The following is a 115343-nucleotide window of genomic DNA, read 5'->3' as shown; positions in this document are numbered from 1 at the left end:
CGCCGATTAGAAAATCCTGATCCGAAATTGAACGTGCAACCCTTCGGACCGAACGGACACCTGAAGGTCAAGTTGGGGAGGTGGCTTTGAGGATCGTCGTGCAGCTACCCTGCCGCTCCGCCGATTAGAAAATCCTGATGCGACAGTGAAAGAACAGCCCTTCGAACCAAACGGATTCCTGAAGATTTAAGTTGGGGAGGTGGCTTTGAAAAATCGCCGTGCAGCTACCCTGCCGCTCCGCCGATTTACAAACACCGCTCTGAGAGTGAGAGCGATATCCGTGTTGTGAAGAAGCCGAAATACTAGTATCACACCCTCCTGCTGTCAATAAAATATTTGAAGGATTTAGAACATCGATCCCTTCTGAGTGGCGGAACTGAGGGTCTAAGGAACAAGATTGTTCCAAAGATGCTTCTCCCTCTTGGATTTACCCTCGGTTGCAGGGAGGCTCTTGTCCATATCAGCCAACTCTTAGCCGCCTTATTCACATCCAAGTGAAATGACCGTCAAATGTCCACTTTAAGATTCAGGAGGTCACAATGCGACGAATTTCTGCATTATTTTTCGCGATTTTGTTTTGTAGCGCTATGTCCCTCTTTGCTCAAACGCCAAGTGGCCAAAATGACAAACCCGCACCAGCTGTCCCTAAAGAACAAGCCAAGAACTCAACAAAACCGGCTTCTGCGGGAGGGGATTTCCAAGATGCGGGAAAACAGATCACCACGGAGTATGGCCAAGGAGGAAAAGCGGTCGGCCATGGAGGAAAAGAGCTGGGTCAGGACACCGCCCACGGAGAACCGGTGAAGGGGGCTGCCGGCTTTGGCAAGGGAGTGGGATCCTTTGGAAAGCACGTGGGGATCGGAACAGGTAAGGCTGCCAAGGACGTGGCCAAAGGGACGGCGCGAGGAGCTCGCGGTATAGCTGGAGCTATTGGAAAGGTATTCTAAGTTTGAGCTGAAATCATTGCGGAGGGCGGACAGCCAATAGAAAATAGCTGTAACGCCCGACCTCGGAGTCGCGCTCCAACGTCCATCCATGGGATTCCAGAAATCCTTTAACGGTAATAGAAGGGATTCTGTGGTCAAGTGGAGGTCCGGGCGGACGGTCCACATCCGGCCGCCAATCCAGAATGGCCAGGTGGGCTCCGGCGAGGAGGAGGCGATTTGCTTCCCGGAGCGCGCCCTCGGGATCGTCGAGTTCATGCCACAGGTTTGCCATAAACACCAAATCCAACTCCCCCGGAGGGAGGGGCGTATTCGTCGCCTCCCCTTCAAATAATTCGACATTCTGAATCGTGGCCGCCGATTCAATCTTCCGTTTGAGTTTGGCGAGCATTTCGGGCTCGACATCCACGGCCCACACTCTTCCGGATGGACCGATTTCCCGGGCGATAGGAAGGGCGAAGTAACCGGTCCCGGCGCCAATATCGGCCACTTTCATGCCGGGTCGCAGGGGAAGCAACGCGAGGACATCGGAGGGGGGAAGCCAGATGAGCCGTTCCGGATCTTCCAGGCGATGCGCTTCGGTCGGTTTAAATCTACGGCTGCTCATGATCGTCCTCGAGATCCTCCGATGAAAGAACTACACCTTCAACAACTGCAGCAAAGCCACGTGAGGGATGGTCCTTCATTTCCAGTCGACCAGGACGCGCTGGCGGGATCCTCGGGTGTCGATCGAGACGTAACCCCGGGTCGCGCCAAACTGGTAGAGGTCGTAGGTAAGTTTCACATCGTCCCGGCAATAGCGGGTCAGCTTTTCAATTTCGCCCGCGCGAAACCACTCGATGGCCTGCAACCCATGCCCGCTTTTGCGGGCGCCCAGCGTCGCATTGACCACGCTATCGAGTTTCACGCGAAACCCCAGTTTCTTTTCAAGCTCGCGCATCAAATCGAGCGTGGGCAGCTTCCCGAGCTCCCGGTTGGAATACGGCTGAAGAACCGCATAATCAAAACCCAGCAGGTTATAACCTACCACCAGGTCCGCCGTGAAGAGGTGATCGACGAGTTGTGAGGCCTCGGCTTCGTTGTAAACAAAATACTGGTTCAAGGATTCATCGTAGAGGACCGCCACCGAAACACGGAGCTTGTCGAGGTTGGCGCGTCCTCCGACGTCATCAAATGAGTTCTGGGTCTCCACGTCAAAGCAGACCAGGTGTCGCGATGCTTCTTCGGGAGGTGGCTCTGAGGGCCGACCGTTCCGGGCCTTGGAATCGTCGAGATCTCCTGACGGGACGTCTCGAACGCCTTGTTGCATCAAAACCGCCTCGATGTGTTTACAGGTCCCCAGTCCCGCGCTCATAAAATCGTGGCATTCGCACGATTTCAAATTCATGTCGCGATCGATCACGATTTGGTAGGCGCGTCCGCTGGCCCCCTTGACCAGAAACTTCTCGACGACCGCGCTAAGCACCGGGGACACTGAAAATGACTCCTCCCGGGCGCGCTGGCGCCTTTTCTCGATTTCTTCTTCGCGATTCTTCAACTTCTCAGCTCCCTCGCCCTCAGGTGGAAGCAAAGCTTGACGGGCGGTGGGCAGTAGGCTAAAATTAAGAATTTATTATCTCACGTTAGGGGCGACTATAGCACCCAATCCATGTCGATCGAACAGATTACAGTCCATGGCGCAAGGCAGCACAATCTCAAGAACATTGATGTCACGATCCCGCGCCACACCTTTACCGTAATCACGGGCCTCAGCGGTTCCGGCAAATCGTCACTGGCCTTCGACACGATTTATGCGGAGGGGCAGCGGCGTTACGTGGAATCGCTGTCGACCTATGCGCGGCAGTTCCTGGACCAGATGGAGCGGCCCGACGTCGACTCGATCGAAGGGCTCTCGCCTTCCATCTCGATCGAACAAAAGACCTCTTCCCGATCCCCCCGTTCGACGGTGGGCACGATTACGGAAATCTACGACTATCTTCGCGTCCTTTATGCGACGGTTGGCGTGCCTCACTGTCCCCAGTGCGGCCGGAAGATCTCGCGCCAATCCAGCGACCAGATCGTCAACACCATTCTGTCACACCCGCCCGACGAACGCGTCATGATTCTTGCCCCCATTGTGCGGGGACGCAAAGGGGAATTCAAGAAACAACTCGAATCCCTCAACAAGAGCGGGTTTGTGAGGGCCCGCATCGATGGCGTCCTCCGGAATCTGGATGAACCGATCCATCTGGACAAGAAGAAGAATCACACGGTCGAGATCGTCGTGGATCGGCTGCTCATCAAGCCGGAAATCAAACAGCGATTAAGGGCGTCCATTGAAACGGCCATGCGAATGACGTCAGGAATCACCCAGGTAGCGATTGTCAATGGCGAGGAGCACCTGTATTCCGAGAAGCTCGCGTGTGTCGAGTGCAGTTTGAACCTGCCTCAGCTCGAACCCCGCTCCTTCTCTTTCAACAGCATCTACGGAGCGTGTGAAACCTGCAACGGGCTGGGTTCCATATTCGACTTTGACCCATCCAAGGTCATTGGCGATTGGTCCAAACCTTTGTTTGGCGGGGGACTGTCCTCCTGGGCCGAAAACCGCGCCCTTGAAGAGGGCTACCATGAGATCCTCAAGGAAAGAGAACTCCCCCTGGAGGTCCCCTTTGGAGAATTGCCTGAAAAGATCCAATCCGTCGTACTTTATGGAGAGAGCAAGAGCAACGGAGGGCATGGGGCGAATGGAAGCAAATCCGCGGGCCGCCGCAAGGCAAACGCCCGGAAGCTGTTCCCGGGGCTTATTCCCCAACTGCGGGAATCGCTCGGCAATGGCGCCTCCGAATGGCTGATGCCATACATGTCTTCGATCCCCTGCAGCGACTGCAAGGGACAGCGGCTGAAACGGGAGAGTCTCGCTGTCAAAGTCGGGGGATATTCCATCGCCGAATTCACCTCGCTCCCCACGGGCCGGGCGCGCGACGTGATCGGCAGTCTGGAACTGACGGAGCGCGAAGAAAAGATCGCCTCCGGGCTGTTGAAGGAAGTCCGTGACCGTCTCGAATTTCTCTCGGCGGTCGGTCTGGATTATCTGAGCCTCGATCGCAGCGCAGCGACTCTTTCGGGGGGCGAAGGCCAGCGGATTCGCCTGGCGTCCCAGATCGGCTCGAAGCTCCGCGGGGTCCTCTACGTGCTCGATGAGCCCTCCATCGGGCTTCATCCGCGCGATAACCTCCGGCTCATCTCAACGCTCAAGCAACTCCGCGACCTGGGCAATACCGTGCTGGTCGTCGAGCACGATGAAGAAACCATCCGTCATGCCGACCATGTCATCGATCTCGGCCCCGGGGCGGGCACGCACGGGGGTTACCTGGTTGCTGCCGGGGGCCCCGAGGATATTGCAAGAAATGACCGCTCCCTCACCGGTCAATACCTCGCCGGTAAACAGCAGATCCCTTTGCCGGACAGCCACCGAAGACCCAACGGCAAGGCGATCAAGATCTTCGGGGCTCGTCACCACAACCTGAAGAATATCGACGTCGAGTTCCCACTGGGATTAATGATTGTGGTGACGGGAGTTTCGGGCGCCGGCAAATCGACCCTTGTGAACGATATCCTCTACAAGACCCTCGCAAAGATGTTGTATCGATCGATCGAAGAACCGGGTGCGAGCCGGATGATCCAAGGGCTGGAACATATCGATAAGGTGATCCGAATCGATGCTTCTCCTATCGGACGGACCCCGCGCTCCAACCCGGCCACATATACCGGACTGTTTGCTCCCATCCGCCAGTTGTATGCGATGTTGCCGGAGTCCCGCGAGCGGGGTTACAAGGCCGGCCGGTTCAGCTTCAACGTGAAGGGCGGCCGCTGCGAGGCGTGCCAGGGAGATGGGTTGCGGCGGATCGAAATGAACTTTCTGCCGGACGTTTTTGTCACCTGCGATGTCTGCCGCGGCCAGCGCTATAACAGCGAAACCCTCGCTGTAAAATTCAAGGGACTTTCCATTTCCAAGTTGCTGAGCACCACGGTGGCCGATGCCCTGCCCCAGCTCGAGAACATTCCGCAGGTCGCCCAGAAACTGCAAACGCTGAACGACGTGGGTCTCGGTTATCTGGAACTCGGACAGTCGGCGACCACGCTTTCGGGTGGAGAGGCCCAGCGCATCAAGCTCGCAAAAGAGCTTTCACGCCGACAGACTGGCCGGACTCTATACCTTCTGGATGAGCCGACGACAGGCCTCCATTTCGACGATGTCAGGAAGCTCCTGGCCGTCCTCAACCGCTTGACAGACCTGGGAAACACCGTCATCATCGTCGAGCATCATCTGGACGTCATTAAAACTGCCGATTGGGTCATTGACCTGGGGCCGGAGGGAGGCGAGGCAGGAGGGCGCGTGGTGGCCGCGGGAACTCCGGAACATATTGGCCGTATTCAAAAGTCGTATACCGGTCGAGCGCTGGCAGCATTTTTCTCCAACGGCTCCATGAGGAAGGCGGCGGAGACACCCCCCGATTTCAACTCCGACGCCTGCGGACAAAAGACTCCCGCTTAATCCCAGAGCGGTCTGAAGGCGGATGGAATGCCGCGAGGATTCCACCTCCCCGGATAGTTTTTTTCCTATGAGTTATCAGCAATTCATTCAACAGTCGGTGGCTGAAGGCCTCTCGCTCCAACAGGAATTCTTCCTTGCGCACGCTCACCGGATCGAGGAAGTGGCGCTCGAAATGGCGGAACGGTTGCGACGGGGGAAGAAGCTTCTTGTATTCGGGAATGGAGGGAGCGCCGCCGATGCCCAGCACATGGCTTCCGAGCTGGTCGGCCGATTCTCCAACGACTCCCGCCGACAGACCGCCCTCTCCGCGTTTGCCCTCTCCACAGACACTTCCATCCTGACGTCGGTCAGCAACGATTTTGGCTTTGAATGGGCGTTTGCGCGCCAAATTGCTGCCCATGGCCAGGAGGGCGATGTGGCCGTTGCGATTTCAACCAGCGGCAATTCCCCCAACGTGCTCAAGGCGGTTGAAGAGGCCAAGGCGCGCCGCCTCCTGACGATCGCGCTTTCCGGGAGGGACGGGGGCAAGCTGGCGGGACGGGTGGACGCGTGTTTTACAGTGCAATCGAACTGCACAGCGCGCATTCAGGAAGTTCATGGGCTGCTCATTCATCTGCTGTGTGAGATTGTAGATCAAGAAATGATCCGAACGGAGCGCGAGGCCATCCAACCCTCTGGAACGATCTCCTCATGAACATAACCGAAACAGGGTTTGCCGTGGAGTTCATTGCGATGCAGCCCGGGAAACCCGATTGAGTCTTTAGACGCCATGCCTATTGATTTTTCCAAGGTTCGCACTTATCCGCTGGCTCGCCGTAAGAGCAAGGTCACGGTCCGTGACTTTGCTCGAGTGGCCGCCCGGCCAAACGGCATCCCCCAATTCCTGGATTCTCTGCCCAACATCCTCGCCGCAAAGGAATTCCGGGAGGTGGTTGATGCGTGCCACCGCGCCCGAAAACAGGCCAGACCCATCATCTGGGCGATGGGAGGACATGTCATCAAGTGCGGACTGTCGCCGCTGATGATCGATTTGATGAATCGGGGATACGTTCAACACCTGGCACTGAATGGGGCCGGCCTGATCCATGACTTCGAAATCGCCCTGGTCGGATCCACCAGTGAGGATGTCGAGGCGTCGATCGGCAGTGGCGCGTTTGGCATGGCGCGTGAAACGGGCGAGTGGATTAACGCGGCCATCAATCGCTATGTTTTGACCGGCAGCGGGCTCGCGGCCGCCGTTGGCAGAGGCCTGGCCGAAGGGTTCGGGATGGGGGGGAGCTCAAAGTCGATTCCGGCTGCCCGTTCGAATCCGAAATCCGCAATCCGAAATCCAAAATATCTCAAGCACTCTCTCCTGGCGGCGGCTTTCCGTTTGGGAATCCCGGCGACCATCCATCTCGCCGTCGGGACTGACATCATCCACAACCATCCTTCAACCAACGGTCGCATGCTGGGAGAGGGGGCGATGCGTGATTACCGGACCTTCGTGTCGAGCGTGGCTTCACTGAATAAGGGGGGGGTTTTTTTGAACTTTGGCTCTGCCGTCCTGATGCCGGAAGTGTTCCTTAAAGCGGTGAGCCTGATCCGGAACCTGGGGCTCCCTCTCCGGGGATTCACGACGGCCAACTTTGACTTCATCCAACACTATCGCGGGGTCCAGAACATCGTCCGACGACCGACCCAGAATGGGGCAGGCCGCGGCTATTCCATTACAGGGCATCACGAGTTGATGCTTCCACTCCTGGTGGCCGCCCTCGTTGCTTGAGCCCTGAAGAGCGATTCTGCAGGCGACGGAAGCCGGGCGAGAGACCCGGGCCCGTGGCTCCTTTGAATTGAACTGATAGAATAAAGATATCCATTTTCATGTCCGAAGAACCGTTTTCCTCAAACCCCGCTTCCCCTCCGTCTCGTGAAACGCCCCCCGAGCCTGGAGACCCGCTGCATATTCCGGAGGAACCGGCGGCCAAACCCGCATTCTGGACGGGTTGGGACGCCTTGGTCCTGCTGGCACTTTTTATTGCCGGGACATTGTTTGCGACGCTGCTTTGCCAGATGGGTTACCTCGCCTTAGAGGGGCTGTACCACTGGCCGCCCTTGAAGCCCCGGGAGCTAGGGACCAACCCTTACATCGCTCTGATCGCCCAGCTCCTGGTCTACATCCTGCTCCTCACCTTCCTGTATTTCCTGATCACGCGAAAATACGAGCTGGATTTCCTTCATTCTCTGAGGCTCTTGAAACTTCCTTCGGGCGTGATGCGGAGTTTTGGGCTGCTCGGCCTCCTGCTCGCCGTGATGGTCATGATCCTCTCTTCACTTTTCCCCTCAACGAAAGAAACACCGCTCGAAAAAATCCTCAGCCAGGGTCATGCCATTTATTATTTTGCAGCCTTCGCAATCCTCATTGCGCCGTTCACTGAAGAGTTGATCTTTCGCGGATTTTTGTATCCGATCTTCGAAAATCGCGGGGGCCCGTCAGTCGCCGTGGTTGTGACCGCGCTGATCTTCTCAGGCCTTCACGTCTTTCAACTCTGGGGGAGCTGGCCCGCCATCGGGCTTATTGTGCTTGTCGGTTTTGTGCTCTCCCTGACCCGTGCCGTGACCGGATTGCTGACTCCATGCTGGATCATCCACTTTGTTTACAACACCACGCTGGTGATGGCGGTCGTGGTCGCCAAGGCGATGGCGCACAGTCCCCAGGCACTCCGATGAAAGTTCAAACCCAAGCCCCGCACGCCAAGATATACACGCTGGAGCAGTTCCTTCCTCTGCGGAAGCAACTTTCGGAATCCGGATTGAGCCTGGTTTTTACGAACGGCTGCTTTGACCTTCTGCATCCCGGCCATGCGGACTATCTCGAGAAGGCACGCGCTCTGGGCGACCGGCTGCTGGTGGCCATCAACAGCGACGAGAGCGTGAGCGCGCTGAAGGGGGATGCGCGGCCGATCATCCCGCAAGAAGAGCGGGCTGAGATACTGGGGGCCCTGGAATGCGTGGATTTCGTCATAATCTTTCCGGAGCCGACGCCCCGCGAAATCATTCAGGCCCTTCTCCCGGACGTCTTGGTGAAGGGGAGCGATTGGGCGCCCGATGAGATCGTGGGCCGGTCCGAAGTGGAAGCGGCCGGTGGCCATGTGGTCTCTATCGAATTTCTTCCGGGGTTCTCGACCACGGCAATCCTGGAAACAATCTCCCGGAATTATGGCAAAAAGTAAACTCGAGGGCGTCCGATCTGGTCGCTCTTCCCGAAAACGCCCACGGGCATTAAACGGGTGTACGACTGAGATTCAATGACTCGTTTTGAGGATTTGTTCGGCGCAATCGAAGCCGATTCGGGTTTCGACTCGCTGCTGGCGCGTTTCCGGGCAGCCGAGGTGTGCACGTGTGTGCTCGAGGGCCTTACCGACGGCCTCAAGGCGCCCGTTCTGGCGGCCATGGCGGCCCGGTTGAAACGGCCCATCGTGATCGTCAGCGCCCAGGAAAAAGCTCTCGAAGATTTCGCGGCCTCCATTGATTTTTACTTCAGGCAACGCACCGAGCGGAAGGCGACTCACGCCGTGGCTTTGCCGGCTTATGATTGCGGGCCTTACGACCATCTCTCCCCCCATTCGGAAATTGCTGAACAGCGTGCCCTGGCATTGGCGAAGATCCAAACCGGCACAGCACACTTCACGGTAACCTCTCCAGCCGTATTGCTGTCACGATGGCCAACCCCCGATTTTTTCAGCGGGCTTTCAAGAAACCTATACAAGGACCAAGCCCTTGAAATCGAGGAGCTTCGCACCTGGCTCGTTTCAAGCGGTTATTATGCCGTCGAGCCGGTGAGCGGAGTGGGGGAGTTTTCGATCCGCGGCGGTATCCTTGATGTCTTTTCGCCTTCAGAACCCCAGCCGCTGCGCCTTGAATTTTGTGGTGATAACATCGAATCGATCCGCCAGTTCAGTGTGGAGACGCAGCGCTCCCTGCGGACGCTGGATTCTCTCAACCTGATGGCCGTCCGTGATGTCCCCGTGACGTCGGACCTGCTCAAACGCTGGGCCGATGCCGCAGAAGAAAGGATTTCCCCGGAGGGTCGCGGGATCTGGGAGGATAAGATCCAGGCGGCCCAACTGGGCGAACCGTTCGCGGGCATTGAATTTCAACTCCCGATTCTTCTGCCCTATCAGCACACCCTGCTCTCTTATTTCCAGAATCCCATCCTTGTTCTCGACGAGCCAGGGGAGATCGAAGATCAATGGAATGCGCTGTGGCGAAAGACGGAGAGCGAGTTTAATGAGAAGAGCCCGACATTTGACGCGCTGGTCCGGCCCGAAGAGCTTCTCATCCCGGCGGCTGACGCAGGATCGGTATTTGCCTCGACGGCGCAACTGCGCCTGAGCACGCTCGCACTGTCGGACGCGACCGCAGCGGAGCCGCCTTTTTTCATGGGCTCCCAGCCCGTTCGAAAGTTCCACAGCCGCTTCAGCCAGTTCATTGCCGAGGCTGCCAGCTTGGAGTCACGCCACTTTCAAATGGCGGCCATCGTCCGCACCCGCGCCAAGGCCGAAATCCTTAAAGATGTTTTTCGAGAATACCTGCATCACCCCCCCTCCTCTCGTGACCACGGTTCCGTCGAGGGGCGGGCGGCGGACCTCTCGACGGCCCCCCCTCTCGCATTGACCACCCCGATTCCCGTCTTCATCGGAGAAGTGAACACGGGATTTCTATTGCCGGAGCAGCGTCTGGCTTTGTTTGGCGATTTGGACATCTTCGAAGCGGTGGAGTATCGCGCCGCACCTCGCCCCTCCCGCCCCCGGCGAACGGCATTCATTTCCGATTTCAGCGACTTGAAAATCGGGGACCTGATGGTCCACGTGGATCATGGCATCGGGAAATTCATGGGGATCAAATCTCTGGAACTCCGGGAAGCCACCGAAGAATTCATGGTGTTGCAGTATCAGGACGATGCCAAGCTTTATCTTCCCCTGGAGCGGTTGGACCTGGTTCAAAAGTATTCAGGAGCAGGTGGAGCCTTGCCGCCTCTGGATAAGTTGGGCGGGGCCACGTGGCAACGCACCAAGTCCAAGGCCAAGCGGCGCATTCGAGACCTCGCCGAGGATCTCCTCAAGCTTTATGCGGAACGGAAGATCCAGCCCGGGATAGCTTACTCGGCCGACTCCGAATGGATGCGAGAATTTGAAGCCGCCTTTGAATTTACGGAAACGCCGGACCAGGCGCAAACGATTGAGGAGGTCAAACGGGACATGGAGCGGCCCTCGCCGATGGATCGCCTGGTGTGCGGGGATGTCGGGTACGGTAAAACCGAGGTCGCCATGCGGGCCGCCTTGAAAGCCGTGGTGGACCACAAGCAGGTGGCAGTCCTGACCCCCACCACAGTTCTCGCCTATCAGCACTTTGTCACCTTTCGGAACCGCTTCGAACCCTTCCCGGTCTCCATCGAAATGCTCAGCCGCTTCCGCGACCGGAAAGAGCAGAAGAAGATTCTGGAGCAAGTGGCCGCGGGAAAGATTGACATCGTGATTGGCACCCACCGCCTGCTTTCCAAAGATGTCGAATTCCTGGACCTCGGATTGGTCATCGTGGACGAAGAGCAACGCTTTGGCGTCGCACACAAGGAAAGACTCAAGCAAATCACAAAGTCCATCGATTGTCTCACTCTGACCGCAACGCCGATCCCCCGGACCCTGCAAATGTCGCTGATGGGGGTTCGCGATATGAGCGTCATCGAAACCCCTCCCAAGGATCGATTGACCATTAATACGGTAGTGACCAAATTCGATCCCAAGCTGATCCAGACCGCGCTGGAGCACGAGTTGGACCGCGGCGGCCAAGCCTATTTCGTCCACAATCGGGTCGAGTCCATATACTCCGTGGCTGCCCTGGTGAAACGCCATATCCCCCGCGCCCGGGTGGCGGTGGCCCATGGACAAATGAGCGAGCATGACCTGGAACAAGTGATGCTGAAATTCATGGGTCACGAGTACGACGTTCTGGTGGCCACTACCCTCATCGAAAACGGGCTCGATATCCCGCTGGTGAACACGCTCATTGTCAATCGGGCCGACCGGTTTGGACTCGCCCAAATGTACCAATTACGCGGGCGAGTCGGTCGCTCCAACCGGCGGGCGTATGCCTACCTGCTGGTCCCCCCTGACCAGGGGCTGTCGCCCATCGCCCGGCGTCGGCTCAATGCGCTTAAGGAATTCAGTGATCTGGGTTCGGGTTTCCGGATCGCCGCTCTGGATCTGGAACTTCGAGGCGCCGGCACACTGCTGGGGCATCGACAGCACGGGTACATCAACTCCATCGGATTCGAAACCTATTGCCAGCTCCTCGAAAGGACCGTTCAGGAGCTGAAAGGCGAAGAGGTGCCTCCGGAAATCCGTACCACAATCAATCTCCTCGTGGACATCAAGATTCCCCCCACCTATATCACCGACGAAAACCTGCGCCTGGTGACTTACAAGCGCGTGTCCAACATCCGTTCGGATGCGGAGGCGGTGCGCATCCGCGAGGAGTTAATTGACCGATTCGGGGCGCTGCCGGAGTCCGTTCGGAATTTGCTCACTTATGCGCAACTGAAGTCGCTGGCAGAATCAATGCAGGTCAAGTCCATCGATCGGGACCGGGCTACTGTGTATATGCAGTTTCACGATCATCCGCCGAGCTCCCCGGAGGCGCTGGTCGCTCTCGTGGAGCGGGACCCGCGGGTTCAGATCTCTCCCAACGGCCGGATTAAAATCCAAATGGAAAAAACAATGCCGTCCTACATTTTGGGGCGCACGCGTGAAGTCCTGCACGAACTCATGAGTCCCGTTGGAGTTCACTGAATGGCTCCTCACCTCCGCATCCGTCCTCTCGAAATTATGGTGCTTGCCCTGGGAATGGCAATTGCCGGGGGTTGCCGAGCGCCCTCAGCCGGGCCTTCGGGGGGCGATAATCGAGACCCCAATCGAACCCTCGCCCGGATTGGAAATGAAGACTTCAGCGCCGCCCAATTCGAGGTCTACCTCCAGGAGAGGTTTCCCGAATCCACGAGTCCCCTTCCCCGGAATGACGGGGTGCTGAGTGGGCTTCTTGACCGTGCCATTGACGAACGGCTGCTGCTTCAAGCCGCCCGGCACCGTCAGGTGACGGCATCAGACCAGGATGTTCAGGAGTTCCTCGCCAACAGCGCCCTCGTGCCCGGCTCAAATCAGGACAAGACCCTGCACACCGGGAATGAACGACGATTCGAGCAGGCCCGGGATAACCTGATCATTAATCGTTATCTTCAGTCGATGGGTCCCCTCCGCTCCAATCCCTCCCTCAGCGAAGAAAAGAAATATTATGAGTCTCATCTGGGATTCTTCCAGGAACCCGAGCGTTACCACGTCGCTGAAATCCTTGTAAAAGACGAACCCTTGGCCCGCGCCATCGAGGGAATGTTGGCCAAGAAGAAGTCATTCGAATCGCTCGCCCGCAAATACTCCAGGAATGAACTCGCTTCCAAGGGGGGTGATCTGGGTTGGTTCGGTCGGGGCGAACTGCCCGAACAACTGGAAAAAGTGGTGATGGGCTTGAAGCCGGAGCAGCACTCGGGAGTGGTCCAAACCGACTTCGGCTTCCACATCTTCAAATTGAAGGCGATCCGGCCGGGACGTGTCGTCCCCTTTGGAGAATCTCGACAGAGAATTCAAACCCTGCTCGCCAGCGAGCGCCGAAAAGAAGCATTGGCCCAGGAGATTGCCCGCCTGCGAACAGCCACGGCCATCGTGATTCAGTTTCAGAATCTCGGCTTCAAATACAGCCCCGAAAGGGGAGGGGGATAAGAAGGCAAATTCCAAAATCCAAATTCCAAACAAAACCCAAAATCCAAACGCCTCCATATCGAATTTAGTAAGGGAAAACCAGCCTCTTTGCACCCGGCCGCTTGATCTGCTGAGGAGGAACAACCAGTGTTCGTGGCATGAAGATTGTTTTGGAATTGATTTTCGGAATTTGTTTGGACTTTGGATTTTGGAATTTAGGTCTTCAGCGTTTCGGTCCAACCACCACGACGGTCGCAGCCTCCGGGTGAAGATAGGTGGTCGCCACCCGGGAAAGGTCGTCGATCGTCACGGCGTTGATCAACTCGGGATATTTCTCCACATAGTCAAAGCCCAGCCCGTAGCGTTCCGCGAGAATCATGAAGTGTGCGATTTGAGAATTAGTCTGAAACTGGAACACGAAACTTCCGGTCAGATACTGCTTGGCGTCGCGGAGTTCATCCGGCGCCACGGGCTGTTCTACAACCTTCCGGATCTCCCCGAAAATTCCCTCGATCGCCCGTTGCCGGTTTTCGGGGGAGGTCCCGATGTAGGCCACGAAGCGCCCGGGGTCAAGTCCGGAGGATTGAGTGATATTGGCAAAGGTGGAGTAGGCCAGTCCTTGCTCATCCCGCAGCCGCTTCGGAATGCGCGACGTGAACCCCGGGGCACTCCCCAGAATCACATCCAGGACATTCAATGGATAATAATCCGGATTGGAGCGTCGAATCCCTAGATGACCGATATAGATATTGACTTGCTCTTTATCCATCGGGACAAATTCTTCAATCGACGTTGCCTGCCGCTCAACCCCGGGGATCTCGGGGACGGGGGATGCGATTGCTGTCCAGGATCCAAAGATTTTCTCTAATTTGGGCATGATGACTTCGCTTTCAAAGTCACCCACGACGGAAACCGAGCAATGGCCCGGGACAAAAAATCTCCGGTGGAAGTCCACGATCTGGTCCCGATCAATTCTTGCTACAGAGGCCTCGTAACCCACGGAGGGTCGATGCAGGGGGTGGGTCCCGTATATCAATTCATTAAATTTCCAGTCGAGCACGGTCCGGGGCCGATCCTGTGCGCTTCGGATTTCCGAGATGGTTTTTTCTCTTTCGTGGGTCACGCGATCGACTTCAAAGGCAGGTTGCAGGAGCACGTCGGCACAGAGCTCCATGCCCAGGTCAAAATCCCGGGAAAGCGTCGAAGCGGAAACCACGGCGCCTTCCGTCCCCGTGCCCGAGTCCATCGAGCCCCCGACCGACTCGATGGTGAGCGCAATCTCCTCCGCGCTCCGGGAGGTGGTACCCTCGGTCAACAACCGCCCCGTCAAGGACGCGAGCCCGGCGACTTCGTCGGTTTCGAGGCGGGACCCTGCCAGCAGCGACACCTCGATCGATATGGTTGAGGTGTTGTGCCGCTCGCAAACAAGCAGGGTCAACCCGTTCGGAAGAATCTTCTTGATGATGTCTGAGGTGTTAAAGGCCAAAGGTCTTTTGTCAACTGAGGATGGGGTCATGGGCCGTAATCCGAGCTCTCCTCGCACCGTGTCTCATCCCTCTCACAAGCATGGACACAGGGCCTCTTCCAAAATGTTGATCCGGGAAGTCGCGCCCAACACAAGTTCGACCCCTCAGGCGCCCGTCGTCTTCTGTTTTATTTTTTGAATCGCAGCCAGCCGACCGTGCGATTATCCATTCCCAGATATTTCTGTGCCGCACCCCGCACCTCTTCAGCGGTCACGGCGCGAATCCGGTCCACATACGTATCCAAATGTTCGTAGCCGATGATCGCTTCGGCATAGCCCATTTGAATGGCTTCATTCAGGGTCCTCTCCCGGCCGAACTCAAAGTGGGCTTCAATCATGTTCTTCGTCTTCTCCAACTCATTTTGCGTCAGGAGTTCCTCCTGCAACCGGGAGGCCTCTTCGCTGATCGCGGCCTCCACCCCGTCGAGGGTCTTCTCGGGAACCACCTCAGCCCGAACCTCAAGAAGGGTCGGATCGACCGACTCGGAGAATTCCACGGAGACACTTACGGCCGACCGTTCGCGTTCGATCATTCTCTGATAAAGACGGGAGGACCTGCCTCCTGAGAGGGTGAGCGCGGCCAGTCGCAGCGCATACCCCTCGGCCTCGGACACGCTCGGCGCATGATAGGCCATATGAATTCGTTCGATCTGTGACGGACGCTTCAGGGTGACCCGTTTCTCACCTTGCTGCGGCGGCTCGGTGATCTTCACCGGCGGAATATCGGCCCCCCGGGGGATCACACCAAAGGTGGATTCGACCGTTCTCAGAACGCGGTCCGTCGCAAACCCTCCCACCAGGACCAGGATGGCATTGTTGGGATGATAGAACCGACGGTAGTAGGCCTCCATTTCCTGGCGTGATGACTTGGCCAGATCTTCGATCCATCCCACCACGGGATGCCGATAGGGATGGACCTTGAACGCGGTCGCCCGAACCTCCTGGCCCAACGCGCCCCAGGGCGAATCCAGATTGATTTTCAATTCCTCGATGACCACTTGCTTCTCATGCTCAAATTCTTCCGGAAAGAACTGAGTGTCGACCATCCGCTGGGCCTCGATGTCGAGCGCCACATCAAACCGGTCTGCGGAAAAGTCAAAGTAATAAGCGGTGCAATCTTCGCTGGTGAAGGCATTGTTGGCGCCGCCGTTCACGAGCGTGGTGTGATCGATCGATCCCTTGGGGTACTTGGTGGTCCCCTTGAACAGCATGTGCTCGAGGAAATGCGACTTGCCCGTTTGTCCTGCCTCTTCGTTGCGCGAACCGACGCGATAAAAAACGATTGTCGAGACGACGGGGGATTGTGGAACTTCCTTGGTCAACACCGTCAGTCCGTTGGGCAGAACGGTTCTGACGATGGGCCGGCGCTGCAACGAGGCGGCGGACGAACTGGTGTCTGTCGTTCGCTCAGTCATGACAGGTCTCATAGGGGTCGGAAAAATCCGATTGAAATCGAAAACCGGGAATTTGTCAAACTGAATTCCGATCCCGGCGATAAGATTTGTAGAGGCGACAGGCCGAATCAGCCTTAGAGGAGGGTTTCGTCGATTATCCCGGTGTCCGGAGTCGATGGCGCAGAAGGGGAGGAGACGGCAGGGCCCTGGCGGCAGAATTCAGCAACTGAATCTCGTGAACCATTGAAAAAAATACGGGCCAGATTATCGATGGCCGCCTCCGCCACCGACTCCCGCGAATGAACGGCCGAATAAAAAAAGGCTTTCCCGGACTTGCGCTGTTTGAGCATTCCTTTCTTCTCCAGGCGGGAAAGAACCGTCATGATGGTGGTGTAGGCTCGGTTGTGCTCAGGTTGATAGCGCTGCCGCACCTGGGCCACGCTGGCTTCCCCCAAGTCCCAAACGATCTTCATTAATTCCAATTCTTGAACCGTAAGGAACATCGCGTGCTCGCGGTGGCGTCGGTCCTTGGTCGGCCTAGGAGTCAGTTTCTGGTGGATCGGGGCGGGTTCAGCCACGGTGTTGGGTATTGTCCAGACCGGCCCACGCAGGAACAACGTTCATGGGGCTTAAGGTTTGTTTTTGACGCTCTCGGGCCCGACGGCCGGTGCCACCGTTTCGGTGAGCTTCGGGCTCCGATTGGGAGACGTCTCGGAAGCCGGCGGCCTCCGGGGACCTCGAAAGATCGGCCGTTGAAGAATCTGGCTGTAACTCGTCCACTCCCCTTCGAGACTGCTGTCGCGCTCGATCATCCACTGCATCGCCTGAATCTTGGAGTCCAGATCGTCCAGTTTGTGAAGAATCAGTGCCTCCACCGTCATGGGGAGCTTGGGAGAACCGAATTCATATTCGCCGTGGTGACTGATAATGAGATGGGCGAGCATGGTCTTGAGTTCCGCCGGAAAATCGGGATGGCGGGCGATGACACCGTTGATCATCTCCAGTTCCAGAACCATGTGTCCCAGCAGTTGCCCCTTGGTCGAATAGCCAAAGCCCCGCTCATAGGACAGTTCGTAGATTTTTCCAATATCGTGAAGGATGGCGCCGGCCAACAGCAGGTCGAGGTTGATGTTCTGATAATTTTGACCCACAAGGCGCGCCAATCGGCAGAGCGAAACGATATGCTCCAACAATCCACCCAGGTAGGCATGGTGCATGCTCTTGGCCGCGGGCGCCCGCTTCAATCGACACATCACATCACTGTCCAGGAGCAACTCCTGCATGACTGCCTGGAGCGGTTGTTGGGTGAAGCCGGCCACCACGTCCAACAGCTCCGCATACATCTGCTCGACGTCCTTCGAGGTCGAGGGAAAGAAATCCATGAAGTCGACTTCATGGTCCTCCACGCGTCGCAGCTTATGCAGCGTCATCTGCGGCTTGTTACGGTAGATCTGGACCAGGCCCTTCGCTTTGATGAAATGATCTTTGTCGAAGAGCGGATCGAATTCCTCCACGTTATCCCACATTTTCGCGTCGAGATCGCCCGTCTTGTCCGAGAGAACAAGAGAGAGGTAGGGCTCACCGGACTTCTTGGAACGCAGCTCTTTGGCGCGGACCAGAAAGGTCTCCGTAATGACAGAATTGGCTTCGAAGTCCCGGATGAATTTTTGTTTCATAGTCTCGCGGCAGAAACTGATCGGCGGTTGTTCCTACTCCGGATTGATGACGCGGTACCATTCGGCGGACCCGTGGGGGTCCGGCGAATTGGAGCGACGGGTCAGCACCTTTACCGGCAGATCAAGCACCTCGACCATCTGCCGCCGGTCTCCACGCAGGATAAGTATGCGATCCCCCACTGTGACGGCCCGTCCCGGCTTGGCCACTTGCTCATTCACCCGGATCGCTCCCCGCTCGCACAACCATTTGGACAAGGTACGACGCCGGATCAAGCCACTCCACTTGAGGAACAAATCCAAACGCAGACGCGGAGGACCGGGGTTCGATGAATCATCTTCTTTCACGCCGCCCCTCTAAGTTCAATCCGAATCGGGGCCACCCGTCGTCCCCAGGTCGAAATGCGTATCGGTGTTAATTCGACTTGGCCTCCGATTTGACTTCGGAAGACACCGCCCCGGTATCCACATAGCCCGATTTGACTTCCAGAAAGGATTCCTGCCGCAGCTGGCCGAGATACTCCCGCAACTCCGGGGCGAGCTGTTGCATGTAGAGGATATTGGTAATCTGGTCATTGACTTTGTCGACCGTCGGGATCCCGGAATCATGCTTGTCTTCCATCTTAATAATCTTATATCCAAATTTTGTGAGGATCGGGTCGCTCACCTGATTTCGCTTCATGGCGAAAACTACGTCGGCGATCTCCTTGAGGAGCAAGTTGCGCTGAATGAAATCCTGCTCACCTCCCTCTTTCGCCGTCGGCCCATCCGAATACTTCTTGGCGAGGTCGGCAAAGTCCTCCCCCTTTTTCGCACGAGCCACAAGATCGGCCGCTTTTTTGGCCGCTTCCTTGACCTGGGCATCCTCTTTGCCCTCAGTGGAAATCAGGATCTCGCGAAACCTCACTTCTTCCGGGCGCTCAAATTCCTTCTTGTGAGCCTCGTAAAACTTGTTAATTTCCTCCTGGGTGATCTGAATCCGCCGTCCGACTTCCTGCCGAATTACGGCCTGAGTGAACAAGCCATTCCGAATGTTGCTCTTGAAATCTTCATAGTTGAGTCCCTGCCGGGTCACTTCACGCTCCAGATCGTCGAGCGTTTTCAGGTGGTTTTCCTCCCGGTACCGGTCGAGCGTCTTGACGAGTTCCGTGTCCACCCCGATCCCCAGTTCCTTGGCCTTCTGGATGAGAAGGAGCTGGTCGATGAGATCGCGCAGCACATTCTTCTCTTTGGCCGCTATCTCGCGCTCCAGGTCCGCGGCAAAAAACTGCTGTCCCAGTTCCTGACGCAGCTGTTGTTTGCTCTTTTCGAAGTCCGACCGGGTGATGATATCGTCATTCACTCGCGCCACGATTTCTTCCAATACCTTCTGGTCAGCCCGGCTCGCGACACCGGCCACAAAGAACAGGCAGATTGCCATGACTACAGACTTTTTCATGCGTTCACTTCCTCACGAGGACTCTTTGGGTTTGATGTCTCAAATCCAGCCAGCATTATACGCACTGGAAAAGGGATGTCAATTCCGTGAGCCCGTGGCGAAAGAGAGGGATCAGTCATGATATCGTTGAATAATGCGGGATATTTCTGTTTTCGCCGGGGTGGGAGATTCGATCCGTTTGAGGCGGGTCCATGTGCGCAGTGGCGCTTCCAAAAGTAATTTCCTTGTCCCCACCGTCGAAAGGGGGCGAGCCGGGCGTTGCGGGCCCGTCTACTCTTCTTTAAGCAATTCAGCCTGCGATCAGCGGTGCCGGGTCACAGAATTTCGATGGAAGGATTTTTCGGCGGTTTCAAGGAAACCCTTGAATTGCGCGTAGAGGGGAAAGTCCTGCAGGTCGGATTGAAACCAGGTGTAGCCCATCATGTTAGCAAAGCAGGCAACCACGCTGGTCAGGAGGTGAGAGGGACCCCACTGAGAGTTCAGGGAATGCATTTCCATGCGCCTCCCCGTCATCCATTCGAGCAGTATCGACATATCGGGCGTCATGGCGGAAGTCGTTTCAGGCCCCAGGGAGAAGACTACGTTTGCTGGAGCGAGCCTAAGTTACACCAGGGAAGGATCCCGGTGTGTGTCGCCGGTCACATTGTCTCCGTCACGACTGCAGCCGGGGAGGAACCCCCCTGCTCTCCATCCGAGGTCCTCTCCACTCCCTTGTGGTACACTAAGCGCTCCCGACCAAGGAGAACCTGTGGAATACGAACCCGTCATCGGATTGGAAGTCCATGCGCAATTGCTGACCCGGACGAAGTGCTTTTGCGCCTGTTCGACGGAGTTTGGGGCTCCCCCGAACTCAAACACCTGCCCCGTCTGCCTGGGGTTGCCCGGGGCCTTGCCCGTGCTGAACCGCGAGGTCGTGCGACTGGCAGTTCGCGCTGCCCTCGCACTCGGCTGTCACATCAATCGAATCTCGCAATTTGCGCGGAAGAACTATTTTTATCCCGACCTCCCCAAGGGGTACCAAATCTCCCAATACGACAGGCCCATTTCAGAACACGGGGCGATTACCATCCAGCTGAACGGCACAGCCAAGCGGGTCGGAATCACCCGTTTGCACATTGAGGAGGATGCGGGCAAATCCCTCCATGACGGATTCCCGGACAGCGCCGAGAAAAGTTACATCGACCTCAACCGCAGCGGGGTCCCCCTGGTGGAAATCGTCTCGGAACCGGATCTCCGTTCGACCGCCGAAGCTTATGCCTATCTCTCCAAATTGAAGGCCATCCTCGAGACGACCGAAGTGTGCAACTGCGACATGGAAAAAGGGAACCTGCGTTGTGATGCCAATGTTTCGGTGAGACCCGTGGGCGCCTCTCAATTCGGAACGCGCACCGAACTCAAGAACCTGAATTCCTTTCGTTTCCTGCAAAAGGCGATGGAATATGAGATACGCCGTCAGGTGGAAATCCTGGAATCGGGCGGCCAGATCGTGCAGGAGACGCGACTGTGGAACGCAGACGAAGGAAAGAGTTATTCGATGCGCAGCAAGGAAGAGGCTCACGACTACCGGTACTTTCCAGAACCTGATCTTTTGCCCCTGGTGGTTGAAGAGTCCTTTGTCGAAGACACCCGGAAGACGATGCCGGAACTTCCGGATGCCAAAAGAGGCCGTTTGATTGAACAGTATGGCCTCCCCGAGGTCGACGCGGACTGGCTGGCGTCTTCAAGAGCTTTTGCTGAATTCTTTGAGGAGACCGTCCGGCTTTGCAGAAAGCCAAAGCCGGTGCTCAACTGGTTGAAGGGGGATTTGACGGCAGCTCTCAACAACTCCAGCCTCGACCTTCACGACAGCAGGATCTCTCCCGCTCACATCGCCGAGTTGGTCGATTTGATTGAGGGGGGAACCATCTCCGGAAAAATTGGAAAGATCGTCTTTGAGGAAATGTTCGCGACGGGGAAGTGGCCCCGCATGATCGTCGATGAGAAGAATCTCATTCAGATCAGCGACGTGATCGCCCTGGAGAAGATCGCGCGGGATGTGGCTGCTTCGTCCCCGGAAAATGTCGCCAAATACCGGAGCGGCAAGACGGGGAACCTGGCGTGGTTCGTCGGCCAAGTCATGAAGGCGACCCAGGGTCAAGCAAACCCACAGATGGTGAACGAGGTCGTGAAAAAGGTTCTGGAGGAACCCTAAGCGACCGCGCAGAGAGTCCCACACTTAGGGCGGTCCCCCGCGGCGGATCGCCCTACCGGTCCATCAAGGGACGATCTGGAAAACCCGCAGTAACCCAAAGCCCAAAAACAAGACGAGACACCCCGGCCAAAAGTTCTTGCGCACCGACGCCGGAAACACCCGGCCCCCGAAATCCCAACCTCCGAGTTGCAGGATCCCGCCCACCAAAGCCCCGGACAGAACGAGAAACACGAGTGGACTGAGGGCGTTGAAATGAAACGCCTCCCTCCAGCAGCCCTTTGCCAATTGGGACAGAGCACGGGTCATGCCACAGAACGGGCAGGGTCTGCCCGTGAGCCAGTGAAAACCGCACATCGTGAACTTCGGCTGCAGTGGCACGTCGTAAAATCGGAGGGACAGGAGTGCCAGACCAGCGACAACAACCTGCCATACCGCTCCTGCCCGATCTCCGCCAGCCCTGCGCAAAGTCATTTTGGCATAAGTAAGCATGGTCTCCACGAGCCCAAGCCTCCAGCAGAAGGCCCCCTTTCAAGGGGTCCGATTCATCCACTCAAAAATTCGTGGTGGGTTCAAAACCGACCATTTCTTTGTATGCCACCGTCACTGCGGCATAAAGGATTGGGAGCGTCGCCAGAACCCCGACCACACAACAGATCAGACCAATGATATTCAACAAGATGGCCGCAATGAAGAAGAGGGTGAATCCAAAATAGTCGTTCTTCACCAGCGCGTGGCTGGCCTGCATGGCAGGCCAGAAATCCATCTTCTTGTCGATTATGAACAAGTAGGTAAACTGATACATCGCGGCAATCACGAGACCGGGGATGATGCAAAAGATCGTCCCAATAGCCGTGAACACTGTAATAATCAGGCTCGCAACCAGTGCCGCCACAAAGAAATTGAATCCCTTGAAGAAATCGCCGAGCTCAAAGCGGCCGTACAGCAACTTCTTCGTACAGACAATGTAGAATCCGGCGATGAGCGGTCCCTGCAGGAGGATTGGGACAAGCCCGTTGAGAAGAACGAAGAGCAGGCTTAACAGCATGAACAAGCCCAGTTCTTCTTTCACCAGATGCCAGCCGGAGCCAATCCAATGTCCGATTTGTGCATGCACCCCCGGCGGTGGAACAAACGGGGGCGGAGGTTGGAGCGGAGGCTGGTAGCCGGGAGGCATCCCCGGAGGGGGCATACCACCCGCTCCTCCCACCGACTGGGCGCGTCCGCACTTTTGACAAAACCGGCTGTTGGGTTCAATCTGAGCCCCACAGAATTGACAGAACATGGCTGCCTCCTTGGATAGGGAAAGGTGTCTGGTGTCAGGTACCAGGTGTCGGGCGGAAAGAGCCAGACCGCAAAGATTTGAAAGAACAATTCGGGCAGGTCATTCTATACACAAGGCCGGTCAGACGTCCATCTTCAGAGGCTGACTCGTTTCCCTCTCGGACTGCTGTTTCCTTACTTTCCGGGTTCAATGATTACTCCCAAGACCGCCTTCTTCTGACACCTGACACCCGACCCCTGGCACCTTCTTCCAGGGTCTCTTGGCCTCCGAAACACATCTCTAAACCTGCCTGTGTCGCTCCTAGAACAACCGTTCCTGGCGTTTCAAGTTTCCGAATGATCCCACATTCAGGAGGGAAAAGGAAAAGCGAAACTGGGTCTCATTCCGAAGGCCGATGTTGAACTCCCTGAACTCCAGTGTGACTCCGCAGCAGTCCCAGTTATAGCCGAGCTGGACGACGCTGTTCTGAATCGTGGACCTTTTCACGTCGTAGCTGATTGAAAAAGCCGAGGAGATCCCGGGTTTGTTGAAATTGCCCACGCCAAACGTGGCCCGCACCTGGTTCGAGGCGATCGTCAAAGGATCATGCTGGCGCGTCATAAAATAGGTGAAGGAGAGAAAGCGCCCGGGATTTGAAACATTCGCAGTCACGCTTGAGCTCCGGATTTGGTGGATTAACGTGTCGTAATCGAACCGGAGGTCTCCGCTCCACCCGTCGCGGGGACTGAAGCGGAGCAGCGAGACGATGGGTGAGAAACGCCGGGGTCCGTCAGAGAAGGCGAAACCTGTTAAATCCTGCAGGGCATCAAATACATTGCGCCGCCCCGGTACGATGGTGCCGCCCAGCGTGGGGTCAAAAAAATATTTTTGCGAGATCTTCCAGCTCAGCAACTCGCGCGTCTGGTCGGACCCGGCCCCTTCGTCGCGCCGCGTAAAGATCCGGTTCGTAATCCCATATTCGAACTCATTGGTGTTGACCAGCACATCGCGTTCATCAAACCGGATAATCTGGTCGATGTCGCTGACCCCGCGCACCAGACGGTAAGTCACTTCGGGTTCGATGACATGTTTGAAGCGATCCCCCCACCATCCCCCCTTGTGTTCGTAGATGCGCTCCAGTCCGAGTCCCCTGAAATCCAGGCGGAATTCTCCCGAGGTCCGGTTGAGCGCTTCAGGCGCGGCATTGGAGGATTGGAGGCGGTTGCGGTAGCCCGTTTCGCGAAATTCAAGGGACGGGGTGAAGTACGCTCCCAGAATCGCGGGGAGGCGGAAGGTGATGCGTGGGGCAAAATCGATCCGCTGGGTGATATTGGGAGTCGAGACCCCCGGATCAAGCCGATGGATCCCGTCCACCGCGGAATCGAAAGAGAAATAGATCGGGAGGTCTTTGATCTCCCGGGGCATGACCGAGAACTCGGCCGCGGGAAACCGCCGAAGAATGACCGCCCCCTGATCAAAAAAAGTCTCGTTCCGGTAGAGGTCAAAGTTCAGGCTATAGGAATCGTAGTTGCGCCCCACGAAGGCCTGCGAAGTCTGGTCAGGCAGCACAATGGCATTGAAGGAATCTCCGAACACCTGGCGAAAGGTAATGGAGCTGACGTAATTGACGTCAGCGACGGCGCGAAAACCATTCGCGAAAACATAGCTGGCCCCGACCTTGGCGCTCTGCCCGCCCTGGCCCTTCCGGTCGTTGACGTGAAAACCAAACACATTAATGTAGTTCGTTTCGCTGGGGCGGGCGCGAAATTGCAATTCTTCGGCCCACCCCCGGGCTGAAAAGTATTCCCCGGTAAAGAGCAGGTCAGCGGAACGATCCATGGCCCAATAGAAGGCGTCACCCACGGTCCGGCCTTTTTGCGAGGACGATCCAGTGGTCGGAATCAAGAAACCTGTTTGCCGCTCGCGTTTGGTCACGGGCGCGGCGGCATATGGAAAATAGAAGAGCGGGATGCGCTTGATTTTGAAAGTGGCATGCTGCAGAAAAACCGACTTTTCGACGCTGACCACGGCACTCTGAGCGTGGAACGACCACTTGGGGACTTCCCCCTTGCACGCCGTCACGGTCCCGTCTATGACCTTGTATTTGTCTTCCCCGATTTTGTGGATCTCGGCGCCTTCAAAAAAGAAATTGGGAGTCGCCTTTCCCTTGGCCTCATAGATCACGCCGGTCTTCGAAATGACATTCATCTTCAGACGGGAGCCCGATATGGTTTCCACCTCCCGTTCAAAGTGGACGTGCCCCGTGGCCTCCACGTCGCCTGTTTCATCATCATAGGTCATCTCGTCCGCATAGAACTTCATGTCGCGGTAATCGATCTCTGCCTTCCCGCGCAACAGATATTTATGCTTCTCCGTTTGTTCCTGGTGAACCGCCTTGATGGTGAGGAGATCTTCTCCTACTAAGAGCTGGACAGGGGGAGCCGAGGTCTCCGCCTTGGCAGCAGAAGCTGGCTGGGCCAGGAGCAGTTCACCCCTCTGGCCACAAAGGCATGACAGGGCGAAGAATATAAAGGATGGAACCAGGAGTAGGGAGGATCGCCTCTTCAAATGCACCTGCGCAAGACCCGGAGTTTTTGTGAATGAAGCAAGTCTGATGCACACGCGGAAAGGCCCGGTTAAAATCTAAAGCGGGATGAACTCAATCGACGGCTCGACGGTCTGAGGTCGCCAGTCCCTCCCCTTTTTGAAGGCCCGGGGAAATGACAGGGACAATCGTATCGACGGTTCTTTCGTTAATCTCTCACCTGTTTCCAGATCGTCGTTAAGTTACCATGACTGAATAGGCTTTTCAACGGCATTCCGGCAGAACCAACCGTCGTATCCATCCTCCTCATCCGGGGGGATTAAGACATGCGGGATGACTCTGGCGTCAGCTCAATCGTTCGATCGTTCCCGTGCCTCCGGTTCGCCCGACGCATCGTTTGATTCAGTGCGGGATATCCTGTAGAATCGCGTGAGTCGAGCGTCAGGGAACCCTGCCTCGCTTTGAGACCCGGTTTCCAGGATTTCCGGGAAGCACCTTCGGGTCTGAGGTGGTGAGGATCGCGCAAATAAGTGCCCAATATTGTTCAATGTCCCCAATGCGGATTTCTCGAGTTTGATGAACACGCCGGGTGCGCCGTCTGCGGATTTCACTCTCATGCCGCCCTGACAACCGGTCACCCGGCGCTTCAACCGACGGAACGCAAACTCATCGAGTTTCCCCACAGGGGTCGGGAAATTGGAAAATCGCTCTCTCACCATGAGTCAGCGCTTCCCGTAGTCAGCCATCCTCTATTTGAAGAACCGGGGGGATCACGAGAAACCCCGGTGACAACGCCCGAACTCGTTTGGCGCGAGGAACTGCAAGAAAAGCTCCGCCAGTACAGGGCGCGGCGCGAGGGGCCAAAGAAAGAACGTTCGCGCGACGGCGGGGTAGAGGAAGCGGACGGCAGCGTGGGCCCCCCCAGGGAGTCGCCCTCCTCGAACAACGATTTGGCAGCGGCCCTGGATGAAGCTTTCAAGCTTCATCCGGCGGGTGCGGCGGGTGTCAAGAAGGAAGAACTTGAAGCGTTGTTCAACTCGGCGAGGCCGCGGGCAGGCGGCGGGAGGCCGCGCCCCTTCGCAGGTGCCCAGGGGTTTGAACTTCCGGAATCTGTTCAAAGAATCAAGCAGCGTCAGCCCCCGCGGCGGTCTGAACTTTTCCAGCAACCTCTGTTATTCGAAGCCTCAGCGGGTGCACGGGGCGCCTTGACGGGTGCAGATCATGCCGGACTCCCGGTGCCGGTGGCCTCTGTGCGCGAACGGTTTCTGGCCGCGTGCGTCGATCTTCTGGTGATCGCCACTCTGGAAACCATCAGCATCCTTCCGGTCCTGGCCCTCTTGCACTCGAAAGGGTGGCGTTTGAACCTGGCCCCGCGGTCGTTGGCCATCGGTCTGATCACACTCCTGATCTTCGCCCTCGGGTATGTCCTTCTGTTCACTGCTGCGACCGGCAAGACATTGGGAATGCATCTGCGGGGACTGGCACTCGTCAATTTTTCCGGCGAACCACCCTCTCTGGGGGAGATCGCCCTCCGCACGGCAGGATATCTAGTGTCGGCGGGATCGCTCCTGCTCGGATTCGTCTGGGTGTTTTTCGACGTGGACGCCCTGGCGTGGCACGACCGAATTTCCCGCACCTATCCGGCCCACACTCGGGGTTTGACTCCGGATTCCTAGCGGCGTGCCTTATCCTCCTTGGTCTCACCCCAATGCGGTTCAGCGGACCCTTGACCGCAAGCGCCGAAGATCGCTCGTCTGCACCTCCTCTCATGGACAACCTGGCAATCGAAACGCTCGTCAATGAATTGAGGTCAAGCCTCCTCCACCTCTCCTGCGTGCAAGTGGCTCAAGTCAGTCCCGCCGCTGTTTCACTTGAATTCTCCGGCAAACCCTCCGGTCGCCTTCTCTTCGATGTGACGGATCCACCCTTGTTCTTCCTCACACGAAAGACGTGGAGTTCGGATGTCCCATCTTCCTTCGTCGCGGTGTTGAGGAAGTGGTTGATTGGAACAGGACTGGCCGGCATTCGGAAAAAGCTGGACGAGCGCGCGGTCCATTTTGAATTTCTAGGCGCCCGGCCCGAAGCACACTCAGGCGCTCTCGAGCTGGTTGCGGAATTTATGCCCCGCTGGGGGAATCTCTATCTGCTGGACGAGGGGCGAAGGGTTCTGGGGGCCCTCTTGATACCGCGTGCAGAGCGGCGCAAACTAACGGTCGGTGGCCAGTACATCCCACCCAGCCGACATGGAGATTCCTCTCTGGAGAATTTCATCGATTCAGAAGCTCCCCTACCCGCCTTGCCCGCCGATGCGAATGAACTGACGAAGCACGTTCGAGGGCTGGGCCCCGTCTATGCCCGCGAAGTCCTGCTCCGGGCGCACCGTAGGGGGGAGACCTCGCCGCGGGTGCTGTCAGAAATTCTCAGGGCCATCGCCCAGGGAGAACGGCATCCTCGGATCTACGAAATCCCCGGACAAGCGCAAAATTTCTTTGTCTCACCGATCGAACTGGAGTCTTTGAGTCCGTACCCCGCCACCATTTTTGATTCTGTGAACCTGGCCGTCGAATCCCTTTTCGAGCGGCGCATTGAAACTGTTCTCCTCGAGAAAGAGAGGAAGGAGCTTCGAAAGGACGCACGGACCGCCTTGAAAAAATTCAAGCGACTCGAGGAAAAGCTCGAAAGCGAAGCTCAAGGGTTTTTGAAGGAGGCGGAGCTCCAGAGAGTGGCCGATCTGATCCTCGCCCAGCCGGGCGAATTGCATCCCCAGGGCGGACGGCTTGAACTGGTTGATGTCTATGAACCGACACCTCGCAAGTTCACCGTTGCGATCGATGCGCGGCTCAGCCCTGCCGCCAATGCCCAGCGATTCCATGAAAAGGCAAAGCGTGCCCGACGGGGAATTGAGAGAATCAAGGGACGACAGCATTCCATTCACCGACTGGTGAGAGTTCTCGAATCGTCTCTGGTCGAGGTGTCGGAAGCCCAGTCCCTCGCCGAACTCAAGCGGATTTCAACCTCGTGGAGGGAGGAAGCCTCGAACACCGGCGAGACAACGAAAAACACGAATCCCCCCCGCGCGAGAACAAACGTCCCAATGCGCCCTGCGGAGAGGAAACGGAAGAAATGCCGCATCTTCAAGAGCACGAAGGATTATGAAATCCTGGTCGGCCGGAACAGCAAGGAAAACGACCTCGTCACCACCCGATATGCACAGCCGGACGATTATTGGTTTCACGTCGCCGATTACGCCGGCTCGCACGTCGTCCTCCGAAATCCCAACCGCGAGAGGCTGGAAGAGACGCAGGATTTTCTGGAGGCCGCGCAGTTGGCCGCTTACTTCAGCCAGACCCGCAATGCCCAGAAGGCCCTTGTCCATTGGACCCAGAGAAAATTTGTCAAGAAACCGAAGCGCGCCAAACCGGGGCTGGTGACTCTCTCCAGATTTCAATCCCTCCTGGTGGAGCCCAAGCTCCCCGGATCAGGTGAGTCACACGGGTGAGGGGATAGAGGATAAGTCGGAGAGAAATTCCAAATTCCAAATAAATCTCAAATTCCAAATCTCAAAACCCAAACAGCCTTCAGCCCTGGTCCCGCCCTCAATCCATTGTTTTGTTTTCGGTCGCGATTCGGCCCTTAAGATTTGTCAGGTGATTGGATTCTGGGTTTTGGATTCTATTTGGATTTTGGAATTTGGAATTTGGAATTTTCCCCCGCGATAAAGAATCTACGACCCCGCTGCCCTTATATCCGTTCCTGCAATCCTCGCCTTCACGAATTCCACGACGGCTGCACTCAAGAACCTCTCCTCGGCGGTCACGGTAAAACAGGGGGTGTGTTTTCGGAGCTGCCGCGCCAGCGAGACATTTTGCCAGGGCGCCTGGCCCTTGGCGAAATCCACCGGGAGAGAAGGATCAGTGACGAGGAGGTACGCATCCGCAAGATCGAAGAATTTTTGTGCCGAAAGCTTGAAGTCCTCCTGATTGGGGTCGAGGACCTGCAGATAAATGTCCGGCTTCAGGAACTGGCGCAAGCTGTTACTTTCGACGATTACAAAATCCTCATCCTCGATCTCCTTCTGGAACGCGGGAAGCGCCGTAAACAATTCACCTTGCTTGGTGCGCACCCAAAGGGAGCGCCGCGCCCCGGCGGCGAGAAATCGGGAGGTGTCGGTACCCGTGGTTACTTCCTTCTCTTCCACGACTGCAAACTGATGTTCGCTGACCGCGCATCCGCAGGACTCGCCGTTGACGGCGCAGACCCCGTGCCCATACTGGGTAATTTTGACGGCTGTCCAGGGAAACTCTCGCAGGGATCGAATCAGCCCTTCGACCACCGACGTCTTTCCAATGTTTCGCGAGTGCCCCCCCACCAGAACAAGTTTCATGCGCTGTTCCCGGCTCTCAGGCCAAACCCCTTTTTAAAGTGAAAAGGTCCTGTAGACAACGCGGGCGATCCGCCACGGCGGATCGCCCCTGTGCCGCATCTTTGATATCGATCTCTTAGTCGCCACGTTCCAGCCTGAAAGTGGCCTGAGTCACCCCGTCTGTGCCTTTCAAATTCTTCATGACCACATGCAAGATATCCGCCACCACATTCTTGATGAAGGCATTCATCAAGGGGACCTCTTTTTGCGACACAACGATCCGGGCGCCGCCGCCGTTCACCACGAACTCCGCCACAGAGGCATCCTCCGGAACGTGGAGCGATTCCAGAACCCCCGACAATAAATTGCCGGTCAAGCGTTCTACAAACGGATTCATCGAAATTTGCCCGCGGTCGGTATTCAAAGTGATTTTCATCCCAGGACTCCAATATCGTTGAGTGATCGCTCGCATCAAAATCTGGACTCGATTCTCCCCCCTGTCAACAGAAAACACCGTTTCTCACCCCAAAAGCAGGGGTCATTGTGAATTAGCATACAATTAATTGTGACGAAAATAACTATTCCGTGGGGCGAAAATTTTCCAATTGACAGGGGACAGCGGATGGTCTAATTATTGAGTGTTTCAAAATCATACACTCAGTTCATCCAATCTGTTGTCAAGAGCTTCAGACAAGAAATAGCTCCCAAGTTCGTCCTTGATCCTGCAAGTTTGAATCCTTAGATTGAAAGTGCTTTGCCGGGTTTTCATGAAGACCTCGCTGCACAAACCACTCAAGGAAAGGTCAGGCCACGATCTGCTCGGGGGGTGGTGTCTGTCTGGGGACACCCGGGTGCGGCGCTGGAGCCGCCCTTCCTGTTCGCTTGCTGTTCACCCCATCAATCTGCTTTTGGCTCTTCAAGGAGGAGAGAGCTTATGGCTGTCTCACGGAGGGAATTTCTAAAAATCTCAACGGCCGGCGGCGTGGGGATTGTTGCCTTTGGCTTCGATCTCGCCCCCGCTTATGCTGTCGTGCGCGAATTGAAGATTGAGCGCACCACTGAAACCCGCTCGATCTGTCCGTACTGTGCGGTGAGTTGTGGCGTGATCATTCACACCCTGGGCGACAAATCCAAAAACGTGACCGGCACGACCGTCGTTCACGTCGAAGGCGACCCGGATCATCCCGTCAACCGCGGCACGCTTTGTCCCAAAGGGATCACCCTCAAGCACGACATCGTCAACAATACCCGCCTGACGAAGCCGATGTACCGGGCTCCCGGTTCCGACCATTGGGAGGAAAAGAGCTGGGACTGGATGATCGACACCATCGCGCAGCGCATGAAGAAGACGCGGGATGACACCTTCATCGAAAAGAACGCGGCGGGACAGACGGTGAACCAGTGTCCCGGCATGGCCATCGTCGGTGGCTGTACCGACAATAATGAAGTCAATTATTTGTTGGTGAAGTGGCTGCGTTCCCTCGGCGTCTTGTATACCGACAATCAGGCGCGACTTTGACACGGCCCCACGGTGTCCAGTTTGGGCGCCACCTTCGGTCGCGGGGCCATGACCAACAATTGGGTCGATATCAAGAATGCCGATGTGATCCTGGTGATGGGCGGGAATCCGGCAGAAAACCATCCGTGCGGGTTCAAGTGGGCCATCGAAGCCAAGAAGACGCGGAACGCCAAGCTGGTGTGCGTCGATCCCCGATTCAATCGCACGGCGGCGGTGAGCGATCATTTCGTCCAGATCCGGTCGGGCACGGATATCGCTTTCCTGGCGGGCGTGATGAACTTCATGCTTGCCAACAACCGCATCCACAAAGAATATGTTGCTAACTACACCAATGCTTCTTACCTCATCAAGGAAGGCTTCCAGCTTCCCGGTGACAACGAGGGTCTGTTCTCCGGCTTTGATCCACAGAAGCGCGCCTATGATAAGTCCACGTGGGCGTACGAAATGGGCCCGGATAATTTCGTCAAGATTGACATGACGCTGGAGGACCCGCGGTGTGTATTTCAATTGATGAAGAAGCATTACTCGCGGTACACGCCGGAGATGGTTGCGAGTATCTGCGGCTGTTCCAAGGAAGATTTCCAAAAGGCCGCGGAGATGATCAGTTCCACGTACCCTGCCGACAAAGCAGGAACGATCATGTACGCCCTCGGATGGACGCACCATTCTTCCGCGGTCCAGAACATACGCGCCGCGGCGTCCATGCAATTGCTGCTGGGTAACGTCGGCCGCCCGGGGGGAGGAGTGAACGCGCTGCGCGGGCATTCCAACATCCAGGGCGCAACCGATATGAACCAGACTCACACGTTGCCCGGCTATCTGAAGATGCCGAAGCCGGAATGGCAGTCGCTCAAGGAATTCATTGACGCCACCACCCCCAAGAAGCTCCGCCCGAACTCCATGAACTACTGGGAAAACACCGACAAGTTCATGGTATCGATGTTGAAGGCCTTCTGGGGCAGTGCCGCCACCCCGGAAAACGACTTTGCGTATTCCTGGTTGCCGAAGATGGACCGCGATTATTCGTGGGTCTACATTTACGACGGGGCTTACAACGGGATCGTCAAAGGCCTCGTTTCGTTTGGGATGAACCCGGTCGCCAATGGCCCGCATTCCAAGAAGATGGTGCAGGCCCTTTCGCGGCTCGACTGGCTTGTGGTCGCGGAGAACTTTGAAACCGAGACCGCCTCGTTCTGGAAGGCGCCCAAGGAATATGATCCTCCGGCCGCCGCTCAGATCAAAACCGAGGTGTTCATGCTGCCCGCGGCCAACTTTGCGGAGAAGGACGGTGTCTTCACCAATTCTTCACGTTGGCTTCAATGGAAGTGGAAGGCTATCGACCCTCCCGGTGACGCGAAGGCCGATCAGGAGATCATCGGCCGCCTCGTCCTCAAGCTGAGAGAGCTTTACGCCAAGGAAGGCGGCAAGCTCCCGGATCCCGTCATCCACATGGCCTGGGGCTACTCCAATCCGCAGAACCCCAATCTCGAGGAGGTTGCCAAAGAGGTCAACGGGAAAGTCCTCGAGGATTTCACTGACGAGAAAACGAAGGTGGATTACAAGAAGGGTCAACAGGTACCCGGTTACGCGGTGCTGCGGGCCGACGGGAAAACGCTCAGCGGAAACTGGCTGCACTCGGGCTACTACACGGAGGCGGGCAATCTGGCCATGCGGCGTAATCCGGTCGATGACTCCGGCGGACTGGGGGCCTACCACAACTGGGCGTTTAACTGGCCTGCCAACCGTCGCATTATGTACAACCGGGCATCGGCGGACCTGAACGGGAAGCCCTGGGATCCGAAGCGCCCCGGCATCTGGTGGAATGGGGAAAAGTGGGTCGGCGACGTCCCCGACTACAAGCCGGATTATAAGCCCGAGGAAATGATCGGGCCCTTCATCATGAATCCCGAAGGCGTGGGCAAACTCTACGCCGTCGACATGAATGAGGGCCCGTTCCCCGAGCATTATGAGCCCTACGAGACACCCGTCGACAATCCGCTGCACCCGAAGGTCAGTTCCAACCCGGTAACGAAACTCTTCAAAACCAACCTGGATGTTTACGGCAAGCGGGATAAGTACCCGATCGTGTGCACCACCTATCGCCTGACCGAACACTTCCATTACTGGACCAAGCACGAAGCCATCCTCAACCAGCTGCAACCGGAATTCTTCGTGGAGATTCCCGAGGAGCTGGCCAAGGAAAAAGGGATTAAACACGGCGATCGCGTGAAGGTCTCTTCGGCCCGCGGATCGGTGGAAGGCAGGGCGATGGTGACCAAGCGGATTCGTCCACTCAAGGTCGCCGGGCAAACCGTGTGGCAGATCGGCTTCCCGATTCACTGGGGCTACGCCGGCAAATCGGTCGGACCCCTGGCAAATACTTTGACACCCACAGCGCTCGACCCTAACTCCTCAACTCCAGAGTACAAGGCCTTCCTGGTCTCTCTGGAGAAGGCATAGGAAAGGAGGAAATTAAAAATGCCCAGCAACATGGAACTCAGAAGAATTTCGGCAACTCCTTCCCCCGCCACGGGCGTGCGCACCGCACCCACGGTCGCGAAGATGATTGATACGACGACTTGTATCGGGTGCAAGGCCTGCGAGGTGGCGTGCCAGGAGTGGAACGATCTGTTTAATGCGGACGCGGTAATGGAGGCGCCCAGCGAGTTCGGCTCGTACCAGACGATGCCCGATCTCACCGCCAACTTCTGGAACCTGATCCGGTTCAACGAGCATGTCGAAAAAAGGCCGGACGGGTCAGAGAAGTTTCACTGGTTGATGGCGAAGGACCAGTGCATGCATTGCGATGACCCTGGCTGCCTGAAGGCGTGCCCCGCCCCGGGCGCGATCGTGCAGTATACCAATGGGGTCGTGGACTTCCAGCAGGAACATTGTATCGGCTGCGAATACTGCGTGACGGGCTGCCCCTTCGACATCCCGCGCCTCAGCAAGAAGACCAAGAAGGTGTATAAGTGCACGCTGTGCACCGACCGCCTGGCTTACGGCCTGGAGCCTGCCTGCATCAAGGCTTGTCCCACAGGCTGCCTCCAGTTCGGGACCAAGGAACATCTGGTGCAAATCGCCAATACCCGGGTCGAGCAGTTGAAGCATAACGGTTACGAGAAGGCGGCTGTTTACGACCCACCGGGCGTCGGGGGAACCGGGGTTATTTATGTCCTTGGACTCGGAGATCAACCCGAGCTTTACGGCCTGCCTAAGGATCCACACGTCCCCTGGACCGTCAATGTGTGGAAATACGCCCTCAAGCCGGTCGGTTCCCTGTTGATGATCGGGGCCTTGCTGGGGACGATCATTCACTATGTCCGGTATGGGCGAAATGAGGCCCCGGGCATGCGTAAAGTTGACAGAGAGGAGGTGTAGCCATGAGCCAGGAAGTGATGACTCAATCCCAACTCGCTACCTTGGCACGGAATAAAGAAGATCTTGCGGTGGATGGTCTGATCGTCCGTCACACCGCCGCGGTGCGCCTGACTCACTGGCTCGTCGCGATTTTCTTCTTCCTTTCGCTGTTTACCGGTTTTGTGATCTTTACTCCCTTCTTCGCTGGGTGGGCGGGAGTCTTCGGGGGAGGGGCGATGGTGCGGACGCTGCACCCGTGGTTTGCCCTGGGCTTTACCATCGCCATCCTTTTTCTCTACCGCTACTGGAAGACGAAGATGAAGAAGGAACACGGCGATGAAGAATGGAAGGATAACTTCGGGCCCTACATCCGCTACGAGAGCGAACTGCAGAATGTGGGCAAATACAACGCCGGCCAAAAGATCTATTTCTGGGCGGTCTTCTGGGGCGCCATTGCCTTCCTGGCCTCCGGCATTGTGATGTGGTTTCCCACCGCGTTCCCTTATTTTTTGCGGACGATTTCGTACTGGCTGCATGAAATCACGTTTGTCGCTTTCGTGATCGGGATCATTTACCACATTTACATGTCCACCACCGCCATGCCTGGCACGTTCCGGGCCATGACGCGTGGCACGGTCACCAAGGATTGGGCCAAGTGGCACCATCCCCGCTGGTTTCGCGAGGTCACCGGAGGGAAGAAATAGTTTCCCTCCGGGACAGGTCTTCAATGGCGGGACGGTCTGTTCCGCCATTTTTTGTGTCTTTCGGGGGCCGCTTCCCCGGTCTGATTTGATGAATACAGAAAGCACCCTTTTGAGCGCCTGCCTTATGCCGACCAAATACACCTGGGCCTGCCGCATTGAACGTGCAGAGAATCTGGCTGAAACGGGAATGCCTTCGCGCTCGATCCTGGTGTTTTACGCGGAGGTTCTGAAGTGGCAGCATGACCTCTTCAAGCAGATCGGTGCGGCCTCAAGGAATCGACCCCTCACGGGATCCTTCGAAGTCGATCACCCGCTCTTCCTGCCTCAATTCGGCTCCTTGTTAGACCTTGCGCGCCAGAAGGGCTCCGAGCTCCTCGCCGCTCAAGCGGAGGAACTTGCCGATGACAGGGGGTGTTGGAAAGAAGTGTTGAGCGGTTACTGGAATGGGGAGGCTGCTTCGGAACAGGTTTTTTTTGGACGCGCCTGCCTGCAACCTTATCTGGAGCTCCTTGCCACCACTCAGACTCTGCCGTTCGACTCACAGCTGGCCATCGTGAACGCCACTGCTCATGCCGCCCTGACCGAGGAGCCGCAGCCCCATCGCGTCTGCCCTTTTTGCGGGCGGAAACCCCAGGTCGCATTCCTTTCCAGTGACACCTCGATGCCCGGCATTTTAGAGGGAAGCGCGGAGGGCGGACACCGTTTTCTGATGTGCGGAGATTGCCTTACCGTTTGGCCCTTCCTTCGCATCGCGTGCGTGTCCTGCTCGGAAATGGATCCTCGTAAGCTTCCTTATTACTCGGCGAAGGATTTTCCAAACGTTCGCGTGGATTGCTGCGATGCGTGCAAACTTTACATCAAGTCGATCGATCTGACGAAAGACAACCGCCTGGTCCCACCTGTGGACGAACTGGCCGCGATTCCTCTTGACCTCTGGGCCCGGGATCAAGGGTACGGGAAGGTTCATCCGAATCTTGCGGGGATGTAGTCGGGATTCGCGGGCAACTCAGCGGGTGTTGCCGATTCCACCCACGCCACACGGATAGACCAAGTTTCCTGCGGAGGAAGCGAGTAAGAAGGCTAATCAACACGGCTCCCTATTTCACGTTTAGGGAAGATTTGCGGGGATTTTTTGAAGTGCTGCCTGTGTTCGAGGAGTTGTAATCTCCATTCAATAAATAAGGCGAGAATTTCAATTTTGTGCCGATGATTTCACTTGACAGGGTAAGAGTCTCTAAGTAGAGTCATCGAATCTTATTGGGGTAGCAGAATCAATTTTCCTGCGAAAGGGTCACGCCCGATGAAGAGAGCGAGGTCTTCTGCCGGTGCTCAACCGCACAGGAGAGGACTGTGTTCTCCCGGCCATTCCCAGCCTGATTCTTCCGGGGATGTCATCCTTGCTGTCGCATCCCGACAGACCCAGTTCGAATCCCTTTCATTCCTAATTCATATCGACTTCAACAAAACTATTCGACCCATGCCTCACCGGCCCGTCCCGTTGGGTTCTTTCACTTCCTCCAAATCCTTTTTCCCATTCCCCAAGTCATCTCATACCGGCTTCATCCTCAGAAATAACACATTTTCACTGGGAGTTGTTGCTGCGGGTTGACGCACATCGCCCTCAGCGCGTCAGAATCAAATCTTGAGGGAGTCATTTATCCTGGCATGAATTTCAAGTGACTCGATTGATCTCAAGATTTCACGCCCGCTGCCATATTCGAATTTGATTTCGCAAAAGGTTTTCCAGACCCAATAGACCACACCATCAGCGCGGACCATTCTTCGCGGCTGTGGCATGCACCATTTTCGATTTAATGAGACTTCACATTAAAATCAACCTGTCCAACCGATCCGCGCATTCCGGCCACGACAACCCATTGAGGAGGAGTATGCAGATGAAAAAGTCAGCGCAATTGATTCTTCTAGTGTTCGTGTTTTTTGTCATGGCAAGTCTGAGCATGGCACAGCAGAAGGACGGCTCTCCCCCGGCATCCAACCCGCTGGTCCGCCTGCTCCAGTCAAAAGGGATCATCACACCCGAGGAGGCGACATCGCTCAATCAGTCCGCTTCTTCCGCCGAGAGCCAGCTGCAGTTGGCCAAGCTTCTGGTGTCGAAGGGGCTCATCAGTCAGAAAGAATACGATGAGATGGCGGCTTCCTTCGCTCTCGCTGCCGCCGCCGCACCTCGCTCGATGGTGGCCTCGCTGAATTATGCCGGGATGGCCGTTCCGAGAGATGCCGGGAGCAGTCTTGATCCCGGGACGATGTCCGCGCGAGCGACTGCTCCTGCCGACCCCTGGACCAGTGCCGCGCCGAGCGCCTCCCCGGCTCCCCCTGAGACCGCTCCCCCGGTGATTCCCGCAGTTGCTCCCATTCGCGCGTTGGGCCTGGCGGGCGACGCGGCCTACAAACGGGATGGTCTGCTGCCGGTCATACGGATTGGAAATGATGTCAAGATTAAGCCCTATGGCTTGTTTAAAGCGAGTCTCATCCACGACACTTCATCCCCCCAGGGCAATGATTTTCCACTCCCCGGATTTGCGATCGGGGACACGGGTCCCTTCGGCTCGCCGGAATTCCATCTGAATGCCCGTGCGCTCCGCATTGGAGCTGACTTTGAATGGCTGGACCCTTCCAAGACCATCACCATCACGGGAAAGATCGAGACGGATTTTGAAGGAAATTTCTCCCGCGCGAACAATCGAAACATTTCTTCGATCCGTTCCAATGCGCTTCAGATACGACTGGGGTGGTTGCGGGTTGACAAGAAGTTTTCTGACAAGACGAGCGCCTTCGCCCTCTTTGGCCAGGACTGGACTCCCTTCGCCTCTTCGACCTTGCCTTATTTCGTTGAGACGACGGGTTTGGGCATCGGGTTCGGTTCTCTGTACGAACGCGCGCCTCAGTTCCGGTTTGGCGTTGGTTACACGGTCGGCGGCTCTCGAAATCTGAAATTCGAGCCCGAGTTTGCCCTCGTCCTTCCAGGTTTCGGAAATCTGCCCACTGATCTGGGAACGAATGCCCTGGGGATTGCAAACCAGCTTGGGTTCGGCGAGCGGCAGGGCGCCGACTCCAGCATGCCCGAGCTTGAAGGGCGGTTTGTGACTCAGTTCCAATTAGACAGAGCGCCGGGTGTGGCGCCCGCGCAACTCATTGCGAGCTGGATGTACGGCCAGCGGGCCGCAGTTATCACGGCCGCCAATGTGCCGGCGGCGTTTAAAGCGGCGTTTCCAACCGGGGCCCAGGTGGACAGTTCCCGCTATGGCGGAACCCTGGAGGCCCAACTTCCCACCCGTTGGTTCACGCTGCTCATGAAGGCTTATAACGGCGAAGATCTGCGGTTCTTTTTTGAAGGCCAGATCTTCTCCGAATTCAACGACCCCGCGGGACTGACCGGACAAACGTCGGCGTTATCCATTGATGGGGCCTCCACCGTCATTTTTGGTCTCCAGAATGGCGTTCCCACCATCGCCCCGCAACGTCCCGTCAGGGCCAAAGGCGGATTCGTTGAGCTCGGCTTGCCGTTGTCTCGTCTCCTGGGAGCGGATCCTGCGGGACGGGGTGCGGGTTGGTCCATGACTTTTCATTACGGGTTTGACGAAGCCAACCCGCGTGACGTTCGCCATGTGGGAGCAGCGAATCGGGCCATCGGTGATTTGTATCTTTCCAACCTCAACTACAAGTTCAACAAGTACTTGACTTTCGCCTTTGAAGAATCGTACTACCGCACGCGTTCGGCCAACGACGTGGGAGCTCTTCCCATTTTCAGAGGCCTCCCGGCTCACGTCTGGCACGATCGCCGGGAACAGCTTTCTGTCATGACCACATTCTAGTTGTGGCGAATCCGGGAGAAGGGTGAATCACCTTTCTCCCGTCACTCCTCAGTTGGAGGGGAGGTTGACCCCCGGAATTGACCATTCATTTCGGGAGCCAAACTCGCGCACACGAATCGAAGCGGTTCTCTCCTGGTCAGTGTTCAAATTTTTTCTCTGGCGGGAGGGGACATGTTCCTCTGACGGGGACAGGGGATCCCATCATGGGGACAGGCAAACCTGGAGGAGGGTTGGATCAGTGCAATGGGTTGGATTTTTGGAAGTTTCCTTCCCTGAGGCGCCGCACATCGCCTCAGGGAGGGCTGTAGTCCCCCTGGGAATTACAACATCCCAGGGTTTAATGGTTGTCTGAAGATCCGACAACTCTGGAATCAAATAACAAAAAGGAGAAGGAGGCTTCACTATGGCAACAAATCTATCGACCCCCGAAGGCCATCTCAATCGGTGGTGGCACGTCGTCGGGGGAATGTCCATGAACCTGGCGTTGGGCTCCTTGTATGCATGGAGTGTGTTTGTCGCGCCCCTGGAAAAGGAATTTGGTTGGAAGCGTGCGGATACATCTTCTGTCTTCACCTGGGCCGTGGTCGTCTTTGCGCTTACGTTTATCTTGGCCGGACGGCTTCAGGATAAGTTCGGGCCTCTCTGGGTGTCGATCACCGGCGGATTGCTGGTGAGTGTCGGGTTCTTCCTTTCGTCTTACACGAGCAGCCTAACCTACTTGATCATCTGTTTTGGAGTGATTGGCGGTTTGGGCAATGGCTTTGGCTATGCTACCCCCATTCCCGTCATGGCGAAGTGGTTTCCCGATAAGCGCGGCCTCGCGGTGGGATTGGCAGTAGCGGGCTACGGTGGTGGCTCGGCCATTTTCGGTCCGCTCGCCGGCAACTACCTCATCCCCGCGTATGGATGGCGAACGACCTTCGAAATCCTGGGAGGCATCTTTCTCGTCATGACGATGTTTGGAGCATTCCTGTTGAGAAATCCGCCGGTTGGCTACAAGCCACACGGATGGTCCCCGGCTCCGGCTTCTAAATCTGCGGCCACCACCTACGAGTTCACACCCGGCGAAACGGTGCGTACCTCCTCTTTTTACTTCATGTGGATCGCTTATGCGCTGGGAACCTCGGCGGGCCTGATGGTCATCAGCCAGCTTGTCCCCTTTGCTAAGAGTGAGGGCATACCAAGTACGGCATTGGCAACCATGGGGCTTGTCGTTGGAGCCCTCGGAAATGCCTCCGGTCGCATTTTATCGGGCTGGATGTCGGATGCGCTTGGCCGCCTCAACGTCCTGCGCCTGATGATTGGCATCTCCATGATCGCCATGCCCATCCTTTACCTCACCGGGAGCAATGTGGCCGCCCTGTATGTCATGGTGTTCATTGTGTACTGGTGCTATGGGACGCAGCTCTCGGTGAATGGCTCGGCCACGTCCGATTTCTGGGGCACTAAGAACGCAGGCCTCAACTATGGCTTGCTGTTTACGGCTTGGGGGGCAGCTGGGATCATTGGGCCAAGGATCGGAGCCAGGCTGTTTGACAGGTTCAAGAACTACCAGGCTGCCTTCTACACTGCGGCAGCACTGGCCCTTATCGCCCTCATCTGCGAGTTGCTCGCCAAGCGGCCTCATGCTCCGGCGGCAGCCGAAGTGAGGGGGGTCAAGGTACCCGCGTAGCACGGAAACAGGGGGAGGCGCGTCAGCGATCGCGGCCGGGGAAAATCGACCCGCTATTCTCATCCCTGAAACGTTCTATGGGGTGGACGACAATGCTCTTTCGGTGGTGAGTCCATTCGGAACTGTGCTATAGTAACGCATTCACAAATCGCCGATACGAGCCCGAAAGAGTGGGGAGTGCGGAGTTTCTCCGGCTTAAGAAGCGCCTCTCGATTTTGCAGGCAGGGGGGGGTTCCCTTTTAGGACGGGAATTCAAGGATCCGGGTGATGGATGAAATCATCCTTCCCAGGGACTGGGCACGCAGGATTACCCATTGAAGAAAACTCGGCAGTGCTTCGTGACTGCCCCTCGCAACAAACTTCCACAGTTGATGTAGAGGTTTGCCGGAAGTCCGGGCGCTCCGAGCAAAGGCTCGAAAGCCAGGGGATTCACACAGCTTTTCAACTTTTTGCATAACCACAACGGAGGTTAGTACCATGGCTGAAACTCTAAAAGGACAAGTTACAGAAACTACTGAAGCGCAAATTGCGGTGCACTGGAAGGAAGAAGAATACTACCGCCCGCCTCAGAAGTTTATTGCTCAAGCCAACTTGACGGATCCGAGCATCAACGAGCGGTTCAGTGAGAAAAACTTTCCCAAATGCTACGAAGAATATGCCGACATGTTGACCTGGTATGAACGATGGAACACGGTGTTGGATACCAACGATCCGCCCTTCTGGAAATGGTTCGTCGGCGGAAAGATCAACGTTTCCTACAACTGCGTCGACCGGCATTTGGACAAGTATAAGAACAAGGCGGCGCTGATTGCTGTTCCCGAGCCGGAAGAGGAGGCCCCGATTGCAATCACCTACCAGGAGCTCTTTGTGCGGGTCAATGAAATGGCCGCCCTGCTCCGCGAATTCGCGGGAATGAAGAGGGGGGACCGGGTCACCATTCACATGCCCATGGTGGCCGAACTGCCCATCACCATGCTGGCCTGTGCCCGGCTCGGAGTGATCCACTCGGTGGTCTTTGGAGGATTCAGCGGTGAGGCCTGCGGCTTGAGAGCTGCCGACTCGGGCAGCAAGGTTTTGATTTACATGGACGGCTACTACCGCAGCGGGAAACTGATCGACCACAAGGCCGGGGCGGAGATTGCGGTCGCGACCGCAAAGAAGGAGCGCCAAGACATCGAGAAGGTCCTCATCTGGCAGCGCCATCCGGGAAAGTACAGTTCCGCCACTCCCCTGGTGGATGGGCGCGATTTCATTGTGAACGATGTCCTCAAGGGCTTCCGTGGAAAGCGTGTCGAGCCGGAGAAGATGAACGCCGAGGATCCCTTGTTCCTGATGTATACCAGCGGGACGACGGGGAAGCCGAAGGGATGCCAGCATCGCACGGGCGGCTATCTGGCATATGTGACAGGGACGTCCAAGTATATTCAGGACATCCATCCTGAGGATGTGTATTGGTGCATGGCCGACATCGGTTGGATCACGGGTCACTCCTACATTGTGTATGGACCGTTGGCCCTGGCGGCAACCAGCGTCATTTATGAAGGCGTTCCCGTCTATCCGGATGCAGGCCGCGTCTGGAGGATCGCCGAACGGCTCGATGTGAATATCTTCCACACCTCGCCGACCGCCATCCGGATGTTGAGGAAAGCGGGGGGAGATGAGCCGAAGAAATATCACTATCATTTCAAGCACATGACCACGGTGGGAGAACCGATCGAACCTGAAGTGTGGCGGTGGTATTACAACACCGTCGGCAAGGGGGAGGCGGTTATCGTGGATACCTGGTGGCAAACCGAAAACGGCGGGTTCCTATGCAGCACCAAACCCGCGATTGACGCCATGAAGCCCGGGAGTGCCGGTCCTGGTGTTCCCGGAATCTATCCAGTCATTTACGATGAGAAGGGAGAAGAACTCAAGGCGGGGGCGGGGAAGGCGGGAAACATCTGTATCAAGAACCCGTGGCCGGGTATCTTCCAAACCATCTGGGGCGACCGCGAGCGCTTTGTGCGGCAGTACTACAGCAAGTACTGTAGAAATACCCAGAGCAAAGACTGGAGGGATTGGCCCTACTTTGCGGCAGACGGAGCCTTGCTGGCGCCGGATGGTTACTTCCGTATCTTGGGCCGCGTGGACGATGTCATTAATGTGGCCGGCCACCGACTGGGTACAAAGGAACTTGAGTCCGCCTGCCTCACGATTCCCGAGGTGGCCGAAGCGGCGGTGGTTCCGGTGGTGGACGAGATCAAGGGCCGTGTGCCCGAGATCTACATCTCTCTGAGACCGGGCGTCAAGCCCAGCAAGGAGATTACCGATAAGGTTAGCGCCACCATCGAAGCCATGATCGGAAAAATTGCCCGGCCCAAGACGGTGCATATCGTTTCGGATATGCCCAAGACCCGGTCCGGCAAGATCATGCGCCGCGTCCTGGCCGCTATTTCAAACACCATGGATACGGGAGACATCACCACGCTGGCCAATCCCGACGTCGTGGAACAGATCCGGAAGGATGTTCAGGGAACCGGAGCGGTCAAGCTGAAGGAAGGTCCTGAGGATTTGAAACAGTTCGGCGCCCAGGAGTAAGAGTAAAGGGCCGGCTCGAACGGTTCCTGCTGCAAGACGCTGGACCTTCGGTTCATATCGAAACAACCCGAGGGGGATGGTGTGTCCGGGCGCAAGCCTCCACACCTTTCCCTCGGGAGTCCCTTGGTCGAAACTCAACTTCTAAACGGAGGAATCCACCATGGCAAAGAGGAGAGGTCGAGGAATTTCCCGGAGGGAATTCGTTCAACTCACAGCAACGGGAGCGCTCGCGGCGGGACTGGGCCCTGCAATGCACTTTGGACAAGCACCGCAGAAGACCCTGAAGATTCTCCAATGGAGCCATTTTGTGCCCGCTTTTGACACGTGGTTCAACGGGACATTTACCAAGCAATGGGGACAGAAACACAATACCAACGTCGTGGTTGACAATATCAACCTGGTCGACCTTAACACGAGGGCGGCCTCCGAGGTCTCCGCGAAGAAAGGCCACGATCTTTTCATGTTCCTTTCCCCGCCGGCAGCCTATGAGAAGCAGACCGTTGATATGACTCACGTTTACCAGGAGGTCGAAAAGAAACACGGGAAGAAGATTGAACTGGGTCACCGGTCCACGTACAACCCCAAGACCAAGAGGTACTTTGCGTTTTCTGACGCCTACACCCCCGACCCCGGCAACTGGCATAAGGATTGGTGGGCCGAAGCCGGATTCCCCAACGGCCCTGACACTTACGACGATTTGCGGGCCGGCGCGAAGAAGATCAGGGACAAGACCGGTCACCCATGTGGTATTGGGTTGTCGCAGGAACTTGATAGCAGCATGGCCATGCGCGCTCTGCTGTGGTCGTTTGGTGGAGCGGAGCAGGATGAGCAGGGCAATGTGACCATCAACTCCAAGAACACCATTGAAGCCCTGAAGTTCATGAAGGCGCTGTACCAGGAGTCGGAGACCCCCGAGGTATTTACCTGGACTCCACCCTCCAACAACCAGGCCATGCTTGCCGGCCGGGTTTCCTATGTGGCGAATGCTATTTCTGTCACTCGCCAGTCCGAAAGAGAGCACCTGCCGATCGACAGCAAGATCATGATCTCTCCGGCGCTGAAGGGTCCGGTGCGCCGGATTGCCGCCGAGCACGTCATGAACTGTTACGTGATCTGGGAATTCGCGGAGAACAAGGAGGGGGCGCAGCAGTTCCTGATCGACTACATGGATTCTTTCCATGACGGATTTGTTGCCGGGCAGTTCTACAACTTTCCCTGCTTCCCCAGCCTGGTGCCCAACCTGAAACAGGAGATTGCCAACGATCCGCGGGCAACCCCGCCCGACAAGTACAAGGTTCTGGGGAACGTGCTGGAGTGGGCCACCAACGTCGGCTATCCGGGCTATGCATCCGCCGCCATTGATGAGGCCTTCAAGACCTGGGTCATTCCCACCATGTTTGCCAAGGTCGCGCGGGGTGACGAAACCCCGGAGAACGCGGCCAAGGCCGCCGAGGAAGAATACAAGCGTATCTTTGCCAGATGGAAATAACACGGGGGAATGATGGCGGTCGTTGAAACGCGAAACCTGACCAAGGTTTTCAAACAAGGAGAGCTGGGAGCAGTCAACAACGTCAATCTGAAAACCCGCGAGGGCGAGTTCCTGGTTTTCCTGGGACCTTCCGGTTCCGGGAAAACCACTCTCCTGCGGATGATCGCCGGCCTGGAAATGCCCACGTCGGGGGAAATCCTCATCGGCGATCAAATCGTGAACCATCTCGCGCCGCGCGAGCGCCGGATCGCCATGGTGTTCCAGAGTTATGCTCTGTATCCGCATCTCTCCGTTTACAAAAACATTGCATTTCCGCTGAAAGCGCAAAAAGTAAAGAAAGAATCGCACAAGGAAAAGGTGGAGTGGGCCGCTTCCCTGTTGGGCATCAGCACCTTGTTGAACCGCAAGCCCCGGGAACTCTCTGGAGGCGAGCGGCAACGGGTGGCGCTGGCACGCGCCATTGTTCGTGAACCTTCGGTCTTTCTTCTGGACGAACCCCTCTCCAACCTCGACGCCAAACTCCGCCTTTCCGCCCGCGAGGAACTGGAACGATTTCACCGGCGCATCGGGACCACAACCATTTATGTCACTCACGACCAGGTGGAGGCCATGGCCATGGGAGACCGCATCGTGGTTCTCAACAAGGGCGTGGTGCATCACTTCGGGACACCCAAGGAGGTCTATGATGAGCCGGCGGACACGTTTGTCGCCACCTTCTTGGGTTCGCCCCCGATGAATCTGATCGAGAATGGTGATGTGATCGTTGGCTTCCGCCCGGAACATTTCCGCTTGTCGGAGACCCTCGACGAAGCCAAGATCACATTCAAGTTCCACGTGGAAAACGTGGAGTATCTGGGCGCCGAATACATTCTTTCCGGGTCGTTGCTCGGCAGCCGGTTTGAGGGCAAGGAAGTGATTGCCCGTCTCCTGTTGGGACACACCTTCGAAAGCGGGACGACCTATGATTTCGCGGTGCCCGAACGGCACCTGAAATTCTTCGATCGCACAACGGAGAAGCGTGTTGAGGCGAGGACCCTCACGTGGCGATAGGCGGCCCAAAAATCAAATCGATCGGGGCGGCGCAGAGCCCGCTCCTGGGGGCCGCCATGTTCAGCCCGGCGGTTCTCTACCTCGTGCTGGTGATTGCGGCGCCATTCATGCTGGCCGTCTTTTATGCGTTCAGTGATGCGCGCATCGGAAGCACGGGACTTCATTTCGTCGGCTTGGAGAATTTCCGCAGCATCCTTCAAAGCCCCAGTTTTCGCATGGCGCTCAAGAACTCCATCGTCTTCACCGTCTGCGCCCAGGTGATTGTCGTCGTCTGTTCGGGGACGCTCTCCATCGCCTTGGAGAAGCCGTTTCGCGGCCGAGGTCTGGTGCGTTTCCTCATTCTGTTGCCCTGGGTGGCGCCGGTTTCGCTCGGCTCGATTGGGTGGAAGTGGATCCTGGATTCCATTTACAGCGTGATTACGTGGGTGTTGGTGTGGCTTCATTTCTTCAAACCGTATAACACGCCCATGTGGCTGGGCGAGCCGCATCTCGCCATGGCCTCAGTGATCCTTGTCCATTGCTGGCGGTTGATTCCGTTTTCTACCGTCGTCATGTTGGCCGGCCGCACTGCGATTCCCAAGGAGATCCCGGAAGCGGCCGCCATCGATGGCGCCGGCTTCTGGCGGACGTTATTCCAGATCAACCTCCCCATGATGTTGCCCATCATCAATGTCGCGGTGCTGTTCGGGACGATTTTCACTTTTACCGACATGACCGTCGTTTACATCCTGACAGCCGGCGGGCCCTTCGACTCCACACAAACGCTGCCGTCGCTGGCCTTTGCCACCGGGATTCAAGGCAGCGACCTGGCCGCCGGCGCCGCCATTTCCCTGTTCCTGGTGCCCGTGCTGGTGTTGATTGCGTATCTGATGCTTCGCATGGCACATCGCGCGGAGGTGGTCTGATGAGGAGTACCGGCTTGCGCGAGCTTGGTCCCAGGATCGCGAAGGGATTGGTTTTGTTCGTCGCCACCGTCCTGCTGGCTTTCCCGTTTTACTGGATGCTGATCGCCACGTTCAAGCAGAACCTCGATCTGTATACTGTCGAAAACAACCCGTTTATTCTGAACGCCAAACCCACGCTGGATCACCTGCGCCTGCTTTTCAACGAAACCCGGTATGTACGATGGCTGGGTAACACCGCCCTGGTGGGTGTGATCGTGGTGGCCATCACTTTGCTGCTGGCCATTCCGGCCGCCTATGCGCTGACGCGCCTGACTGGCCGCTGGGGTCAGCGGCTGGGGATCGGGATTTTCCTCACTTACCTGGTTCCCCCGACCCTGCTCTTCATCCCGTTGTCGCGCGTCGTGGCCTTGTTGGGGCTGCAGGACACTATTTGGTCTCTGGTGCTGGTGTACCCCAGCTTCACAGTTCCATTTTCCATCTGGCTGCTGATGGCGTTCTTCAAGTCGATCCCCAAAGAGTTGGAAGATGCGGCGATGGTAGACGGGCTCACGCGCTTTGGGGCCTTTGTGAAAATGGTGATTCCCATCTCCACGTCCGGGATCCTGACGGTGGTGATTTTTACCTTCACGCTGGTGACCCAGGAATTCGTTTATGCGCTGACATTCATCTCGCCGGAATCGCAGCAGATGGTCGGAGTGGGAATTCCCATTTTTCTCGTCCGGGGTGACGTTTACTTCTGGGGCTCACTGATGGCAGCCTGCCTCATCGCCAGCCTGCCCATTGCCTTCCTCTACAATTTATTTCTGGACCGGTTTATCGCTGGATTTACGGTCGGCGCGATTAAGTGAGAAAGGATTTCAACAAAGAGGGACAGTCGGATTGTCCCTCTATTTTCAGAAAGCGAGAAAGCCATGGCGGAACCCCTGACGAGTCAGGTCTCGATGCCTTTTGATCCCCGAATGAATTGTGTGCCCCCCGATTTCGATGCGGCCCGGGATCTTCCCCGGGGCTTCCCGGAATTCCTGCTTCCACTGCACCGGGAATTTACACCCCGGCAGCGGCAGCTTGTGGCCAAGCGGGCTGCAGTCCTGTCAGAGGCTCACCGCGGCCGCCCCCCTGCCCACCTCCCGTCTTCGGACGCCACCACCAGTGCCTGGAGGATCACGCTGCCGGACTGGTGTTCGGACCAAAGGAATCAGATGACCGGCCCGGGAGACGACGCCGAACTCGTGGTCAAGATGCTGAACTCCGGCGCCCCCGGCGTCATGCTCGATACCGAGGATTCGACCGCCAATTTCTGGCCGAACACCATGCGGGCGATCGAGAATATCCTTCAAGCCCTCCGGGGGGATTTGACTTACTTCGATCTGAAGCGAAACAAGACGGTCTCCATCAACGAGAGCAAGACCGTGATCTGGATCCGCCCGCGCGGACTGCACCTGAACCAGGCCGGTGTATTCAAGGGGGAGGTGATGTCGGCCTCCCTGTTTGATGTGGCCATGATCTTTTATCAGGTTGATCCTGCCACTTTGAAGCACCCGCTCTCAATCTATATTCCAAAATCAGAATCCGCGGAAGAGGCGTTGTGGTGGCGCGATCTGTTTCAAGCCCTGGCAAAGGCGCGGGGACTCCCCCCGCACTATCTCAAGTGCATGGCGCTTGTCGAGTCTCATCCGGCAGCTTTCCAAATGGAAGAATTTCTGTTCAACCTTCGGGATCACATCCTTGGGTTAAATCTGGGGCGATGGGATTACATGGCCAGCCTGATCCATTTCAACCTCATGGATCCGAAATGGGTGTTCCCCGACCGCAACACGATTCCTTACAACGTCCCATTCTTTCAGAATGTGCGCGAGCTCATGCCGGAGATTTGTCATAAGCGCGGCGCCCTGGCCATCGGGGGGATGACCGCCCTCTATCCCAGTCGTGAAGATCAGGAACTCAATGCGCGCGCTCTGGCGGTCCTCGAAAAGGACAAGAAGAACGAAGCCGACTGTCTCATGGATGGCGCCTGGACCGGACATCCCGACCAAAATGAAATCGCGGTCAATCAGTTCCCTTATCCCAACCAGCTCAGCGCCCGTCCGGTCAATCCCGTGAGATATCCCGATCTCCGCCCTCTCCCCACCGGCGTCGGGAGGATCTCGCTCGCCGGCACACGAGCTGCCGTGCGGACGGTCATCCGTTACCGCAACGGCGTATTGAACGGGAAAGGCGCCAGCCTCCTCGATGGGTACATGGAGGACCTGGCGACGGATCGTATCTATCGCCTGATGATCTCTCAGCGCATGCGCCATTCCTCCGTCGCCCGTATTGTCGATGACCAGGGTGATCCCGTTGACCATTCCCCGGCCTTCATCACCCGCCTCTTTGACGAGGAGCTGGACCGTATCCTCCGCGAATTGCCGGCGGGCGCGGATGCCTCCGTCTCGCAGAAGTATCGCGAGGCCAGGATCCTGAGCGAGGGGATGATCACGCGCGAAGAGTTCAGTCCGGTGTAATACGTTTATTGACCAGCGCTGCATTCCGGGGAATAAGCCCTCATCTATGGCGCACTGGGCGCCTTTCAGCTGGAGATGGAAGGTGAGGGGACGGGATCTTTGCTCAACGGCTCGGCCTGTGCACCGGGGATTGCCCCTGGAAGGAGGTGGACCAAGATGGACCCCCGCATCCTGGAAGAGTTTTTATCCATCGTCGGGAAGGACGGGTTGATCACTGAACCGGAGCAGCTTCACACCTACGAGTGCGACGGTTTGACCAACTATCGGGTCCTTCCGACAGCGGTCCTGCTGCCGGACACCACGGAAGAGGTGCAGGGTGTCGTGCGGATATGCCACCGGGAACGGCTTCCCTTTGTGGCACGCGGCTCGGGAACCGGACTCAGCGGCGGCGCCCTTCCCGTCCAGGGCGGCATCGTGATCTGTCTGTCCCGATTGAACCGGATTCTGAAAGTGGATCTCCCGAACGCACGGGTCGTGGTCGAGCCGGGCGTTTTGAACCTCAGTGTCACCCAGCAGGTGTCTCCCCAAGGCTACTTCTACGCGCCCGACCCCTCTTCGCAACAGGTTTGCAGTATCGGCGGAAATGTCGCTGAAAATTCAGGAGGGGCGCATTGTCTCAAGTACGGTTTTACGACCACGCACGTTCTGGGCCTTGAAGTCGTGCTTCCCGATGGTTCCCTGGTGCATCTCGGCAGCAAGACCCTCGATCGATCCGGCTACGACCTCACCGGCGTTTTTGTGGGATCCGAAGGGACCCTCGGAATTGCCACCAAAGTCATATTGCGCATTGTGAAACGCCCTGAAGTCATCCAAACCCTCCTGGCAGCGTTTAATTCGACCAATGAAGCGGGGGCGGCCGTAAGCGAAATTATCGCCGCGGGCATGCTGCCTGCTGCCATTGAGATGATGGACAACCTTGCCATTCAGGCGGCGGAGGCGTCGGTTCACGCCGGGTATCCCGATTGCGGAGGGTTGTTGCTGGTTGAACTCGATGGCCCCGCCGCCGAAGTAGAACTCCTCATGGAACAGGTGAAATCGATTTGCACTTCCTGCGGCGCATGGGAAATCCGGGTAGCCCAGTCGGAAGCGGAACGCATTGCCATCTGGAAGGGCCGTAAATCCGCGTTCGCTGCCGTGGGCCGTATCTCACCCAATTACATCGTGCAGGATGGCGTTGTTCCGCGCACGGCCTTGCCTCGTGTGCTCAGCGAGATTGAACGGCTCAGCGCGGCGGCCGGGATACGCGTGGCCAATGTTTTCCACGCGGGGGACGGCAATCTGCATCCTCTCGTACTTTACGATCGACGCATCCCCGGCCAGGAACAAAGCGCGACTGAATTGTCTTTCAACATTTTGGAGCTGTGTGTGCAGGCGGGCGGATCCATTACCGGTGAGCACGGCGTCGGGGAAGAAAAGAAGAAATTCCTGTCGGTCATGTTCGCGGAGCCCGATCTCGATACGATGCAGTTGGTCCGATGCGCCTTTGACCCTCATCATCTATCCAATCCGGAAAAAGTGTTTCCACGCCCCCGGCTCTGTGGCGAAAGACAAGGAATTTACGAACCTCATCCACTGGAAATCGCGGGGGTGGCTGAATATTTTTAGGAGGGATTGACCGGACCTCCCGGACGCCGGTTTTTGTGGTGGAAGGACAGGGCCCCATTCTCCCTTCCGGGACTCTGAAAAGGCGTGAATCGTGAGTGACTCTAAAGTGGAAACGGAAGTGCCGGCCTCTGAACTGAGCGCCCTTGTCGGCGCTGATCATTTCTCACCGGCAACGGCGGCCGACGCCGTGGACGGAATCCGACCCCAATGGATCGCGGAGCCGGGCAACGACGACGAACTGGCCCGCGTGCTGCGTTGCGCGAATTCTCTCGGTGTCCACGTGGTTCCACGCGGCCATGGGACAAAGCTCGAATGGGGGAATCTCCCGCGACACGCGGAACTGGTGCTTTCGACGTTGCGCCTGAACCGCGTCGTGGAACATGCCTGGGCCGATATGACGGCCACGGTCGAAGCAGGCTGCACTGTGGAAGAGTTCCAAAAGGTGCTTGGAGAGCACGGCCAGGGCCTGGCCCTGGATGCTTTGTGGCCGGAGCGTGCAACCATTGGCGGCGTTCTCGCCGCCAATGACAGCGGCACCTATCGCGTCCGTTTTGGAGCGCTTCGGGACCTGATCATCGGAATCACTCTGGCGCTGCCCGACGGAACCCTGGCCAAGAGCGGAGGCAAGGTGGTCAAGAATGTGGCCGGGTACGATCTCCCAAAATTGGCCACAGGTTCGCTGGGGACGCTGGGCGTCATCACCCAGGCAATCTTCCGGCTTCATCCCTTGCCGCGGGCGATCCGGAGCTTGAGTTTTTCAACGCCGGACACTGCCTCGATGAACCAGTCCGTCCTGGCCGTCCAGGATTCCAAGCTCGCCTACACCGGCCTGCAGATTCGCGCCGACTCGAACAACCCGCCGCAGATGGACGTCCGCTTCGAAGGGACACCCGAGGGCATCGACGCGCAAGTCCGTCAGTTGTTGTCCCTCATCACAAAAGCGCAACAGGTCGAGACTCCACCGGAGGTCTGGAAAGAACGCCAGGCGCTTTGGGCCGGGAAGGACCCGTCGCTTCTCTGCAAGTTCAGCGTGCTCCCCTCGCAACTGGGCGCCTTGTGTGATGCCGTCATCCGGGCTTCGAAGCAGCTGCGGCTTTCACCCCGGTTGGTCGCTCAAGGGCTTGGTTTGGGGTTCCTGCGCCTTGATGGAGAAAATGATTTGGACTGGTTCAGGGTGATCACCCATCTGCGCACGGAATTGGACTCACTGGAAGGGACGCTCGTGGTTCTGCATTGTCCCCTTGCCGTCAAGTCCCACATTGATGTGTGGGGCCCGGTGGGGGACTCCGAGGGTTTGATGCATCGTGTCAAAGAGCAGTTTGATCCGGCCGCAATTCTCAATCCAGGGCGATTCGTGGGAGGGATCTGATGCCGCCGCCCGTTCTTGAAAATGACGTTCTACCGGTCATCGGCTTCGATGACCACCACCCGCCTTCGACTGACCTGATCGACGACTGCGTCCACTGCGGATTCTGCTTGCCCACCTGCCCCACCTATGCCCTCTGGGGGAAAGAGATGGATTCGCCCCGCGGTCGCATTTATCTCATGAAGATGGCCAGCGAAGGTCAGATCGGCATGACCGACACCTTCGTGACCCACATCGACCGCTGCTTGGGATGCATGGCCTGCGTTCCCGCCTGTCCTTCGGGGGTTCAGTACGACAAGCTGATTGAAGCTACTCGTGCTCAGATTGAGCGCCGCCATCCACGCCCCTTTTTCGAACGCGCCTTCCGCCGGCTGATTTTTGAGATTTTCCCTTATCCCTCGCGGCTGCGGCTGTTATTGATTCCCGCCCTGCTTTACCAGAAATCAGGCCTTCAAAGACTTTCCCGATCCGCGGGTCTGACAAAGCTAATTCCCTCGAGCCTGCGGACCATGGAAGCGCTCCTTCCGGAGCTTTCCTTAAAATCGTTCCGGCAGAACCTCGCCGTTCGTATCCCCGCCCAGGGACCTGTGCGCCGAAAAGTGGGGCTGCTGACCGGCTGCGTGCAGAGCGTTTTCTTTGCCCACGTCAACGCCGCGACAGCGCGCGTTCTGGCCGCCGAAGGGTGCGAGGTGTTTATCCCCCGGGAGCAGGGATGTTGCGGCGCGTTGATGGTTCACGCGGGACAGGAAGAGGATTCACTCCACCTGGCGCGGCGGATGATCGACGTGTTTGAACGCCTGGAGGTCGATGCCATTGTGATCAACGCGGCCGGATGTGGCTCTACCATGAAAGAATATGGGCACCTGTTGCGTGATGATCCTCAGTATGCGGAACGGGCCCGGGTGTTTTCGGCGAAATGCAAGGATATCTCGGAAGTGCTCGCCGAACTCCCGGTACGCGCCCCGCGCCATTCCATCCCGCTTTGCGTGGGCTACCACGATTCCTGCCACCTCCAGCACGCACAGGGCGTCAGAAATCAACCGCGCGCGGTGCTCCGGACCATCCCCGACCTCGAGTTGATCGATCTTCCGGATGCAGCCATTTGTTGCGGCTCCGCCGGCATTTACAATCTGGTGGAGGCGGACACCGCCCGGCAACTCGGTGATCGCAAGGTCCAGAACCTCCTCTCCACGGGCGCCCGGATGGTGGTCTCCGGCAATCCCGGGTGCCTGCTACAATTGCGCGGGGGCCTTCAGCGCGCCGGGCGCGAAATGCCGGTCGTTCACATGATCGAGCTCGTGGACGCGTCAATCCGCGGCGTCTCCCCCTGCAGCGACCCGGATTGATTCGACTTGAGAGAAGGAAGGGATTTGCGATCAGGATTGCGGAAGGCGCTCAGGTGTTGATATGCTTCGTCCGGTCAGGGCAGGTCATCCGTCGGAAGCGCCATCCACTGTCCCCGTGAACCGGGCAGCCATTCCGTCTCTCCTTTCCGTGCGCATCCGTTCTCAAGGCAATTGAGTTTCACGGTGTGTCCTGCATTGAATTTGCAGGAGTTCGCCGCGGAGCTGAAGGCTGCACCTCTCCAAAGAAAAGTGAGGCCATGTCATGTTTGTTCGGGACATTATCAAAGGGCCGGTCATCACCATCGGATCGGAAACCACGCTGGAAGACGCCTACCGGACCATGCAGGAAAGAAGGATCCGTCACCTTCCCATTCTCGAGAGCGGCAGACTCGTCGGTGTCGTTACCGACCGCGACCTCAGACTTGCGACAAGCGCCCTTTCGCACACCCCGTTTCTTCCCGGGGCCAAGGTGGCTGAAGTCATGAGCCGCTCGCCCCGTACTGCGGACCCCTGGGATCCTGTCGAGGAGTCCGCGAAAACCATGCGCGAGCTCAAGATCGGATGCCTGCCCGTGCTGGAAGACGACCGGTTGATCGGCATTATCACCGGCATCGACCTGTTGGACGCCTTGATTCGGATGACCGGAGTCGACAAACCGACGAGCCGCCTGGAGGTCCGCCTTTCTGACCGGCCGGGTGAGTTGGCCCGACTTACGAGTTTCATGAGTCACCGGGATCTGAACATCCATTCGATCCTGACCTATCCGGAAGGACAAAGTGTTGTGAGAGCGGTTTTACGCGTGAACTCCATCGACAATCATTCCCTGGCGCAGGCTCTCCGGCGCGATGAGTTTGAAGTTCTTTGGCCACCCGAGAAACCATGCCTTCGGTGATCTATCATCCAGCCTACCAGACGTACGCGTTTGGGGCGGAGCACCCATTCAGCCCAGTACGCATCGAGATGCTTCTGGAACTCCTCGGTGTCCTGGGCCATCCGGTCGAGACCATCGCTCCCGAACCTGCGGCGCGGGAGGACATTCTCACGGTCCACGACGAGGAATTCGTGCGAAGGGTGGAGGCGTTGAGCGCGGGTGAAGACGTTCCGGATTGTGAGGATTACGGACTGGGCACACCGGACAATCCGGCCTTCCCCGGCATGGACCTGGCAGCCCGGTGGCTTGTGGGAGGAACCCTGCATGCCGCTCGACTCGTGGGCGAGGGTGCCGAGAAGCGCGCCCTTCAACTCGGGGGAGGCCTGCACCACGCCCGGCGGGGAAGCGCCTCCGGGTTTTGTATCTACAACGACCTGGCCGTAGCCATCCGGTACCTCATCCAAAAGGGCCTGTGGGTCGCTTACCTCGATATTGACGTGCACCACGGCGATGGGGTGCAGCAGATCCTCTACAACGACGAGCATGTCCTGACGATCAGCCTGCACGAGTCGGGTCAATTTCTTTTTCCCGGCACGGGAGAAATTCACGAACTGGGCGTGGGCGTGGGCCGTGGACTGAAATTGAACATTCCACTTCAGCCTTACACTGAGGGAGAGAGCTATCTTGAAGTTTTCGAAAAAGTCCTCCCTGTGGCCCTGCAACGCTTTGGGCCGGGAGTCCTTCTTGTCCAGGCGGGGGCGGATGCACACTATTCAGATCCTCTCGCCGACCTGATGTTGACGTCCCGGGATTACGAACAGATCTTTCGCCGCATCCTTGAGTATGCCGATCAGTATGCCAATGGCAAGGTCATCTTCACGCTGGGAGGGGGGTACTCATTGACGGCGGTCCCCCGTGTGTGGGCTATACTTTACTTACTCCTCAACGACCTCCCGATCGACCATGACCTGCCCCCTGAGTGGGTCTCGAAGTGGAGCCAGCGGCTGGGACAAAGCCTCCCCGCTACTCTCCAAGACCCCAATCCGGGATATCCGGAGCCGGCCCAGCGAGCCGAGATCGCCCGTCACAACCGTCAGGTCGCTGACCGACTCCTCGACGCGACCTGCCGTTACTGGTACTGAACATCGGGAACTGAGAGGTGACGGGGACGAAGAGCAGGCACGACAAGAGCGCCGAAAGCAACACTGCGACCTGAAACACGCGCCCCAGGGAATTCCGCCTGAAGAGTCGGGGAGAAATACATCAAGGAACCTGACACGACCGAAGGGAGAAATCGTCATGCAAACCGTCAATCCCGTCGTCGACCGCTGGAGACGAGAAGCGACAGAAGATCCGGATGTCTTCTGGGGCCGCGCCGCTGACCAGCTTCCCTGGTTTCGGAAATGGGATAAAGTCTTTCAGTGGGACTTTCCTACCTTCCGCTGGTTTATCAATGCGCAAACCAATTTGGCCTATAACTGTCTGGATGTCCAGGTGGCGCGAGGGAATGGAGGGAAGGCCGCCATCATCTACACCAATGAACGGGGCGAGCGGAGGGTCTTCACCTATGCCCAGACCCTGTTCGAGGTCAAGCGCATCGCCGCCGCATTGCGAGGTCTCGGCATCAAGCGAGGCGACACATTGACCATTTACATGCCCACCTGTCCCGAGGCGATTTTCACCATGCTTGCCACCGTGCGCATCGGAGCCATCCACTGTGCGGTCTTCGCTGGATTCGCCGCCAGCGCTCTTGCGGACCGCATTGCCGCCAGCCAATCAAAGCTGGTCTTCACGAGCGACATTGCCTATCGTAAAGGTGGAGAGGTTGCTCTCAAAGGCCTTGTGGATGAAGCCGTCTCCAAGGTCGAAAAGGGGGTCGAACATGTCATTGTCTTGCAGCGGAGGAAAGAACCGCCGGCCATGACCCCGGGCCGCGACATTGGATGGGACAAGTTTCTTGAAGGGGGGATCGGGAAAGACAGCCGCCATGAAATTATGGAATCCAACGAGCCCGCTTACATTCTTGCGACCTCGGGAACCTCCGCCAAGCCCAAGATCTGCGTGCACACGCATGGCGACTACGCCGTCGGGATCACCAGTTCCGCCCGCTGGTGTTTTGGATTAAAGGAGACGGATGTCTGGTGGGCAACCTCTGATATTGGATGGGTGGTTGGCCACAGTTACATCGTTTATGCTCCGCTGTTGCTCGGCTGCACTTCGGTGGCTTACGAGGGCGCCTTGGATTATCCCGGGCCGGACACGCTGTGGCGCATTATTGAAGAATTTAAGGTGAACGCCATCTTTACTTCACCCACGGCGGTTCGCCTTCTGATGCGGTACGGCGAGGCGGTTGCCAAACAATATGACTTCTCCTCCCTGGACCGCGTTTTTTGCGCCGGCGAAACGCTCAATCCATCCGCCTGGGAATGGCTCCAAAAAAAGGTCTTCGATAATCGTATTCCGGTGATCGATCATTACTGGCAGACTGAAACCGGCGGCCCGGTCCTTGGAAATCCTTATGGGCTCGGTATGGTCCCCATCAAGCCCGGCTCTGCATCCCTTCCCTTGCCCGGAAAGGAAGTGGCTGTGATGTCGCTGGATGGAAAACCGTGCCCTCCGGGGGAAAAAGGGATCCTTGTCGTCAAACGACCCTTTCCCGGACTGACGGCTCGTTTGTGGGGTGAGCCGGAGCGATATGGCCGGGACTATTGGGAGAGAATCAAGGGAGTCTACTTCACCGGCGATTCAGCACACATTGATGAGGATGGATATGTGTGGGTGGCGGGCCGGGCGGACGAGGTCATGAACATTGCCGGTCACCGCATCGGAACCATCGAAGTGGAGTCCGGGTTCCTCACGCATCCTGCCGTTGCCGAAGCGGGCGTTTGTGGCCGCCAGGATGAACTGCGGGGTGAGGTGATCAGCGCCTTCGTGGTGTTGAAGAAGGGACATGCTGCTTCGGATGAACTGCGCAAAGAACTTTCCCAAACGTTGCGCAAGGAACTGGGAGCCTTTGCCGTCATCGGAGAAATCAACTTTGTCGATGGACTCCCCAAGACGCGAAGCGGCAAGATCATGCGCCGGGTGCTGAAAGCAGTCGTTCTCAATCAGCCTCCCGGCGACATTTCCACGATTGAAGAAGCCGGCTCCGTGGAGGATGCCCGCAACGCCTGGATTCACATGAAGCAGGCCATCTCGGACCAGAAGTGAGACGAGCATCCAGGATTCCTGCGGGTTCAGGGGGGGACCGGATTCGGCATCCCACAGTCACAAATGTTCAGACCATGAACTTCACACTTCAGTATCTCACGGCTTTGTCCAATCGCGCCTGCAATGGGACAGCCGAATAGAAGGCGTCTTTCCCCATGTTCAGAATCATTACTGAGGCAAAGCAATTCAGCGAGTACGTCTTATTACGCGACGGCCAGGGAGTTCTCCTGCGAACGGCCACGGCAGAGGATGTGCCCTTGGTCGAGGACCTTATGAAAAGGACCTCGCGTGAAAGCCTGCAGATGCGCTTCATGGGCGCCGTCGCGCTTGTCCCCCGGACCATCATCGAGATTATGTGCACGGGCGAACCACGCGATCGCCTCTGTCTTCTGGCGATAGTCGGCCACGAGGCCGAAACCCGGGTAGTGGGAGTAGGCAATTACATCAGCCTGGGAGTGCGAGGGAAGGCGGAGGTGGCGTTCCTTATAGAAGACGCCTTCCAGGGGCGGGGAATCAGTACCCTGCTTTTGGAGCGTCTGGCCGGGATTGCGGCCGGGAACGGATTCGTGGGCTTCGAAGCGGAAGTCCTTTATGAGAACCAGGCCATGATCAATGTCTTCCGCGATTCCGGGTTTGAGGTTGTGCAGGCGCTGGATGGCGGCAGTATTCACGTCCAGTTCCCTGTGAGCGGCGCCGGCGCCTTGCGCGAGCGAGTCGAACTCCGCGATCGCATAGCCGCCGCCAACTCCCTGGTTCCTCTCTTACAACCCCGCACCGTCGCGGTCATCGGCGCGTCGAGGGATCCCGGCGCCATTGGAAGCATGATTTTCCGGAACATCCTGAAAAGCAATTTCGGGGGGACGGTGTTCCCCGTCAATAACCAGGCCACCTCCATCCATGGCGTTCGCGCTTATCCGTCGATACAGGATTTGCCGGAACCTGCGGACCTTGTAGTGGTCGCGGTTCCCGCCCCCAAGGTTCTGGAGGTGGCTGAGGAATCCATTCGCGCGGGGGCGAAGGCGCTGCTGGTCATCACCTCCGGTTTCGCCGAGAGCGGGCCTGAAGGCGCTGCCCAGCAACAAAGACTGGTGGACTTGGTCCGGTCCAGCGGAGCCCGTCTGGTGGGACCGAATTGCCTGGGATTGATGAACACTCATCCCGAGGTCAGTCTGAATGCCAGCCTTGCCCCCTCCATGCCACCGCGCGGCAGGATTGGGTTCTATTCGCATTCTGCGGCCATGGGGCTTGTTATTCTGAATTACGCGGCAGAGCGGGGACTTGGTTTCTCGATTTTTGTTTCTGCGGGCAATCGGGCGGATGTGTCCGGAAACGATCTCCTGCAATTCTGGGAAGAGGATTCCTCGACGGATATTGCCCTGCTCTATCTCGAGACCTTCGGAAATCCCCGCCGGTTTGCCCGGGTGGCGCGACGCATCTCCTTTAAAAAGCCGATCCTCTGCGTTAAGGGCGCCCGCAGCCGGGCCGGACGCGATGCTGCACGAGCTCATATCGGAGCGGTCGGTCAGAGTGACGTCGAAGTCGATGTCTTGTTTCGCCAGGCCGGAGTGATCCGCGCCGATACCCTTGAAGAAATGTTCGACGTGGCCGTGCTCCTGGCCCATCAGCCGTTACCCCGGGGAAACCGCGTCGCCATCATCAGCAATTCGGGAGGCGTGCTCACCATCTGTGCGGACGCGTGTGAGACTCATGGCCTCACGATCACGGGACCGGGATTGAAAGACCTGGGGCCCCTGGCCACGGTCGATGCCTACGAGCGTTCGGTGCAGGAGGCACTTGAGCATGACGAGGTCGATGCCTTGATTGCCCTCTTTGCATGCGTCGGGGATTGCGACTCCAAGCCGGTGGGGCGCGCCATCCGTCGCGGAGTCATCCGCGCCGAGCGCAACACCGGGGTCTTGAAGCCGGCGCTGCTGTGTCTGATGGGGGCCGCCGGGGCAGTCCAATTTGCTTTGGAAAGCCCCGCCGGGGAAGTGCCCTCACGCCATATTTTCCCCTCCTATCGATTCCCCGAATCGGCGGCACTCGCGCTGGCCCGCGCCGCCCAGTATTCCGCGTATCGCCGCCAACCCGGCGGACGCCTGCTCTGGTATGAGGACGTCGAGGCCGCATCCGCTCGCCAAGAGGTTCAGACAATGCTCGCTGCCACAGGTGCCGGGGCGGACCTTCTGTGGGTCGAAGGCGAACGGGCCTTCAAAATCCTCGGTTTCTTTGGAATTCGATCACACCCCATGGAGGCCTCCCTGGATGAGAGCACCCATGAGCAACTGGGCCTCGAAGTCCGCTCCGATCCCCACTTTGGCCCGCTGATCAGGCTCTGCCGGGCCGGGAAAAATCCGGTGATCCGAATTACCCCTTTAACGGACCATGATGTCCGGGAACTGGCCGAGAGTGCGGAGGTCCCCATCGAGTGCGGGATCGATGAACTTCTGGGAAGGGTGTCCCAGCTCATCGAAGAGCTTCCCTGGATGTCCGCCATGCAGGCCAGTATCCATCGTGTCGAACATCCGGATGCTCCCTGTACGGTGGCGCTGGGAACCGACGTCAAGCTGGGGTTCAGTCATCACGAACTCATCACCCAATAGACTCGTTTAGGATTTCGGATTTGTCCCGGGTCTTTGCAGGCCGGGAGATCTGAAGAGACCTTCGAGCTGCCCACCTGAACGCCGCGTCATGCTCGTCCCTCACGGTCCTCTTGCCGGGAGTAAGGAGGTCCAAGCTGTGTTAAGATAGTCCAAGGGTCGCAGGCTGAAAGTGGTCCCAGCAGCATTCATTTCATCTCCCCTTGATTTGAAACATGATTTTCTTTCGTCATAAAAGGAGTTCCGATGAGTTCAGCCGGTTCGATGAACGCAGTCATTAAGACAAAACCACAGTATGGCGCGGAATGGGGGGAGGCGCCCATCCCCTCCATTGGCCCGCACGATATCCTGGTCAAAATCATTGCCTGTTCCATTTGTGGGACAGATGTGCACATCTACGAATGGAACGACTGGGCCGCCCACCGGATCAAGACGCCGCAGATCATGGGCCACGAATTGGCGGGCGAAGTGGTCGACGTCGGCAATGAAGTGACCTCCATCAAGGTCGGAGATTATGTTTCAGCCGAGACACACATCCCCTGCGGGCGGTGTTTCCAGTGTAAGACCGGCAAGCCCGAGATCTGTCGAAACTTGAAAATTCTCGGGGTCGATACGAACGGATCGTTTGCCGACTACATGCGTCTTCCCGAAGTCGATGCATGGAAGAATTCCCGGTCCATCCCACCCGAAGTGGCCACCATCCAGGAGCCCTTGGGAAACGCCATCGACACAGTGCTGTCAGAGGATGTGGCCGGAAAGACTTGCGTGGTGATCGGTTGCGGCCCCGTCGGACTTCTTGCGGTGGCGGTCGCGAACGCGTGTGGCGCGACGACTCTGATTGCCACTGACGTCAACGAGTATCGTCTCGGCCTGGCAAGAAAAATGGGCGCCACGCATGCGTTTAATCCAAAGAATACCGACGTGGTCAAAGAGGTTCTGGAACTGACTCACGGTGACGGGGTTGATGTGATGTGCGAGATGAGCGGGAATCCGAAGGCGTTGCACCAGGGGCTGGCCATGGTGACGCCCGGCGGACGGGCCTCTTTACTCGGGTTGTACAGCGAACCGCAGACCTTGGATCTCAACAACGAGGTCATCATGCGCGGGATTCGCGTTCTGGGGATCACCGGAAGAACGATGTTTGGCACATGGTACAAGGCGGCGCGTTTTCTGGAATCCGGAAAGGTCGATCCTACTCCCATCATTACTCATACCTTTCCACTCAAAGATTATGTCCAGGCCATGGATTTGATGATTTCCGGCAACAGTGGCAAGGTGATCCTGGTGCCGGATGGGGCGAAATAGACTTGCACCGCAGTGGCGCCAAGATCGCCGGCCAACCTCTGGTTTCGAATCCCGACAAAAGGCAGGGACAGTCCCGCGATTGGTGACTGTCCCTCCTCTTCGATTCTAAATGCCGACGGCCATCTGACAACGAGGAATCTCGAATATGGAAGAGCACCGGGAACTCTGGTGGGACTCGCCGACGGTCGAACTGGGAAAGGTCGTCCAGTTGGATCTGCCCGACGGTTTGACCTGTGTACACGGAGGACACTTGCCGCAGGTCCAGGTCAGCTACGAATCGTGGGGCGTGCTCGACGAATCGCGGGACAACGCCGTGCTTGTCATCCACCCACTCGCCTTCGACTGTCACGTGACCGGTGATTTTGCCGGCCAACCACATGGCTGGTGGGAGCAACTGGTCGGGCCGGGCCGCGCCATTGATACCCGGCGATATTTCGTGGTCTGCCCCAATCTCCTGGGCGGCTGCTACGGCACAACCGGGCCGCGATTTCCGGCATCGGACGGAGAACCCTATCTCACACGGTTCCCGCTCCTCACCCCGCTGGACATGGTTCGTGTCCAGCGTTTGTTTCTTCGCCAACTGGGGATCGATCGACTCCGGATGGTGATCGGCGCCAGCATGGGCGGCATGCTGGCCTGGGAGTGGGCCATTGAATCGGGCGAGCAAGTGGACCTCGGGGTGGTGGTAGCGGCCCCGCTCCGCACCACGCCCCTCCAGATCGGATGGAACTGGCTCCAGCGGCGGGGCGTCGAGCTGGACATCAACGGAAATGAAGCCAGCTCCGCCTGGGGCCAGATGGTTGCCCGCGGCGTCGGGATGCTGAGCTACCGGTCATCGACCAGTCTTGAGGAGAAGTTCGGCCGCGATTGGTTCAAGCCGCCGGGCGCGACCCTGGGCGAGCGCGGAATGTTCAACGTGGAATCGTGGCTGCGCTACCAGGGCCTGAAAAGCATTAAACGTTTCGATCCTTACACCTACATTCTCTTTACGCGGGCCATGGACCTGTTTGATGTGAGCGTGAACCGCGGGAGCATCGTGGATGCCCTGGAGCAGGTTCGATGTCGCACCCTCGTCATCGGCATCAGCTCCGACCAACTCTACCCGGCCGCAGACGTCCATCTGGGGGCCGACATTCTCAACCATTTGGGCAAGCCGGTGGAGTACGCCGAACTCCGCTCCCCCCACGGCCACGACGCGTTCTTGCTGGAGACTGAGCAGATCTCGGCCATCCTGCGCGACGTGCACGCGCGCAAGTCGCTCCGCCTGATGCGTGACGTCCCCACGGTCGCACAACGCGAAGTCCGGACGGTCCGCCTCGGCATCCTGGGGGCAGGCCGGGTGACGGGGCTGTTCCTGCGACTCCTGGCCGAACGGCATGCCCAGCTCATTGAGGACTACAACCTCCGCCTGGATGTGGCTGCCGTGGCCGATATCGATCCTTCACGTACCCTCGATCCAAGCTTGGGGCCGATCGAGTTGGGTTACGATCCGGAGAAGTTGGTGCGGCGGGACGACATCGACGTCGTCATCGAGGCCACGCGGGGAAGCGATACGCACGGCCTCCTGGAGATCGCACTCCAGCGAAAGCGCCCTGTGGCGACCACTAACAAGCTTCTGATCAAGCAGCACGGACCTCACCTGGAGCAGTTCGCGCTGGCGCACGGAGTTCGGCTTGCCTACCATAATGCTATCGCCGCCGGATGGCCCCTGTTGTACGCAGTCGAGCGGCCGTTAGCACACCTTCAAATCCAAACCATCCATGCCGTGCTCTCATCAACCTGCAACGTAATCCTTGAGCAGATGGAGCAAGGGCTTTCGTTTGAATCCGCACTGAACCACGCCCGCTCCCTCGGCATCACGGAACCGGAGCCGGAACTAGACCTGTCGGGATGGGACACGGCGCAGAAACTGCTAATACTTTGTTCGCGGGCCCAGGGGCTTCGATTCGGGGTGGAGGAACTTAACATCCGGGGACTCTACGATCTCGACCCTGTCCTGGTGCGCGATGCCCCTTCCCTCGGCTTGCGGGTTAAGCTGGTGGGCCTGTTCATGGCCAGTCCGGAATCCCCCACTGCCGGAGTCCTGCCGCTCGCCGTCCCCGCCGAAGGCCACCTGGGAAGCGTTCGAGCCGAGAACAACGTTGTGGTACTCGACGGCGAGGAGACCGGCGAGATGGCCTATCTCGGCAAGGGAACCGGCCGACTGCCGGTCGCCGCCGCGCTGCTCAACGACGTGATCGGCCTGTATCATTCCCGGCACAGCTGGACGGGCCGGTTCCCGCGCGCCGCCTTCGAACTCCAGGCGCCACGCTTCGCCACCTTCCTCGCGCGGAAAGATCGGGCCGCCGGGCTGACTGATATCTATCAGGAGGGAGCCGTCCCCCTGCTCGAATCGCTGATCTGGACACACCAGCAGTAGGAGCGGACAGAGAACCCTTTTAAGACGACCAAGGGGTGAAACTTCAAATTCCAAAAGCCAAAGTCCAAATAAAACTCAAATTCCAACTTCCAAACATGAGCGACCTGCGAAAAAACCACCCCGTTTGGAATTTGGGATTTGGTTTTTGGTTATTACTTGGACTTTGGCTTTTGGAATTTGGAGTTTACTTCCCCCGGAGGTTGTTGCATTGCTTTTCGGCATCGGCATGGATATAATCCGAACTCGCCGCATCGCACAAAACCTCGTGCGCGTCGGAGGCTTGAAGGAAGAGTTATTCACAACCCGGGAGATTGCATACTGTCGATCGAGAGGAAGCAGTTCGCATCATTTAGCCGCAAGGTTTGCCGCAAAAGAAGCCTTCTTCAAAGCCATGGGGACCGGCTATCGCGGCGGCTATCGATTTGACGAGATCGAAATCATCAACGACAAACTTGGAAAACCCCGCGCCATCGTTTATGGGAAAGTAAAAAAATTCTGCCGCAAGAACCGTATTACCCGCATTCATGTATCGCTTTCCCATACCCAAGGTTTAGCCAAAGCCGTCGTCCTCCTCGAAAGACCTAAGCCTGCCTAGGAGGGCTATGTCCAATATAGGTTCATATGACGGAAGACTGGAGAATTTCTCCTGGTCGATGTCCGAAAAAGAACTCGGATACAAGGCCGGTGATGTGATCAACATCGGGTGGTACTGCACCGACCGGGTCTGCCAGATGGGCAAGGCTTCGAAACTCGCCCTCATCCATGAGGGGTTTAGCGGAGTGGAGCGGCGATACACCTACAACGACATTCGCCTGGCCTCAAACACCATCGGCGCCTACCTCCGGGGCCTGGGCATCCGGAACGAGGACCGGGTCTGCCTGTTCATGGACAAAATTCCGGAGCTGTATATTGGCTTTTTGGCCCTCCTGAAAATCGGGGCCATCGCTCAGCCGCTTTTCTCCGCCTTTGGCGACGAATCGCTTTATGTTCGCCTGAGTGACGCGGGGACCAAGGCCATCATCACGCAGAAGAAGCATGCGTCTAAAGTCAAAAAGATCCTGGAGCGATTGCCCCACCTCGAACACGTCATCATCGTCGACCATGACGGGAAGACGCCCCTCCGGGAACGCGAGGTGGCCTTTTCTCTGGGTGAGGCCAAACCGGTCGAGGAGCTGGAAATCTTTCCAACCCGGGCCGAATCCCCTTCCGTGTTCCATTACACCTCCGGCACGACCGGGCAACCGAAGGGGGTCAGGCACGTTCACTATTCATTGATCTCTCAGTACCTCACGGCCAAGTGGGTGCTCGATCTCCAGGAGGACGATATCTACTGGTGCACGGCCGACCCGGGCTGGGTGACCGGGACTTCCTATGGAATCATCGCTCCCTTCTGCCTCGGCATCACTCAATGTGTTTTGGACGCCGGGTTCTCGGCGGAAGCCTGGTACCGTTTCATCGAAAAGTACAAGATCACGATGTGGTATTCGGCCCCGACGGCAATTCGCTCCTTGATGAAAGCAGGCGACGAGATTGTCAAGCGATTCAACCTTTCCACCTTGCGGCATCTGGCCAGCGTTGGCGAGCCGCTCAACTCGGAGGCCGTGGTCTGGTCCCAGAGGGTCTTTGGGATGCCATTCCTGGATACGTACTGGCAGACCGAGACGGGCTGCATTGTGATCAGTAACTATCCCGGCATGGAAGTCAGGCCCGGTTCCATGGGCAAACCCTTCCCCGGCATCACCGCCGCGATTCTGAACCCCTCGACTTATGAGCCCCACTCCTCGTTTGGGAAAATCGGGCTCATCGGCCTCCGGCCCGGCTGGCCTTCGATGATGCGATCCTACTGGAACAACGAAACGGCGTTCCAGGAGAAGCAACGCAACGGTTGGTACTTGACGGGCGATCGGGCCCGGATGGATAAGGACGGCTATTTCTGGTTTGTGGGCCGCGACGATGATGTCATCAACACCGGCGGCCACCTCGTCAGCCCGTTTGAAGTGGAATCCGCCCTCCTGGGACATCCCGCGGTGGCTGAGTCGGCAGTAGTGAGCAAGCCTGATCCCATCAACCTGGAAGTGGTCAAAGCCTTTGTATCGCTGAAGCCGGGGTTTGAGCCGAGCAAGGACCTGGAATTGGAGATCATGAACTTCATCCGGAAAAAGCTCTCTCCTCTCGCCATGCCTCAGGAGATGGCATTCTTCAAGTCCCTGCCCAAGACGCGCAGCGGAAAGCTGGTGCGCCGCATCCTCCATGCCAAGGAGTGGGGCGAGGAGATCGGCGATACGTCGAGCCTGGAAGACGATTGAAGATTGTTTCGCCAGCACAATTGTCCCGGTGGCCGGGATGGACGATCCTTGTCCATCCCGGAGATGTTGGCATCGAGCGGTGTGACAGTCCGGAAATGTCCGGGATGCCATGAAAAACATGGCATCCCGGCTACCAAAACTATTCGAAGCACACGCGAGGAGCAATTGAAATGGACGATATGAAAAGCGTCATTCTTAGTTATGTGAAGAAGGAATACCTGGAAGATGACAGCGAACCCATCACCTTCGACACCCCGCTCATCTCGGGGGGCATTGTGGATTCATTTTCCATGGTTTCCTTGAAGCGTTTTCTGGAGAACAAATATGGCATCCAGATCCCCGATGATCAGGCGACCCCGGAGGCGTTCGATTCGGTGAACAAGATCGCCTTGCTCGTCGAGGGGTTCATTCAGAAGAAGGGGTAAGCGCAGTAACCGGCCCTGCAGATGGGGCGCAGTTCCGATACCTCTCCGGCCGGCATCCAGGCCGGGGAATCCGTGTCATATCGAGGAGGATCGACGATGGCCTATACCGAGAGGATCAGCAATCTTTATAAGGAACAGCTCAAAGCCATTCAGGAGGCAGGAATCTTCAAGCAGGAACGGTTCATCCACTCTCCACAGGCAGCCGACATCGAAGTGGAGTACCCGGTGGGGGCCTCTTTGAAGAAGGTCATCAACATGTGCTCCAATAATTACCTGGGGCTGTCCAGCCACCCCGACGTTTTGAAAGCCGCCCACGAGGGACTGGATGCGCGCGGCTATGGCATGTCCTCGGTCCGATTCATCTGCGGAACCCAGGATATCCACCGCGAACTCGAGAGAAAGGTCACGGCCTTTCTGGGCACGGAGGATACCCTTCTCTTTCCATCCTGCATGGACGCCAATGCCGGCGTCTTTGAGGCCATCCTCACCAAAGAGGATGTCATGATCTCCGACCGGTTGGTGCATGCCTCGCTGATTGACGGCATCCGCCTTTGCAGCGCCATCCATGACACCTACAAGCACTCCGACATGGGTCACCTCGAAGAAAAGCTCCAGCTCCACTCCGACAAGCGGTTGAAGATCGTCATTACCGACGGTGTCTTCTCGATGGATGGGGATACGGCCAAGCTGGATCTCATGGTCGCTCTTTGTGAGAAATATGATGCCATGCTCCTGGTGGATGATTCCCATGCCTCAGGATTTATCGGGAAGACCGGCCGCGGAACGCACGAGAAGTGCGGCGTGGTCGGCAAGATCGACATCATCACCACCACCTTCGGGAAGGCGCTCGGAGGAGCCTCCGGGGGTTGCGTCTCCGGGCGGAAGGAGTTGGTGGAGATGTGCCGGCAAAAAGCCCGCCCCTATCTCTTCTCGAACACCATCGCTCCGGTGGTTGTTGCCGGAGTTCTTAAAGTTCTGGAGATTCTTGTCGCCAGTACGGAGCGGCGGGACAAGCTGGAAAAGAATGCGGCTTATTGGAGAAAGGGTCTCACGGACGCCGGCTTTGTCTTGAAGGAAGGCGACACGCCCATCGTCCCCGTGATGCTGTTCAACGCCAAACTCGCTCAGGATCTTTCCAAAACACTTTATGACGAAGGGATCTACGCCATCGGCTTTTTCTTCCCTGTCGTTCCCCAAGGGCAGGCCCGCATCCGGACTCAGATTTCGGCCGGACATGAAATCCACCACCTCGATAAAGCCCTGAGCGCTTTCATCAAGGTCGGAAAAAAGTTCAACATCCTGGGCAAGACCAAGCAGGAAATCGTGGAGATGTACGGTTTGTAATAAACCGCCTCGACTGAGGAGGAACTTCTATCAACACCACCGAGACGCAAACGCCCGCGGCCGCTGCGCCTTGGTGGTGTTTTCTTGTTTTGACCATCGATGTCCATTCGCAACCTTGACAAGATCTTCAACCCGCAACGCATCGCCCTGATCGGCGTCACGACCAATCCCAACAGCGTCAGTGGCAAGACGCTCAATAACCTCATTGGGGGAGGGTTCAAGGGCGTGGTCTACCCGGTCAACCCGACCCAGGAAGCGGTGCTCGGGGTTCCCTGTTTCCCGGACCTCAAGAGCCTTCCTCGCGTCCCCGAACTGGGCATCATCTGCACCCCGGCGGAACAGGTGCCCCAGGCGGTCAAGGAATGCGGCGAAGCAGGCATCCTGGGCATCATCATCCAATCCGCCGGCTTCCGGGAGATCGGAGAAGAAGGAAGGAAGCTCGAAGAACAAATCCGTCTTGAAAAGCGGAAGTTTGAGGACATGAGGATCATCGGGCCGAACTGTCTCGGCGTCATTGTTCCTTCCCGGAAACTCAACGCCAGTTTTGCCACGGGGATGCCCAAGGCCGGGAGCGTGGCCTTCATTTCCCAGTCAGGCGCCCTCTGCACCTCCGTGCTCGATTGGGCCATGGAAATCAACATAGGCTTCTCCTATTTCGTTTCCATGGGCAATGGGCTGGACGTGGAGTTTGGGGACTTGATCGATTTTCTCGGGGAGGACGAGAACACCCAGTCCATCCTGCTGTACATCGAATCCATCCAGCAGGCCAGGAAATTCATGGCCGCAGCCCGTGCTTTTGCGCGAACGAAACCCATCGTCGTTTACAAGTCCGGGCGTTTTCCCGAATCGGCGGAGGCTGCCGCATCGCATACGGGCGCCCTGGCGTCCGAAGACGCCATCTATGACGCCGCGTTCCAGCGGGTCGGCCTCGCCCGGGTGTACGACATCGGCGATATCTTCGATGTGGCCGAGCTCATTGGGCGGAACCGTTTCCCCCGGGGACCACGCCTCGGGATCATCACCAATGCCGGCGGCCCCGGGGTCATGGCGACCGACACCCTCATCTCCCTCAGCGGGGTTCTGGCGCGATTGTCGGAAAAGACCATGGCCGCATTGAACGAGAATCTTCCGCCCTTCTGGTCCCATGGGAACCCCGTGGACGTGCTGGGGGACGCACGTTCCAAACGGATCGCCAAGGCCACCCAAATTGTGCTTGAAGATCCCGGTGTGGATGCCGTGCTGGTGATCCTCACCCCGCAGGCCATGACCAACACAATCGCGACAGCCAAAGAGATCAGCCTGCTCGTGCCGGAAACTACGAAACCCATCCTGGCCGCGTGGCTCGGCGGAGCCAGTATGCGGGAGGGCATCAAGATGCTCAACGATGCCGGCGTGGCAGCGTACCAGACCCCGGAGCAGGCCATACGGGCCTTCATGACCCTGGTTCATTATTCCCGCAACCTGGAAATTTTGTATGAGACCCCCAAGGACATCCCGGTCGAGTTTTCAGTGGACCGGGAGAAATTGCGGGGAGAATTTGCGGCAAAGTTGCCAACCACTGGAACGATCTTTTCTGAAGAAGCCTCGAAATCCTTGCTGGAATCCTACGGGGTCCCTTCCACCACACCCTATCCGGCCGGGACTGCCGAAGAAGCGGTGACGATTGGGCGGAAGATTGGATTCCCCGTCGTTTTGAAGATATGGTCTCCCGAGATCACCCATAAGACCGATGTGGGCGGCGTGATGCTTGACCTGGGCGACGAGGAAATGGTCAGCACGGCCTTCGATCGCATCATCCGCAATGCCAAAGAGAAAGCGCCTCATGCCAGGATCGATGGCGTCACCGTCCAGCGAATGGCCCGGACCAAGGATGCCCTCGAGATGATCCTGGGAATCAAGCGAGACCCGATCTTCGGCACCGTCATTCTTGCCGGAATGGGCGGAACAGGCGCAGAACTCTTTGCCGACCGGGCCCTGGGTTTTCCACCCCTCAATGAACGCCTCGCCAGGCTCATGCTTGAATCTCTCAAGATCTATCCCCTGCTGACAGGTTACCGCGGGAGCCGGCCCAAAAACGTTGAAAGGCTTATTGCCGTTCTGATCCGCCTGTCCTACCTCGCGGCCGATTATCCGGAGGTCAAAGAGTTGGACATTAATCCGCTGGTCGTCACACCGGAAGATGTCCTGGCGCTGGATGCCCGGGTCGTCATCGACAAGGAAACCACCTTTCATTCCGAAACCCGGTACGCGCATCTGGCGCTTCACCCCTATCCTGAGGAGTACGTAAAACTCGCCCGATTGCCCGACGGATCGAGTGTCACCTTTCGACCTATTAAACCCGAGGACGAACCCCTCTGGTTCGATCTATTGCGCAGCTGTTCGCAGGAATCCCTTTTTCACCGGTTCCGTTATTTCTTTCATTGGGAAACCCACGAGGTCGCAAGCCGTTATTGTTATATCGACTATGACCGGGAGGTGGCCATCGTCGCGGAAGTCCTCGAGGAAGGAAAAAGAAAAATAATTGGCGTCGGTCGACTCATCGCCGATCCGGACCATGAGAGTGTGGAGTATGCCATCCTGATTGCCGATGCCTGGCAGAACAGGGAGCTTGGCACGGCCCTCACCGATTTCTGCCTGGACATTGCCAAGAAATGGAACTTGAAGCGGGTCGTCGCCCAAACCACTACCGACAACCGCCGCATGGTCGCCCTGTTCAAGAAACGTGATTTCGAAATGAAGATTGAAGATACGATGGTGTATGTATCGAAGGATTTGTGATCTTTGGAGCGGCAATCCAGTAGGCGGCCGACATCGCAGGAAGGATTCTGCCGTTCGAAACGGTCACCTGCCCGAATTCCCGGCGCGACAAGGGAGTTCGTCCAGATGGACCGCCAACGCCAAAGCAAGCCGATACCCGAGATACACGCTGATCGGTTTTACTTTCGCCGCCTGGTCCCAGCGGCTATGGAGTATTCTCGACCACTCATTTGTCATTCCATGAAGGGTGACGGCAGGAATATCTCTTGCCAGGAAAGGACTGGAGTCGGCCTCGGCATTTTGGATCCGGGCGTGACCAAAGGGGATCTTCATCTTCCGGGCTTGATCGGCAGCCAGCGCCTCGAGGCTGGCACTGGAGACGCTATCGTCTACCTGCGGGGCCGCTAAACCCAGACTGTCGATATTGATCATTGCACAGTAGAGGGCGACCTGATCCTTTGGGATCGCTTCGGCCATGGCTCTTGATCCGACCAGGCCCTTTTCCTCCTTTCCGAATGCGACAAATAAGAGGGTCTTCTTCAAAGGGACGTTTTTCAAGCTCCTATACAGATGCGCCAAAGTAACAATCCCCGTCCAATTGTCCAGAGCCCCACAACCCTCCGGCACTTTGTCATAGTGGGCTCCAATAATAAGGACCTCCTGGGAAGATCCTTCCTTGCGAACAACCAGATTCTCGACATTCTTGAACTCCCCGGGGGATACCTCCGAGGGATGTGCCCCCATTTTTAAGAACAAAGATCTTACAGCTTCCAAACGCTCTTCGTTCTTGCAGGGAACGGAACTGAACTCAGTTTCGATTTGTTCGGAGGTTGATATTTCGATCCCGGTCAGCTGTGCGGCTGAGGAGGTCGGGACCAGCCAGATAAACGTCTGAATCAGAACCGCCGCAACGCAGACCTTCCAACCGGACCTTATGCTCAATGGTTGCCTCGGTTCAAATGATCGATAAGGATCAAAAATAGTGACGTTCTCAAAACGTCCGGAGAGACTGGGCGGCCCAGCCGCGAATTAGAACATCTCCTATTTCCACAGTTTGAGATCCCGCTAAATTCTCTCATTCTCAATAACCATCTAAGATTTCGCACTGGTCGAGCGTTGGCGAACAGCCAGCTCTTCCGCCAGAGTTTGGAATTCGGTTTGGGCGGCGAGCACTTCCCCTCACAGATAAGTTTGCAGGGCATTCACCGCCAGCAGGGCAAAGGAGGCATTGATCCTCTTATTACAGCTCTCTGCTTCGAATTGGTATCCCTTCATGTCTTTTTCCAAACTCTCCAGGATGGATAGCGCCTCATTTATTGTCACGTCGATCGACCTCGGCATCGCAGAAATTCATTAGGCCAAATAAACTGAAATAATATCGAACTACTTCTTCTCAGGGATGTATCCCGCCTTTCTGAAAATTGCAAATCCCTGCACGGTGATTTTCTCAAGCTCCTTAAAGAGCATTTCATCGGCGACTTTGAAGTTGAAGCAGGACTTGCCTTGCATCCGCGCTTTCAATTTTTTCGACATGCCATCGCGCAACTGGGGACATCCGTAAACCGGCATGAGGTGGTAGCTCACATAATTCTTCCCAATTTCAGTCCAGGCGACAGGAATCGGCCTCTTCATTTTCGGACCTGGGGGGGCTCCGAGACAATACCGACTCGGGCTGTCTTCCGTCACTGAGAGAGCCGTTGAATGCTTTTGCAGGATCGCCCGCAACCTCTTAAAAATCGGTTCAAAATCTGCGGCCATATCACCCCCCCATTCGCTTAAGCGCCGTCGTGCTTCCCATCCCCCGGACCAGGGTCCTCAATTTGCCGCCTCGTGTCGTCACAACTTCGGAGTAATGGCCTCGACTGCTTCAGGAGACGTCACAACGGGCACGACCTCAAACTGCACGAGGTCCTCCCACTGCGCGATCCAGCGCTCGAACAACCGTTGGTCCTCGCACTCCATCAGCTGGTAGCAGCGGGTGAAGTCCGCCGCGACCCAGCTATTGATGTATCGCAGACCGTCGGGCGCAAGGCGGCCACGGTCGCGGAACCGGCGGTATACCGGGAGCGGGTCACCATATCGAAAATTCTCAACCACCATGTAAAGGTTCTTCGCCATTGGATTAAACAGGCCTCCTTGATCGGACCGCGGCGCGGCCCTGTTCATCACGCCTTGCGGGGTCCGTGCGAGTCCGCCCGCCGGCGTCATTCTCGAACAGCCCCGTCAATCCACTTATCGATCTCACTCCACACATCCCCTTGCAAAGACTCGTTGTGGTGAGCCCCGGGGACTACAATCAACTGCTTGGGTCCGCGGAGCGCCGCCAAAATTCTCTGGGAGTGCGCCACTGGCGTGTCGCGATCGAGCGCTCCATGGATCAATAATACCGGCACAGAAATATGCGCTGCGGCTGCAACAGGGCTGACGGCGTCCACCCGAAACCTGCCCCATTCTTCCGCGAGAAGGAATGCCTTTCGAATCGTTGCCCGGGTGAGGAAAAACGGGGCCCTCTCCACAGCGACTGTCCGCAGGTCGGAGAACGATTCAACCGCGATCACCGCGCTGATGCGCTTGTCTTCGGCCGCCTCTTGGAGAGCAACTGCAGCACCCAACGAGGTCCCGAACAAGACGATTCGGTGCGGCTCCAGGGTGTCCAGGACCCGATGCAGATCCTTCTTCTCGAAGTAACCGTACGTGCATGTGTCACCACCCGACTCTCCGTGACCCCGGCTATCGTAGGCCACGACTTCGAACCCCCGCCCACAGTAGCGCTCCGCGATGGCTGAGCCGCTCGTCCGATTGTCAGCAACTCCGTGCAGGTAGACCACCGTGCCGCGAGGCGTCCCCGATGCCCGACAATTCCACCCCCTGAGGGTGACGCCTGCGCCCGTGAAAACACTCTCTTCACAGTGGGCCGGCGGGGGCTGATGAACGCGGTGTCGGATCGGATGTAACAGACCGTTCGCAGCCCACGCGGGTAGCTGACTGGCCACGTATACCGAGACAGCCGTCAGAAGAATGACGCCGCCTCCAAGGATGCCCATCCGCGCCGAGATCTTCATTTCGTTTGTGTGATAGCCCTCAATTGCAGCCGGCATGTCTCCTGCCCCGGCGAGGTCTCCTGTCCCTCCTCTTCTCGAGATGAGGTCCTCGGCGGTCTGCGGTGGCGAAAAAGGCGCGCTAGACAACGATCTCTATCTCAAGTAGCCCTTAATGAGTTCGGTAATTCTGGCACTCTTTTCCAATCGAAGGGTGCCTGCCAAATCACTCGCGCTTCACCTTGATTTCACCAGTGCCGTCGGCCGCCAACGCGCGCCAACGAAAGCAGCGGCCAGCCTGATTCACCGGAACCCAAACAGTGCTCCCTGTGCAATCGGGGTTGAATATGCACTCTGCTCCAGCGTCAGGTAAGTTCCGTCCACCTGCTGCATTTGCTCCCGATAGGCCCTTGCGTGTTCTTCTGACCAGAAGAAAATTGACCGCCTTCAATAGGCATGAACGATGTTCGGCTCCCGGAAGGTGGCCCAATCCACTTGCGGCTCGAAGATCAGCGGCTTGGCGGTCGGCTCCTCGACCGTTGACTGCATCTCGCTATTCACGGTTATCCGCAGGGGTTGGTCACAATGCCCACACGCCGTTTGAATGGTCACTGTCACCGGCTCATTTCTCAATCGCCCTTCGACGAAGGACGCCGCCATCGCGTCCTCCGCTCAAGCGGCAAAGCACTGTTCTCCTGTACTGAACCTCAAAGCGTGCGGGGTGGGAGTTAACGTCACCGGAAAGGCCCAGTTCACCGATCCCTGGGTGTCGCGCACCAGAAAAAACAGGTGCTGCTCCAGATCGTCCAGGAGGTTCGTCACGTGTGCCTCGGATAGGCCCAGCGCTCGCGCAATGGCCGCCACGGTGATCGGCGCATTCTGGCGCGGCAGCTCACGGACGACCCAGGAACGGACCCGATGATGTGCCTCCGTCATAAAGGCCAGCCGCGCTGCCATGTGCTCCGGCACCTTCGCCAGATCTTGTTCCCATGCTTGCCGCGAGAGCTCAATCAACTGCCGGCCACGCCCGACCAGGATCGCATTACTCATGGCTAGCTCCTTTCCTACGGACCACCCCTCAAATCCCCACATTATTGACTGAAGGCCAACCCACCGGGCGAACAACCGTCCACTTCACCAGCGGGCATTGCCAAACCGCCACTGCTCGACCGCCCAGCTGTGGCTCGGGTGTGAAAGGATCCCGGCTGCCGTGGCGGGTTTAATCCAAACGAGTTCGTGGTCAGCCTCGAATGCCTTCTTGAAGGGGTACTCCACCGTGCCCTCGATGAAGATGCTCCTCTTTTCGAAATGAGTGCTTTCCGACACCGAGTAGGCAAACTGGACCGCGCGGAGGGTCCAGGCCCCGAGCCGGACGAGCAGCCCGCATTCCTCGAGTGTCTCTCGTTTAATCGTCTCTTCCGGAGTTTCTCCCGCTTCGATGCCGCCTCCCGGAAGGAAGTTTCCCTGTGTAGTGCAGACCACCGCGAGCCGCCCTTCTACATCCTCCACGACTCCGTAGGCGCTGGGCCGAATCACACACTCCCCGACCTCGGGACGTGCACCGAAGACCCGGACCGTGCTCCAATCATCCATCAGCCCTCCATCGCAGCCCAGTCAAGGCCGTGAAATGTGCCAATGGGGCCGCACAGCACCGCAAAGGCCTCTCCGGCCGGATCATCAGTCCAATGAGCACACCCGAGGTTAAGTCTTCGTGCCCTCGCGATCAATCCGGCTTTGCGGTGGGCGTGTGGGGTTCCCGAAAGACCTCGATCATTACCTCGGCCACAACCAACCGAACGTCCCGGCCGTCAGGAGTCCGTACACCAGACCATCAATCATCGACCTCGCCGTTGTGCCCCAGTTGCGCTTGTACCAGATCGAGTTCTGAAGCAGTGCCAGCGAATATCCGATGAACGCTGTGCACCCGGCAAACCGGAAGACCGCCAGATAGTTTGCGCCCACGGGCAACGCCCGGCCCGAAATGTAACCGGCAAACACACTGACGACCACCGAGTAGATAAACCACAAAACGAGACTCGCGCCCATCGAGGGCGGGCCGCTCGGCACGACGGTCATGAAAAGGACAGGACCCGCCTTCATCTTCTCGATGAATTCCGGTTTCTTCATGGCCTCCATCGACCCGGCACACGGTATTCCGTAATCCCCCGGGGGGATATTGAACGGGCGAAGCGCCTCCATGACCTCGTCTTCTTTGGGAACACTGCGAAGATCGCTGCGGTGAAAAGGAAGCACCATATGGATGATGGAGCTCGCCACGAACACAATCACCGCGGACAGAACGATCGGCATCCAGAGTGATATCAGTTCAACCATGAATTCCTCCTTGGATTCAACTTCACACCCAGCCACATACCCCATCGAGGCAGTCGCACAGAGCTTTCGCCCCTCCCGACGCCAAGAATAGTAATCGATGAATTATGCATTTCTCCTTCGGCAGCCAGTCTTATGAGTCTTCAGTCAGAGCTAATCACGCCACAGTGCATTTGCGATCAGCCCAAACGCCAGCCCCGCTGCGCCAAGACAGGCTCCAGTCCCAACCCAGTTGCCGCTGAAAAACGCAACATACGCGGAGATCAAGCTGGCAATCCCAGTGACCATTCCCAGGATGACGGCTATACCTCCGATAGCTTTTGCTTTGTCACTCGCTTCAGGCATGAAGATCTTCCCTTGTCGAAAACCTGTTGGAAGCGGTTCATTGAAGACCATTCACATTAAATGCATCTTTCTCGGGCGTTCCACTGTCCGGCGCGTCACACCCCCCGGCATGTGTGTTTTCGTTTTCCCCTGCGATTTGGATACCCATCCGGGTCAGCGGGTCGGTGATCACACGGTTGCCGTCAGGGTGTACTCGAAGTCGTACGAATGCTTCCCTTCATCGAGGGTGATCGCCATCTTGCCCGCAAGGCCCGCCAGTTGACCGGTACCGGAATCCGGTACGACCGTGATGCTCAGTTGTGGTGTGCCGCGTGTCATGGTGCCACTGTGTTGAAACACGAATGTGCCGCTGCGACCATGCAACGTTCCACTGACCCGTTCGATCGCGACGTAGCCGGCCGAGCCTTGAACATCAGTGCCGGCGGTGAGCATCTGACCTTTGCTCGTGGCTTCCAAATCCCCGTGAAACAGCTTGTCAATGGACATCCGACCCAGGGTTGCGTCCGCAGTATTGTCGTCTGGCGGCTGAGGGATCAATTTTACTTCAAAGGGGCCACGTGCCCGGTTCATCATGAGGAGCTCCTTGTGGGGTTGTGAGCGATAAGCAACTTTGAGTGCCCTGAGTACGACTTAGCGCCCGGTGTACTGCCTGCTCGGGACGTTTTTCCCTCTTGTGCGGGCCGCTAAGGTCTCACCTCCCGAATTCGCAACCACTGATTGCTAAGTGCTGTTCGGTATTGTCTCACGAGGTATTCATCCCGGCTCAATGTATCCATAGCAAGCGCAGACGGCACGAGGAGGGGTCACTGTCGACGACGAGGTCCTCACTCTTGTGCCGCCACCTGAAACTGCTCCAGTTTGCCGTTGGGCATTTCGAAGGTCCATACCCGCAGGGTCTTTTGAGCGAATTTTGCTCGATACACGCGAAGTGTCATGCCTCCGCGGAGGGCCATGTTGACCTGATTGAATTCCTGCGGCGTTCCCAAAGGCGCCAGGCTGCCGGCAAAGTCTCTCAGTGCCTGTTCGCTGAAGTAGCTATTTGCATTATCCGTGAAGAGCGAGCGATCAATTTTTCCATTTTGCAGTCCTTCGAAAATCTTACGGGCCTGCCCAAGCTTCTGTGCAGCCGCGGGATCTTCGGTCGCGAGCAGCAGAGGCGCGATGCCCCGAGCAATTTGCCCGGCGGCCCGGGCGGCATCCTGGTTGGTGAGGACGACAACGGCCGCGTGTTCATCGGGGAAGACGATATTCTCTGCGTTAAAGCCTGACACCTCGCCTCCGTGAGACAAGGCCCGATGTCCCGCCTGGAGGTTGACAGAGACGCCAAGACCGTACTGTGTACCTAACCCGTTCTTAAGCAGAACTTCGGTCTCGAACGCATGGTAAGAAGACGGCTTCATCAGCTTTTGATCGATAAGGGAGATGTCCCATTGGGCGAGGTCCCGCGCGGTCATGGCGATCTCTGCCGCCGCAAAAAGCCAGCCTTTGCCCTCCTTCGGCGCAGGATGGGGTGGGCCCAGGGCATATCGCAAGTAGCCGACCGGGTCGGTCTCCCCCAGCTTTTCCCCGTCAATATTGGCAACGCTTTTCATTCCAAGAGGTGCGAAAACCTTCTCGTGAAGAAACTGCAGTAACGGCATTCCGCTCGCCTTTTCCACGATCACTCCCGCAATCACATAATTAGTATTGCTGTACTCCCACTTTGTACCGGGATCGAAATCCAGCGCCTTACGCGCCCACCCGTCCAGGATTTTCTGTGCTGTGACGGGCAGCAACATCATGGGCATCACATAGTCCTGAGGCCAATAGTCCTGATATCCCGAAGTGTGGGAAAGCAGTTCGCGAATCGTGACCTCCTTAGCCCGGGTGAGATCAGGGACAAATCTGGACACAGGGTCGTCCAGCGAGAGCTTGCCTTGTTCCTGCAGTAGGAGAATTGCGGTGGCCGTGAACTGCTTGCTGATGGACCCGATGCTGTATCGCATCTCCGGCGTGGCTGCGGTTCGCGGCTCGATTCGCGCGTCACCGTACGCATTCGCGTACACAATCTGGCCATTTTTCACCACTGCCACCGAGGCGCTCGGGACGCCGGTCTTGGCCAGAGCCTCTGTAGCGACCTTGTCTATCTTTTCCCGCAGATCAGTTGAAATCTGAGATTGTAAGGTGGAGGGAAAAGCGGCGGAAGCCAGCATAGCAATAAGTGCAAAGAGATGCAGTAACAGACTTGATCGGTGCATGGAACTCTCCTTGTGCAAGAATCTGAAAGCGGAGCAGGAGTAAATAATGCGCGATATCCCTTCGTTACAGTTATCGGCAGGACCGTCACTCGAGAACCTTATTGAGATTCGTTTTGTAGGTGTTTTGCACTCGAAGGGACCGCGTCAAGTAGGCAGTCCATAAGCCCGCGACAATACACGACGCCATGGTTGCGCCAAGCATCTTGGGCACGCCACTTGCGCTCGCGAGCCAAAGATCAGTAGTGTAGCCACCAGGTAAAGAAAGTTTCCAAGAGGTCCGGAAACCCACAGAGCCAAAATGGCGAACCGTACCGATTCGGCGGCATGGATTTTCCAGAGCCGATACCCCGCCGAGAAACCAACAGCCACCGTAACAGCAAAGATCAACCAGGAAACCTGCTTGTAATGGACCCACTGGGTATTGCCTGCCAAAAGAGGAAACTTCTTTTCAGCATTTTGAAATTCATTTGTCAATCTCTCCAACCCTGTGGCGGGGGCGAAGAGCATTAGAATGAGGATCAAGAACAAAAGCCAGCCTCCGATCCCGGCGATGTATTGGTTTTTTAGCATTTCCTACTTCCATGTCTAGTGAGCAACCCTCTTGGCGCGCTCTTGCTTGCCGCGCGGCCGGGTGCACGCCCAAAACGGCGTCACCCATCTCGTGAGATTCGTCTGGAAGCCGCGCCCCAGACCGCATCCTCCCGGAGTGAATTGAGAACGTCTTGGGTCAGCGCGTCAAATTATAAACCAGGCCGAACGGATCTTTGACAGAGCATCTAGAAAATCCGGCTCGTCCTTGATGATCTTGCAACCCTTCTTCACCAGCCGGGCTTTGGCCTCATCGACGCTCTTCACGGTCACTTCCAGGACCGGGCCAAGCGCCGGACCTTGCTCGATAAATAGATTAATATGGCGGCCATGAAGGCTGACATTGTAAAATTTTCTGTAATGATATCTGCCTCTTATAAGTACTCGCTGCATGACCTCCAAATCTGACCTAATGATTCGGTTCGAACCAAGATAGTCCTTGTCCGCCCCTGTCATACAAGAGGACAACTCTCAGGTCGCCACCCGTGATAACCCCTGATCGGTCTGAGGCGGGGATGTGCCAGAGCGGGTTCCCTTCAAGATCGAAGAGGCTCAGGTCAGGAGGCTTCAAGATCAGCAGAGAGTGTCCATCGGAGGAGAAAGCGATCGGTCGTCCTTCAATTGCCAAGGTCTTGAGGACTTCACCCTGCCGTGACAGGATCTGAAACTCTCCCTCCTGCTCGTCGGGGTGATAGCCATCTTCCTCGGACGGATCTTGATTATCATTGACCCAGGAAGCAATCTTGTCACCTGCATGTGAGATCGCAGCCTCCGGTAAAGACGAAACCTTCATCCAGAGTTCCTTTCCATTCTGATCGAGAGCTATGATGAGGCCGAGACCGGGGCCAGGCGGTGGCTCCCGGGAGGCGATAAATGTCTTGAGATCCCTGGCAGCGTGCATATTGCTTGACCAATTAACCCATTTGATATCCCCATGGATCGACAGAAGAGAACTTATGCCATGAACCAGGATGGCTTTATCGTCCTCAGAGAATGAAAGGTCTGCACCGATAGGGGCCCCATCCGCCCTGCGCTTTCACAGCTTCCCGACAGCGTTCGTCAGAATCTGCACAACTGCGCTCCCCCAGGCATTCTCCGTCACTGCGGGAATCACCGCAATAGCATATCCGGATGCAAAGCTCGTCATAAAGCCTTGGAATCCCTGGCCAATCACGAAGTGAATCAATCCGTTGAAGAATGCGAAGCCAAGAGCGCCTGTGGAGAGCCACCCGCGGCCGCTGCGGCCAAGGGCTTCATTGAGCTTCTTGGAAAAGAAGACCCCGAAAAAACTTTCCACAAGGCCCCACACCGCCACCGTGGCGGCAAGCCCCAAGATGCTCGCCGACAGTCCGTCTGCCATCGACATGCGCGTCGCCGAGTGCCGACGTAGCGGAATCCACAGGAGCGCCCCGGCCTGCCACGACATCGCCAGATCTAAAACTAAAGCCAGTACGAGTCCCAGCGCGACTGACTTGTCCGCGTTGCGCCAAGTGAATCCATACCGGGAAAGCCGTTCATGGCGAACGATCACAATGAAAACCAACGCCAAGCCCTCACATGCAAACTGGTATCCCGCAAGGGCAAGGACCCCGGCCAGACCCCGGCCGCGCCGCAATATAGGATCCAATACTGGGAGGGCGGCTGAGCAGACAAGAAAGAAGGCGATGACAACGCTGAGATCGACCGCCGCTCGGCGGTGTTTGGGAACTTCGTCCTGGACTGTGCTGTGATCCGTCAATGGAGTACTCGTCAATCTAACGATGCGCGTCCGTGTTACTCCCTGCCCATTCGCCGCGCAAGAAGGCCAACGCCGTTTTGACGAAGCGCCCGCTCATTTCGCCGAAAATGGGGCCATGCCCGCCGTTTGGAACAATCCAAAGGTACGAGCGAGGGATCGCCGCGTACATTCCCATCGCCAGGCCGACCGGATACAACGGATCCCGGTCGCCATGCACAATCAGGGTGCGGGCCACAATCGTGGACAGGTAAGGCGGCGTGAAGTTCATGTCATCATAGCTGTCCTTGACCGCGTTCATCTGATTCCACAGTTTCCGGATCTGCTCATCGCCCTGTTTGTGCCATTGTCGCATCTGCTGCCACTCGGCTTCACTCCGATTTTCAGGCGTTAACTGGCGCATCAGCGAGCGCGCCTGCTCTGGAAAGTAGGGTGTCGCGCTCACCAGCACCATGGCCTCCACCCGGGCCGGTTGCTGAGTGGCGATGTGAAGCAGCGTCTTGGCCCCAAGGCTCAGGCCGATGGCCTTGAACCGCTCGATACCGAGACGGTCCAGCAGTCCGAGTACGTCCTTGGCCGACTGCCGGAAGGTAAACTCCGGTAATGGATTGGTCGATCTCCCGTGGCCCCGCAGGTCTGGAACCACCAGCCGGTAGCCCTTCGGAGGAGATTTGAAGATCAGCTCCCAATTCGCGCCCACTCCACCCCCGCCATGCAACAGGACCAGAGGATCGCCTTCTCCGCGAATTTCGTAGTACATCTCCATATCGTTGACTTGCTCAGTCCGTCCCGGAGTTGAGAGGGGTTCCATTGAGTCTCCCTATTGAATAAACGATCCGCCTGTGGCCCAGCGCTCAGCGCGTTTTCCCCCACCGTGGACCTGTGGCCCGGCCGGCGTGCTCTTGTCCTTGGCGCCGGCCAGGGGGGACGCGCGAGAATCCCCGCCACGATCAGTATATGAAGGGAACAAGCTTGCGCACACGTCGCTGGTAGTCGCCGTACGTCGGGTACTTTTTCGCCAACCACTTCTCTTCGCGCTTCGACTTCCGGTCGAGGAAGAGGAACAACACAACCACATACCCCAGGGTTAGCCAACCCTGAACGCAAAGCGCCCAGCCCAAGGCGAGAACAAGCCCGCCACTGTACATCGGATGGCGTACAAGCGCGAACGGACCGGTCTCGACGAGCCGCGCGCCCTCCTTCGGATACGGTAACGGCGTCAAAGCGGGACCCAGCTTAACGAGCCCGGCCAGGAGCACGACGCTCCCCGCGACCATCAACACTCCGCCGGTAACCGCACACACCGCCGCAAAGGGAAACGACCATGTGGGTTGACCAAACACCGTGCGGGGACCGAAGAACACCAGCCCGATCAGGGCCACCTGGGTGACAACCAGCCATTCACCGCGCGCGCCCTTCCACCAGTGCTCGTGATCGGCAGCCATCATATCTCACCAGGTCGCTTGATACCCCATGCGTGGCCTAACGGCTTGCCTCTCAGCCACGGCGCGTGACGATCACACCGGTCTTTGTTTGAACGACCTATCATCCGTCTGACGATCGGCACTGCGGTCTCGCCGACGTTCGAAGATGAGCCAAGCTGCAACCAGGGTAAGAACGAACACGCGCGCACCCAAGCCGATGACTCCGCCCTCCGGCCCATATAGGCCGCCCGTGAACAGAGCGGGACCGGCGTCATGCTGCAGAATAAAAGGTGCGGGACCGCGGACAGGACCGCCGCTGATCGAAAACCCAAACACGCGGGCTTGAGCGTAGTTCCAGCCAAAATGGAGCCCGAGCGGCAGCCAGATCCGCTCAGTCGCAGCAAATGCGATGCCATACGCCAGTCCGCCGAGGGTTGTGCTCACAACGGAGAGGACGCTGGCGTTCGCGTTTACTGCGTGCAGCCCCCCAAAAAGCCCGGCCGAAATGACGATGGCGACGGATGGGGGGCGGACCAGCAACAGCAGGGCGCCGAGAAGAGCACACCGGAACAGGAACTCTTCGATCAACGGTACGGCGACGAAGCTCGAGAGATCGTGGGCTAGCGCTGCGACCGGGCTGACGCGCGTCACCGCCAGCAGCCCGCGCGACCATTCGAGCAGGAAGATCGCCGACATGGCCGCGGCACTGATGACGGTGCCGACGGCGAGGTTGATGAATGGGCGGCGATCCAGGCCAAAGCCCAACGCCGCCGCCGCTGGAACGCCGCGTTTACGCAGAGACCATACGCGATAGCCCGCGAGCAGCAAAGCACCGACGATGATCAGTAGTTTCCACATCATCGAACCTCACGACCGAGATGCTCACGTGTAAACAATACACCCTTGATTGGCAAGCATCGTCAAGCAACGCGGGTGTTCCCCCAGTCGATTCCAGCGCAAATCGAGTTTACGGAGGTGTGACAGTTGATGCAAGTCCTCCGGTAAGGCCGTGAGCGCATTGGCGCGGAGATCCAGGTATTCCAAAGAGCATAGACGGCAAATACTGGAAGGAAGTGTCGAAAGGTGGTTGAACCTTAAGTCCAATTCGACCAGATTGGCCAAATTCCCGATGGATTCCGGAAGCCCGGACAGATGATTGGCCTGAAGATTCAGCTTGGCGAGTGACAACAACTGTCCGATGGAATCGGGCAACGTGGTGATCTGATTCTTGTACGCCTGCAGCTCAACAAGATTTCGTAATGCGCCGGTCCCTGAGGGAAGAGTCGTGAGTGAATTGTTGTAAACCCGAAGCTCAATGAGGCTGCGGAGTTCGGCAATCCAGCCGGGCAGTTCGTGAAAGCAGTTGTCGGCAACATTGAGATAACAGAGCCTGGAGAGCGCAGCAAAGGAAGGGGGCAGGCTGCTTAACTGGTTGTTGCTGACATATAAAAAGACCAGGTTTCTCAGCGCGCCCAAGTAGGCCGGCAGCTCAGTAAGGTGATTGTGGCCCAGATCGAGCATTTCGAGATGTTCAAGAGTGTCAATACTGTCGGGGACCGCCGAGAGCTGATTCTGGGAGATGTTGAGGGTTTGCAGTAAATGTAACTGAGCAATGTCCCCCGGGACCTCTGTCAGCCGGTTGTCGAACAAACTGAGACTTGTCAGGCCGGATAGCCTCAAGATCTCGAGTGGGAACTTGGTCAAGCCGCAACTATCCAGATTTGCGTCGCGCAGTGTCGACATGTCCGAACCGGAGGCCATGGCTTCGACCAGTGGCCTACCGCTCAGCGTGGACGTGTGTTGGTGGTTCATAAAATTAGTCGGCGAGCCGCCAAACGCGGCGCTTCATCGGCCGTGGTGGCGCAAACCCAGAGCACGGTCTGCTGCCAGGGCTAATTAATCGCTCATGTCACTCAAACGCCTCCTTGGCTCTCGAATACCAGTGCCACATGCCGATCACGACCTCTTTTGGAAGCGCGTGGCCAAGTTCGCGGGCCAGCAGGCAGATTTGGCCGCGATGGTGGGCGTCGTGCGCAAGAAAGTATCCAAGAAAGTGCATGACGTCGGGCGGAAAACCAGCCACTTTACCGCCCGCTGCAAGCCCGAGGTCCAGGATGCGGGCAAGCGCGGCATGGCTTTCGCGAAGCGCGCCAATTGATTCGGTACGAGTCGCTCGCGACCGATCGAGTCTCAGAGGCGGCCGGATACCCAGCTTGTGGCCAAGCATCTTGATCCACATACACCGAACGTTGTGGATGTGGACGACGATCGCGCCGACGGTTTTCGCCGCCCCGGGCACCTTCGCTGACCACAACTCATCGCTCAGGTTCTCGACGAGGAAGATGTCGATGCGATTGTTTGTGGCCAGGGTGTGGATCGCTGCCTGAGCGAGGTCGACGCTATCGGATTGGCGTGGCATAGGTTTGCTCCTTATCTGGTTTGGCCTGACGCTGACGGCGCTGGTGCCTGACAACCCGGGCGTTATCCGGCAGGGCACTTTCTTTGCGCCGGCCGGGTACACGCGCGGGTTAGACCGATAAATGTCTCAACAGACAAGGGCTTGACGTCATGACGTTAAAGTGCCACAATTTGATCATGAGTGACTTACGACGTTCCACCGTATATCTTGATCCCCATCTGCGCAAAGCGCTCCGCGTGAAAGCTGCCGAAACCGAGCAAAGCATGTCGCAGTTGGTGAATGCAGCTATCCGACGCAGTCTGGAGGAGGACGCCCAAGACCTTGCGGTCTTTGACGCGCGCGCCAAAGAGCCGAACTTGGCATTCGAAAATGTGCTCAAAAACCTGAAACGTCGTGGCAAACTATAAACTCCTCATCAAACCGTCTGGCGCCAAAGAGTTGGAGGACCTACCCCCCAAGATTCGAAAACAAATTGCGAATCGGATTCAACACCTCAGCAGCGAACCACGTCCCCTTGGCTCTGAAAAGCTGTCCGGCCAGGACAAATTCCGTATTCGACAAGGCGATTACCGCATTCTCTATGCCATCCACGACGACGAAGGCTCGATTGTAATCGTAAAGACCGGTCATCGTCGCGAAGTCTACCGATGAACACGTCGGGCTAACCAAGGATTAACTTGTATTAGACCACGCTGGTCAAAAGCAAGGCTTGCAGAGCTTGTAGCTTCATCAGCGATGGTTTGACTCGTGCTCAGTTAAATAACTTGTCCATCTGGTACTTGTTGCACCCCACAAAACCCTGAACTCACCCCGACAAAGACTGAGGTTCTTGCAGCCTGCTCCAGCGAGAGAGAATACTCCGCGAGCATGGGTTGCAGATTCTGCACGGTCATCCCACCTTCGTCCCACAAGTGGGCCCGGGCTTCTCTTCCCCGTTCCACCCCACCCTCCTGCCAGCAGATTCTCTTCATCCTCCCCAAAACTTCCTCAGGGCGGATTCAAGATCCGTTGCAATCAATTCCTCCGGTGAGTAGCGGTACCAGTGTTCGGGCATTAGATCAATATACGGATGCTGGGCAAACCGGCGGTCCATCAAGACGATGATCCCGCGGTCGGTGTCGCTGCGGATCACACGCCCGGCCGACTGGATGACACGGTTCATCCCGGGATAAAGGTACGCATAGGCGAATCCCCGCGACCGCTCGCCGCCCTCCACATCAGCGAATTCCTCGTCGTAATACTGGCGCATGAGTTCCTGTTCGAAGGAGACACGGGGCAGCCCCGGGCCGACAATGATGGCCCCGATCAAGGACTCTCCTGGATAGTCCACCCCTTCCGCGAAAATTCCTCCCTGGACGGCGAGGACCAGTGTCGATCGAGCTTGCTGGAGGGAAGCTTTATGGTTTGGACGTGGCCGAATCCTGGTGTCGATCCCACCCTCTCCCGGATCTCCATCCTGAGCCACAGGGACATCCCCGACCGAAGGAGCAGCCGCTGTCCTCAGATCCTTCAGCACCGCTGCCCGGGCCCCTTCGTCCATCACCCGCTGCTGCGTCACGACGCGGAAATCCGGGAGGTCCAAGAACCTGTGCACGGAGACCAGAAACTCGAACGAGGGGAAAAAGGCAAAATAGTTTCCCGGCCGCACCCGTACGGCTGACTCAATGATGCGGGCGATCTTCTCGTAAAAACGAGATCGTTGGTTGTAGGTGGTCAGGACCTCGGGAACGATGGCAATAAGCCGATTTTCGGGCGGAAAAGGCGACGGCAGGCTGATGGAAAGGGTCCGCGACTTCTCGAACCCCAATACATCCCGGAAAAATTCCATCGGTTCGAGCGTCGCCGACATCGCCGCGGCATTGTAGAAACCGCTTGTGCGCGCCGCGAGCTGCCGGGAGGGGTCTTTGCAAACGATTTTCAGCCGTTCGCTGTTTTCGGTCGCATCATAAATCGTCGAGAACTGCTTGCCGCCAATCGAGGCGACGCTCAGAAAACGGGAGAATTGAAAATAGAAATCAATGAAGGGATCGTCGGGTCGGACCTCGTGGCGGCGCTTTCGATAGATGAAGTAATCCAGCATCATCGATTCCAGCTCGAACCACCGTTTTGTCAGAAAATTTAAATCCAGCGAGGCGATGTACTTGGGCTCGGCAGGGAGGTTGCCTTCAAACGGCTCGCGGGCCGAAAACCCCACGCGTTCAAAGTAGTTTTCAAAAGCAGTAAAAAAGGTGGCCAGACGGTCGAACAGGGCGCGGTCATCGGGTTCGTCAGACCCCGTGAAGTCGAGAGAAACTTGTTGATTAGACCTCAAGGGCGCACGACTGTGCGCCCCTACAGACCCCTGAGCATCACTGGATAATCCCCTGCACCGTGACTCCGCCCAGGCCTTCAACTCGCGGACCGTGTTGCGTTCCAGTTCCGGCGAGTAGTATTCGCGGCCGCGGGAATAGAGGTTGTGTGCCTCATCGATGATCAAAAGGCAGTGATCGAAGGGTTCGCCCGCCGCAAACAGCCGCAACGAAATCCACGGATCAAAAACGTAGTTGTAATCGCAGATGATCAGGTCGGCACGGTTGACCAGCTCCAGGGAAAGCTCGAAGGGGCAAACGCCCGCGGGACTCCCCTTCGCGTAGATCTCATCGGGGAGCATCAGGGCCTGGCTGGAAAAGTAGTCCACCAGTTTCGAGTCGGCGAGGTTGGCGAAATAGTTCTTGGCGTAATTGCAGAAGTCGGGATGGCAAAAGCAGACGTCATTGGCGCACATCTTCTCTTTGGCGCGCAGGACGAGAACATTGAAGCCGGCCGTCTTCTGTGCGGCGTCCGCGGTCTCGAGAATTTGCCGCACCGTTTCCACTACCAATTGCTGCTGGGTCGTCTTGGAGGTCACAAAAAAGATCTTTTTATTTTCCAGCAGGGCAAACCGAAGGACCGGCATCAAGGCAGCCACGGTCTTCCCCACCCCGGTGGGGGCGCACACCATGGCGTCCTTTCGCGCCAGCAGAGCTTCTTCGATGTGTTCCATCATCCGGGATTGATAGGGGCGCATTTCAGAAAAAGGGAACTGTATTTTCCCGGCCAGTTGCCACTTCAGGGCAGCACGGCGCTGTTCGGCGCGCCACTCCTCGATGACCCGCCGGATGGCATCTTGTAGAAGAGCCTCGATGGTTTCCGGATCGAAATCGATTTGAAAAGAATAGCGGCCCTCATCGACGAGGCTGATAAAGACTAAGACCCCCTGCAGGCTGCGAATCCCCCCGATCCAGAGAAAATACAGGTAGAGTTGCAGCTGAAGCTTATACCGCTCAAAACTGGCGGCATCGTATCGGAGCAGTTCCTGGCGTGTGCGCAAGGTCGATTTTACTTCTTCGACCACGGTCACCTCTCCCCGCTGGGAGACCCCATCGATGCGTCCCCCGATGGACACCTCGAATTCATCGACGTGGAAGGAGTGACTGACAGCGATTTCCTTCCGGAACGAGGACTCCTCCTGTGCCCGGCTGGCCTGGTAGGACTCGTGCGCCAGCCGTCCCAGCGTCATTCGGGCCACGCCATAGGCCACCTCATCAACGGCCCCGGGACCGGCCACCAGCGCCGCCACATCCTTCACGCTGAGCGATATGCTCTGTTTATCGGGATCAATCCGGATCGGCATGAGAACAAAGATAAACTTCGACCTCGACAGTTGTCGAGAAGTTTGAAGGAGATTTCAGGAGGGGCAAACGATGAGTGAGGATGGAATGCGGGAAACGGTGGTGTTGCGGCTTCAACTCACTGAAGCGATCACTCCATGGCGGAGAAATCTCTTTGGGAGTCGAAATCAAAACCCTCTGGCCCAGCTGACCAATGTCACAAGCTTTGCCATTGACCCTCAGGCCCACAAAAGATGGCGTGTTCTCTATCGCGCGCGCTTCCCAATGGCGAGGGGCGCGCCGTCATCTCCGAAAAAGTTCAAGGTCGCATCCGAACCGCCTCCGGTACTGATCAGAATGAACTGGGTCTGATACCCTCCGCCGTCCGCAATCTGGGGGAAGATGAGCAGGTTCGGAGCGGGTTGGGAGGCGTCGGCAATCGGGAATGTGGTCAGAAGAAAATCGTTTCGAATGTTGGTCAGCGAGCGCAGGGTGAGAGCGATAAAGGGTGTTGGAGAAAAAATGTCCAGCACCCCGGTAAAACCATCAGGGAGTCCCGGGATAAATTCATTGGCAAATCTTGCATCGTGCCCGTTGCCCGTAAGATCGCACGTGCCGCTGCCCATCGACGTCACCCCATTCTCCTGGTAGGCGGCCAGCGTCACATGGATCGGCGAAGCGTCGGGAGCCGCGATGGCCAACCCGGTGTTGTGCCCCCCGGAACGGTCTACATAGATGCGCGCATGGTTTGTGGGTGTGGCTGAGGGAATGCCGGTTTCAGTGACGAGGGTTCCCGCCACCGAGTAACTCAGGACGGCTGCACCCACCGGGGTGGATGTGCCCGGATGGGGGATGATCTGTACCGAACCGGTATCGACAGTGCCCGCCGCCCCATCGGTAAGATACACGTAAGAATTTCCCGGCTGAATCGAGTATGGGATTTCCGAAAGAAAACTTCCCGTGGCGTGCACCGGCAGGGGCTGTCCCTGATTGCTTCGTATCCTCAAGTCCCCCTTCTCCACCGCATTGGAGGTGTTCATGAGCATGACCATAGTCTTGTATCCGCCCCCATCCGCGAAGTGAGGGAAGTAGAGGGGCGATTGCGCCGGGGATTGGTTCAGATCGGCGATCGGAGTCGTGGTGATCAAGGTTTCGCCGCGCTGGTTTGTCGTCAAACGCAGTCCCAAGACTGCAAGCGGCTGGTCGCTGAGGAGATCCAGCGTGCCATAGCCGTTGAAGGTTCCAGGCAACTTGAAATCGAAGGCCATCTGGCTCAGTTCATTGAGAAAGAGCGCACGATGTTGATTCAGGGGTAGGGTGCTGTTACCCTGGGCCACGACTACTCCCGAATCCCGCAACTCGAACCTGATATTCGCCGTTTCGCTCCCCTGATTTACAATGGCAAAGCCGGTGTTAATGCTGATCTCCCCCGCATTCCGCTGACCCGTTTTAGCAGGGACATTGGGCTGATAATCGACGAATATGCGCGCCCGGGTGGTGGGTGGCGAGGATGGAACCCCCGCTTCACTCACGACCACGCCATTTTGAGTCACACTGAATATCGCGGTGCCATACGGACTGCTCGAAACATCGAGCGCGGAGCTCTTTTTGGATCGTGTGGTGCCGGTGGCAAAGCCCGCTCTGACCGACTTCCCAGCGCCGGTCGTTGAGGTGCTTCCCGCTCCGCCTCCCAGAAGAGAAAGATCTCTACTGAACAGCGGGCCTGGGGGAAGCTTCAGCAGAAGAGAATAATTGCCACTTGTGCCGGATGCTGCCGAAGTCACCTCAATCGTGTATGTCCCTGCCTCCGATAGAGTAAGAAAGCCGGTGGTCGGAGGGATGCGGGAATCACTGCCTCCACCCCCATTGTCATTGGAGGCAATCACGAGCCCGCCTTTCAACAAAGAAACATAAGTGTCGATCTCGGAAGAGCTCACTGAAATGGAGATTGGCTGGCCAGCAAAAACCGTGAAGAAATATCGATCCGCATACCACAGGGCTCCCTTCACAACGGAGTGACAGGAACTGGGACTCAACATTCCATTCGAACCAGTCCCCAGGTCAATGAACTTTTCTGGGCAGTCGACCGGGGGCGTCGTGAACACGACGTCCCTTCCAGACACTGTACCCATACTATTGGTCGCAACCGTCTGAAAATGGTAAGTCGTATCCGGCGAGAGCCCGGTCAGGTCTTGAGTTACCTGGACAGAAACCTGTCCGCTGCCAATCGACTGGGGGACGATCGAGTTTCCGTAGGCGGTACTGGTTCCCCAACGAAAATAAACGGTGGTTTCCAATGAATTGGGATTGACCCAATCATTCACGGTTGCGGAATTCGGTGTAATGTCGATCGGCAAATTAAACCCTGCGATCGTTGGAGAAGAAACATACGATAAAGTCTCAAAATAGACATCTGCCCCAGAAGTCGTTCCCAAGTTGTTGGTCGCCACGGCTCGATAGTGGTAAGTCGTATTCGGTTGGAGTCCCAGCATCGAGAATGGAAACAACATATTATATAGCTCGTTGCCAAAGGGTCGGGGTGCTGTTTGGAATTCATTCAAAGCAGTTCCCCAAATGAAATACCCCGTGGTTACAAGCCCATTAGGATTGACGATGGCATTGAACCTCGCCGAATGCGCCGTGATGTCAGTCGGCTGACCCGTCGTCACGATAGGAGGGGCATCCCCCGGTGCGAGGGTGGTGAATGTTTTGTCACTACTGGCAGATGTCGTTCCCAGGCTATTGCTCGCTACAACCTGGTAGTGATACGTGGTGTTCGGGAGAAGTCCGGTGAGGTCCGCGTAAGCGGGAAAGGGATCCATCCCACTGCCAATATCTTGCGGCGCCGTGGTGTTGCCATAGGCGGCGCTGGTTCCCCAACAAAAATAAGCGGTCGTGCCAAGCCCGTTGGGATTGACTAAGCCAAAAAGTGTTGCTGAATTCGATGTGACATTCGACGGGGAAAGATTTACTGCGGTCGGGGCAGCTCCTCCGTTGACTGTCGTGAAGGTGGAATCGCCTCCAATGAGAGTTCCGGCACTGCTCGTGATCACGACTCGGTAATGGTAGGCAGTGTTCGGGAGGAGTCCGGTAAGCTCAAACTCCGCATGCCAGTCCGTGTAAATCGATGGAACCGGAATGGGCGGCGTCTCGTGTCCATAGGCCAAACTGGTTCCCCACTGGAACACGACTTGGGCTCTGAGGCCGTGCGGATTGACTGTGGCATTGAGATGAACGGAGGAGAAGGAGATGTAGCTGGCGGGATCAGTAATGCCCGTCGGAGAAGGAGGAAGCGGCGGCGTTTTGAACTGCCTTCCGTCAGCGTAGGTCGTCCCCAGAATGTTACTCGCCACTACCTGATAATAGTAGCTTGTATCCGGCAACAGACCCTGAAGGTCCGCTGTCACCCGTACGTAACTGGTCCCGCTGCCGATTGATTGTGTGGCGGTCACATTTCCATAAGCGGGCGTGGTCCCCCATCGAAAGTAAACCGACGTGTCCAAACCCGTGGGATGAACGGACCCGGTCAGGGTGGCTGAATTGGGGCTGACGATGCTGGGATAGCCCGTCTGGGCCAGGGGCGGAGCAAGTCCGGGCAACGTCGTGAAAATCATGTCGCCCCCGGTGATGACTACCCCGCCACTGCTCGCCACATACATAAAATGATAAGTGGTGTAAGGCACGAGTCCGGTGAGGTCGAAGGACAGCGGAATGTCACTGGTCCCGCTCCCAAGGGGGATTGGCCATAAAGTCGCTCCGGAATAGTTGTCAGCCTTATAGGTGTACCAGAAACTGGTCGACACCCCATTGGGATTCACGACGCCGTTCAATGTGGCCGAGTTGGAGGTGATGTTGCTGGCTTCCTGGGTGATTACCAGGGGCCCCCCGGAAGGTAACTGCTGAGTCGTAAACACCGCATCCTGGCCATACGATGTGCCTGCACTGTTCGTGGCTACGATGCGAAAGTGATAGGTGGTGCTGGCCCGAAGCAGTCCGTTGATTACGGATTGCTGAGGAAAGAGACTTTGCTCAAATCCTATGGCGGTCTGCTCTGTCGAGTGTCCATATGAGGCTGTGCTTCCCCACTCAAAATAGTAGAAGGTATAGAGCCCATTCGGATTGATCGTGCCTGCCAGCGAGGCAGAATCATAGGTGACATTAAAAGCAGCAAGGGTTTCGACCGTGGGCGCGGACTCTCCCGCAAGTTCGCGGGGATAAGACATTACCAAGAGGATCAACGCAAGGAGAGGAACTGCTGCTCTTTGAAAAGTGAAATAACGCCTATATGTGCTCATATCGAATCCCTCAGCTTCTGAAGAGATCCCGGATGAAGGTCTCTAAACACCAAGGCGAGCCACTACGACTCTCACGCAAACATTTCTTCGAAAGCGGGGTAATTGAAAGGGGAATAGAAGCGAGTTTCGCCTGACTGTCAGTCAGGTTTTACTTTTGGAGAGTCGATCGTGGGGAATCGACCGGATTTATTCTATGACTAAATCCTTTCGGATTCAAGAAGATATTAAGAAAGCGGAACCTGCATGGTGACCACACGGGTGCTGGTAACCACTTATACCCGCGACAACATCAGCATACCGATCGCCACCGTGAGTATCGTCAACGGCACTCCCACCCTGAGGTATTCCAGGAATGAGATTCGGACTTCGTGGCGGGCACGTTCCACCACGATCAGGTTGGCAATAGAGCCGAGCAACGTGAGGTTGCCCGCCAGGGTGGATGACATGGCGAGGACGAGCCATGCCTGGTGCGCATTCGCCAACCGTTCTACAAAGGGCTTGAAGACCAGCACCGCCGGCACGTTGCTCACCACGTTGGAGAGAAGCGCACTGAGCAGACTCAATACCGCCACGCGGTTGAGGCTGAAATGGGAAGCGATGCCGCCGAGATCCTGACTCAACAAAGCCTTTTCGACCCCCGCAATCACCACGAACAACCCGGCGAACAGGACCAGCAGTTGCCAATCGATTTCCCGGTAGACTTTTTCGGGTTTCACCCGGCGAGTGATCAACAACGCAGCTCCCGTCACCACCGCCACTTTGGCCACCGGCCATCCCGCAAAAAACAAAACGATCATGACCCCCGCGGCAATCACGGATTTCCATAACAGCACTCGATTGACCCGGACGCGGGGTTTCGGAATATCGACGTGGCGGGCCCCGGTGAATTCCTTCCGATACACGAGAGCGATCAGCAGCACCGTCAAGACCAACCCCATTCCGGCCACCGGGGCCAGCCTGGCCGCAAAGACGCGATAGGGGATATGCGAAAACGTCCCGATCATCATGTTTTGAGGATTCCCGGTAATGGTCGCCACGCTCCCAATGTTCGACGCCATCGCCACCGCAAGCAGGTAAGGGATTGGCCTGCGGTTCAGTTGAACAACGATCTCGAGCACCAGGGGCGTGAGGACCAGGCACATGGTATCGTTCACGAAGAAGGCCGAGAAAACTCCGGAGACCAGGACGATTCCACTCAACAGCGCCAGGGGATGATGGGCGTGCTCCACTACCCAAGTGCTGATCACCGCGAAAAATCCGGAGAGCCGGAGATTCGCCACAACGATCATCATCCCGAATAGCAGGATGATGGTTTCGTAATTAATGGCCCGGAAGGCTTCATCGAGGGAAAGGACCCGAAACGCAATCATCAGGCTGGCGCCGATGATTGCCGCGCCGGTGCGATCGACGCGAAATCCGGGAAGACGCCCGACGGCGAGTACGAGATAAGTGCCCAGGAAAATCAAGAGTGCAGGAAACATGTGAGGCAATGGCAAGATCAGTCGCAAGGAAGCAGAGATAACGCTGAATCCCTGTGACGTTGTACCTCTCAACAGACTCAACCGCGACGAGTGGAAACCAAGACCCTGGTCAATACAGCCTCCCGGGTCCATCTCATCACCGGGATCGGCCCACGGGGAAAACACATCCACCAGTCATTGTATCTTGAAACCTTCATGCACTTGAGCAATTCATTCCAGAAATGACTTCCGGTCCGGATGTGGCATAAAGAAGGTTGAGGGCAGCCCCAATGCCTAAGGTGCCCCCAATCCTTCTCGCATACTGCCTTCCCGCAAGCGCTTTTTCAATCGAAACTACTTTTTTATCAGATTTCCTTGCCTATCCTGAGATTTATTCCCCACGTTCAGGGGAGTGCCGTCATCACCGAAATAACTGATCAAGACATGGGTTTCGCTCCCTTTGCCAAACACAATGCATTGGGTCTCGTACCCGCCCCCCGCTGCAATCTGAGAAAAAACCAAGGGAGCGCGAGTGGCCTGATTCAAGTCCACAATGGGAAATGTAGTCATTAGAAAATCGCCTCTCGCATTGGTGAGGGCACGCAGGGTGAGGGCGACGAAAGGTGAAGGCGCTGAAATATCCAGCACTCCGGTGAATCCCTCCGGAATTGCCGGGATATATTCGTTGGCAAACCTCGCTTCATGCCCGCGACCGACAAGATCCACGTTCCCGGTTCCCGCCGCAGTATTCCCATCGACTTGAAAAGCTTTCAGAGCGGCTCGAAGGCCGGTTCCTGAAGGATCCGCGATTGCGATTCCGGTGTTATGGCCGCCCGTCCGGTCGACATAAACCCGCGCGTGATTTGACGGGACCGCGGAGGGAATCCCTGTTTCGGAACGCAGGATGCCTTCTGTTGTATAGCTCAATAATCCTGCGCCGACCGGCGTCGGTGTGCCGTTGTCCGGCTCGACTTGCGCCCAGCCAGCAAGAACCGCTAATGGAGATCCCTCGGTCTGAAACACATAGACCCCCCGCGGCTCGATTTTGTAGGCAAAGACTGAAGAGGGAGGGGCATAACTACCGGCCTGCCGGACCATCAAGCCTGCCCCACGGTTGTCGAATATCCGCAGTGTTCCTGCTTCACCCGAATCGGAGTTGTTTAGAAGAATGATTGACGTCTTGTACCCGCCCCCCTCCACCACGTGCGGGAAGAAGAGCACGCCGGAGGTGACTGGTCGGGTCAAATCGGAGATCGGGGTCGTTGTCAACAGGGTTTCTCCGCGCTGACTCATGGCAAGCCTCAAACCCAGGATGGAAAGCGGCTGATCGCTGCTGATTTCAAGCGTCCCAAAGCCCGCAGCCGTTGAAAAGTCCGGGGGCAAGATGAAATCATGTGCGATTTGATTCAGCTCATCGATGAATAACGCCCGATGACCGCCCTCCCCCAAGGTCCCATGCCCGGTGGCCAGGACTATGCCCGCGGAATCCCGAAGTCGATATGAAACGTTGGCGGCGCCTGTCCCTTGATTGACGATTGCCAGTCCGGTATTGACTTGGGAAGTGTGTGCAGCCTCCGGACCCGCCATGGCTCCAGGGTCTGAACGAAAATCGATAAAGATTTGAGCGGAAGTTGTGGGCGGTGAAGCAGGCACTCCCGCTTCGCTGACGACGACACCATTCTGGATCAAGCTGAGAACCGCCGTCCCTTCAAGAGCGATCTCGGAAACAAGGTGAGTGCGGCCGTCCGCTTTCCTGGAGGGATCCGCAGTGACTATGGCATACCCTGCCCGGACGTTTCCTCCCTCGACTTGAGTTGTTGTGGTGTTCACGCCATCGGCTGGGACTATGAGACTGAGCTGTGTATTTCCGCCGCCGCTGCCTGCTTGAGACACCGAGAAGGCTCGTCCGGCGACTGTCATTGATCCCTGGCGTGGGCTCACTCCCTTGTTCGCGGAAACCCGGTAACTGACCGTCGCATTGCCAACCCCGTTGTCGGAGGAGATTATCGTAATCCATTGATCATTACTTGATGCAGCCCATCGACAATCCTCCGGAATGCTGACCTTCACTATTCCTGCCCCTCCACTTGCTCCGAACGATTGACTCAAGGGGGAGATTGTTGTGGAATCGAGTACAGTGACCGTCGAGGTGCTTGAATTGTTCGCCGGATTCCAGTCAGATTCGGAAGATTGGATCGTCGCCTTGCTGGAAAGCAGGGTCCCCGTTTCGAGCGAACAATTGATCCTCACTGTCACGAGGAAGGTATCAAGAGCAAAGGCCTCCAACGATTTCCGGGTGCAGGTCAAGATTCCGCTGCCGCCCACTGGGGGAACAGCACAAGTCCAACCCGCTGGGGGGGTAATGGACATGAAGGTGGTGTTGGTTGCGAGGGTATCGGTCATCACTACAGACGAGGCGGTCTCAGGACCATTATTTGTCACCGCCAGGAGGTATCCAAATGGAGCTCCGGATTGAACGGGATCCGATGAATACTTCTTGATGACAGACAGGTCGGCTCCCCTTGATGGAAAGACAAAATAAGCGATCGGCATGTCATGATCAGACATGCGCTCGGGTCGATTCGCATCATTGCGAAAGGATTCCGGAAAATCTGCATTGCAGCGCGCGACGTGGAGTCCGGCGAATTGAGGGAGCAGGTTCGCCGTGATCACAATGTGATCGAGCGCCTGGGCGTTCCCATCCAGGCTGTAAGAATACTGTTGGTCCACCGGAGCGCGATGGGTCAAGTTGATCAGGTCAGGATTGACGAGATCGCCGCTTGACAGAAAGACCTGATCGGGCGGCGCCGGCATCCCCAGGACCGTCCCCATCACATCCACGTATCCATCGTTAAACTGGAATGCATTGTAATCTCCGATCGAGATGATCGCCTCCCTGGCATCGGCGGACTGCCGGGATTGAATCAGGTTGGCAAGATACTCGGCCTGTGCCGCACGCTTCGCGCGGACGCGGGCACCCTCCGCCGCATCGTTGACCCCTGACAATGAACGCAGGTGGCTGACAACGACCGTCGCGGGGTAGACGGAATTATCCGTTCTCAAGATGGCCGCGCGCATGATCAAGGGGGGGCGATCATTAAGAAGAACCTGTTGGCCCGTGACAGGATCCCGGAAGGTATCGGTCTTCCCAGCCTGAGTCACCTCCACGACGTTTACGCGGGACCTCTTCGCGAGGATGCCCACATCGATACCCGATGAATCGTTGCCTTCGATGAGATAGGCCTGGTAGGCTGGATCGGGATTGCCCGCGGCAACTGCATCCTGGTTGATCCTGTCGGCCAAAGCCTGCAAAAGCGGAAGGTTCTCTACTTCCTCGACGCCAATGATGTCAGGCATTCCCATTACGTTCCGGATGGCCAGCGAGGCTTTATTGAGCCGATTATTGAAGGCCGTCGTCGTCAGGACAGGTTCGATCATCGCAGGATCATCCGTGGAATCATAAAATCGTTCCATGTTAAAGGACCCGATGGTGAACTCATCCGCCTTTGCCGGGGGAACGGGGATTGCACTGATGTTTCCCGATATGGCCGGAGACGACGATGAATCAGGCAAGATCGTATAAGTTCGGGAGACAAAGTCCAACGGTCCCGTGATGTTGGTCAGGACTGCTCCGGAGGTAACTTCTAAGGGAGTGGCGCCCGCCAGTCCGTCACTGTCGACACGTAATCGTTCAGGATTGGCGTCGAACCGCGGGACGCAGCAGGGTGAATCCGGGGGGAGTGAATCAGGCACCTCAATCCCCGGTTCACGAAAAGGCCGAGGCACCCCTGTCAGCACTGCATAGCAGACTCCGTTGGACCTTGAGGTGGCATTTATCTCATCAACAACCCCCTCGGTGGGTGCAACGACTGTGAGCGAATCGGCGTGGACGCGCATACCCTCAAATTTGAAGAGCTGTTGGATGGGACCCGAGGAGCTGAGGTCCGACGCCGTCAGAGTCACGGGAGCGGGCAAGGGATTCCCCGTGGAAACCAGTGTGACGGTCACAGGCTCGCTCAATTGAGTGACGGATGGACTGTTGGGGTCGGAGGCCGGCACATATTCGCGGACCGTGCCTGTCACTGTGACCCCGTTGCCCACGACCGCGGCCGAAGGCGGCGCACTCGATGTAACAACAAGAATCCCCTCGGAAGTGTTCGGGTCGCTATCGATTTCAGCGTCACGACTCTGAAGGAAGAAGGCGTTGTCTTTGACCGCAGTGACAATCCCGGCGGTGGTCACCAACTCTCCCTGGTGAGGGGAGGACACTCCACTTCCCTGGATGTCATGGATGGCGACAAGAGAAGAGGACTGAACGGTGAGGTCAATACTTAAGGAGGCTGTACGCATTTCAGCGTCCGAGACGGTTACCAGCAGGCTCTTCGTCCCATTTGCGGTTGCTGTTCCCACAGTACCCTGGCAAGAAAATGTGCTGTCCGCGGGAGTCACATCCCCATGCGTTCCATCGTCGTAGAAGGGCTGTGTGGCCGAGCCTCCGATCGGGGTCAAATCACCGCGAACTGCAATCCCGGTGCTGGGGGGATTTGATCCCGGTGTGACTGAGACGGTCAGAAGAGTTGAGCCGCCTGCCACGACGCTTCCCGGATTGGCAGCTCCGACACCACTGGGATTTGTTGCCGTGCCGCAGGAGTTTCTCGGGGAGGCAGAATTCCGCGGATTCGGCGTCCCCGCATTAAAATCCAGTGAGTTGTTGTCGGTGTCTGCACAACCGTCGCTGGACCTCAATATCGCATGAGTGCTGCTGGGGGCCGGACTCGGCCCCGTTCCTTCAAAGCAGTTTGCGCTCGACCCGAAACCAACGAGGTCGATCATGCTGGGGCCTGAGGGACAGGCGGTTCCACTTGCAATCAAGCCATTGGTGCTGACAAGCACAACTTTCCCCGCCGTGGCACTCAAAGCCAGGGTTCCGATGACATCCGGAGGGGGCAGATTGATGGTTCCGCCCGAGCCCTGCGCTTCCTGCACGAGATAATACTGGCCCGGACCAATGGTGCCGGACAGATCGGTCTTCTGCCAAGTGGTCCCCGCGGCGGAGGTGTATTGAATGGACCAACCAGTCACATCCACGGAGGCGCTGCCGCGATTGAACAGTTCAATAAAATCATTCTTCAGTGTCGCGCCCGAGTTTCCCCCTCCACCATAAACCTGGCTGAGGACAATGGTATTTGACACCGCTAGAACCATGGAGGGTAAGACAGCACGAAGGGCGGCAAAGACGACGACTAAGAGCAAGAGTGCCGAAATCAGACGATGGCGGGACGGGCAAAGCAATGCGTTGGAAAATCCGGGCCTCTTCATTTTCTTTCTCCTCTTCTGTCTTGAAATCCAAATCGGACTCGAACACGTGAGAGGATCCCCTTCAGAAATCATTTCAGCTGAATCGGATTCGCCTGGAGAAAAAGACCCGACCTAGAATTCTGAACAAGAAAGGCTGGCCTTGTGATCTCTTCCGAGTTCCATTCCGGTTGGATTTAAGGGGGGTGAGTTTTTCCTGCTCAAGAACCCACAAAACCGCAATGCGAGATGTAAATGGGGGGAGAAAGCAACTGAATACTAAAACTTTCCGCTCATTAATTCAAGAAAGGAATCGGGGGTGCTCACAAATCACCTTTCGCGCCGGCCTGTTTGGGAAGATAAACTTCTTCGTAAAAGACCAACAAACGAATCAACAGGGCCAGCACGAGGGGGCCGATGACGAGTCCGATGAATCCAAAAAGTTCCAGCCCTCCCAGCACACCGATCAAGATGATGATGGGGTGGATCCTGGATTTATCGCTGATCAGCCGGGGCTTCAAAAAGTTGTCCACGTAAACAACGACCACCGTCGAGTAAATCAGCAGGCCGAGACCGCGCCAAAGGTGTCCTTCGACGATCAAGTAGATCCCCGCCGGAACCCAGATGAGGGGGGTACCCAAGACCGGAATGAATGACAGAATCATCATCAAGACGGCCCAGAAAATGGCGTTGCCGACCCCGAAGATCAAGAAGCCGACTCCCTCCAGGGCGCCCACCACGACCGCCGTAATCACCTGCCCATATAAGACACCCTCCAGAACCCCTCGAATCTCCTCAAGCATCTTATCCTTGAGCCCCGCTTCGAGCGGGATCAACCGCGTCAGTCGGCGGCCCAGATCACCGGACTCCTGCAGGGCATAGTAGATGACAAAAAACATGATGAACAGGCCCACGACCAGCGAAGTGAGAGACCCCAGAAAATTCGGCGCCGCGCCCAGGAGGAAGTTCCTCGCGCTTTCAAGCAGGTTCAAAAATATCTTGTGAAACTCAATTTCCCTTCCTGTCTTCTGTTGAACAAACCGACCCAACCGCTCCGGGATGCCGGCATCCTTGAAGTCGTTGTAGGCGCTGCTGACCTGGGTGACCAGGTGCGTTGTCACGTAGATCGACGGCGCCACCACCAGCAGGATGACGAGCACCACGAGGACTGCGGCACAGAGCGCTTCGCTGCGGATGTACCGCTGCAGGATGCGCTTGAGCGGGCCCAGGTAGTAGGTCAGGATTCCAGCGAGGACCAGGTAGGTGCCAAACGGCTGGAGAAGAAAGAAGGTCAGAACGAGGGCGGCAAAGATGGTGAGGGCAAAGAAGTATTTTTCGAGGTGCATAGGGACGGGGTATTCGTGACGGGTGGTGGAGTCGAGATCCCTTTCAGCCCCGGCAGCGCCGTTACATCTTGCGATCTTCCAGCGCCACGTATTGTCGCACGACCCTCATGAGCTCACCAAATTCTTCCGGCAACAAGGACTGCGGGCCATCGGAAAATGCCTCCTCCGGGTTCGGGTGGACTTCAATGAGCAGCCCGTCGGCGCCTGCTGCCACCGACGCCTTCGCCATTGGGATCACCAGAGAGCGCTTGCCCGTCGCGTGGGAGGGGTCGATGACCACGGGAAGGTGCGAGAGTTCATTCAGCAGGGGCACGGCCGAAAGATCCAGGGTGTTGCGCGTGTAGGACTCGAAGGTGCGGATGCCCCGCTCACAGAGGATTACATTGGGATTTCCTTGAGACACGATGTATTCCGCGGAAAGCAGGAATTCCTTGATGGTCGAGCTCATGCCGCGTTTGAGAAGCACCGGTTTATCGCATTTCCCGAGCTTCTTGAGCAATGCAAAATTCTGCATATTGCGCGCCCCGACCTGCAGGATGTCGGCATATTCGGCCACCAGGGAAACGTTCGCATCGGAAAGGACCTCGGTGACTACCTTGAGGCCGGTCGCGTCCCGCGCTTCGGCCAAAAACTTCAGTCCCTCTTCCTCCAACCCTTGAAAATCATAGGGAGAAGTCCGGGGCTTAAAGGCGCCGCCCCGCAAGATTTTTGCACCGGCCGCCTTCACGGCATGAGCGGTGGTCATGAGCTGTTCGCGGGACTCCACCGAGCAGGGGCCGGCCATGACGACAAAATGGGAGCTGTCGATGCCCACATCTTCACTCACGCGCACGCAGGTCCTCTCTTTCTTCAATTCGCGGCCCACCAGTTTGAAGGGCTTGAGGATGGGCATCACCGAGTCTACCCCGGGAGCCGATTCCAGGGACTGGATATGGTCCCTCATGCGGCCATCGCCAATGGCGCCAATGACCACGCGCTCGTCGCCGTAGATGGGGTGGGCCTTGTAGCCGTAACTCTCGATCCTTTCGATCACATGGTTGATCTGTTCCTTGCTCGCCCCCGCCTTCATGCTGATGATCATTTTGGATTACGCTCCTTCCGAGAGAAAGGTGTCGGGTGCCGGGTGTCGGGTGCCAGGGAAGAGAAGTCAGACATCGGAAGTCAGAGGTCAGAGAAGCAGTTGCCAGTTCTCAGTTGTCAGTTCACAGAGCCCATCAAAGTAATCCCCAACGTCTATTCTAATGGTCATATTAGGTATCTGACTTCCGACCTCCAGCCTCCGTCCATTCCCTCCGGCAACTGACAACTGAGAACTGGCAACTTCCCTTCCGACCTCCGACTTCTCTTCCCTAAGCCCTATCACCTATCCCCTATAACCTCTTCCCCCCTCACCCGCGCGGATAGCACCCCAGCACCCGCAGAAAATCTGTCACTTCACCCAGATGACGCAACGCGTTCTGGCACCGCTCCTCAGCGACGTTTCCCAGAAAATCGACATAGAAGAAGTACTCAAAAGGGCGTCCGATGACGGGACGTGATTCAATCTTGGTCAGGTCAATGTCACGCAGCGCGAACACGCTGAGACACTTGAAGAGGGCGCCCGGAACGTTCTTGGTGGAGAAAACGATCGACGACTTATTCCCCTTCCGGCCTGACCACGGCGAACCTCCGCCGGAGCGGCGTTTCGCGGCCCCCTTTTCGAGGAGCCAGAAGCGGGTGTAGTTCTCATGATGATCCTCAATGTTCTTCTGGAGAATCCCGCAACGAAACCATTGCGCCGCCCAGGCGCCGGCGATGGCCGCGGTGTCGTGCCACCCGTGCTCCACAATCATTTTCACGCTTCCCGCCGTGTCATACGCCACCTCGCTCTTGATGTGAGGATGCCGCCGAAGAAATTTTTGGCACTGTTCCAGGGCCACCGGGTGAGAAATGATTCGGTTGATTTCCCTCCAGGTCGTCCCTCTGAGGGCCACCAGGTGATGTTCAATTCGAAGGTTCGTTTCACCGACGATATTGAATCGATGCTTCAACGACAGATCCAGATTCCGAGTGATCGATCCTGCCAGCGTGTTTTCGACCGGCACGATGCAGAGGTCTGCCCGGCCGCGCCCCACACAGGCAAAGGTCTTCTCAAAGGTCTCGCAGGGAATGACTTCAATCCGGGTGCCCATCAACTGGCGGGCCGCCTGCTCACTGAATGCCCCGCGTTCCCCCTGAAATGCGACACGTATTTTCATGACATACCTGGAAATCTGAAACCAACACTCCCGCATGGATCACAAGCCATCAACTTCGATCCCATTTCAGGGTGATAATCTCATAGATTTCCCGCTCAAACTAAAAAAGCCCGCCAATCCTGTTTGGGCTGGACTGGCGGGCCTGACTTCACCATTACACGAACCAACCTAGCCCACCTCCCATGCCGCAGGCGAAAAGTTAAAAATAAACACATCAGGGCAACTCAACCGGCGCATGAAAAGGACCATCTCCCTTCAGAGTAACGCCGATTTTAATCCAAAGGTGGAAAAAGTCAATGCGAGGGCCCCGGGTTCCCTCAGCCGGGCAACTCTTAGCATCCGCTGGTAGCGGAGGGCTGATCTCAAATTTGAAATTTCAGATGTTACAAACGAATCGAGGGAGATTACTTTCCAGGGGCTCGAGGTGCAGATCCAACCGGGCAATAGCACCCACCGTGACCTTCAATGCTCCCTCTCGCCCGCTCATGACCCGTCCAATGCCGAACAGAAGCGCATCATCTGCGCCGAAACGTTGAGAATAACAGCCCTTCTTTTAGGGGCCGTCACTCATGCGGAATGCCCCTTGCACCGCCCCCCAATTTGCGCTTGACACAGGAAAAAAATTCCATTAAGAGTTGACAGCCTTTCAATGAATTCATAGAGGTTCGCGGGTTCTGGCACGATACTTTAGGAAATGCAGCCCCTTGCACTCCACCCGCGATCGAGGAGGAGCAACTCGTGTACGGTTCATGCCCTGAATGCGACGCCGAGATTGAGGTCCCCGAGGAAATTGAAAAAGGCGAAATCGTGACCTGCCCGGACTGCGGTATCGAACTGGAGGTCGTGGGACTCGATCCCGTGGAATTTGAGCTCGCCCCGGGGGACGAGGATGAGGAGGAGTGGGAGGGGTAGACACCCTCCGGGATCGCGAGGGCAGGACGGGCCTTGTGAGCCGTCTCGAGGGGTCAAGGGGGATTCAGATTCGCATCAGCCCATGAAAAGAACAAATCGTCATTACCTGCAGACTCGGACACTTCTCTTCCTTTGTACGCTTCTGGCATGCACCCTTTCGGGAATCTCCTTCAATTTGTCGGCCAAGGAGAAAAGCCCCAAGAAGGAAAAAGACTCCAAGCTGGCAGAGTATGCCCTCATCAAAGGCAGCGTCTTTCGTGAAGACGGGTTTTCACTGCGGGGAGCGCACGTCAGTTGCCGGCGCACGAGTGATGCCAAGGCGAAATGGGAAACCCTCTCGGGGGATGGAGGGGAATTCGCATTTCGCGTTCCTGCTGGAAAGATGCAATACATCATTACAGCGGAACTGAGCGGGTTTCAATCCGCCTCAAAAACCGTCGACATTGCCCAGGACGAGCGCCAGGATATTTCTATTGTCCTCAATGCAAGAAAGCCATGAATCACTCATTACCTTTCCCAAAAAAAATATTATTCGGTTCAGTCATTCTTATTTTGATCGTCTCTGTACTTGCGGCCCAAGGCTCGAAGAAGGCCAAACCCTCCAAGCTGGCCCTCGGAGTCGTTGTGGATCAGGATGACCAGCCTATACCCACCGCCATCGTGAACCTGACAAATCTCCAGTCAAAGAAGATTTCCCAGGATATTACTGATGAAAAGGGGGAATTTCGCTTTGGGGGGCTGAGTCCGGACATCAACTATGAATTGCAGGCCCTCTTCCATGACCATTGGGGCAAGAAGGAAACCATCTCCATCTATGACACTCGCCTCAAGCGCGAGTTTTACTTCAAATTACCCGTCAAGCTGGCTGAGGCCTCCCAGGAGGTGACGATCGGGTTTGTGGTCATGGATGAGCATGGACGCGGAATCCCCGGCGCCTCTCTGAAGATCACCGGGACCCAGAAGATCGAAAAGCTCACGGCCACGACGGACTCGAATGGCCGCAGTCAACTGTGGCTTTCCACGGTGGAACATTACTCGATCGTGGTGGAGGCGAAGGGTTATGAGACGCAAGTCCGCGAATCCTTCACCCCGACAAAAGAAATCGCGGCCCTCCAGATCCCCTTGAAGGCCGCCAAGTAAGTTCAACATGATCGCAGCCAACCTTGGCCTCTTCAGTCCTACCGTGGCCGACCGGCTCCGGGACGCCTTTGCCATTTCTCCCGCTGACACGCTGGACCTCATCCTGCGCGCGTTCGTAATTTATCTCGTTTTGCTCCTGGGGATCCGGCTCACCGGAAAACGCGAGGTCGGCCAAATGACCCCGTTCGACCTGGTGCTTCTGCTATTGATTTCAAATGCAGTGCAGAATGCCATGATTGGGCCGTACAACGCCCTTACGGCCGGGGTAGTGGCAGCGATGACGCTGCTGGTCATCAATCGAGGCATGTCCCGGCTCGTATTCAGAAACCGCAAGTGGCGCCGGCGCATCGAGGGCTCGCCCACCCTGCTTGTTTACGACGGAGAGATCAACTGGCAGGCCATGCGCCGCGAAGGCATTTCGGAGCCCGACCTGCGCGCCTCCCTGAGGGAACACGGGGTCGAACAGTCCAGCCAGGTCCACATGGCGGTGCTGGAAATCGATGGAAACATCAGCGTGATCCGTAAGGACGAAATGCCCTCCACGACCCGCCCCCATCATCATTTCAAGTTCCTGAACAAGAACACTTGAGATCAACTTGAGGGAGCGCTTTTCCACACCCACCCCCTGCATTCAGACTTTTCAACCCTCATTTCAGAAGGCGCAGAAAAGCACTGCAAGCTCAGGTCTTTGAGGCAACCCTCTTAGTAGCTTATCAACCGAGGTTGTGCCGATAGGCGCATAAGACAATTCATGATTAGGAGACCAGGAATACAGGAAGGTGAAAACCTTAAATCGGAACAGAATTTGAGATCCCGCAGGGGAACGCTCTCCGTCGGCAACCGTTATCCTGGTTTCCCGGCTTTTTAATTAATTCTGGTCTTGGTTCCGGCTTGTCCGGATTGGGAGATTCCCTTTGTGTTCCGTGTGCATCCCTGTGACATGAGAGATCCGCGGAAAAAGCAAAGGCGCTCCCGGCCACCTCGTACACGGTGAACTGGGAGCGCCTTTTTTCTCTGGAATGCCGCGGACTATTTCTTCCTGAGGGGCATCCGTGAAACTTCGTCAAAATACTTTGCAAACATCTTGATACCGCCGGAAGCCTGCTCCCAATCGAAATTCTCATTGGGGGCATGGTACCCGTGCTCCGGCAGGCTGAGGCCCAGGAACAGAATCGGCGCCTTCAAATATTTCTCCATGGTGACCACAGCGCCGATCGAGCCGCCTTCGCGGGTAAACGCGGGATCCTTCCCGAAGGCAAACTTCATGGCAACGCGGCCGGCATCCGCCAGGGGCCCGCTGAACGGGCCCAGATAAGGCTCGAGCGAATTCTCCTTCTTCACAACAACGTCCTTGTTCTTTGACTTGATGAACTTCGACACCAGTTGGAAGATCTTGTTGGCCCGCTGTTTCGGAACCAATCGCATCGTGATTTTCAGTTCGCCGCGGGGGGGAATAATGGTCTTCACACCCGGCCCGGTATAGCCGCCCACCAGCCCATGCACTTCGAAAGTCGGCATGGCGAAGATCCGGCGCAGCACTTCGGGGGCATTTTCCGTGCGCATCTTTTTCAATCCCAGCGCCTGTTTGAAATGTTTGACTGTGAAGCCCGATTTCAGGAAGCTGTCGATCTCCTTCTTGGTGGGAGGAACGACATCTTTATAAAAGCCGGGGATTTTCACCTTGCCGGTTTTCGCATCGAAGCACTCGTGCACGATGAGCGCCAGTTCGGCGAGGGGGTTTCGGGCGGCCCCACCGGCAGTGCCCGAATGGACGTCGGTCGCTGCCGTTTCCAGATGCACGGTCAGGCCCTGAACGCCTCGCAATCCATAAGGAATGGCGGGACAACCGCGCGCGATCCACTCCGTATCACTGACGATGATCGAATCGCATTCCAGTTTGCCCGCGTTCAGCTTCAGAAACTTATCAAAGCTTGGGCTCCCGATCTCTTCTTCCATTTCCCACAGGAAGTTAATGTTGATGGGGATGCCGTTCTCGATCGCATAGCGCGCCCCATACAGCGCGGTCATGGCGGGTCCCTTGTCGTCCGTTGTCCCGCGACCAAAGTAGCGGCCGTTCTGGCGATCGAACTTGAACGGCTCGCGCGTCCATTCCGGCTCCTGGGCAGGCTGGACATCCATGTGGTTGTAGATGGTGACGGTGGGGTGGCTCGGATCGGTAATGAATTTTCCGATAATCACCGGATTCCCCTGGGTGGGTACCACTTCGGCGCTCACGGCTCCGGCGGCCTTCAAATACTCCGCCGCCAAGGCCGCCCCGCGCGGCATGTCGGCCTGATGATCGGGGTCCATGGAGATGGTTGGGATTTCGACAATTCCTGCCAGTTTGTCCTCATATTCATTCCGTATCCCGGTAATAAAGCTGTCGATCTTTTCAAGTACATTGGGACCAGGTGCGGTCATTAATTTCCTCCTTAAGGGAAAAAAATCTTCCTTATGTTTTCTTCACGAAGAATTCAAAGGTTTTATTAGGGCGCTCCGCCAGACTCGATTCTGCCTAATCCAAAGGGTGCGATGTATTTTAGTATAATCCGGGGTGGAACGCACCAGGATTCTTTCCGCCGACGTCCCATCCGGCAAGGTGGTCTTGCGGTCAAAGGGGCTTTTTCGCTTGACACTCGTCGGCGCGCGATGATAGTTTGCCGACGTTCGAAGTCGCGGCAAACGCCTGATTTTATTGGATGGTTTTCAATCGGCGTGGCGACTTCCGGGCGTCCACTCTCACAATTCTTGCAGTACCTGCGCACATCAAGCGGCATCGATTGGCCTTTTCATGCAACTTCCACTGACTGGTTCCCTTCCGCTGCCATCATTTTACGGGTCGATGGAAGGTTTTGTTTCACCCTGGGAAGATTGAAGTTTGAAGTACCCTGAATAATCCTAAAATTGTTCCTGGAGGATTCATGACAACCGTAGAATTCAAACCCTATGTTCCCGCCCAAACGGATCTCAGGGAATTCACTCCCCGGGCCCTGCTCATCGGGTTGGTGATGTGCGTGATCCTGGGCGCGGCCAACGCGTACCTTGGTTTGAAAGCCGGCATGACGATTGCGGCGACTTATCCGGCCGCTGTGATCGGCATGGCGCTGTTGAAGCTCATGAAAGGCTCCATTCTCGAAGAAAACATCGCACGCACGGTGGGCTCCATCGGTGAGTCCGTGGCCGCCGGCGCGATCTTCACCATCCCCGCGTTTCTGATTGCCGGGGTGTGGAACAGGTTTGACACGCCCCTGCGGTATTTTGAGGCCACCGCCATCATGATCGTCGGGGGAATCATCGGCATCATGTTCGTGACGCTGTTGCGCCGCGTCATGGTGGAAGACGTGGAGTTGCCGTTCCCGGAATCGGTGGCCGCCTCGGAAATTCATAAAGCCGGGCGCGCGGGAGGAACGGGAGCGATCTATCTGTTCGGGGCTATGATTCTGGGCGCGGCCATCCAAGCCCTGGGTACGCTTTCGGCCTTTGCCTCAACCTGGGTAAAGTTCGTGGCCTTCAGCAAGTCGGTCATCCGGTTGAAGGGCGGGGCTTCGATTACGGGAAGCGGAGGCGCCGTGCTCTCCACCCCCGCCGTGAGCCCCGCTTATATTGGCGTAGGGTACATCATCGGACCCAAACTTGCGGGGTGGAACTTCGCGGGCGGACTTCTTGCCTGGGGTCTGTTTGTACCCCTGTTGCTCTACTTCCTGGGCCCCCAGTTCGAACCCGCGCTGTCGTCGAGCGGAATGAGTTCGAGCGATTACTGGATCGCAATCTCGACGTCGATCTGGCAGAGCATTGTGAGGCCGATTGCGATCGGCGGAATGCTCGTGAGCGCGGGATTTACCTTGTACCGGATGCGAAAGAGTCTGATCACCGGGCTGTCGCGTTCCGTCGCCGATGCCAAACGGGCGGCCACTGCGAAGGCTTCGGAAAACCGGCTGGAGAAGGACATCAGCCTCAACTGGGTGGGGTTGATCGTCCTGATCGCTTCCGTCCTCACTTTCTTCATCTATCGCCATTTCAGCGGTAACACCATGGCCGCGCTCGTGGCCACGATCGTCATGGTTATCGCGGGCTTCTTCTTTGCCGCCGTTTCCGGTTATCTGGTCGGACTGATTGGATCCAGCAACAATCCGATCAGTGGACTGACGCTCTGCACCTTGCTGGTCGCCGCATTGCTCATGGTCGCCCTCGGGATGAAAGGCGAAATGGGGGTGGCGGCCGTGCTTGGCGTCGCGGGTGTGGTCTGCGTCTCCGCCGCGGTGGCCGGGGAGATGCTGCAGGACCTGAAAGTGGGACACATCCTGGGCGGCACTCCCTGGAAGATGCAGGTCGGCGACTTGGTCGGAGTGGTGATGGCTGGAGCAGTGATGTATTATCCCTTGCTCATCCTCCATGTGGGCGACATCAACCGGGGAGGAACCGGCTTTGGGGGGAGCGCCCTGCCGGCGCCACAGGCCAGCCTGATGGCACTTCTCTCGCGGGGGATCGTCGGGGGCAATATGGCCTGGCCCCTGATCATCGTGGGCATGTTGATGGCGGTTTGCTTCATCCTGGTACAAGTGCGAAGCCCTATGCTGGTGTGCGTGGGAATGTACTTGCCGCTCGGCACGACGTTTGCGATTTTTGTGGGTGGCGTCATCCGCGGTATTGTGGAGATGATCGCAAAGCGCCGCGGCTTCAATGACGCTCAGAACGCGCGGACCTCTAATAACGGTGTTCTGATTGCTTCGGGGCTGATCGCCGGTGAAGCTCTCATCGGGCTGGTCTTTGCTTGGATGGCATTCAAGAATATCGCCACCTGGGTGATTGTCGCCAACCCCAGCTTCATCACCAGTCTTTTCGTGTTTGCCATTATCGCGCTGGCCCTGATCCTCTTCCCCATTAAGAATGCCGGGAGCCCCGATGAGCCGGCGCCTCCCAGCGCAATGATGTAATGGGTGTGGAACGTTCATGATTTTGTCCTGCGGGTTCGAATGCCGATGTCCGGGTATCCGAACCCGCTTAACTTTTGAGCGAGTGGTGGATGAAACCCAAAGAGCCCAGGAATCTTTATGAACTGAAGCCCCGCCGCCTGGTGGAATGGGAAATGGGAAAGGACAACCGGGTCACCCTTCTCATTCCAAAATTCCGCAAGGGGTTTATGGCGAGGACAATCCAGCCCCGCCTGCGTCGCCCCCTCTTCCGGGTCAACCTCGACGAATTTGGAAGTTTTGTCTGGATTTCGTGCGATGGAAAGGCAGATGTCCGCTCCATCGGCGAGGAGATGATGGACAAGTTCGGCCCCGCCGCCGAGCCTGTCTACGACCGGATTGGACAGTTCCTCCGCCAGCTGGAAAGCTCAAAATTCATCGATTTCCCTGACTCTTCGGCGAATCTGCACAAAAATCTTCCCTAAAGCGCTCCTCCTCCTTGACAAATCTAGAATAGAGCTTAATATATTAGCGCTCACTCCAATAGAGTGCTAAACCTTGGAAGCAATCTTTTCATTTACAACGACTTACATTGCTTTGGTTTGGCTGTCATCAGAGAACAAATCTAAACAGGGATAGAAATCAATGAGGAAAGGAGTTGCGTCACATGAAAGTTCGACCATTGCATGACCGAATCATCGTCAGGCGCTTCGAAGAGGGTGAAGTGGTTAAGGGCGGAATCATCATTCCGGACACGGCCAAGGAGAAGCCACAACAGGGAGAAGTTATTGCTGTCGGCAACGGCAAAGTTATGGAAAATGGCACAAAGGTTCCCTTGGACGTCAAGGCGGGCGACCGAATCCTTTTTGGCAAGTACTCCGGCAATGAAATCAAGATCGAAGATGAAGAATTCCTCATTCTGCGCGAGGACGAAGTCCTGGGCGTAGTCGAGGGCGTGGCAAAGTCGGCCAAGGGAACCAAGTAATACCCTGGCTGAAATAGTTCCCGGGGCACAGGGCCCCTTGGATGGGGTGGTCCTCGGGTGAAGATCAGCATAACGATATTCAATGGAGGAAAACGAAAATGGCAAAACAGATTGTTCACGGAGAGGATTCCCGTCAGGCGATGTTGCGCGGCGTGAATCAGCTCGCAGATGCGGTCAAGATTACGCTCGGTCCCAAGGGCCGCAATGTCGTTCTTGACAAGAAGTTTGGATCCCCCTTGATCACCAAAGACGGGGTCACGGTCGCTAAAGAGATCGAGTTGAAGGACACGATGGAAAACATGGGTGCGCAGATGGTCCGCGAAGTCGCCTCGAAAACCAGCGACGTCGCGGGTGACGGCACCACTACCGCGACGGTATTGGCCCAGGCGATTTTCCGCGAGGGCGTGAAGACCGTGGCCGCCGGGGCGAATCCCATGGCGCTCAAGCGCGGCATCGAAAAGGCCGTGAAGTTGGCCGTGGAGGAGATCAAGCGGATTTCCAAACCGGTAAAGGGTGAGATGATCGCGCAGGTCGGAACCGTTTCCGCCAACAACGATTCGACCATCGGTAACATGATTGCCGAAGCGATGAAGAAAGTGGGCAAAGACGGCGTCATCACGGTGGAAGAAGCGAAGACCATTGAAAGCATGCTGGAAGTTGTGGAAGGGATGCAGTTCGACCGCGGTTATCTGTCTCCTTACTTCGTCACCGATCCGGAGCGCATGGATGTAACCCTGGAGAACTGCTACATCCTTTTGCAGGAGAAGAAAATCAGCTCCATGAAGGACCTTTTGCCGATCCTGGAGCAGATTGCCAAAATGGGTAAGCCGCTGCTGATTATTGCCGAAGAAGTGGAAGGCGAAGCCCTGGCGACCCTGGTGGTCAACAAATTGCGCGGCACCTTGCAGGTGGCCGCCGTCAAGGCCCCCGGGTTCGGCGACCGCCGAAAGGCCATGCTGGAAGACATCGCCATTCTCACGGGCGGCAAGGTCATCAGTGAAGACCTTGGAATCAAGCTGGAGAACGTGAAGCTTGAGGATATGGGCCGCGCGAAGAAGATCACCATCGACAAGGACAACACCACGATCGTTGAGGGCGCCGGGAAACACTCTGATATTGAGGGCCGCGTGAAGCAGTTGCGAGCCCAGGTGGAAGAGTCCACTTCCGACTACGACCGCGAGAAGCTGCAGGAACGGCTCGCCAAGCTGGTCGGCGGCGTGGCCGTCATCAAAGTCGGCGCGGCGACCGAGACCGAGATGAAGGAGAAGAAGGCCCGCGTGGAAGATGCCATGCATGCGACGCGCGCCGCCGTGGAAGAGGGCATTGTCCCGGGCGGGGGAGTGGCTCTGATTCGCTGCATCCCGGCCCTGGATAAGCTGAAGCTGGAAGACGAAGAGCAGGTCGGCGTCAACATCGTGCGCCGCGCCCTTGAAGAACCGCTTCGCCAGATTGTTTACAACTCGGGGCACGAAGGCGCCGTCGTGCTGGAGAAGGTCAGGAACAACGCGAATGAGAACTACGGATTCAACGCGGAAACCGGAGAATTCGAGGACCTCGTCAAAAGCGGCGTTCTGGATCCTGCCAAGGTCACCCGCACGGCACTCGAGAACGCTTCTTCCATCGCCTCTCTCATGCTGACCACGGAGGCGTTGGTTTCTGAAATTCCGGAAAAGGATAAAGGGGGGCCAACTCCGCCAGGCGGCATGGGCGGCATGTATTGATTTAACGCCCTCGGAGCCAAATTACCGAGCCTCCTCCCGTTCGCGACAGCGGACGAGAGGAGGCTTTTTTTGTGCCGCCCTTCAGGGGGGCACCCCGATAAACTGAAACCCAAATCGGAGTCAGATAGGATGCTCCGGAAATCGGGGGAGCGTCGTTCGACGAAAGGCCGCAGGGGCGGGAAACTGTCGTACTCAAGTTATAATTCCTTCTGAAGACCACGAACCGAATTCAATCTCAAGGCCAGGCCGTAATGTTTGACTTCAGCATACTTGCGGGGAGAGTAGCCGGATTCTTTTCACTTGCTGCCTTCGTCCCCTATATCCTCAGCACCCTGCGTGGAAAGACCAAACCAAACCGGGCCACCTGGTGGATCTGGACTGTGGTCGGCTCCTTGCTGGCCTTGAGCTACTACGCCTCAGGGGCTAGACATACCCTCTGGGTCGCTGTGAGTTATGTCCTCGGCCCCTTGGTGACCGCCCTCTTCTCTCTAAAGTTTGGGGTCGGAGGATGGACTCGTTTTGACCGGGTATGCCTGCTCGGGGCCGGTCTGGGAGCCCTCCTCTGGTGGGCTTTCAGTTCACCGCTGATCGCTCTCCTCATCAACCTGGGCATTGATTTCCTGGGAGCACTCCCGACCATCCGCAAGGCTTATTCGGAACCGGGTGGAGAGGATCCCCTGGCTTGGGGCCTGTTCCTTCTCGGCAACACGCTCAACTTGCTTGCCATTGAGAAATGGCGATTTTCGATCGCCGTCTATCCTGTTTATATGTTCCTGTTGAGTGGTCTGGTCCTCCTGCTGTTGACTTCACGGCGAAGAGTGAAGCATGATCTACCTCGCCAACAACAGAATTGAAGGAGCCCGTCCCTGATCTCAGGAGACGGGCGATTGACTCGAACGTTAGGGACAGACACCTTCTCTTAAGTCATTTCGCGGAATGGCAGCAAAGTAGGTGTCTGTCCCTTCTTATCCAAAAAATCGAGGTGAGGTGTTGATCATGAAAAAGCGATTTTCAATTCACCTGACTCCTCTGTTGCTCGCCGCGTTCCTTGCAATCGCTCTATTCATGACGAGATCGATTTGTGCGGCTATTCCTCTGTACCCCCAGGAACAGAAAGATGAAAATCCGCCCCAGTTACATCGCGGGCCATCGCCTCAAAGACTCTCAGCGCATTCACAGGTTCTCCTGGCTGACGAGGTACGACACCAGCTCCTCATGCTCCCATACTACGGGGTGTTCGACTGGCTGGAAGGAGAGGTTCTGCCGGATGGGAGGGTCACATTGCGCGGAGAGGCCGTAAAACCCGCCACCAAATCAGAGGCTGAAGCAGGGGTGAAGAAGATCGAAGGCGTGCGGACGGTGGACAACCGTATCGAAGTCCTGCCGCTTTCCTCCATTGATGACAGACTGCGGATTGCCGTGTACCGTGCCGTTTTCAACTACGACTCGCCCCTCTTCACCCAGTATGCCATCCAGGCGGTGCCGCCCATCCACATCATCGTCAAGAATGGACGGGTGACGCTGAAGGGGGTGGTTGGCCGCGAAATGGACGGCCAACTCGCTTATACCGCGGCACGCAGTGTGTCCGGGGTATTTGAAGTCACGAACGAATTGAAGGTGGAAGAGTCTCCCGCTAAGGAGAAGCCAAAGAAGAACTGAACCGCGTCGGATGGTGATCTTTGCCTGTTTCGAGGAAAGGCGTCTCTATTTGGACTTGCCTTCCCGGACAGTAAAAAGGCTGTCCTGTAATCCCGAGTTGTACTGCACTTCATTCACAAAGGTCTCAGAAATCCGTTCCCCGTTGCGAATTCGCTCGCGGTGGAAAGGCGTTTGGATCCCCTGTACCGCGCGAAAGTTGCCGTACCCTATCTCCATTTTGTCGACGCCTTTTGTTTTGGGGTCCACGAGGCGGTACCGAAGCGCCACCGGCAGGTGAGTTGACGCGTCGAGCAGCAGGGTCATTTTCTCCCGGTTTGAGTCCTCGAGCGTGATGACATCATACTTTGTCGTCTGGGCATACTCGGTCCCTTCGTAATAGGCCCGGTATTTCTTGGCCTTCAAGTCGAACCGGAGGATCCGGTCAATACTGCATTTCTGAGTGCGCTGGTAGCCTTCCATTTCTTGGGCAGTCATCGCGCGGACGGCACGATAGTCAATCTCCCAGCCCCGATCCCCGTTGTAAACGAGAATGATTTCCTTCTTCTTCCCGATCTCCAGACGTTCCTTGTCAGGATACCTGATGTAATCGACAAACACCGCCGCCCCGGAGGTCGACTCACGAAAGAGTTGATAACCGCGCCCGTTAATAGTGATGTCCCTGACGGAGAGATATGCATTGCCTCCCAGGGCGGCGATGGCCTCTTCCAGCATCTTCTGTCCGGGGTTCGCGGCCTCGTCCCCCTGCAAGGCCGGCGATTGGGACCAGGCAATCATCCCCCCACAAAACATTACAAGAAAACCTGAAAAGAGAAAAA

Annotated in this window: 94 protein-coding genes; 49 read left to right on the top strand and 45 right to left on the bottom strand. The window is 57.0% G+C overall.

Annotated features, from left to right (window positions below; all coding sequences use genetic code 11):
• The first annotated feature begins 539 nt into the window (after positions 1-539).
• Entirely contained in the window at positions 540-947 is a 408-nt protein-coding gene (locus LAO21_06540) for a hypothetical protein (GenBank protein MBZ5552361.1), read from the top strand.
• Between the two features lie 13 nt (positions 948-960).
• Here the strand turns inward: LAO21_06540 and LAO21_06535 are convergent, their stop codons facing one another.
• Together LAO21_06535 and LAO21_06530 are read right to left on the bottom strand one after the other, a co-directional pair.
• Complete coding sequence (locus LAO21_06535; GenBank protein ID MBZ5552360.1) at positions 961-1551, bottom strand: methyltransferase domain-containing protein; 591 nt, start codon at positions 1549-1551, stop codon at positions 961-963.
• 75 nt (positions 1552-1626) lie between these two features.
• Entirely contained in the window at positions 1627-2481 is an 855-nt protein-coding gene (locus LAO21_06530) for a ribonuclease H-like domain-containing protein (GenBank protein MBZ5552359.1), read from the bottom strand.
• Between the two features lie 111 nt (positions 2482-2592).
• Between LAO21_06530 and uvrA the strand changes: the two genes are divergently transcribed.
• From uvrA to LAO21_06495, 7 genes are all read left to right on the top strand, one after another.
• On the top strand, positions 2593-5478 hold the full coding sequence (gene uvrA / locus LAO21_06525) for an excinuclease ABC subunit UvrA (protein ID MBZ5552358.1): 2886 nt from the start codon (positions 2593-2595) through the stop codon (positions 5476-5478).
• A gap of 67 nt (positions 5479-5545) precedes the next feature.
• Positions 5546-6172, top strand: a complete 627-nt coding sequence (locus LAO21_06520) for an SIS domain-containing protein (protein ID MBZ5552357.1) — start codon at positions 5546-5548, stop codon at positions 6170-6172.
• A gap of 75 nt (positions 6173-6247) precedes the next feature.
• Positions 6248-7243 (top strand): hypothetical protein, encoded by a 996-nt coding sequence (locus LAO21_06515; protein ID MBZ5552356.1) that lies wholly within the window; start codon positions 6248-6250, stop codon positions 7241-7243.
• 98 nt (positions 7244-7341) lie between these two features.
• A complete protein-coding gene (locus LAO21_06510) occupies positions 7342-8187 on the top strand; it encodes a CPBP family intramembrane metalloprotease (GenBank protein MBZ5552355.1) in 846 nt (281 codons plus the stop codon).
• Positions 8184-8690, top strand: coding sequence for a D-glycero-beta-D-manno-heptose 1-phosphate adenylyltransferase (gene rfaE2, locus LAO21_06505; protein ID MBZ5552354.1), 507 nt, complete (start codon positions 8184-8186; stop codon positions 8688-8690). Before LAO21_06510 ends, rfaE2 begins: the two co-directional genes overlap by 4 nt.
• Before the next feature lie 75 nt (positions 8691-8765).
• Positions 8766-12305, top strand: coding sequence for a transcription-repair coupling factor (gene mfd, locus LAO21_06500; GenBank protein MBZ5552353.1), 3540 nt, complete (start codon positions 8766-8768; stop codon positions 12303-12305).
• Positions 12306-13286, top strand: coding sequence for a peptidylprolyl isomerase (locus tag LAO21_06495; GenBank protein ID MBZ5552352.1), 981 nt, complete (start codon positions 12306-12308; stop codon positions 13284-13286). It begins immediately after the preceding gene.
• Positions 13287-13488: 202 nt separating this feature from the next.
• On the opposite strand, the gene LAO21_06490 is transcribed toward LAO21_06495, so the two are convergent.
• The 7 genes from LAO21_06490 to LAO21_06460 form a co-directional block, all read right to left on the bottom strand.
• Positions 13489-14781 carry an insulinase family protein gene (locus LAO21_06490; protein ID MBZ5552351.1) on the bottom strand — a complete coding sequence of 431 codons (1293 nt, stop codon included), beginning with the start codon at positions 14779-14781 and terminating at the stop codon, positions 13489-13491.
• A 137-nt stretch (positions 14782-14918) separates the two neighbouring features.
• Positions 14919-16205, bottom strand: a complete 1287-nt coding sequence (locus LAO21_06485) for an insulinase family protein (protein ID MBZ5552350.1) — start codon at positions 16203-16205, stop codon at positions 14919-14921.
• 113 nt (positions 16206-16318) lie between these two features.
• Positions 16319-16657, bottom strand: coding sequence for a BlaI/MecI/CopY family transcriptional regulator (locus LAO21_06480; protein ID MBZ5552349.1), 339 nt, complete (start codon positions 16655-16657; stop codon positions 16319-16321).
• A 156-nt stretch (positions 16658-16813) separates the two neighbouring features.
• Entirely contained in the window at positions 16814-17860 is a 1047-nt protein-coding gene (locus LAO21_06475; GenBank protein ID MBZ5552348.1) for an HD domain-containing protein, read from the bottom strand.
• A gap of 33 nt (positions 17861-17893) precedes the next feature.
• Complete coding sequence (locus LAO21_06470) at positions 17894-18166, bottom strand: RNA-binding S4 domain-containing protein (protein MBZ5552347.1); 273 nt, start codon at positions 18164-18166, stop codon at positions 17894-17896.
• Positions 18167-18272: 106 nt separating this feature from the next.
• Positions 18273-19295: a peptidylprolyl isomerase gene (locus tag LAO21_06465; GenBank protein ID MBZ5552346.1), complete on the bottom strand. Its 1023-nt coding sequence runs from the start codon at positions 19293-19295 to the stop codon at positions 18273-18275.
• Positions 19296-19595: 300 nt separating this feature from the next.
• Entirely contained in the window at positions 19596-19787 is a 192-nt protein-coding gene (locus LAO21_06460; protein MBZ5552345.1) for a hypothetical protein, read from the bottom strand.
• A gap of 52 nt (positions 19788-19839) precedes the next feature.
• Here LAO21_06460 and gatB point away from each other — a divergent pair, with 52 nt between their 5' ends.
• Positions 19840-21486, top strand: coding sequence for an Asp-tRNA(Asn)/Glu-tRNA(Gln) amidotransferase subunit GatB (gene gatB / locus LAO21_06455; GenBank protein ID MBZ5552344.1), 1647 nt, complete (start codon positions 19840-19842; stop codon positions 21484-21486).
• Between the two features lie 63 nt (positions 21487-21549).
• Here the strand turns inward: gatB and LAO21_06450 are convergent, their stop codons facing one another.
• The 3 genes from LAO21_06450 to lptD form a co-directional block, all read right to left on the bottom strand.
• Positions 21550-21984 (bottom strand): DUF2752 domain-containing protein, encoded by a 435-nt coding sequence (locus tag LAO21_06450; protein MBZ5552343.1) that lies wholly within the window; start codon positions 21982-21984, stop codon positions 21550-21552.
• A gap of 52 nt (positions 21985-22036) precedes the next feature.
• Complete coding sequence (locus tag LAO21_06445) at positions 22037-22768, bottom strand: zinc ribbon domain-containing protein (GenBank protein MBZ5552342.1); 732 nt, start codon at positions 22766-22768, stop codon at positions 22037-22039.
• Positions 22769-23068: 300 nt separating this feature from the next.
• Positions 23069-25315, bottom strand: a complete 2247-nt coding sequence (gene lptD / locus LAO21_06440) for an LPS assembly protein LptD (GenBank protein MBZ5552341.1) — start codon at positions 25313-25315, stop codon at positions 23069-23071.
• Positions 25316-26077: 762 nt separating this feature from the next.
• Here lptD and LAO21_06435 point away from each other — a divergent pair.
• Both LAO21_06435 and LAO21_06430 read left to right on the top strand, forming a co-directional pair.
• Positions 26078-26968 carry an RDD family protein gene (locus LAO21_06435; protein MBZ5552340.1) on the top strand — a complete coding sequence of 297 codons (891 nt, stop codon included), beginning with the start codon at positions 26078-26080 and terminating at the stop codon, positions 26966-26968.
• 92 nt (positions 26969-27060) lie between these two features.
• Positions 27061-28791 (top strand): NFACT family protein, encoded by a 1731-nt coding sequence (locus LAO21_06430; GenBank protein MBZ5552339.1) that lies wholly within the window; start codon positions 27061-27063, stop codon positions 28789-28791.
• 225 nt (positions 28792-29016) lie between these two features.
• Here LAO21_06430 and LAO21_06425 read toward each other — a convergent pair whose 3' ends face one another.
• Positions 29017-29676 carry a hypothetical protein gene (locus LAO21_06425; protein MBZ5552338.1) on the bottom strand — a complete coding sequence of 220 codons (660 nt, stop codon included), beginning with the start codon at positions 29674-29676 and terminating at the stop codon, positions 29017-29019.
• A gap of 115 nt (positions 29677-29791) precedes the next feature.
• Positions 29792-30091, bottom strand: coding sequence for a hypothetical protein (locus LAO21_06420; protein MBZ5552337.1), 300 nt, complete (start codon positions 30089-30091; stop codon positions 29792-29794).
• A gap of 498 nt (positions 30092-30589) precedes the next feature.
• Here LAO21_06420 and fdnG point away from each other — a divergent pair, with 498 nt between their 5' ends.
• From fdnG to LAO21_06290, 26 genes are all read left to right on the top strand, one after another.
• Complete coding sequence (gene fdnG, locus LAO21_06415) at positions 30590-33634, top strand: formate dehydrogenase-N subunit alpha (protein MBZ5552336.1); 3045 nt, start codon at positions 30590-30592, stop codon at positions 33632-33634.
• Positions 33635-33652: 18 nt separating this feature from the next.
• Positions 33653-34555, top strand: a complete 903-nt coding sequence (gene fdxH, locus LAO21_06410; protein ID MBZ5552335.1) for a formate dehydrogenase subunit beta — start codon at positions 33653-33655, stop codon at positions 34553-34555.
• Positions 34556-34557: 2 nt separating this feature from the next.
• Positions 34558-35238 carry a formate dehydrogenase subunit gamma gene (locus LAO21_06405; GenBank protein MBZ5552334.1) on the top strand — a complete coding sequence of 227 codons (681 nt, stop codon included), beginning with the start codon at positions 34558-34560 and terminating at the stop codon, positions 35236-35238.
• 88 nt (positions 35239-35326) lie between these two features.
• Positions 35327-36226, top strand: a complete 900-nt coding sequence (locus tag LAO21_06400) for a formate dehydrogenase accessory protein FdhE (GenBank protein MBZ5552333.1) — start codon at positions 35327-35329, stop codon at positions 36224-36226.
• Between the two features lie 907 nt (positions 36227-37133).
• Positions 37134-39071, top strand: coding sequence for a hypothetical protein (locus tag LAO21_06395; GenBank protein MBZ5552332.1), 1938 nt, complete (start codon positions 37134-37136; stop codon positions 39069-39071).
• A gap of 403 nt (positions 39072-39474) precedes the next feature.
• Positions 39475-40743, top strand: a complete 1269-nt coding sequence (locus LAO21_06390) for an OFA family MFS transporter (GenBank protein MBZ5552331.1) — start codon at positions 39475-39477, stop codon at positions 40741-40743.
• A gap of 477 nt (positions 40744-41220) precedes the next feature.
• Positions 41221-43323, top strand: coding sequence for an acetate--CoA ligase (gene acs, locus LAO21_06385; GenBank protein ID MBZ5552330.1), 2103 nt, complete (start codon positions 41221-41223; stop codon positions 43321-43323).
• A 160-nt stretch (positions 43324-43483) separates the two neighbouring features.
• Positions 43484-44812, top strand: coding sequence for an extracellular solute-binding protein (locus tag LAO21_06380; protein MBZ5552329.1), 1329 nt, complete (start codon positions 43484-43486; stop codon positions 44810-44812).
• Between the two features lie 12 nt (positions 44813-44824).
• Positions 44825-45862: an ABC transporter ATP-binding protein gene (locus LAO21_06375; GenBank protein MBZ5552328.1), complete on the top strand. Its 1038-nt coding sequence runs from the start codon at positions 44825-44827 to the stop codon at positions 45860-45862.
• A gap of 56 nt (positions 45863-45918) precedes the next feature.
• Positions 45919-46767 (top strand): sugar ABC transporter permease, encoded by an 849-nt coding sequence (locus LAO21_06370; protein ID MBZ5552327.1) that lies wholly within the window; start codon positions 45919-45921, stop codon positions 46765-46767.
• Positions 46767-47615, top strand: coding sequence for a carbohydrate ABC transporter permease (locus tag LAO21_06365; protein ID MBZ5552326.1), 849 nt, complete (start codon positions 46767-46769; stop codon positions 47613-47615). Before LAO21_06370 ends, LAO21_06365 begins: the two co-directional genes overlap by 1 nt.
• Positions 47616-47726: 111 nt before the next feature.
• A complete protein-coding gene (locus LAO21_06360; GenBank protein ID MBZ5552325.1) occupies positions 47727-49268 on the top strand; it encodes a hypothetical protein in 1542 nt (513 codons plus the stop codon).
• A 156-nt stretch (positions 49269-49424) separates the two neighbouring features.
• Positions 49425-50873 carry an FAD-binding protein gene (locus LAO21_06355; GenBank protein ID MBZ5552324.1) on the top strand — a complete coding sequence of 483 codons (1449 nt, stop codon included), beginning with the start codon at positions 49425-49427 and terminating at the stop codon, positions 50871-50873.
• A gap of 91 nt (positions 50874-50964) precedes the next feature.
• Positions 50965-52242 carry an FAD-binding oxidoreductase gene (locus tag LAO21_06350; protein MBZ5552323.1) on the top strand — a complete coding sequence of 426 codons (1278 nt, stop codon included), beginning with the start codon at positions 50965-50967 and terminating at the stop codon, positions 52240-52242.
• The gene (gene glcF, locus LAO21_06345) at positions 52242-53585 is read left to right on the top strand and encodes a glycolate oxidase subunit GlcF (GenBank protein ID MBZ5552322.1); all 1344 of its coding nucleotides are present in this window, start codon (positions 52242-52244) and stop codon (positions 53583-53585) included. Before LAO21_06350 ends, glcF begins: the two co-directional genes overlap by 1 nt.
• A 262-nt stretch (positions 53586-53847) precedes the next feature.
• Entirely contained in the window at positions 53848-54477 is a 630-nt protein-coding gene (locus LAO21_06340) for a CBS and ACT domain-containing protein (protein ID MBZ5552321.1), read from the top strand.
• Complete coding sequence (locus LAO21_06335; GenBank protein MBZ5552320.1) at positions 54465-55598, top strand: acetoin utilization protein AcuC; 1134 nt, start codon at positions 54465-54467, stop codon at positions 55596-55598. The genes LAO21_06340 and LAO21_06335 overlap by 13 nt, the downstream gene beginning before the upstream one ends.
• Before the next feature lie 157 nt (positions 55599-55755).
• Positions 55756-57666, top strand: a complete 1911-nt coding sequence (locus LAO21_06330; protein MBZ5552319.1) for an acetate--CoA ligase — start codon at positions 55756-55758, stop codon at positions 57664-57666.
• A gap of 155 nt (positions 57667-57821) precedes the next feature.
• The gene (locus LAO21_06325) at positions 57822-60269 is read left to right on the top strand and encodes a GNAT family N-acetyltransferase (protein ID MBZ5552318.1); all 2448 of its coding nucleotides are present in this window, start codon (positions 57822-57824) and stop codon (positions 60267-60269) included.
• 261 nt (positions 60270-60530) lie between these two features.
• A complete protein-coding gene (gene tdh / locus LAO21_06320; protein MBZ5552317.1) occupies positions 60531-61571 on the top strand; it encodes an L-threonine 3-dehydrogenase in 1041 nt (346 codons plus the stop codon).
• A gap of 145 nt (positions 61572-61716) precedes the next feature.
• Positions 61717-63990, top strand: a complete 2274-nt coding sequence (gene metX / locus LAO21_06315) for a homoserine O-acetyltransferase (GenBank protein MBZ5552316.1) — start codon at positions 61717-61719, stop codon at positions 63988-63990.
• Positions 63991-64114: 124 nt separating this feature from the next.
• Positions 64115-64585 carry a holo-ACP synthase gene (gene acpS, locus LAO21_06310; protein MBZ5552315.1) on the top strand — a complete coding sequence of 157 codons (471 nt, stop codon included), beginning with the start codon at positions 64115-64117 and terminating at the stop codon, positions 64583-64585.
• Positions 64586-64592: 7 nt separating this feature from the next.
• Positions 64593-66296, top strand: coding sequence for an acetate--CoA ligase (gene acsA / locus LAO21_06305; protein MBZ5552314.1), 1704 nt, complete (start codon positions 64593-64595; stop codon positions 66294-66296).
• Positions 66297-66466: 170 nt separating this feature from the next.
• On the top strand, positions 66467-66721 hold the full coding sequence (locus tag LAO21_06300; GenBank protein MBZ5552313.1) for an acyl carrier protein: 255 nt from the start codon (positions 66467-66469) through the stop codon (positions 66719-66721).
• A 96-nt stretch (positions 66722-66817) separates the two neighbouring features.
• Positions 66818-68065 (top strand): glycine C-acetyltransferase, encoded by a 1248-nt coding sequence (locus LAO21_06295; protein ID MBZ5552312.1) that lies wholly within the window; start codon positions 66818-66820, stop codon positions 68063-68065.
• A 99-nt stretch (positions 68066-68164) separates the two neighbouring features.
• Positions 68165-70843: a GNAT family N-acetyltransferase gene (locus LAO21_06290; GenBank protein ID MBZ5552311.1), complete on the top strand. Its 2679-nt coding sequence runs from the start codon at positions 68165-68167 to the stop codon at positions 70841-70843.
• Between the two features lie 63 nt (positions 70844-70906).
• Here the strand turns inward: LAO21_06290 and LAO21_06285 are convergent, their stop codons facing one another.
• The 21 genes from LAO21_06285 to LAO21_06185 form a co-directional block, all read right to left on the bottom strand.
• Complete coding sequence (locus LAO21_06285) at positions 70907-71764, bottom strand: M20/M25/M40 family metallo-hydrolase (GenBank protein MBZ5552310.1); 858 nt, start codon at positions 71762-71764, stop codon at positions 70907-70909.
• Positions 71765-72001: 237 nt separating this feature from the next.
• Positions 72002-72163: a hypothetical protein gene (locus LAO21_06280; protein MBZ5552309.1), complete on the bottom strand. Its 162-nt coding sequence runs from the start codon at positions 72161-72163 to the stop codon at positions 72002-72004.
• Positions 72164-72205: 42 nt separating this feature from the next.
• Positions 72206-72454: a hypothetical protein gene (locus tag LAO21_06275; protein ID MBZ5552308.1), complete on the bottom strand. Its 249-nt coding sequence runs from the start codon at positions 72452-72454 to the stop codon at positions 72206-72208.
• A 204-nt stretch (positions 72455-72658) separates the two neighbouring features.
• Positions 72659-72940: a DUF3303 domain-containing protein gene (locus tag LAO21_06270; protein ID MBZ5552307.1), complete on the bottom strand. Its 282-nt coding sequence runs from the start codon at positions 72938-72940 to the stop codon at positions 72659-72661.
• An 86-nt stretch (positions 72941-73026) separates the two neighbouring features.
• Positions 73027-73920 (bottom strand): alpha/beta fold hydrolase, encoded by an 894-nt coding sequence (locus tag LAO21_06265; protein ID MBZ5552306.1) that lies wholly within the window; start codon positions 73918-73920, stop codon positions 73027-73029.
• A gap of 387 nt (positions 73921-74307) precedes the next feature.
• The gene (locus LAO21_06260; GenBank protein ID MBZ5552305.1) at positions 74308-74520 is read right to left on the bottom strand and encodes an alkylmercury lyase family protein; all 213 of its coding nucleotides are present in this window, start codon (positions 74518-74520) and stop codon (positions 74308-74310) included.
• A gap of 12 nt (positions 74521-74532) precedes the next feature.
• On the bottom strand, positions 74533-74910 hold the full coding sequence (locus tag LAO21_06255) for a hypothetical protein (protein MBZ5552304.1): 378 nt from the start codon (positions 74908-74910) through the stop codon (positions 74533-74535).
• An 84-nt stretch (positions 74911-74994) separates the two neighbouring features.
• On the bottom strand, positions 74995-75453 hold the full coding sequence (locus tag LAO21_06250; GenBank protein ID MBZ5552303.1) for an NUDIX domain-containing protein: 459 nt from the start codon (positions 75451-75453) through the stop codon (positions 74995-74997).
• Positions 75454-75633: 180 nt separating this feature from the next.
• Positions 75634-76194 carry a hypothetical protein gene (locus LAO21_06245; GenBank protein MBZ5552302.1) on the bottom strand — a complete coding sequence of 187 codons (561 nt, stop codon included), beginning with the start codon at positions 76192-76194 and terminating at the stop codon, positions 75634-75636.
• 150 nt (positions 76195-76344) lie between these two features.
• Entirely contained in the window at positions 76345-76536 is a 192-nt protein-coding gene (locus LAO21_06240) for a hypothetical protein (GenBank protein ID MBZ5552301.1), read from the bottom strand.
• 168 nt (positions 76537-76704) lie between these two features.
• Complete coding sequence (locus LAO21_06235) at positions 76705-77106, bottom strand: DUF3224 domain-containing protein (protein ID MBZ5552300.1); 402 nt, start codon at positions 77104-77106, stop codon at positions 76705-76707.
• A gap of 254 nt (positions 77107-77360) precedes the next feature.
• The gene (locus LAO21_06230) at positions 77361-78773 is read right to left on the bottom strand and encodes a beta-lactamase family protein (GenBank protein ID MBZ5552299.1); all 1413 of its coding nucleotides are present in this window, start codon (positions 78771-78773) and stop codon (positions 77361-77363) included.
• A 144-nt stretch (positions 78774-78917) separates the two neighbouring features.
• Positions 78918-79343 (bottom strand): hypothetical protein, encoded by a 426-nt coding sequence (locus LAO21_06225; protein ID MBZ5552298.1) that lies wholly within the window; start codon positions 79341-79343, stop codon positions 78918-78920.
• 165 nt (positions 79344-79508) lie between these two features.
• Positions 79509-79754, bottom strand: coding sequence for a hypothetical protein (locus LAO21_06220; GenBank protein ID MBZ5552297.1), 246 nt, complete (start codon positions 79752-79754; stop codon positions 79509-79511).
• Between the two features lie 16 nt (positions 79755-79770).
• Positions 79771-80262 carry a hypothetical protein gene (locus LAO21_06215; GenBank protein MBZ5552296.1) on the bottom strand — a complete coding sequence of 164 codons (492 nt, stop codon included), beginning with the start codon at positions 80260-80262 and terminating at the stop codon, positions 79771-79773.
• A 135-nt stretch (positions 80263-80397) separates the two neighbouring features.
• On the bottom strand, positions 80398-81099 hold the full coding sequence (locus LAO21_06210; protein ID MBZ5552295.1) for a hypothetical protein: 702 nt from the start codon (positions 81097-81099) through the stop codon (positions 80398-80400).
• A gap of 16 nt (positions 81100-81115) precedes the next feature.
• Positions 81116-81907, bottom strand: a complete 792-nt coding sequence (locus LAO21_06205; GenBank protein ID MBZ5552294.1) for an alpha/beta hydrolase — start codon at positions 81905-81907, stop codon at positions 81116-81118.
• Positions 81908-82046: 139 nt separating this feature from the next.
• On the bottom strand, positions 82047-82541 hold the full coding sequence (locus tag LAO21_06200) for an isoprenylcysteine carboxylmethyltransferase family protein (GenBank protein ID MBZ5552293.1): 495 nt from the start codon (positions 82539-82541) through the stop codon (positions 82047-82049).
• 72 nt (positions 82542-82613) lie between these two features.
• A complete protein-coding gene (locus LAO21_06195) occupies positions 82614-83378 on the bottom strand; it encodes a CPBP family intramembrane metalloprotease (GenBank protein ID MBZ5552292.1) in 765 nt (254 codons plus the stop codon).
• A 24-nt stretch (positions 83379-83402) separates the two neighbouring features.
• Entirely contained in the window at positions 83403-84332 is a 930-nt protein-coding gene (locus LAO21_06190; GenBank protein ID MBZ5552291.1) for a leucine-rich repeat domain-containing protein, read from the bottom strand.
• A gap of 97 nt (positions 84333-84429) precedes the next feature.
• Positions 84430-84939 (bottom strand): DinB family protein, encoded by a 510-nt coding sequence (locus LAO21_06185; protein MBZ5552290.1) that lies wholly within the window; start codon positions 84937-84939, stop codon positions 84430-84432.
• A gap of 176 nt (positions 84940-85115) precedes the next feature.
• Between LAO21_06185 and LAO21_06180 the strand changes: the two genes are divergently transcribed.
• Together LAO21_06180 and LAO21_06175 are read left to right on the top strand one after the other, a co-directional pair.
• Positions 85116-85346, top strand: coding sequence for a CopG family transcriptional regulator (locus LAO21_06180; protein ID MBZ5552289.1), 231 nt, complete (start codon positions 85116-85118; stop codon positions 85344-85346).
• Positions 85333-85590, top strand: coding sequence for a type II toxin-antitoxin system RelE/ParE family toxin (locus LAO21_06175; GenBank protein MBZ5552288.1), 258 nt, complete (start codon positions 85333-85335; stop codon positions 85588-85590). Before LAO21_06180 ends, LAO21_06175 begins: the two co-directional genes overlap by 14 nt.
• Positions 85591-85694: 104 nt before the next feature.
• On the opposite strand, the gene LAO21_06170 is transcribed toward LAO21_06175, so the two are convergent.
• From LAO21_06170 to pheA, 8 genes are all read right to left on the bottom strand, one after another.
• A complete protein-coding gene (locus LAO21_06170) occupies positions 85695-85910 on the bottom strand; it encodes a hypothetical protein (protein MBZ5552287.1) in 216 nt (71 codons plus the stop codon).
• Positions 85907-88591: an ATP-dependent DNA helicase gene (locus tag LAO21_06165; protein MBZ5552286.1), complete on the bottom strand. Its 2685-nt coding sequence runs from the start codon at positions 88589-88591 to the stop codon at positions 85907-85909. The genes LAO21_06170 and LAO21_06165 overlap by 4 nt, the downstream gene beginning before the upstream one ends.
• 243 nt (positions 88592-88834) lie before the next feature.
• A complete protein-coding gene (locus tag LAO21_06160; protein MBZ5552285.1) occupies positions 88835-92863 on the bottom strand; it encodes a hypothetical protein in 4029 nt (1342 codons plus the stop codon).
• A 272-nt stretch (positions 92864-93135) separates the two neighbouring features.
• On the bottom strand, positions 93136-94344 hold the full coding sequence (locus tag LAO21_06155; GenBank protein MBZ5552284.1) for an anion transporter: 1209 nt from the start codon (positions 94342-94344) through the stop codon (positions 93136-93138).
• A 333-nt stretch (positions 94345-94677) separates the two neighbouring features.
• A complete protein-coding gene (locus tag LAO21_06150) occupies positions 94678-99642 on the bottom strand; it encodes a DUF11 domain-containing protein (protein MBZ5552283.1) in 4965 nt (1654 codons plus the stop codon).
• A 299-nt stretch (positions 99643-99941) separates the two neighbouring features.
• Positions 99942-100964: an AI-2E family transporter gene (locus LAO21_06145; protein MBZ5552282.1), complete on the bottom strand. Its 1023-nt coding sequence runs from the start codon at positions 100962-100964 to the stop codon at positions 99942-99944.
• Positions 100965-101025: 61 nt separating this feature from the next.
• Positions 101026-102045: a 3-deoxy-7-phosphoheptulonate synthase gene (gene aroF, locus LAO21_06140; GenBank protein ID MBZ5552281.1), complete on the bottom strand. Its 1020-nt coding sequence runs from the start codon at positions 102043-102045 to the stop codon at positions 101026-101028.
• 307 nt (positions 102046-102352) lie between these two features.
• Positions 102353-103201, bottom strand: coding sequence for a prephenate dehydratase (gene pheA / locus LAO21_06135; GenBank protein ID MBZ5552280.1), 849 nt, complete (start codon positions 103199-103201; stop codon positions 102353-102355).
• 738 nt (positions 103202-103939) lie between these two features.
• Here pheA and lysW point away from each other — a divergent pair.
• The 4 genes from lysW (at position 103940) to LAO21_06115 (ending at position 105842) form a co-directional block, all read left to right on the top strand.
• Positions 103940-104113: a lysine biosynthesis protein LysW gene (gene lysW, locus LAO21_06130; GenBank protein MBZ5552279.1), complete on the top strand. Its 174-nt coding sequence runs from the start codon at positions 103940-103942 to the stop codon at positions 104111-104113.
• 82 nt (positions 104114-104195) lie between these two features.
• A complete protein-coding gene (locus LAO21_06125) occupies positions 104196-104612 on the top strand; it encodes a carboxypeptidase-like regulatory domain-containing protein (GenBank protein MBZ5552278.1) in 417 nt (138 codons plus the stop codon).
• Positions 104609-105253, top strand: coding sequence for a carboxypeptidase-like regulatory domain-containing protein (locus LAO21_06120; protein MBZ5552277.1), 645 nt, complete (start codon positions 104609-104611; stop codon positions 105251-105253). The genes LAO21_06125 and LAO21_06120 overlap by 4 nt, the downstream gene beginning before the upstream one ends.
• A 7-nt stretch (positions 105254-105260) precedes the next feature.
• Positions 105261-105842, top strand: coding sequence for a DUF421 domain-containing protein (locus tag LAO21_06115; GenBank protein MBZ5552276.1), 582 nt, complete (start codon positions 105261-105263; stop codon positions 105840-105842).
• Positions 105843-106282: 440 nt separating this feature from the next.
• On the opposite strand, the gene LAO21_06110 is transcribed toward LAO21_06115, so the two are convergent.
• Positions 106283-107674 carry a M20/M25/M40 family metallo-hydrolase gene (locus LAO21_06110; protein ID MBZ5552275.1) on the bottom strand — a complete coding sequence of 464 codons (1392 nt, stop codon included), beginning with the start codon at positions 107672-107674 and terminating at the stop codon, positions 106283-106285.
• Between the two features lie 500 nt (positions 107675-108174).
• Between LAO21_06110 and LAO21_06105 the strand changes: the two genes are divergently transcribed.
• The 6 genes from LAO21_06105 to LAO21_06080 all read left to right on the top strand — a co-directional run bounded on the left by LAO21_06105 (position 108175) and on the right by LAO21_06080 (position 114528).
• Positions 108175-110187: an oligopeptide transporter, OPT family gene (locus LAO21_06105; GenBank protein MBZ5552274.1), complete on the top strand. Its 2013-nt coding sequence runs from the start codon at positions 108175-108177 to the stop codon at positions 110185-110187.
• An 89-nt stretch (positions 110188-110276) separates the two neighbouring features.
• Positions 110277-110648, top strand: a complete 372-nt coding sequence (locus tag LAO21_06100; GenBank protein ID MBZ5552273.1) for a PqqD family protein — start codon at positions 110277-110279, stop codon at positions 110646-110648.
• A 182-nt stretch (positions 110649-110830) separates the two neighbouring features.
• On the top strand, positions 110831-111148 hold the full coding sequence (gene groES / locus LAO21_06095) for a co-chaperone GroES (protein ID MBZ5552272.1): 318 nt from the start codon (positions 110831-110833) through the stop codon (positions 111146-111148).
• A 98-nt stretch (positions 111149-111246) separates the two neighbouring features.
• Complete coding sequence (gene groL, locus LAO21_06090; protein ID MBZ5552271.1) at positions 111247-112869, top strand: chaperonin GroEL; 1623 nt, start codon at positions 111247-111249, stop codon at positions 112867-112869.
• A 251-nt stretch (positions 112870-113120) separates the two neighbouring features.
• A complete protein-coding gene (locus LAO21_06085) occupies positions 113121-113723 on the top strand; it encodes a hypothetical protein (GenBank protein ID MBZ5552270.1) in 603 nt (200 codons plus the stop codon).
• A gap of 211 nt (positions 113724-113934) precedes the next feature.
• The gene (locus tag LAO21_06080; GenBank protein MBZ5552269.1) at positions 113935-114528 is read left to right on the top strand and encodes a BON domain-containing protein; all 594 of its coding nucleotides are present in this window, start codon (positions 113935-113937) and stop codon (positions 114526-114528) included.
• Positions 114529-114573: 45 nt separating this feature from the next.
• Here LAO21_06080 and LAO21_06075 read toward each other — a convergent pair whose 3' ends face one another.
• Positions 114574-115302, bottom strand: a complete 729-nt coding sequence (locus LAO21_06075; protein ID MBZ5552268.1) for an outer membrane lipoprotein-sorting protein — start codon at positions 115300-115302, stop codon at positions 114574-114576.
• Between the last annotated feature and the right edge of the window lie 41 nt (positions 115303-115343).

Source organism: Terriglobia bacterium (genome assembly GCA_020073085.1).
GTDB lineage: Bacteria > Acidobacteriota > Terriglobia > JAIQFV01 > JAIQFV01 > JAIQFV01.
The sequence above is the reverse complement of the archived record's forward strand: the minus strand, read 5'-3'. Positions and strand labels throughout refer to the sequence as shown.

What these genes read in the sequence shown, in the direction of transcription:
- LAO21_06295 (MBZ5552312.1), top strand. Translation starts at nt 66,818, where the DNA reads ATGGCCTATACCGAGAGGATCAGCAATCTTTATAAGGAACAGCTCAAA.
- LAO21_06275 (MBZ5552308.1), bottom strand. Translation starts at nt 72,454, where the DNA reads ATGAAGAGGCCGATTCCTGTCGCCTGGACTGAAATTGGGAAGAATTAT.
- LAO21_06240 (MBZ5552301.1), bottom strand. Translation starts at nt 76,536, where the DNA reads ATGCCTGAAGCGAGTGACAAAGCAAAAGCTATCGGAGGTATAGCCGTC.
- LAO21_06230 (MBZ5552299.1), bottom strand. Translation starts at nt 78,773, where the DNA reads ATGCACCGATCAAGTCTGTTACTGCATCTCTTTGCACTTATTGCTATG.
- LAO21_06270 (MBZ5552307.1), bottom strand. Translation starts at nt 72,940, where the DNA reads ATGGCGAAGAACCTTTACATGGTGGTTGAGAATTTTCGATATGGTGAC.
- LAO21_06400 (MBZ5552333.1), top strand. Translation starts at nt 35,327, where the DNA reads ATGAATACAGAAAGCACCCTTTTGAGCGCCTGCCTTATGCCGACCAAA.
- metX (MBZ5552316.1), top strand. Translation starts at nt 61,717, where the DNA reads ATGGAAGAGCACCGGGAACTCTGGTGGGACTCGCCGACGGTCGAACTG.
- LAO21_06155 (MBZ5552284.1), bottom strand. Translation starts at nt 94,344, where the DNA reads ATGTTTCCTGCACTCTTGATTTTCCTGGGCACTTATCTCGTACTCGCC.
- LAO21_06080 (MBZ5552269.1), top strand. Translation starts at nt 113,935, where the DNA reads ATGACGAGATCGATTTGTGCGGCTATTCCTCTGTACCCCCAGGAACAG.
- LAO21_06495 (MBZ5552352.1), top strand. Translation starts at nt 12,306, where the DNA reads ATGGCTCCTCACCTCCGCATCCGTCCTCTCGAAATTATGGTGCTTGCC.
- LAO21_06360 (MBZ5552325.1), top strand. Translation starts at nt 47,727, where the DNA reads ATGAATTGTGTGCCCCCCGATTTCGATGCGGCCCGGGATCTTCCCCGG.
- LAO21_06430 (MBZ5552339.1), top strand. Translation starts at nt 27,061, where the DNA reads ATGGACAACCTGGCAATCGAAACGCTCGTCAATGAATTGAGGTCAAGC.
- LAO21_06535 (MBZ5552360.1), bottom strand. Translation starts at nt 1,551, where the DNA reads ATGAGCAGCCGTAGATTTAAACCGACCGAAGCGCATCGCCTGGAAGAT.
- LAO21_06180 (MBZ5552289.1), top strand. Translation starts at nt 85,116, where the DNA reads ATGAGTGACTTACGACGTTCCACCGTATATCTTGATCCCCATCTGCGC.
- tdh (MBZ5552317.1), top strand. Translation starts at nt 60,531, where the DNA reads ATGAACGCAGTCATTAAGACAAAACCACAGTATGGCGCGGAATGGGGG.
- LAO21_06405 (MBZ5552334.1), top strand. Translation starts at nt 34,558, where the DNA reads ATGAGCCAGGAAGTGATGACTCAATCCCAACTCGCTACCTTGGCACGG.
- LAO21_06170 (MBZ5552287.1), bottom strand. Translation starts at nt 85,910, where the DNA reads ATGAAGAGAATCTGCTGGCAGGAGGGTGGGGTGGAACGGGGAAGAGAA.
- LAO21_06300 (MBZ5552313.1), top strand. Translation starts at nt 66,467, where the DNA reads ATGGACGATATGAAAAGCGTCATTCTTAGTTATGTGAAGAAGGAATAC.
- LAO21_06205 (MBZ5552294.1), bottom strand. Translation starts at nt 81,907, where the DNA reads ATGGAACCCCTCTCAACTCCGGGACGGACTGAGCAAGTCAACGATATG.
- LAO21_06375 (MBZ5552328.1), top strand. Translation starts at nt 44,825, where the DNA reads ATGGCGGTCGTTGAAACGCGAAACCTGACCAAGGTTTTCAAACAAGGA.
- LAO21_06445 (MBZ5552342.1), bottom strand. Translation starts at nt 22,768, where the DNA reads ATGTTCTGTCAATTCTGTGGGGCTCAGATTGAACCCAACAGCCGGTTT.
- LAO21_06245 (MBZ5552302.1), bottom strand. Translation starts at nt 76,194, where the DNA reads ATGGTTGAACTGATATCACTCTGGATGCCGATCGTTCTGTCCGCGGTG.
- LAO21_06110 (MBZ5552275.1), bottom strand. Translation starts at nt 107,674, where the DNA reads ATGACCGCACCTGGTCCCAATGTACTTGAAAAGATCGACAGCTTTATT.
- LAO21_06465 (MBZ5552346.1), bottom strand. Translation starts at nt 19,295, where the DNA reads ATGAAAAAGTCTGTAGTCATGGCAATCTGCCTGTTCTTTGTGGCCGGT.
- LAO21_06340 (MBZ5552321.1), top strand. Translation starts at nt 53,848, where the DNA reads ATGTTTGTTCGGGACATTATCAAAGGGCCGGTCATCACCATCGGATCG.
- uvrA (MBZ5552358.1), top strand. Translation starts at nt 2,593, where the DNA reads ATGTCGATCGAACAGATTACAGTCCATGGCGCAAGGCAGCACAATCTC.
- LAO21_06365 (MBZ5552326.1), top strand. Translation starts at nt 46,767, where the DNA reads ATGAGGAGTACCGGCTTGCGCGAGCTTGGTCCCAGGATCGCGAAGGGA.
- LAO21_06330 (MBZ5552319.1), top strand. Translation starts at nt 55,756, where the DNA reads ATGCAAACCGTCAATCCCGTCGTCGACCGCTGGAGACGAGAAGCGACA.
- LAO21_06515 (MBZ5552356.1), top strand. Translation starts at nt 6,248, where the DNA reads ATGCCTATTGATTTTTCCAAGGTTCGCACTTATCCGCTGGCTCGCCGT.
- LAO21_06115 (MBZ5552276.1), top strand. Translation starts at nt 105,261, where the DNA reads ATGATCGCAGCCAACCTTGGCCTCTTCAGTCCTACCGTGGCCGACCGG.
- gatB (MBZ5552344.1), top strand. Translation starts at nt 19,840, where the DNA reads ATGGCGGAAGTCGTTTCAGGCCCCAGGGAGAAGACTACGTTTGCTGGA.
- rfaE2 (MBZ5552354.1), top strand. Translation starts at nt 8,184, where the DNA reads ATGAAAGTTCAAACCCAAGCCCCGCACGCCAAGATATACACGCTGGAG.
- LAO21_06510 (MBZ5552355.1), top strand. Translation starts at nt 7,342, where the DNA reads ATGTCCGAAGAACCGTTTTCCTCAAACCCCGCTTCCCCTCCGTCTCGT.
- LAO21_06540 (MBZ5552361.1), top strand. Translation starts at nt 540, where the DNA reads ATGCGACGAATTTCTGCATTATTTTTCGCGATTTTGTTTTGTAGCGCT.
- acs (MBZ5552330.1), top strand. Translation starts at nt 41,221, where the DNA reads ATGGCTGAAACTCTAAAAGGACAAGTTACAGAAACTACTGAAGCGCAA.
- LAO21_06105 (MBZ5552274.1), top strand. Translation starts at nt 108,175, where the DNA reads ATGACAACCGTAGAATTCAAACCCTATGTTCCCGCCCAAACGGATCTC.
- LAO21_06220 (MBZ5552297.1), bottom strand. Translation starts at nt 79,754, where the DNA reads ATGCAGCGAGTACTTATAAGAGGCAGATATCATTACAGAAAATTTTAC.
- fdxH (MBZ5552335.1), top strand. Translation starts at nt 33,653, where the DNA reads ATGCCCAGCAACATGGAACTCAGAAGAATTTCGGCAACTCCTTCCCCC.
- LAO21_06195 (MBZ5552292.1), bottom strand. Translation starts at nt 83,378, where the DNA reads ATGTGGAAACTACTGATCATCGTCGGTGCTTTGCTGCTCGCGGGCTAT.
- LAO21_06290 (MBZ5552311.1), top strand. Translation starts at nt 68,165, where the DNA reads ATGTCCATTCGCAACCTTGACAAGATCTTCAACCCGCAACGCATCGCC.
- LAO21_06085 (MBZ5552270.1), top strand. Translation starts at nt 113,121, where the DNA reads ATGTTTGACTTCAGCATACTTGCGGGGAGAGTAGCCGGATTCTTTTCA.
- pheA (MBZ5552280.1), bottom strand. Translation starts at nt 103,201, where the DNA reads ATGAAAATACGTGTCGCATTTCAGGGGGAACGCGGGGCATTCAGTGAG.
- mfd (MBZ5552353.1), top strand. Translation starts at nt 8,766, where the DNA reads ATGACTCGTTTTGAGGATTTGTTCGGCGCAATCGAAGCCGATTCGGGT.
- aroF (MBZ5552281.1), bottom strand. Translation starts at nt 102,045, where the DNA reads ATGATCATCAGCATGAAGGCGGGGGCGAGCAAGGAACAGATCAACCAT.
- LAO21_06280 (MBZ5552309.1), bottom strand. Translation starts at nt 72,163, where the DNA reads ATGCCGAGGTCGATCGACGTGACAATAAATGAGGCGCTATCCATCCTG.
- LAO21_06490 (MBZ5552351.1), bottom strand. Translation starts at nt 14,781, where the DNA reads ATGACCCCATCCTCAGTTGACAAAAGACCTTTGGCCTTTAACACCTCA.
- LAO21_06190 (MBZ5552291.1), bottom strand. Translation starts at nt 84,332, where the DNA reads ATGAACCACCAACACACGTCCACGCTGAGCGGTAGGCCACTGGTCGAA.
- LAO21_06235 (MBZ5552300.1), bottom strand. Translation starts at nt 77,106, where the DNA reads ATGAACCGGGCACGTGGCCCCTTTGAAGTAAAATTGATCCCTCAGCCG.
- LAO21_06475 (MBZ5552348.1), bottom strand. Translation starts at nt 17,860, where the DNA reads ATGAAACAAAAATTCATCCGGGACTTCGAAGCCAATTCTGTCATTACG.
- LAO21_06395 (MBZ5552332.1), top strand. Translation starts at nt 37,134, where the DNA reads ATGAAAAAGTCAGCGCAATTGATTCTTCTAGTGTTCGTGTTTTTTGTC.
- LAO21_06460 (MBZ5552345.1), bottom strand. Translation starts at nt 19,787, where the DNA reads ATGCATTCCCTGAACTCTCAGTGGGGTCCCTCTCACCTCCTGACCAGC.
- LAO21_06160 (MBZ5552285.1), bottom strand. Translation starts at nt 92,863, where the DNA reads ATGAGCACATATAGGCGTTATTTCACTTTTCAAAGAGCAGCAGTTCCT.
- LAO21_06335 (MBZ5552320.1), top strand. Translation starts at nt 54,465, where the DNA reads ATGCCTTCGGTGATCTATCATCCAGCCTACCAGACGTACGCGTTTGGG.
- LAO21_06265 (MBZ5552306.1), bottom strand. Translation starts at nt 73,920, where the DNA reads ATGCCGGCTGCAATTGAGGGCTATCACACAAACGAAATGAAGATCTCG.
- LAO21_06120 (MBZ5552277.1), top strand. Translation starts at nt 104,609, where the DNA reads ATGAATCACTCATTACCTTTCCCAAAAAAAATATTATTCGGTTCAGTC.
- LAO21_06250 (MBZ5552303.1), bottom strand. Translation starts at nt 75,453, where the DNA reads ATGGATGATTGGAGCACGGTCCGGGTCTTCGGTGCACGTCCCGAGGTC.
- LAO21_06165 (MBZ5552286.1), bottom strand. Translation starts at nt 88,591, where the DNA reads ATGCCGATCCGGATTGATCCCGATAAACAGAGCATATCGCTCAGCGTG.
- LAO21_06425 (MBZ5552338.1), bottom strand. Translation starts at nt 29,676, where the DNA reads ATGAAACTTGTTCTGGTGGGGGGGCACTCGCGAAACATTGGAAAGACG.
- LAO21_06100 (MBZ5552273.1), top strand. Translation starts at nt 110,277, where the DNA reads ATGAAACCCAAAGAGCCCAGGAATCTTTATGAACTGAAGCCCCGCCGC.
- LAO21_06125 (MBZ5552278.1), top strand. Translation starts at nt 104,196, where the DNA reads ATGAAAAGAACAAATCGTCATTACCTGCAGACTCGGACACTTCTCTTC.
- LAO21_06185 (MBZ5552290.1), bottom strand. Translation starts at nt 84,939, where the DNA reads ATGCCACGCCAATCCGATAGCGTCGACCTCGCTCAGGCAGCGATCCAC.
- LAO21_06380 (MBZ5552329.1), top strand. Translation starts at nt 43,484, where the DNA reads ATGGCAAAGAGGAGAGGTCGAGGAATTTCCCGGAGGGAATTCGTTCAA.
- LAO21_06260 (MBZ5552305.1), bottom strand. Translation starts at nt 74,520, where the DNA reads ATGGCGGCGTCCTTCGTCGAAGGGCGATTGAGAAATGAGCCGGTGACA.
- LAO21_06225 (MBZ5552298.1), bottom strand. Translation starts at nt 79,343, where the DNA reads ATGCTAAAAAACCAATACATCGCCGGGATCGGAGGCTGGCTTTTGTTC.
- LAO21_06390 (MBZ5552331.1), top strand. Translation starts at nt 39,475, where the DNA reads ATGGCAACAAATCTATCGACCCCCGAAGGCCATCTCAATCGGTGGTGG.
- groES (MBZ5552272.1), top strand. Translation starts at nt 110,831, where the DNA reads ATGAAAGTTCGACCATTGCATGACCGAATCATCGTCAGGCGCTTCGAA.
- LAO21_06370 (MBZ5552327.1), top strand. Translation starts at nt 45,919, where the DNA reads ATGTTCAGCCCGGCGGTTCTCTACCTCGTGCTGGTGATTGCGGCGCCA.
- LAO21_06355 (MBZ5552324.1), top strand. Translation starts at nt 49,425, where the DNA reads ATGGACCCCCGCATCCTGGAAGAGTTTTTATCCATCGTCGGGAAGGAC.
- LAO21_06215 (MBZ5552296.1), bottom strand. Translation starts at nt 80,262, where the DNA reads ATGCACGCTGCCAGGGATCTCAAGACATTTATCGCCTCCCGGGAGCCA.
- LAO21_06325 (MBZ5552318.1), top strand. Translation starts at nt 57,822, where the DNA reads ATGTTCAGAATCATTACTGAGGCAAAGCAATTCAGCGAGTACGTCTTA.
- acsA (MBZ5552314.1), top strand. Translation starts at nt 64,593, where the DNA reads ATGTCCAATATAGGTTCATATGACGGAAGACTGGAGAATTTCTCCTGG.
- LAO21_06480 (MBZ5552349.1), bottom strand. Translation starts at nt 16,657, where the DNA reads ATGAAGATCGTTTGGGACTTGGGGGAAGCCAGCGTGGCCCAGGTGCGG.
- LAO21_06145 (MBZ5552282.1), bottom strand. Translation starts at nt 100,964, where the DNA reads ATGCACCTCGAAAAATACTTCTTTGCCCTCACCATCTTTGCCGCCCTC.
- groL (MBZ5552271.1), top strand. Translation starts at nt 111,247, where the DNA reads ATGGCAAAACAGATTGTTCACGGAGAGGATTCCCGTCAGGCGATGTTG.
- LAO21_06075 (MBZ5552268.1), bottom strand. Translation starts at nt 115,302, where the DNA reads ATGATTGCCTGGTCCCAATCGCCGGCCTTGCAGGGGGACGAGGCCGCG.
- LAO21_06420 (MBZ5552337.1), bottom strand. Translation starts at nt 30,091, where the DNA reads ATGAAAATCACTTTGAATACCGACCGCGGGCAAATTTCGATGAATCCG.
- LAO21_06150 (MBZ5552283.1), bottom strand. Translation starts at nt 99,642, where the DNA reads ATGAAGAGGCCCGGATTTTCCAACGCATTGCTTTGCCCGTCCCGCCAT.
- LAO21_06255 (MBZ5552304.1), bottom strand. Translation starts at nt 74,910, where the DNA reads ATGAGTAATGCGATCCTGGTCGGGCGTGGCCGGCAGTTGATTGAGCTC.
- LAO21_06200 (MBZ5552293.1), bottom strand. Translation starts at nt 82,541, where the DNA reads ATGGCTGCCGATCACGAGCACTGGTGGAAGGGCGCGCGCGGTGAATGG.
- LAO21_06520 (MBZ5552357.1), top strand. Translation starts at nt 5,546, where the DNA reads ATGAGTTATCAGCAATTCATTCAACAGTCGGTGGCTGAAGGCCTCTCG.
- glcF (MBZ5552322.1), top strand. Translation starts at nt 52,242, where the DNA reads ATGCCGCCGCCCGTTCTTGAAAATGACGTTCTACCGGTCATCGGCTTC.
- LAO21_06485 (MBZ5552350.1), bottom strand. Translation starts at nt 16,205, where the DNA reads ATGACTGAGCGAACGACAGACACCAGTTCGTCCGCCGCCTCGTTGCAG.